The sequence below is a fragment of the Lysinibacillus sp. A4 genome, assembly GCF_024919535.1.
Lineage (GTDB): Bacteria > Bacillota > Bacilli > Bacillales_A > Planococcaceae > Lysinibacillus > Lysinibacillus capsici.
Map to the genome: position 1 here is coordinate 57,672 of NZ_JANWTB010000007.1, position 115,343 is coordinate 173,014.

Consider the following 115,343-nt stretch of genomic DNA (forward strand, 5'->3'; position numbering starts at 1 on the left):
AGTGAAACGACACCAGTTGCACTTGTTAACTCTGTAAATCCATACCGTATCGAAGGTCAAAAAACGGCTTCGTTCGAAATTGTTGATGCCTTAGGTTCAGCCCCTGATTATTTGTGTATTCCAGTTGGGAACGCAGGTAATATCACTGCATATTGGAAAGGGTTTAAAGAATATCACGCTGCAAAAAATAGTGGGCTACCAAAAATGTATGGCTTTGAAGCTGAAGGTGCTGCAGCAATCGTTAAGGGTGAGCCAATTGCTAATCCTGAAACAGTGGCAACTGCCATTCGAATTGGCAATCCTGCGAGTTGGACATTGGCAGAAGCTGCTCGAGATGAATCTGGTGGTATCATTGATTCTGTTACAGATGAAGAAATTGTAGCAGCCTATAAATTAATCGCAAGTACAGAAGGCATTTTTGTTGAGCCTGGCTCTGCTGCTTCTTTAGCAGGTGTTATGAAATCTGTTGAAAATGGAAAAATCCCTCAAGGCGCTAAGGTTGTAACAATCTTTACAGGGAATGGCCTAAAAGATCCTGATACAGCCATGAATGTGTCCACTGTAGAGGTCGTATCCCTTAAAAACGATGAAGAAGAAATTCGTGCATATATTGAGGGTGTACTATGAGTAAAATGTGGCAAATCTCAGTTCCTGGAAGCACAGCCAACTTAGGTCCAGGCTTTGATTCAATAGGACTTGGCTTGTCTCTTTACTTACAGCTTTCTGTTACCTTGCAAGAACAATGGGAAATTATTCATCTTGATGATAATGGTCCTAAAGAGTTTGAGCTTGAAGATCACTTACTATACATCATTGCAAAAAAAACTGCAGATCTATATGGTCAACAGCTACCTGCCTGTCGTGTGGAGATGACTAGTGAACTTCCATTGGCACGTGGACTTGGCAGCAGTGCAGCAGTTATTGTTGCAGGTATTGAGCTTGCTAACCAAGTCTGCAAGCTGGAGTTAACACTTCAAGATAAACTCAACCTCTCTTCACAAATTGAAGGACATCCAGATAACGCAACTGCTTCAGTTTTAGGAGGATTAACGATTTCTTCGATGGATGACAATGGCATAGTCGATACATTCCACATCAATGATATCGATGCCTCCTTTGTGGTATATGTACCAGATGTTGAATTAAAAACAAGTGAATCACGTTCTGTTTTACCAGAGCAATTTAACCGTTCCTATGCTGTTCACGCCTCAGCAAATGCAAATATGTTAGCCGCTTCTTTAATGGTACGAGATTTTGAACGTGCTGGACGTTATATGGAGGCAGATTTATTCCATGAACCGTTTCGTGCAAAGCTAATTCCTGCTTACGAAGAAATTCGTATGGCTGCAAAATCGAACGGTGCATATGGTACTGCTCTAAGTGGCGCTGGACCAACAATGATTTCTATTATTCCTTCTGCTATTGCCTCTGACTTCGTTGAATTAATGAAAAAGCAATTCCCAGAGCATCAAATTATTTTAACAAATGCTGATGAACATGGTGTACAAGTCAATGAATGTGTGAAACGTCTACTTTAATAGTAGGCGTTTTTTCTTGAAAGCAAGTTTGGATAAAACTAATATTATAGAAGTATAGAATTAGACCTTTTATACGCGCTTTTCTAAGGAGGAATTATCTTGAAACCCATTATATTCTGTGATTTCGATGGCACGATAACAGAAACAGATAACATTTTTTCACTTATGACTGAATTTGTACCAGAAGAATCTGAGAAAATTGCTCAAGCGATGATGGAGCAAACCATTTCATTTAAAGATGGGCTATCAGCAATGTTTCATCTACTTTCTACTCATCAAAAAGATGAAGTCATTCAATACCTAATGGAGTCGGCAGTTATACGTGAGGGATTTGGTGATTTTGCCCGCTATGCTCAAAATAACAATATACCATTTTATATTGTAAGTGGCGGAGTTGATTTTTTTATCGAGCCTTTAGTTGATAAATTTGGTCCCTTTTCAGGCATTTACTGTAATAAGGCCGATTTTTCTGGTAAACAAATAGAATTGATCTACCCAAATAGCTGTGATGAGGAGTGCGCTAAATACAGCACACAAGGATGTGGCTGCTGTAAACCAAGCGTAATGCGGAAGGTTGCTAAGGAAGATCATTATAAAATTGTAATTGGTGATTCTCTATCAGATTTTGAGGCAGCTAAACTAGCAGATATTGTTTTAGCTAGAGATCATCTTATCCAACGCTGTGAAGAGCTCCATGTTCCATATAGACCTTTTACCACATTTCATGATTGTCTCAAAATAGTACAAGAGCTAGTGGAGTCAAAAGAAGCTGTTGTTACACGCTAATAGAAAAAAGAAAAAGGAGCCACTTTTACAAAGATGTCTCCCTTTTCCTACTTACTTATGCTAATAATACTAAGCTAATGGCCATGACCGCCATCCCCCCTACTAGACCGTACATCGACAAATGTGTTTCATCATATCTTTGTGCAGCCGGTAGCAATTCATCTAGTGAAATAAAGACCATTATCCCTGCAACCCCAGCGAAAACGATTCCAAACATGACATCTGTTAAAAAGGGCATAAGGAGCAAAAAAGCTACTAATGCACCTACAGGCTCTGCCAATCCTGATAAAAAGGATAATTTAAAGGCTTTCCTTCGATTACCTGTTGCAAAGAAAATAGGAACAGATACAGCAATGCCTTCTGGAATATTATGAATAGCAACTGCAATGGCAATAGCAATCCCTACATTCGGATCATTAATAGCTGACATAAATGTAGCGATCCCCTCAGGAAAATTATGAATGCCAATCGCCAGAGCTGTAAAAACGCCCATCTTCATCAAATGTTCTTCATTAACCTGTGGTTTGATGGCATTAACATCCTCTACCAGCTTTACTTCATGAGGATTAGTTGCCTTCGGAATGAATTTATCAATTAAGGCAATAAACAACATCCCACCGAAAAATCCTAGGATTGTCATCCAATAGCCATTTGTTGTACCTAATGCATTGGTTAAAGCATCTTTAGCTTTCACAAATATTTCTACAAGGGATACATAAATCATCACCCCTGCTGAAAAACCCAATGCTAATGATAAAAATTTTGTATTTGTTCTTGATGTAAAAAATGCTATTAAACTACCTACACCTGTTGCAAGTCCAGCAAACAGGGTTAATCCTAATGCCAGTAAAACATTTCCGTCCATGCCCTTCTTCCTTTGCTCTTTTTCTTATTGTACTCATCTTAACGTAGAAGTTTCCTATACGCAATTCTTTTTTATAAGGCAAATATCATTCTTTACAGTGTCTCGGTAAAATGTAAAAAAGCAGTATCTATCATGTGAAATAGATACTGCCTGTCTTTTTATTTATGATTAGATGGAAATAAACGTTTACGCCGTTCGTACCAAATGACACAGATGATAAACCAAGTATAGCCGATGCTCCAACCACCAAGTACATCTGTAGCAAAATGTCGAGCTCCTGCAATACGTGATAAACCAATAAGCACCATTAAAATTGTAGCCCCAAGCCACAGAAGGTTTTTACGTTCTTTACTACTATTCTCCGCTAAAATATAAGCAAGTGTAAATAAATAAAGTATACCTGTCATCGAATGTCCAGACGGAAAGCTAAAGGATGTCAGTTGATCCTCAATTTCAGGTCGTGGACGTTGCACCCATTTCTTTAGTAATTGATTCAGAACATTGCCTACTGCAAAAGTTAGTACAACAAATAGCATACCTCGATAATTTTTTACCTTCCAAGCTAAATACACCATTAAAACTATTGCAACAGCAACAACAAATTTCGGCTCACCTATATAATGAAAGATCTCAATAAAACGATTACCAAAAAGAAGCTCTGCCATCTTTGCATCAAATGTATTCATCAGCTGACTATGATAAGTGGCTCTTAATACAATAAAGACAATTAACGTTAAAACTGCTAATGGATATGCCCATTTTTTCATTTTTTCACCTCAAAAAACATTCATGCTATGTCCTTCACATCATAACACAAATAAATCTTTTCTGAATGAAATATAGGCCTTCATTTTATGAAAGGTTTACACCATTGACCTCTTGATAAATAGTGACAGATTCTTCTTCTGGTTTGTGAAAGTAATTGGAAACGGCCAATGCAACAATGAATAAAATGGCTACTATAGGTAGTATTCTTCTAAACATCCTAAACACTCCCTTATTCTTTTACTAGACCAAATTTGTCTACTTAATTAGCACTGGATCAAAAAGCCAATCTTTTGAACCAAAGTTTACATCCTTTTCTCCTCTAACCTCACGTGAAATACCATATTTTATAATAGTTTCTCTAAATCTTTTACTAAACAAAGTCTTTCTATATAGATATCTTCCATCATGACTACACTCGGCTGAGTAGAAAACATCACCTTTTAAGTTTTCCAAATCTTCATGATGATAAATATCAGGACCATTAATGACACCATTTAAACCACAACTACACGGAGGTTGCTCAGTTGCAAAGTATAATTTAACTCTGTCCTTACTACACTCAGGGAGTATTTGTATAGGAATAATTTGATAGGCTGGCTGTTTTCCTTCTTCCGGGCCTTGATGGATCACCTCTAAAAGCTCATAGCCTTCTAGTTTTTCTCTTTTCATTAAAGATACTAGTTCCTCAGAAGCTACCCAATAACCATTTACATGCACTAGATGACGATCTTTCATCTGCGTAGTATCAATGACTATTGGTGATAACTGCTCTTTATCCATGAGCCCACAACACTTACAATGTGTACTCAAAGAAAATAGTGTCCCTTTATCTTCTAAGAACATTTCCGGTGAATTACCTGTTGAATTTAAAGTAAATAATGGTGCTCGTTCATACTCTGTATCTGAAAATTCAAAGTAAAAACGTTCTCCGATTGAAACGATTCCAAATTCACGCTCTAATGACTCATATAAAGCTGTTACCTGCTCGTATGTTACATCTTCATTTAATGTAAAAATAGGATTAAATTTTGTTTTTAAGTTTCTTTTTCTCAATTCAGGCGCACCAATAGCAATACCATGACGATTATAAACGTTAATAACTTGATCTTGACTAGTTTCATCTATGGAAAACAAATTTTCAAGTTCTACTTTCACAATACACGCCTACCTTTATAAAGTTTTATGGTGAAGTATATTGACTAGCTAGTAACATTCTACTAACGCTACTTTATTCATAGATAGTCAGGCTGCTTATTTAATAAAATGATTTATATATTACTCACTAAAGCAAATCTACTTAACCATTGTTAATTTAAGCGTACCAGTAGTTATACCGTTATTTCAACTTCGGGTTTACGCCAATTTTCTGGCGTGATTCAGACAAATTTTTGGCGTGATTTGGCGGAAACAAAAAACACCGCCACTTTTTTGGCGGTGTCTATCATATTTTATAGGCAATTCAGTATAGGAATATGGTTTTATTTTACTAAGGAAATATATAGGATATTCCATTCCCATAATGCCCCCTATTAATTGAAAAATATACCAACATTATAACATAGAAATATTTTAGAGTAAATTCATTCTCTCAGCAAGATTTACAGCTTCTGTTCGTGAATCTACATTCAACAAAGAAAAGAGTTGCGTTAAATATCTCTCCGTTGTACGTTGAGGAATATTTAATTCAATAGCGATAGCTTTATTTGTATGGCCCTCTGCAATGAGTCTTAGAATTTTCTTTTCCTTTTCATTTAAGTGAATATCTTTAGCGCCTTGCAGTTTAAATTTATCATCCAGAAAATCTAAGAAATTTTTAGGTAAAACAATTTCACCGTTTGCAATTGCCCTTACTGTTCTTAATATTTGCTCTTTCGAAGCTGTTTTAGCTAAAATACCTTCTATTTTTCTTTCTAAAATGAGTGGATAATAATCCGTAATGTCATCACCTGTGTAAAGAATAACTGAAGCATTTGACTGAATAGCCTTGATATTACGGGCTAGGTTAATTCCATTTTCTAATGGCATATTGATATCTATTAGATAGATATCGTACGGTTTATTCTTTATCCTTTGAATGACACAAGTTGCATCACTTTCCGTATCGATGATAATATCTTCATTCTCTTGAAATAAATTTTTAGTTCCCTCTAACACTATAGGGTGATCATCCACTATGAGCATCGTAATCAAGTGTTTCACTCCCTTCTTTCACCATGATTCTAATAAACATCCCTTTATTGATATTTGAGTCAATAGTAAATTGTCCGTTAAACGCTTTTACGCGCTCCTGCATGCCTTGAATGCCCATAGATTCTGCTACTATAATGTCCTCTACATTACAGCCTACACCATCATCTTTATAAATGATTTCAAAACCATCGTTCATTTCTTTTAAATGAATTTCAACTGATACTGCATAAGAATGCTTCAATGCATTATTAAGTAGCTCTTGGAATAAACGATAAATCATCAAATTCATGCGCTCATCCTCTAAATAAAGACGATCAATGGTGTAAATAAGCATGAAGTTAGCTCTTTCTTGAACTTTCCGAATCAGTTTTTCTAAAGCAGCATTTAAACCTAATGTATCTAGTAACGGCGGTTTTAGGTTTTCACAATAAGTACGTAATTCATGTAAGGATGCAACCATTTGTTTATGAATTTTCGCAAGCTTTTCTTGAATATCCGTGGTATTTTTTGCATTTACTAGGACATCCACCTCGCGAGCTATATGAAGTTGCTCCTGTAAATTGGTGTCATGTAACTCTTGAGCTAACTGGTATTTTTCTTCTTCAAATCTTAGCCATAATAGCTTATTCAGCCATGGTAACTGACCATCATCAGCTTGCTTCATATGCTTCAGTTCCTCTAGCAGTTCTTCTACCATCTTGGTATTTTCAATAAAATTATTTACATATAATAAGAGTAGTTCAAGCCATAAAAGCTCCTCATCTTTTAAATGAATCGTATTATTATGCCCTAGCACTAATGCTCTTTTAAAATGTGCATCCTGATGGAGGAATGCTATATAAACTTTGTCAATTTTGCGTATTTCACCTAATCTGATTTCTTCCATTGTGTCAGGATCGATCCTAATACTTTCACCAGCTATTGGTAAGAATTCGTTTTTGTCATAGTTATATGTTAAGACAAAAACATCCTCTAACTCCAGATGCACGGAAACCTCATAAGCAAACTTTTCTAAAAGTTCGTTAATTTTAATTGTTTTCCCAATTTTATCTACAGCTGTATATAGCTGATGAATATAGTCACCCTTTGTGGAAAATAATATTTTCCGCTTGCGATAATCGACCTTCTCTTTTACGTAAAAAAGTATGATTAATGAAGAAAATGTAAAGAAAGATACACCCGACACAACAGTCATGGTTAAATAACGCCCGGCAATAAAATATAGTCCCACTGTAAACCATACAGTAAAGATTAAAGAAAATATAACATAATAACGTAGTCTTGTAATATGGTACTCAATATCAAATAATCGCTCTGCTAATTGCGTAAAAATAAAGCTAAATGGTATAAACAATAAAAATAATGAGCTTATCTCAGAAGAAAGTATATACGTATGGAAAAAAATTTTAGGGAGTGCATATAAAAAAAGAAATGGTAGAAACGGTATTAATATACTATTTAATAAAATTTTCAACTGAGGTGAGCTGTACTTAAAATAGCTTATTAATAGAATACTAAGGATGATCACTAGGAGAATAAAGAAAATAGCCAATATAACATTGGAAAGAATATCATTTGAAGCAGGATAAATAGTACCCATACATCCTAATACAAAAGCTATAAAAGGAATTATATAAAAGAGCTTGATATTATTTGTAAACACCCAATTTGTTTTCACAAATGAATAATAATTTCTCAAAAAATGTAATAGTATAACTAAACATAACAGCATACTACTTCGATTTACGATAATGCCAATCGTATCCATCCTACCAGAGACACCACTACTTACATAAGCCAATGAAACGGTTAACATAAAAAGAATTAGTAAGTCAGCTAATTTTGTATTCCTTTGTTTGAAATGTAAATAAAATGCAACAAATAATGTTAATAAATAATAACAAGCTGGAATGATTAATACATAGATAAATTGTTGAGGGATATCCAAATGCTTAATATGTATATTGATTAGATCTCCATCGGGCTTCAGTACTGTTATTTCATTAGCAGATAAAATTTTAGATTTATATCTCAGTTGATTTAATTCATTGATGGGTTCATGATCTACACTTAAAATTGCATCACCAACAGAAATATTTTGATCCTCTGCCCAGTCTTTATAATAAAGTTGAGAAATAACCCATTTGTCATTCTCTTCTTCTACCCCAATTTGTATATAAGGCTCGCTATAATTCACATAATTTAAATAAAAACCAATAATTAAATAGAGAATTATAGCGGGCCAAAACAACTTACTTCGCAACTTTCTTAGTTCCAAATATCACTTTCTGTATTCATTTCACCGTTAAATGCTTCTAAAATTGCTGATTGCTCTACAGATGAAACTCCAACTAATGATGCTTTTTGCTCTTTTAATAGTGTAACTAGGCTTGGATTTTGCTCTAAATATTGGATTACATTAATCATTTTTATCTCTCCTCATTTCAATAGTTTTTGTAGGTATTCTCTACCTACCTGATTTATAGCTACATTTTCTAGGTAATTTAATGCTTTAAATTTATAGACGTTTTTTATGGTAATGGCATAACGTATCGCCCCACCATTTGTCAACGCATCTTCTGTTGCATTATTATCCAAATCTGTAACTATATCATCATTATAATAGCTAGAAACAGATTTTGAAACATCATTTTTCTGTGATAAAAGATAAATAATAGGCAGAGAATACCTTTTATTTAGCAGATCATTTTTAGGACCCCATACCTTTAAGCTTTGAATATCATTTTTAATTTGTTGGATGATCCCTATGTATTTCCCATATTCCTCTACTTCTTGAGATATTTCTCCTTTTGCAAGTACTTCGCCAACCAAGCAACCCATTGCTGTTAATGATCCGGATTTCAAGGTAATCATTTTTACATAGGAATCTTCATCGCGACAACTATTTAGTAAGTCTAATTGCTGTCCATTTATACTTTTTAATGCGTATTCATCAACTAGCTTTATAGCCGCTCTTTTATGTTCAAAAGAGGTTTCATCTATTGTTTTAGATGCCATGATCAGCATAGCTAAAGCAACGTTTAATGATAATTCAGGTGTTTTGTTCCAACTATAGTCTGAATCCTTATCCTGCAGATCATCAATAATATCAAAAGACAGTATTAAAAGTTCAATTGCAGCAGCTACCTTGTAGATATCTTGATTTATACTACTTGAAAATGCTTCATAATGCCAAAAACACATTTTACCAAAGGAAAAACCTACTGTTGTTTTTTCTTCTTTAAAGCTTTTTAGCATTAATTTTAGCTCAGGTCCAAGTAATAGCTCATTTTCTATAAGGATGTCTAATGATTCATTGATACGCATATCTAAATCCTTCAATAGTCCTCTCTCCTATCTAGTGTATTACTAGATATTATATAGATTAGTGGGAATTAATACTAGTCACGCCATTATATAATACATTAAATACCATTAATTCCTTTATAAAGAGAAAGACCGCCAAAAAATGGCGTTATTCATGCAAACCACGCCAGATTTTTGCTAATTATTACTAAAAAAATGGCGGTAGAGAACCAAGTACCGCCATTAAAGTGGCGTAAACTTACCATTGAAATGGCGCTCTAACAGATGTTACGCTTAGATTAGCAATAAATATATTTATAAAGTCAGGATAGATTGATGAACATGAAATCTTTTTGTACTGGGAGTGACTTAAAATTGAATGAAACTGTTTTCATACTTACGGCTACTTTTTCATGTAATATCTCTGTCTCAGCTGAAGAAATTACAATTAAACAGCCTAGCAAGGATCAACAACGAATTGAACAAATCATTATTCAATCTGAAGTAAAAGCCTATCAAGATACACTATCTGCCTATAAAAATATTTCACTCTATTCAAAATATATTAGTGATATTCCTGGATTTGAGGATACATTTCAACAAAAACGAGATTATTATATTGAGCAATATGGCATTATTAGAATATCAAACGAAAGTATTTCTACTATGTCATTAGTCAATCCTTTCACTTTTGGATTAAATATAGATTCCCCTATAGTGTATGTAACGCCACATGACACAATTATTAATGCGAGAGGGCTGGCAATGGCGGCCAATGCATCAAATAAAAACAATCATTCAGATAGTTTGGATGAACTTTGTAATACAAGTATCTCAGGCTTGTCCATTAATGAGAACACCATATCCTTTAATATGGATTCGACATTTAGTAAATGGAGAAAACCATCTATTACACATTAACCTATACGCCTAGCTAAGCAGGTCACACTGATTGTGACCTGCTTTTTGAGTAATAAAACGACATCTCTACATAGTGTTGATAAACAAAGCAATCAATAGCATTTATATAAAAGATGAAAATGAATTTCCGTTACAGGCTACTTGCTTTCCTGTAGGCGAGCGCCGAATCGCTTCCTCCGCTACTGCTCCGTTTAAAGTTTTGCCTGTCTCGCTATTCCATGGTAGTCCAGTAGCCCACCACTATAAACCACTTTTTGGAAAAAGTTTCCAAATAAAGTGAAGGTGTTCATTACTCTTTATGAAGAGGTGTTGTCACGCATCACTTCTCCACCTTGGAAATAAGAACTTATCCCCTCTAAGAATACAGATAATGGGCTATTTGATCGCTATGCTAGTATGAAAAAGTAAAGACACTTTGCAGAATGGTTGATTGGAGTGGAGCCAGCGTCACGCCTAGGGGATTTAGCGTCACTGAGGAGACCCTGGAGCGAGCGCAAGTGAGTGAAGCGGCTCATCGGACGCCCCCTGGAAAGGACGCTGGCAGAACGGAAATCAACCCCTCACCTTGCTAAAAGGGCTTTTTCTGCTAGTGACATTCTTTTTTCAACAACAAGAAAAGGTGTCTCAATCCCTTGAGACACCTTTAGATGATTAACCTTTTACATAATAAACTTCTTGACCGCTTTCAATGATATGATCAGGCTTCGGTTTACCTGCACTTGCCTTATGGCCTGCAATATGCTCAGGGCTCTTCTCCCAATTTTTCCATGCTTCTTCCGATTCCCAACGAACCATCACTAGCACTTCTTCATCACCACGGCGAACTTTCTTTACAAGTACCTGCTTATCAATGAAGCCAGGTTGTTGTTCAAGTAATGAGGGACTGTTTGGCTTACCACCAAAACGATCCACAACCTTATCCGAATTCCCTTCCGTCACAACAATACGTTTAATTTGTACAAACATATTAGTTGAACGCCTTTAATACATCTTCAGCTTTTTGTGTTTCTGATTGTAAACCGCCACCTGAAAGGTACCAAATTTCTGGATCTAGATAGAATACTTTACCGTTTTTCACAGCGTTTGTTGCACTTACGATTTCGTTTTCAATTGCAGCTTTTGTACCTGATTCACCGTTTTCATTTACAACAGCGTCGCGGTCAATAACGAATAAGATATCTGGGTTTTTCTCACGTACGAATTCAAAGCTTGCATTATCACCATGTGATTCGATTTTGAAGCCACCAGCTTCAGCTACAGCTTTTACACCATATACATCATAAATCACACCGAAACGTGAACCAGGACCGAATACGGATAATGAACCTTCACTACCTAAAACGATTAACGCTTTTTCTTCTGTTGCAGTAGCTTTAGCTTTTACTTCTTCTACTTTTGCTTCATAAGCAGCAATTGCATCTGCCGCTTCTTTTTCTTTACCAAAGATTTTGCCAGCTAATTCTGTATTCGCTTTGAATGACTCTAAGAAGTTAGTATTATCTACACCAATGTATACTGTAGGAGCAATTTTAGATAATTCAGCATAAGCTGCTGAAGCACGACCAGAGATGAAAATAATATCTGGGTTAATTTCAGATAATTTTTCATAATCAGGCTCGAATAATGTACCTGCGTTTACATAAGTACTATCTTTAAACTTGCTTAAATATGCTGGTAATGAGTCTTGTACCACTGCAGTAGGATTAACGCCTAAAGCATCTAATGTATCTAAGAAACCATTATCAAAAACAACAACTTTTTCTGGCATTTTATCAAGTGTTACTTCTTCAAATGTTGTACTACCATCACGACCTTCAACTGTACTACCTGGAATTGTTAGTGGATATACCGATGATTCTTCATTTTGTTCCTCAGCTGGTTTGTCAGTTGAAGTACCTTTATCATCTTCTTTTGCTTCATCTTTCGAACCGCAAGCAGCTAATACTAATAGCATCATAGCCATTAATATCGAAAGTAATTTCCATTTTTTCATTGTGAAATTTCTCCTTTAATTAAATTATTTGATAGTTAGATGTGCATCCATCTTGAACTATTTTTAAGAATTAAAATAAACACAAATTCGACAGCCATCCTGCTCTTGAACAGGAATATCCATATCATAAATTTCCTTCAATGCATGTGAGTTAATAATGTCATTTGTAGGACCATTTTTAACAACACGGCCATCTTTTAATGCAACAATATGGTCAGAGTATACAGAAGCGAAATTAATATCGTGTAAAACGATAATCACTGTCTTGCCTAACTCATCAACCAACTTACGTAAAATCTTCATAATCTGGACAGAATGCTTCATATCTAAATTATTTAATGGTTCGTCCAGTAAGATATATTCAGTATCTTGGGCAATAACCATTGCGATAAATGCACGCTGGCGTTGACCACCTGATAGTTCATCTAAATAATTATGTTGCATATCTTCTAAATTCATATAGCGAATAGCTTCGTCCACTTTTTCTTCGTCTTCAGGTTTTAAGTGCCCTTTTGAGTAAGGGAAACGGCCAAAAGATACAAGCTCACGAATCGTTAGACGAACATTCATAAAGTTGGACTGCTTTAAAATCGATACACGTTTAGCAAAATCATCCGATTTCCAACTACGTACATCTGCCTTATCGAGTAGTACTTCGCCAGTATCTGCATTCAGTAAACGACTCACCATAGAAAGTAGCGTGGACTTCCCTGCACCATTCGGTCCAATAAACGATGTGATTTTTCCTGAAACAATATCAACACTTACATCTTGAACGACAGGTTTTTTACCAAAAAACTTTGTGATTTCTTTGACTTGTATCATCCTGCTGACCTACTTTCTCTTAATAATAAGTAGATGAAGTAAACCCCACCCACAAAATTAATAATGACACTAAGTGTAGTAGTGAAACTAAATAAACGTTCAACCATCCACTGTCCACCGACTAAAGCTACAATACTCATTACACAGGAGCCAGTAATTAAGATGGAATGCTTGTATGTTCTGAAATACTGATATGATAAATTTGCAACGATTAAACCAAAGAACGTGATCGGACCAACAAGCGCTGTCGAAACAGCAATTAAAATTGAAGCTAAAATTAACATACGTTGTACCAGCTTATCGTAAGGTACACCTAAATTTATAGCTGTGTCTCGTCCAAGAGACATAACGTCTAATTGGTTCATGTGACGAGCGCCGTAGATAAACGTTATTAAAATGATAACGCCTGCCAGCCAAACTAAATCTGAATTAACATTATTGAAACTTGCAAACATTTTACTTTGTAAGCCTAAAAATTCATTCGGATCTATTAATACTTGGAAGAACGTAGTAATACTTCCTAAAAACGTACCAACAATCATTCCTACAAGCAGTAGAAAATAAATCGGTCGCTTTCCTTCTTTAAACAATACTCGGTAAAAAATTAAAGCAAATAGAATCATCGCCCCAATTGCAAGCGTAAAATTATAGTAGATATTAATAACTAATATGGATGTAGAGCCAAAGAAGAAGTAGATGCATGTTTGAATTAACATATACAAAGCATCTAAACCCATGACACTTGGCGTTAAAATACGATTATGTGTAATTGTTTGGAAAACTACGGTTGAATAGGCAATTGCTATACCCGTTAATGCCATTGCCACAACCTTTATGACACGGCGTGGAAAAGCATAGTGATAATTACCATTGAGTTCCCAAAATAAATATAGGACAACTGCTATAACAGCGAGACCTAGTAAAATGAACATTTTTGTACGATTACGCATAGGCTCTCCCCCTAAACAACATGAATAGGAAGATGGCACTTCCAATTACACCAACAGTCATACTTATTGGTATTTCATAAGGGAAAATCAGTACTCGTCCTAAAATATCACAGAATAATAAGAATGACATACCAAGTAATGCTGTGTGCGGCAAGGTTTTTGCCAAATTATCACCTTTGAACAGGGAAATAATGTTCGGAATAATCAAACCAAGGAATGGAATGATACCGACTGTTAACACCACTGTCGTGGAGATAAGAGCTACCAACACCAAGCCTAAATTGACTACAAATTTATAGGATAGACCAAGATTTTTTGCAAAATCCTCCCCCATCCCAGCTACTGTAAAACGATTTGCGTAAATATAAGCTAAAATGAGTATTGGTACACTTACATATAACAGTTCGTAACGGCCTTTCATGATTAATGAAAAATCTCCTTGTAACCATGCAGAAATGTTTTGGATGATATTCGCCTTATATGCAAAGAATGTTGTAACAGAGGACAAAATATTCCCAAACATTAAGCCAATAAGCGGTATAAAAATCGCATCTTTAAACTTAATTCGGTTTAATATTTGCATAAATAGTAATGTGCCGGCTAAAGCAAATATGAAAGCGAAGGAAATTTTTTGGAAATACGTAACGTTCGAAAAGAACATCATGGAAATCAATACACCCAACCGTGTGGCATCTAATGTACCAGCTGTTGTTGGTGAAACGAATTTATTCCTACTTAAGCTTTGCATAATTAAACCAGCAATACTCATACCTGCACCTGCTAGCAAGATTGCAACAAGTCTAGGTACACGACTAATTAAAAATAGTCTAGCCTCTTCTGATTGGAAGTCTAATAGGTCGCTAGGCTTAATATCAACTACTCCGATAAATAGCGACACAATAGACAGCAAAACAGTTGCTGTTAAAAGATATCTTATTTTCATAGTAATCCCCGGTAGATTTCATTTTTGTGTGTAACTTACTTATTAGTGAAAATGATTATCATTACTCACGTTTTCCATTATAAGCATGATTTTATTCTCAGTCAACAAGCAAATGAGAATTATTCTCGTTTTATGAATGATTAACTAAAAAATATGCCAAATTAACGAAATATCAGCATAACCGTAAATGAATCAACAGAAATAATTCACTATTTCTACAATATTTTTATCCAAATAAAAAGGTAATTGAGAATAAAATCTATCCCTCAATTACCATTTTTATATTAGATAATTTTTTTAGTGCCTCTTAACCATGCAGAAATAATGAATATGATTAATACTAACCCAACATAGCCCATCACTGCATATAGTTTAGCTACTAGCGTTGTAAACCCTACAAGACTTGCTAGAAAACCGAGACCACCTATAAATATAACTGCAATCCTAAAGCTTGCTCTACTAGGCTCGAAAAACCTTACCATAAAGGAATATAGCATCCCTACTGCCGTATTATAAATCATTCCCAAAAGAGAAATAGTCATTAATACTCCAACAATCGGATGAATTTCATTCGCTAACGCTAGCATCGGAATGTCTAATCCAACAATGATATTCATCTTTGCTAAAAGGGAGAAATTCACAAGTAAGATTAAAGCACCTAACAAAATCCCACCAATTATACCACCCATGCCAGCTACCTTATGATTGCGTATGGATCCACACATAACAGTCAGTAAAGAGAAGCTAACCCCTACATTGAACGACATGTACAATAAAGCCGTTACCCACCAACTTTTCTCACTTATTTGAGCCTGTTGAGCAATAACAGCTTGCTCTGCAAAGGTAAAATCCATCGTTGCAATAGCATAGATAGCGATGATGGAGACGACGGTTAGTAGATACGGTGTGGCAAGTGCAATGATATTAATGATGCTTTTCACATCCATCATGACAGTGGCTACTGTAAGCAAGATCATACAAATACTCCCTAGCCAAATAGGCAGTCCAAACATTTGCTGAAATGTTGCACCAGCCCCAGCAAACATGATGACAGCTACACCAAATAAAAAGAGTGATAGCACTATATCCAATACAAAGCCCATAGTATTCCCTGAAATTTGATAGATCAAATCCTTATGGGACGATGTGCGAAGCCTAGAGCTCACTTGAGCAACACACATGCCAACAATTGAGAAACCAACCATAGCTAACAATGCTCCATATATTCCTTTAAAGCCATAGCTTGTAAAATAAAGGACAATTTCCTGCCCAGATGCAAATCCTGCTCCAACGATAATCCCCACATAGGCACCACCGATTTGCAAGCTTTTTTTCAATCAGTTCTCTCCTCGTTTTCCTAAATACTAAATGATCGACTAAGTACTCCCTTATTGATAGATTTCTTTGCTAATTGTTAATTTATCAATCACAGCCATATTAGGCTTATAACCAATACCTACCGACTGGGGTACCTCAATATAACCATCTTTAACTTTTACTTCAGGATCAATGATATCCTCGTACCAATAATGACTAGAACCTGCTGTATCGCCAGGTAAAATAAATTGACTAAGAGACGTTAAGGCAACATTATGTGCTCGTCCAATTCCAGCCTCTAACATACCACCACACCAAACTGGAATATGGTTTGCTTTACATAGGTCATGGATTCGTATTGCTTCCGTTAAACCACCTACTCGTCCAATCTTGATGTTTATGACACCACAGCTTCCAAGTTCAATTGCTCGTCTGGCATCCTCATATGATGTGATGCTTTCATCTAAGCAAATAGGCGTTTTTAACTTTTTCTGTAATGCTGCATGATCGACAATATCATCAGTAGCTAATGGTTGTTCGATCATTAATAAATTAAAATCATCAAGCTGCTGTAGTATTTCTATATCCTCTAATGTATAAGCAGAGTTTGCATCAACCATCAAGGGTAAATTTGGAAATTCCGCACGAATTGCCTGTACTATCTCTACATCCTCTCCAGGCTTTATCTTGATCTTCACCCTTTTGTAGCCTTCTTCAATATGACCTTTTATTAATGCTATTAACTGAGAGATAGAGGGTTGGATACCCACACTGACTCCTACTTCAATACGTTGTTTTTGACCACCTAACGCCTGTGCAAGTGATTGCTTTGTTTGCTGAGCATAGATATCCCATACAGCACCCTCAATTGAAGCTTTCGCCATGCAGTTTCGCCGAATAGGTGCAAATAATGAGGTTACCTCATCTGGATGCCCAATCTCTTTATGTAACAAGATGGGTATCAAAAAATCTTGTAGCATATGCCATGTTGTCTTTAATGTTTCCTCCGTATACCATGGTGCTACAAAAGCAACAGTTTCTCCCCACCCCGTCGTCCCTGATTCATCTTTTGCTTCTATCAGTAACATTTCCTTTTCATCAACTGTGCCAAAACTCGTAGTAAATGGTGCTTTCATAGGCATTTTCAAATGCCTTAATGTAATCTTTTCTAATCTCACATTGTTCACTCCTTATCATTATTATAAAGCTAATAAGGAGCGTCTGACTAACAGATAGCTATGAACATATTCTGGATGTTTCTTCATGCGTACGATGGCATAATCTTGGTTAAATAATGTTGTTAAGATTGTGCGAATTTTATAACGCCAGTCCTCTGCAAGTTTTGGACTTTCCACTTTCATTTTCTGTAGAGATTGAGGGATCGGTAAAAGATAGGCATCTTTATAAAAGGATTGTTTTAACTGAAATGTATTTTCTACATCTAGAACTGGTAATCCATCTACTGTTAATGTCCAAGGTACTATTTTCTGTGCCCCCTCTTCTAATTCATCAAGGCTATCTGCCATTTGATCACGCTCGATCCACCATTCAACGACTAGTCTATCTGAAGGTAGTCCTTCATTAAAGTCATCGCGAAGCGGACCATAATAATCATTTTCATATTGATAACTAGTGGCGTTCAATTTTAGAAATGCTAGATTCGCTAAACGCGCCTCTAATGGGTCAATTAACCAGCGGACAAGTTGAAAACCATGCTCTTTTGCATATTCTTGTTGGGCATGCTTCAATAATTCACCCACACCTTGTTCACGATATGCTTTTTCTACACCAATCATGTGCGAATGTAAGTACATTTCTCTATTCCGATAGCCAACGAAGCAATAGTTAAAGCCAATTAGCTTTTCATCGAAATACGCTCCTAATACGATTCCGCCATTTTGTACAGCAGCTAGTAATTGATGGCAGGGGATTGCTTGGCTGCCCCATATTTCAGCATTTAATTTTTGGATCTCTGCAATTTCTTTCGGTGTCGTTACTTTGTGAATTCGCACTTGCTCTAACATTACGCTGACGCCTCCTTTTTATGCCCTGATTCCAAAGCTAATAAAACTGCTCTTGTAAGTATCTCCACTCCTGTGACAAGTCTTGCTTGTTTAAATTTCATTTTCGGGTGATGCAAGCCTGGTGTTAATCCACAACCCAAGCCCAGCATGGTTGTTTTTAAATGCGGCCGTTGTACAGCATAATGGTGAAAATCCTCTCCTCCAGGTGTATGAACAGGCTTTCTTAAATTTGATAACCCAGCAGCCTGTATAATTGCCTGCTCCATCAAATATTGAGCACTTGTATCAACTTCAGCAGCTACGATATTGGCCACCGTACGTAATTCAATTTGTACCTTATGCAACAATTTAGATGAATCGATCACACGCTTTACGCCTTGTGCTAAATCGTCCATCACCTTGTTTTGCTGTGCACGAATATCAATCGTAAATGAGGCATTACCTGGGATAATATTGCCCGAATCTCCCCCTGCATGGAATTTCGTCATCTTAACAGATACAGGGACCATAGGATCTGTATGAATGGTTCGCAAATCTTCGATGATTGTTGCACCTACTTCAATGGCATTAATACCAAGGTGCGGCCTTGCAGCATGAGCATCCTCTCCGATAATTTCGCCTTCAAGTAAACGAGAGGCACCATGATATAAGGCTGCACAATAAGTGCCGTCCTCTAGCTCATGAACAGGTCTTACATGGACACCAAATAAATAATCTAAGTCATCAATAACACCTTCTTCTAATACAGATAATGCTCCTGTTCCTTTTTCTTCAGCAGGTTGGAAAATAACGCGGATTGTACCATTTATAGATTGCTGTAGTTCTTTTAAAAGTAATAGTGTACCAATGGCCATCGTCATATGACCGTCATGTCCACATGAATGATTCGCACGGAAATGACCATCTACTTCTTGCCATAAGGCATCTATATCAGTTCTTAGCCCTACTTTGGGGTCACCGTTGCCCACATCAACATATAATCCTGTGGAATTTTTAAATCGTATTGGGGAAAAGCCTTCCTGTGTTAATAGCTCCACTATATAATTGGTGGTTTCTACTTCATGCCAACTGATTTCTGGATTTGCATGTAAATACGTAAAAATCTCCATTAATCTTGGCCTCAAATAATCTAACTCTTCCTTCATAGATTCCAACCCCTTAAATTTTCATATTATTAAAATTATTATAACGAAAATGATAATTTTCTACATAGAAACTTATACCCACATTCAACAAAATAACTACTTACGATAATATATTTCGCTCTCAGCTTCTTAGATAGACTTTTATTTAGATAGCAAAAAAAGATGCAAGTACAGTTTTTTTAATAACTGTACTTGCATCTTTCATTTAATTAATACCCTTCATCGCTTTTGAAATAATTGGTGAAAGCACCAATATAATAATCCCGACTACAATAGATAAGGTACCTAAGAAACCAAAGTATGTGAATTCGCTTACAACTTCATAGACCTTAACTAATTGCGCATTAATTGCTTGTGCTGCTGCACTTGTTAAAAACCATAAAGACATTGTTTGCGCTGCGAATGCCTGTGGTGCCAATTTCGTTGTGGCAGATAGACCAACTGGTGATAATAATAGCTCACCAACAACCACTAAGAAGAATGACAATACTAACCATAAAGGACTCACTAATGTATCTCCACCAGACAGGTGTGCTGGAATCATCATCACTAAGAATGATAGACCCGCAAAGAACAATGCATATGAAAACTTACGTGGTGTTGTCGGCTGCTTGTCTCCCCATTTAAGCCATAGCATCGCAAATAATGGTGCCATTGTAATAACAAATAATGGGTTCAATGACTGGAACCAAGAAGATTGAAGCTGAATACCACCAAAACTTAGCTGTGTACGCTCATCTGCATAAGTCGCTAAAATAGTTGCTCCTTGTTCTTGAATAGCCCAGAACATTACAGCTGATAAAAATAAAGGAATATAAGCAAGTAGACGAGACTTTTCATCCTTTGTTGTTTTTTTACTGCGATACATATAAATAAAGAATGCAGTTGGAATTAATACACCTAGAGCTGTGATGATTAAACTAAATACATTCATTGTTAAAGTACCAGTTTTAATACCGATAGCACCCAAGATGATAATAAGTAAAGCTGCAACTCCGAATTGCGTAAAGACTTTTTTACGTTCTTCAGGCTTTAATGGGTTGTTTACTTGTAAGCCCGCTAAGCCTAAATATTTTTTCTCTGTTAATTTATAAACAATTAAACCAATAAACATACCTAGACCCGCTAAACCGAAGCCAAGGTGGAAGCTATATTTTTGTCCAATTGTTCCGACAATAAAAGGTGCAATAAATGCTCCCATATTAATACCCATATAGAAAATAGAAAAACCTGCATCACGACGGCTATCTGTTTCAGCATAAATGTCCCCAACAATACTTGAAACGTTCGGTTTTAATAAACCAGTACCCATAACGATAAATGCCATGGAAGCAAATAACATGCTCACACCACCAGGCAATGCTAGCAGTAAATGACCAATCATAATTAACACGCCACCATAAAAAATGGTTTTTCGTGTTCCTAAAACTCGGTCGGCAATCCATCCACCTATAATTCCAGACATATAAACAAGTGAGCCGTAGATGGCCATAATAGAGTTTGCTGTTCCGCGGTCTAGACCTAAGCCCCCGTCATGTAATTCGTAATACATAAAGAAGATAAGAATTGCTCGCATACCATAGTACGAGAAACGTTCCCAAAATTCTGTGAAAAACAAAGTAAAGAGCCCTTTAGGGTGTCCAACAAAACCATTTTGAGGGACAGATTTTACAACTTCATCTTTACTAGACATACAATACCCTCTCCCAATAAAAAATTATTCTACAAAAACACAACTACCCTAATATAAGGATAAAAAAACTTTGTTTCATCATACTAAAGCGTTTTATAAACTTTAGCAAGAGTTTTAAAAAATGTTGAAAATTTGTCATTTTTCTATAAATTCTGATTGATTATTAGATAAATTATTAAATCCTTTGATATATCTAAGTTTTCTCACACTTTATCCCTAAAAGATTTTTAAATTTACAATGAATTATTCTAAAATATTTAAAATTCAGATTCCTTACTTTACTTGAAAATTAATACAATTTCTTGAGTACACGTTTTACCTTTGTTCTAGATTCTACTATTCCCTCTAATCACAAAAAGCATGCCAAAAATCTTTTGGCATGCTTTGGGAAGTACATTTTTTAATTAATTACATAGTGCTGATACTTTGCGTAATCTGCTGCTTTTACTTCAAGAGACAATAATGTCCCACCCTCTTCATAGGCTGTATTAAAAACAGAGGCATTCTCATTTAAATAAGAAACAACGTTCCCATGATCATAAGGTATTAACATTTCACACGTTACGTAATGCGAGAAGATGTGTTGACGAATTAGCTGTACTAATTCTTCTAAACCAACCCCCTGCTTTGCTGAAATCCAAATATTATCTCCACTTACCACAGGATATGGAACATCTGCTATATCTGCTTTATTGTATACATAGATTGTCGGAATGTCCTCAACACCAACTGCTTTAAGTGTTTCGTTCGTTACATCCATCATAAATCCGTGCTCTGTATTCGAAACATCCACCACGTGGAGTAAAAGGTCCGCATCTCGCGCCTCTTCCAAAGTGGAGCGAAATGCCTTCACTAAATGGTGAGGTAATTTACTAACAAAGCCTACAGTGTCTGTCAGTAAAAAGGTCTTCTTATCAGGTAGCTCAATCTGACGAACAGAAGTTTCAAGGGTAGCAAAAAGCATATCCTTCTCAAAGACTTGTTTGTGCTCTTCTTGTCCTATTTGTGTAAGCAGTTGATTCATAATCGTTGATTTCCCAGCATTTGTATAGCCTACAATCGATACAACCGGAAGAGCGTTTTTACGACGCTGTTTACGCTGCGTTTCTCTCTGTTCCTTAACGTGCTCTAGATCCTTTTTAATTTTAGCAATTTGATCTTCAATTTTTCGTCGATCCAATTCCAGCTTTGTCTCACCAGCACCACGGTTTTTAAAGCCTCCCCCAGTACCTCCACCCTGACGGCTTAAAGAGGCATGCAAACCCACTAAACGAGGTAGCATATATTGAAGCTGTGCTAATTCCACCTGCATTTGGGCTTCACGTGTTTTTGCGCGCCTTCCAAAAATATCTAAAATAAGCATTGTTCGATCAATGACCTTCGTTGCTAAATCACGCTCCAAATTACGGATTTGCGAAGGAGACAGTTCATCATTAAAAATCACGAGGTTTGCTTGTGCTTCTTCATAAAAATTTTTGATTTCTTCTATTTTACCTGTACCCACATAATGGGAAGGTGTCACACGTTCCAAATTTTGCGTGACAGTCCCAACCACTTCTACATGCAAGGCCTCAGCTAAATTTTGTAACTCTTCCATAGAATAGTCAAAGTACTCATCATTTCGTAAATTCACGCCAACTAGTATGGCCTTTTCAATTAATACATCAACTTCCTTAATTCTATCCATTAGAAACCTCCCACCAAAGCTTGGTGTCGCTACGACAAATTTTCTTCATCTTACCATAATATACCCTTTTTCGTATTTGAAGATCATCGTTAACTTTCCTAAAAAATGCGCCTCATGTAAAGGCGCATCTCAACTATTTTCTTTCTTCTTTTAGCAGGGCTTCTGAGCGTGTGAACTCTTCTTCAATTTCTTTATTTGGTTTATATGTCAGTATACTGACAACAACCGCAACAATTAAACAAACAATGAAGCCAGGAACAATTTCGTACAACGCACTTGATAAAGCATCTACTTTACCCCAAATAAACGCAGTTGCAGCCCCTGTTACCATTCCGCTAAGTGCTCCGTAGTTCGTTAACTTTCTCCAATATAAAGAAAGTAAAATAACAGGTCCGAAGGCTGCACCGAATCCTGCCCAAGCAAAGCCAACTAAGCTTAAGATAGAACTATCTGGATTCCACGCTAGGATTGCTGCAATAATTGCAACAACTAATACAGCCATACGCCCAACAAAAACGTAATGCTTATCGTCTGCTGTTTTATTAAATAATGCTTTATAAATATCCTCTACAAGTGCTGAAGAAGTTACGATTAATTGAGAAGAAATTGTACTCATAACAGCTGCTAAAATAGCCGCCAGCATAATACCTGCTATAAATGGATGGAATAAAATCTGACCAAGTACAATAAATACTGTTTCAGCGTCTTTTAGCTCACCAGCATTTTGCTGATAATAGGCTACACCCACCAAGGCAGTTCCAATAGCTCCAAATAAGCTTAACATCATCCAGCCAATACCAATGCGTCGAGCTTGCTTCGTTTCTTTAACGGAACTAATCGCCATAAAGCGGACGATAATATGAGGCTGTCCAAAATAGCCTAATCCCCAAGCAACTGAAGAAATGATCCCTGCTGCTGTCGCAGTGGCTGGTAATAAATTTAGAAGATCTGGATCAACAGATTTAATAGATGAAATAGTTTCACCTATACCACCTGTTACAAATAAACCAAATAGCGGTACCATAATAAGTGCTAAAAACATAATAAGACCTTGTAAGAAGTCTGTATAACTTACCGCTAAAAATCCGCCAAAAAGAGTGTATGCTACAACTACAGCTGACACAATTAATAAGCCTGTATGGTATTCATAACCAAAAGAACTATCGAAAAACTTGCCCCCTGCTACCATTCCTGACGATACATAAAATGTAAAGAATATGAGGATGATGATACCTGAAGCAATTCTAATCAGCTTCGTATGATCACGTAATCGATTATCCAAATAACTTGGAATAGTAATGGAATCATTTGTAACCTGTGTATATACCCGTAAACGTGGTGCCACAAGTAGCCAGTTTAGGTAAGCTCCTATTGTTAATCCAATTGCAATCCAAGCCTCCACAAGACCTGATAAAAATATCGCACCTGGTAAGCCCATTAGGAGCCAGCCAGACATATCCGCAGCACCCGCACTTAGCGCAGTAACCGCTGGACCTAAGGAACGACCGCCAAGCATATAATCTGTTAAATTAGATGTTTTAACAAATGCATACCAGCCAATTGCTAGCATGGCGATCATATAAATAACAATCGCTAATAATTGATACATGTTATCCGACATATTTTCTCCTCCTTATTAATCCTTAGTATCACCAATTTAAAAAGAATTACTGTATTTAAGATACCACGAATATACAATTCCACCTATAAATACTCGGAATTTTTATTAAATTTATTCCGAATACCCAAGATGCCATTGTCTTTTATAAAATGTGTTAAACTAGTGCCATCTATAACACAATAAAGTAGGCGAAAATGTATGACATTTGAAGAAATGAAAGCTCTGCTCACTGAGCAAATTTTGCAACAAAAGCTTGTGACAGCTACAATCAGTCAACCACGTATGAAATCAAATGAAATAAAACGTATAAAATTAAAACCATTAATGTTAAAAAATCAGTACCATATACAAATTGAATACCAATATGAACGGATTTTAAAACATGAAAATATTCTATTGGCTCGTTTACCTTCCAAGCTTGACGCGTTTTTTGAGGAGTATCGTCAAGCTCATATTGATTTCGTAGATGAAACGGTACAAGTACAATTATCAAAAAAGAACAAAGTCCTTTGGAAATCAGATAAAACAGCTTCACCTAAACAAGTCCATCTAAGCCATAATCGTAAAAAAAATTATTTACTATCTGATGATCAACCCTATCCATTTTTAATTCGACTGGGGGTACAAACAGAAGAAGGAAAGGTTAAGAAACAAAAGTATGATAAATTTAAACAGATTAACCGCTTCATTGAATTTATTGATGATGCCTTAACCTATTTACCTCAGGATCGACAGGTGAGGATTTTAGATTTTGGTTCAGGTAAATCCTACTTAACCTTTGCTTTGTATCATTATTTAAAAATTGAAAAAGGCTTAGACATTCGTGTTACTGGTTTAGATTTAAAAAATGAGGTTATTGAAGAGTGCTCAAGAATAGCACAGGATCTAGGCTATGATCAGCTAGAATTTCTTGTAGGAGATATCAATGATTATAATGATGAAAGTGCTGTGGATATGGTGGTGACACTCCATGCATGTGATGTAGCGACAGATATGGCCTTGGCTCGTGCTGTGAAATGGGGAGCAAGTGTCATTCTAAGTGTGCCTTGCTGTCAGCATGAGTTAAATCGTCAACTAAATACACCTGCTCTCGATATTATGTTGCAACATGGACTTGTTCGAGAGCGATTTGCGGCACTTGCTACAGATGCTATTCGAGCTGAAATTTTATCGCTTGTTGGCTATGAGGCACAGCTTTTAGAGTTTATCGATATGGAGAATACACCTAAAAACATATTAATTCGAGCCTATCAAACAGGTAAAAAACCAAATGAAGAGCAACGTGCCAGCTATGATGCCTTCTTAAAATTATTGAATGCAACACCATTTTTAGCGAATGAGTTAAAAGAGTATTTATAACATACAGATGTTCAATCCAAATAAAAGGCGATCCAATGTTGATTGGACCGCCTTTTTTATTATAACTCTTGTCGTAAAGCTTGAATAACGTCGATTTTTGTTGCTTTACGTGCTGGGCGATAACCTGAAATCATCGCTACGCCAACACTAATGGCTGCTGCAATAATGACTAGTTGCCATGGAATAAGAGAAAATGTTATATCATTTGTTGCGAAAGCTTCCTCCCCTGTTGCCGCCTTAAGAATTAATGGTAATGCTGCATTAGCTGCAAAGCTAATAGCATACGAGATGACAACCGCAATTAGCGTACCAAAAATGCCGATAAATGTGCTCTCCATTAAAAATAATCGTTGAATAAGCTTTGGACTTGCCCCAATTGCCTTTAACACACCAATTTCACGTGTTCGCTCTGTGACAGCCATTGTCATTGTATTAAAAATACCAATGGAAGCAATCAACACAGCAATTGTGCCAACAAAGATTAAGCCAATTTTTAATACAAGGAAAAATACATTCATTTGATCTAGTTGCTCTGTTACTGAATATACGCTATAGCCCTTATCTTTTAACTTCTCTAAAATCGGCTTTACGTTTTCTAAAGTATCCGCAAAAATATTAAATTCAGAGTAAAACAGCTCATTCTCTGCCATGTTATTAGTTGTAGATAAATTTTCAACTAATACTGCCTTTTGCGCTTTATCCATATGAATAGCGTTATCAACCATCCAATCATAAGAAGGTTTCTCCATTACGCCAACAATTGTATAGCTCATTTTTTGTGTTTCATTATTTGTACCCGTGTGAGGAACTAAGGACAGGTCTATGTTTTTTCCAATTAATGATTCTTTATAGCCCTCTTCACTACCATCATAATACGTACCCTCTGCTTCAGCCTTTTTACTTTTTTCCGCAATGACATCACGTTCTGTGTCATTCAATAATGTTTGAGCAAAATGATAGCCTACAACAATTTCATTAGATTTTGTTGGATAACGCCCTTTTGCAAGCTTTCCATTTACCTGTTCAAAGTCCTGCATATCTGACAATATTAAATTAGAAGTTGTATCACGATCTTCAAAAAATGATTGTGCGGAAGCATTGACACTAATTGTTTCAAGCACTGTTTCTACATGTTCCATTTTTTTAATTTCTTGTACTTGTTCTTCAGTTAATTGCTTATCGCCATATACTTGAATTTTTGTAACTGTTTCGTTTGATAGAATTTCATTGCGTAAAGATTCCTGTAAACCAAAACCAACGGATGCTAGCACGATTAGAAAGGCACAGCCCATCGTTGCAGCTAGTATCGTCATAAACACACGCAGCTTATTTTTCTTGATATGCTGTGTTACAAAATCTAATTGATCCTTAAATAACATGTTAAGCTTCCTCCTTTACAAGTTCTCCATCGTACATGCGGAAGCGTCTATGTGCGATCGTAGCTACTTCTTCATCGTGCGTGATAATGACAAAAGTTAGCCCTAATTCACGATTTAAACTTTGAATAAGCAATAAGATATCCTGCTCGGTTTCTGAATCGAGACTCCCTGTTGGCTCATCAGCAAGTAATATAGGCGGATTCGTAATAAGGGCTCGTGCAATGCTGACACGCTGTTGCTGTCCACCTGACAATTCATTGGGATAATGGTCTGCTACTTCTGTCAAACCAACCTTGTCCATTAATTTCTTTACTTTTTCTTTGCGCATAGCCTTACGCAAACCCTGTAGCTTTAAAGGTAATTCGATATTTTCAAAAGCAGTTAAGCCAGGCATCAATTGAAAGTTTTGAAAAATAAAACCAAATTGACGTAAACGGAAGGCAGCACTTTCTGTTTCAGTTAGATGGGCTGTTTCCTTTCCATTTACTTTAATAGAGCCCTGTTCAGCCTTCATAAAACCAGCTAGAACTTGTAATAAGGTCGATTTTCCTGAGCCACTTTTACCTACAATGGCAACAATTTCTCCTTTATGGACCTCGAAGTTCACACCTTTCAATACCGGCACTTGCTTTTCCTTCCCTCGTTTTCCAATTAAAAATGTATGTTGTAAGTTTTCAACCTGAATCATTAGTTAATAAACGCTCCTTTCCTATTCATTTTCCATTGTAGTAAACAATTCTTAATAAAGAGGGAGGATAAAAATGAAGATATTCTTAAGAATAAGAAGGTACTCTTCTGGTTATCAAATGAATTTACAATACCTTTACAATTCGAATGCGCTATTTTTATTACCTTCTATTATCTTTCATGTCTTAATCTGTACTAATAAGTCAGCGTAATAGGATAATTGCCCATTATAACAAGGTTTTATCTGTACTCATAAAAATAAATACAGTTGGATTACCTCACATTTTGTGAACGAATTGTATATTACAGCAATGTAAATTTTCGTGTCGATTAGTAAATTTTTATGTAGATAAATTAAAGATTTTGTTATGATAGTAAAGTTTAGAGGTCGATTAATTTATTTATATCCAGGAGGATTCGATTCACATGCTTAACTCAAAAAAACAAGACCCTTTCTTTATTGCATTGCATAAAATTGCTGAAAATATGAGAGAGGCTGTACATTACGCAAATGATTTTCGTATTAACAGTGTAGCTGACCTAAAAGAGATTAGCATTACAATGAAAAATTATGAAACTGCTGGTGATAAGCTTATTCATGAACTGATTGTCATGTTAAACAAATCATTCATGACACCTATTGAACGTGAGGATATTTTAGAGCTCGCCATTCGTATGGATGATGTATTAGATGGAACAGAACACTGTATTGCACACTTTGAAATGTTTTCGCTCACTGAGATTGATGAATCTATGCGCATTTTCTTAGGGTTTATTTCAAAAAGTGCTGATGAAATAGTCAAAGCGACAGAAGAGTTAAAGAAAAAGAATCTAATTGGCATGCGTCCACACGCAATTCTTATTAAAGACTATGAACGTGAATGTGATGAGGTACAACGTACTTCTATTAAGAAGTTATTTTTAAATGAAAAGGATCCAATCCGCCTCATTAAATTTAAGGATATTTATGAACAACTTGAAGATATCGCTGATCATTGTCAAAACGTAGCAAATACTATGGAAACAATTATCATGCGTAACGCATAATTAGGAGATGGGCACTTTACAATGAACACAATCATTATCTTAACCGTACTGGTCGTCATCTTTGCCCTAACATTTGACTTTATCAATGGCTTCCATGATACAGCAAATGCTATTGCAACTTCGGTTTCTACTAGAGCTTTGCCGCCACGCACGGCAATCATCATGGCGGCAACTATGAACTTTATTGGCGCTATCACCTTTGTAGGGGTTGCAAAAGCTCTAACAAAAGATATTGTAGATCCTTTTGCATTAAATGCTTTTGAAGGAGACACAACTGGCTCAGTCGTTATTTTAGCTGCATTAATTTCAGCCATAATTTGGAATTTACTGACATGGTATTTCGGTATACCGTCAAGTTCTTCACACACATTAATTGGGTCTATTGCCGGTGCTGCAATCGCATCCGCTGGTTTTAATGTGTTAAACTATGGCGGCTTTACTAAAATCATCATGGCTTTAGTATTTTCACCTTTACTTGCTATTTGTGCAGGCTTTATTATGATGACTCTTTTTAAATTATGGTTTAAAAATTTAAATTTATATCGGACGAATAAGGGTTTCCGTACAATGCAAATTTTTACTGCTGCCATCCAATCGTTCACCCATGGTACAAATGATGCGCAAAAAGCGATGGGGATTATGACAATGGCGTTAATCGCTGGTGGCTTGCACACTGGAGATGAAATACCTTTCTGGGTGCGTGCTGCTGCAGCTACAGCAATGGGGCTAGGTACCTCAATTGGTGGTTATAAAATCATTAAAACGGTAGGCGGTAAGATTATGAAAATCCGCCCTGTTAATGGTGTTGCGGCAGATTTAGCATCTGCTACTGTTATTTTTGGCGCTACGCTAATCCACTTACCAGTATCAACAACACATGTCATTTCTTCGTCCATTATGGGTGTCGGTTCAGCACAGCGTGTGCGTGGTGTAAACTGGGGTATGGCTCGAAAGATTGTTACTACTTGGGTGATTACAATGCCAATTTCTGCCGTTATGGCATCTGTTATTTATTTCATATTATCATTATTCTTTTAATAGTAAGACTCCTGTCCAAAAAGTGGATGGGAGTCTTTACTTTGTCACACGACAAAATGTGACACATCCTTTACACTAATTGAAAAGGGGGATGTATAAACAACTATGAAAACTTTTTCAGCTTTTATTACAGCACATGCGAAAGCAATCGTAGTCATATGGCTTATTATTTTTCTAGCAATGGCGTACTTTGCTTTACAGCTTCCAGGCAAACTTCAAGGTGATGGTTTCTTTGTCGAAGCAGATCATACCTATGTTACCAACGAGCTAGCAGAAAAATTTGATTTACCATCTAATACGATTTTGGTTGTCTTTGATCCAGCTGATGATCAGAAAATTGAAGACACTTTAAAAAAATTAGATAGCATAAAAGAGATTCATTCTATTCAATCACCTTTAGAAGACTCCTCTTTACGGAAAGATGGTATTGCCTATGCGATGGTTCACATAAAGAACGATGTAGAAAACCTTCCTGACATTGTTGAGGAATGCCGTTCATTAATTGAAAAAGACGGCATTAGTATCACTGGAGGGCCTGTTATATCTGCTGACATAAATACTGCTAGTCAAAAGGATTTGGCATCAGCTGAGGCCATTGGATTGCCAATTGCCATCGTGGTTCTCTTATTAGCGTTCGGTACAGTTGTTGCTTCTATTTTGCCAATCGTCATTGGTGTTGTGACAGTGGTTACCGCCTTTGGTATGATGACGCTGCTCAGTGCTAATGTCAATCTATCTATTTTCGTCTTAAATATTGTTCCAATGCTTGGGCTGGCTTTAAGTATTGATTTTGCGTTGCTGTTTATTAATCGTTACCGAGAAGAACGCACACATACTTCTATTGCTCAAGCCATTCAAACTGCTATTCAGACAGCAGGTCGTTCTATCATTTTCTCCGCAGTCTGTGTCATGATTGGCTTAGGTGCTATGATTGTCATTGATGTAGAAATTTTTCATAATATCGCCCTAGGAGGCACTATAGTCGTCCTGTTAGCCGTTCTTTCTGGCTTAACATTACTTCCTGCCACTATGATGCTATTAGGAGATAGACTTAATAAATGGCGCTTAATACGCGTTAAACCAGGTGGGGCAAATCGTTGGCGTGGCTTTGCAGGTTTTGTCATGAAGCATCCAGTAGCTATAGTGATTTCAGCATTATTATTACTAGGCATCGGCATGATCCCTTTAAAGGATATCCAATTAACCATTCCACAGGTGGACTCCTTACCTACGAAATATGATGCTCGTGCAGCATACGATAAATTAGATGAAACGTTTGGACTAGCTGAATCCTCTACATTGTATTTGTTGGCTGAACGAAAAGATGGCTGGGAGGATACTGAGGGTAGAGAGCTAATTTATACGATTCAAGAAAAGCTATTAAAGGACCCATTAGTGACTAATGTTTCAACTATTTATACAGCTGCTAACATTCAAACACCAGAGGAGCTTTCTGCTTCTTTAGCTATTCCACAGGTTGCTGAACAATTAAAACCTGTTATTAATTCATTTTCAAAGGATACACAGCTATTTGTTCCAATTACAATTGATGCAGCAGGTTCTTCCTCTACAGCTCAAAAATTTGCCCGAACATGGATGGACAAAGACCTGGGCGTGGATTTTGCACTTGGTGGACCAGCTAAATTCAACCAAGAAATCTTTGATGAAATTGCTAATAAAATTGTTTTAGCTATAGCAATTATTATCGTTTCTACATTCTTTATTTTAATGTTGGCATTCCGTTCTATTTTAATTCCGTTAAAGGCAATAATCATGAACATTATTGGGCTTTCATCTGCATTCGGTATACTCGTTTATATTTTCCAATATGGTCATTTTGGTATTGAAGCAAGCTCCATTGTGCTAATCATTCCAGTTATTGTTTTTTGTCTTGTATTTGGCTTAAGTATGGACTACGAAGTCTTTTTAATTTCTCGTATCCAAGAGGAATATTTAAAGGGCTCCGATAATACGCGCGCAACAATTGATGGCTTAACATCCACTAGCCGAATAATTACGTCGGCAGCGCTTATCATGATTGTTATTACAGGTGCATTTGCCTTCACAGATGTAATGCCTGTGAAGCAAATTGGTGTGGGTATTGCTATTGCTGTTGCCATTGATGCAACGATTATTCGTCTTATGCTTGTACCTAGTCTTATGAAGCTGTTTGGTGATTGGAACTGGTGGCTTCCTTTCTCAAAGAAAAGTAAATAACATAAAGAAAATCCACCTCCTTTAAAAGGAGGTGGATTTTTCAATTAAGCGTAAATGCTTTTATACCATTCTTTTGCTGCTTGTACTTCAGGCATTGTTAGTTGATGACCAAAATTAAACCATTTCTTCGTTACTTTGGCACCTGCAGCACTTAAAAGGGTTTCTAAATCCTCAGACTCCTGTGCTGTACACATCGGATCATTCGTACCAGCACCGATAAACACAGGTGTTGGAGAAAGTTGCGGTAATTCAATACCACGTCTTGGTACCATTGGGTGATGCAAAATAGCTCCTGCTAACGCATCATCATAGTGGAATAATAAGCTTGCTGCAATATTAGCACCATTCGAATACCCTATTGCTACAATTCGTTGGCGATCAAAGCCATATTGCTGTGCTGACGTCTCCAAAAATTCATGAAGCTCCTTTGTACGAAAGATTAAATCCTCCATATCAAAGACACCTTCGGCTAATCGGCGGAAAAATCGTGGCATTCCATGCTCAAGTACATTTCCGCGAACACTTAAAATATTGGCTGTTTCATCTATTTCTTTTGCTAGCCCAATAAGACTTTCCTCATTACCACCTGTACCATGTAGCAATAATAAAGTCGGTTTTGTTTCGTCTGTACCTTTATAATAAATATGTTGCACTGACAGTCACCTCTCAATTATCTTGAATTCGAGATAATTGTAGCCTGTGGCAAAATTAAATTCAAGCTCTTTGACTTATTAATTTCACGATTTTCACGATTAGGCTGTTCTTCGTGATTTTTATAAAAATTAGTAATGGTATAAACTGAAAATAAACATGCCGCAATCACAACAACAATAACAATTCCCACTAATTTTTTTCCGTTCATCTATCATGATCCCCCGTATAACTTATTTCTTTGTACGAAAGCCTTCTTCTAGTAAATATTCCTTTGCTGCCTCATACGTACCAAATGCCTCTTCTAGATTGTCTCCATGATACACGTTCCACGAACGTTGCTCAAAAGCTAGCTGTAACTGACTACCATCGCGACTATGCCAAATCTCTACAATTGGCTCCTGCTCTTCTACTTCTTCAGATAAATATTGGATTGCGTCTTCAATAATTTCACGAAGTTGTTGTTCATCGTAATCGCGGATATTTACTAATCCTTTATCATTAGCCTCATTCTCATAGCGTAATAAATCTCCTACAAAGACAAAGCCATTGCCGTTTGGATGTAATTTCTCAACTACAATCGTCTTTTCGTAAAGACTGTCCATGTAATGATAATTTAGGCGCTTTAAAGAAATTTCTTTTTTTGTTAGCTCAGAAAACGATTCAATAATCGCTTGTTTTTGTTCAAATGTTAGCATATAAAAAATGCTCCTTTTCTTTACAATCTATCTAACAGTATAACTCATTTTTTCCTATTATATCGTGTCGTTTCTAAATCATTTTTGCGCAAGAAAATAGGACAAGCTAATATTATAGCTTATCCTATTTAAACTTATGAGGTTTGATTAACTATTTTTTCACGTGTGAATTTTATCACCTGTGCAACATACAATTCCCGATAAGGAACAAATTGTGCAGTACCTACTGGTCTGACAATTCTCACACGTTGACCATCAGGGAAATATTCATACCCTTCAATATTAAGTGTCGTCGTTTCTCCCAAGAAGAAAGCCTCCGCCTCATCTAGCTTCGCTCTAACTACACCCGATACTTCTTCATACTGCAAAGCAAAGGAATCCCAATCATGCTTGAAAGGATATATGTAGACATGGCAAAATTCATTGTCGATCATATTTTCAGAAACGATACTACAAGATGTCATACCCATTTTGACAACCTCATGGACATCAATATTAAGGCCCAATTCTTCTCTTACTTCTCGAATGCCTGACTCTACTGTCTCAATCGCTAAAAGATGTCCTGCTGCTGTAATATCGAGTAACCCTGGATAATCCTTTTTCTGTGAACTACGTACTTGAAAATAAATATAGTCTTCATTTACAAGCCAGCAATGAAAAGTCTCATGCCAAAGCCCCTTTTCATGCACTTCCGCTCTCGTAGCTGTCCCAATTTGCTCATGCTGTTCATTAAATACCTTTACAATTTCTTGTTCCATTGTTTCGACTCCTATACTGACTTCGTCGCTTTTTTCTTAATTGCATTACGTTGATCATAAATATTGGATACGATAACCTTTAAGACTGCATAAAATGGTACAGCGATAATAATACCAATAAAACCTGCTATATTACCTGCCGCTAAAATAATTGTAATAACGGTAAGGGGGTGGATATCAAGTGATTTCCCCATGACATTAGGTGTAATAAAGTTGCTGTCTATTTGCTGAGCAACCAGCGTCACAACCGAAACCCACACCACTAAAATTGGATCTTGAATAACTGCCACAATCAGGGCTGGCGCAAAGGCAATCCAAGGCCCGATAAATGGAATCATATTCATAAAGAATGCAAAAATCACTAGTAATAACGAATAGTCTAATCCGATAATTAAATAGCCTACATACATTATTAGTGCTAATAAAAAACTAATTTGCAGTTGGCCCTGAATGTAGGTACGTAATACATCATCAATTTCACTTAACGTTTTCTTTACCCATTGCTGACGTTCACCACTGAAATATTTATAGATGGATGGAGCAAACTTCTCATGATCCTTCAGCATAAAAATAAAGAAGAACGGAATTAAAATGGCTAATAACGACACAGATACAATGGATTGTAAAAAGGACACAAAACCTTTACTCGCCACTACTGCAATATCTTGTACCGAATTCGCCATTTTTTCGATAACATCATTTAATTGCTCAGGGAAGTTATCCTTATTTTGCGTTACATAGTCTGTTAATTGCTGGATGCTCGTACTAATACTCGTACTAATCATAGGGGCATTCTTCACCAATTTATTGACCTGCTCGGCAATCGGGTTACCAATAATCCAGCCAAAAATACCTACCATTGCTATTAGTCCGAACAAAATCGTCAATATACTTCCCCATCGAGGAAATCTACGTTTTTCTAAAAATCTCTGAATTGGCTCCGTCACATAATAGAGAACACCACCAAGTAGTAAAGGCACAAAAATCGCTTTTAATATGATGACAAGCGGTGAAAAAATCCAATGAATTTCTATAAAATATTTAATGATTAGTAGTGTAAGTAGTATCCCTACTCCTACTTGAAACCAAACTTTCCTTGTCACTTTCTTTCACTTCCTTTAATAGCAGTTACTGAAAATACTACTGATATATTAACCATTTCGCAAGTATCCTAGTATTTTTTTACAGAACTCCTCTGACAAACTAAAAAATTCGCTCACTTCCACAATACTAGTTATCGTGGAAGTGAAACGAATTTAAGTCATCAATTATAGAGAAGAATCATCAATGGAATTTAAGAATGTCTCAATTTCTCCAATAACCGATTCAACACAGCCATCCTCAAATGGCGAGATTAAACCTGCCTCTTTTACAAGCTTTGTAAAGGACATAGAGCCACCTAAACCACAAAGATGAATATAGTCTTTCCAAGCCGCTTCAAATTCTTCACGTGAACGTTTCCAGAATTGGAAGGCACAAATTTGCGCTAACGTGTAATCAATGTAGTAGAACGGACTTGCATAGATGTGAGCCTGACGTTGCCAAATGCCCCCAGCCTCTAGGTAGCTGTTATGATCATAGTCACGGTGTGGTAAATACGTTTCCTCAATTTTTTTCCATGCAGCTTTACGTTCAGCAGGAGTCATTGTTGGATTTTCATAAATAACATGCTGGAACTCATCTACTGCCACACCATATGGTAAGAATAAAAGACCACTACTTAAATGTGTAAATTTATATTTCTCTGTATCACCTTCAAAGAACAGCTCCATCCAAGGCCATGTGAAGAATTCCATACTCATCGAGTGAATTTCACAAGACTCGTAGGTAGGCCATAAATACTCAGGAATGCCAATGTTACGGCTTGAATAAACTTGGAAAGCATGTCCAGCTTCATGTGTTAATACATCGATATCACCTGAAGTACCATTAAAATTTGAGAAAATGAATGGGGAATGATAGTTTTCAATAAACGTACAATAACCGCCACTTTCTTTCCCTTTCTTCGCTACAAGATCCATTAAGTCATGGTCAATCATGAAATTAAAGAATTCTCCTGTCTCAGGTGAAAGCTCCTCATACATTTTTTTACCGTTTGCTACAATCCACTCAGGATTCCCTTTTGGTGTAGCATTACCTGATAAGAAGTTAAGTGCTTCATCATAAAATTTGAAATCTTCAATGCCAATTCGCTTTGCCTGACGCTCGTAAAGCTTCGTTGCAACAGGCACAATTAAATCACGTACCTGATCACGGAATTTTTTAACCATATCAGCATTGTAATCAATCCGATTCATACGAATATAGCCTAGTTCAACATAGTTGTTATAGCCAAGTTTAATCGCAATGTCATGGCGTACCTTGACAAGTTCATCATATAAACGATCGAATTCATCTTCATGCTGTGCAAAGAAGCCAAAGCGAGCATCCGTTGCTGCCTTACGTGTTTCTCGATCCGTTGACTCTGCAAACGGACCAAGTTGAGCGAGCGTTAATGTTTCTCCATTAAAGTCAATTTGTGCAGATGCAACAAGCTTATTGTACTCAGAAACAAGTCTGTTTTCCTTTTGCATCAAATCAATAACTTCTGGTGAGAAGCCTTTAATTTGATAAGTTGCTAGATCAAATAATTGCTGACCCCATTTTTCTTCTAATTGCTCACGAAATGGTGAATCAATTAAAGCTTTATAGTATTCCGTCGTTACTTCTTCTAGCTCAGGACCTACTTCATCGAAATAATCACGTTCTGCTTGATAAAATTCATCATTCGTATCGATTGAAGCACGAATATATACTAAATTAGCCATTGTCGCAAAGTCATTACTAATTGCATTGTGCTTTTCAATGATATTACTTTGCTCGTCCATGGATTGTGCTTGTTTAAATTGCTCAATGAGTGCTAATTGCTGCTCTTTCATCGATGCCACATTTGGACGGCTGTACTGATATTCTTTAAACGTTGTCATTAAAGTCCCCTCTTTCTGTCCTATACCCCGTAATATTTCTATTATATGCCAAATAGAATCTATTAAGAAACAATTATCTCTTTTCTGTTGAAATGATTTTTATGAGAAAGAAGCAGTTCCTAAATCTAATGGCGTTGTTGTTTAATAGCCCACAATATATGTTTTTAATAACGCAGCTCTTTCTCTTATTCTTAATTTTGCTTCTACTGATTTTGGGGTTCTTGCTGATAGGACATCTACTTCAAAATCTAAAGTTTCAGCAAGATATTTTGCACGTTTTAAATGAAAGTCATTTGAAACGATGGTAATTTTCTTTGTCTCTTTTGGTAATAATTCTTTAGAGAATACTAAATTTTCATAAGTAGATGTAGATTGATCTTCTATGATAATTCTCGTGGCATCAATGCCATGCTGTTCCAAATAGTCTTGCATTACAGCTGCCTCTGTACGATCTTCATCTGGCCCTTGTCCGCCTGACACAATGACCTTAACATGTGGGTATTTTGTTAAGTATGGAACAGCCACCTCTAATCTACTTTTTAATGAAAGCGATGGTACACCACCTGGCCTTACTTTTGCTCCCAATATAATCATATAATCAGCTGAACCATCAGCATTCGGTTCCATACCCTGATCAATTTCTTTCCCAAGCCAAATATAAAGAACGATTCCACTACCGATTAAAATAACACCAACTGTCATCAACCACCTTCTCACAAATCATTCCTCCTTTACCTTTTATTAACGATGATAAAAAGAAAAGGATGCTTGTTAACCAAGCACCCTGAAATATTATCTCAATATAAATCGTTTAATAGACTCCTGTAAGGCAGATATTTCATCGGTTAAATCATTGGAAGATTCGCTAACCAGTTGTATTGCGCGTTGTTGCTCATCTACAGATGCTGTTACCTCTTCAGATGCAGCAGCATTCTTTTCACTAATCATCGCAATGCTTTCAATCGATTGCATAATCGTATTCTTAGAGCTATTTAAATATTCTACACTATCTGTCGTATCGCCTATAATGGCTATAATTTTTTCAACAGCTAATTTAATTTCTGTAAAGGATGATTCTGTTACCATGACAGAATCATTTTGTTGACTTACAATGATATGGGTTTTCTGCATTTCACCATTGACTAAGTTTGTTTCACTTTCAATGCCTTTTAGCGTTGTGCGTACTAGCTCAGTTGCTACAGAGGTTTGATCAGCAAGTTTACGTACCTCTTCCGCGACAACTGCGAATCCTTTACCATGTTCACCCGCTCTTGCTGCTTCAATAGAGGCGTTAAGTGCAAGTAAATTCGTTTGATCTGAAATCTCCGTAATCGTGCCCACGATGCCTTCAATTTCACGTACCTTGACAATTAAGCTACCAAATACAGACTGAATATTCTGAACGAGATTTGAAGACTCTCTCGACTTATCCTTTAAGCTTTCTAGATTAACTAGGCCTTCTTCATTTGATTTTTTCATATGCTGTGAGGCATCTAACATTAATTCATTTTTATCATGCAATCCTTCAATTTGGTGCGCAAATTCGATAGCCGTTCGGTTTGTATCCTCTGCATCAGATGCTTGCTTGACTGCACCCTTGGATACTTCATTGATTGCTTTGACGATTTCATCCCCATAGGCATTTGTCTCTTCAGCTACTGCGGTTAAGTTGGCTGATGTTGATTGTATTTCTACAATCGCTTCCTCCACATCTGAAATAAGTGTTTTAAGTTGATGTACCATTTCATTAAAGCCAGCATTTAACTGTCCTATTTCATCCGAGCGCTGTAAATGCTCAATTTCAACCGTTAAATTCCCTTTTGCTACTTCACGTACACGTTTAGATAATTTTTGAACTGGTAATGCCAGATGTCTTGATACAAGAATGACAACGATTGTCCCAATAATGATGGCACCTACTAATGTCAAACCAATTACTAGCAATAAAGAATTCGCCTCTGCATTAAAATCCTGCATATATGTACCTGATGCAATAATCCATCCCCAATATGGATCTTTCTCAGAATAAATAATTTTATCGGCTAAGACATCCTGACCTGGTAGTTCAAATTCATATTGTGTAAAGCCACCCCCATCAAGTGCCTTTTCAGTTACTTCTCGAATAAAGTAATTGCCACTGCTATCTTGGTCATTCCAAAGATTATCTCCTTCTCGTGTTGGATGTGTTGTTAATGTTCCCTTATCATCCAACACATAGATATAGCCATATTCCCCTAAATCACCAGGATAATTAATTGGCCGTTTTCCTTCGCTATCTTTCGGACCAAGAAATGCTTCTCGTACTCGCTCCTGTGCAACCTCTAAGGAAATGTCGCCCTTTTCAACACTCTCGTTTGCGAGCTCGATTAATTGCAAAGCAGATTCAACACTATTGTAAAGTACCTGCTCTCCTATATCCTCCATTCCATTCTTAGCCTTACCATAACTAACTATACCAATTATTAAACTTGGAATAACTAGTAATGCCAATGAAATAATAATCAATTTCCCCTGTATTGAACGTAAAAACTTCATACTTTAGCCCCCCTATTTTCTTCGTTCAACAATATATTACTTTATATTATGTTATGGTTTGAAAGTTTTCACAATGGGTAAAGCACAAATTATTTTCTTATTTCCCTTAATATGGTTTGTTTTCATACCTTTATGCTAACCCCTAGTTAAATTTTAAATGCCAAAAATTAAAAGAACTATTTCTCCACAAGACATAAGCTTATAGAGAAATAGTTCTAAACTAATCATAATTTAAATGTATTAATCGTTTCTATAACCTCTTTCGATGTTTGATCTAATATTGTTACAACTTCATTTAATTCAGAAACCATCGTTACTTGTAAATCAGAGGCAGCTGCTACTTCCTTTGTTCCTAGGACACTATGCTTCGCAATAGCATTCATCTGTTCGGTAGTAGCTAATACTTCCTCAGAGCCTGCTGACATTTCTTCAATGACAGCAGAGTCATCTTGAATTTTATTATTCACCTCAAGGACAGATTGCAATATTTTCTCTAGACTTTCACCTATGTGTTGCACTGCTTTATTGCCTGCCTGTACATCTATGGTACTACTAGCCATCTCTTGTAACGCTCGATCAGTAATTTTCTTAAAGCTTTCTAAATGCATGTGTATTTCGTCAGCAGATGCTTTAGACATCTCTGCAAGTTTACGAACTTCATCTGCCACGACCGCAAATCCTTTACCAGCTTCTCCTGCTCTAGCTGCTTCTATTGCCGCGTTTAAAGCTAGTAGGTTGGTTTGATCCGCAATACTCGTAATGATGGTCACCATCTCTTCAATTGAGCGGAACTTATCACCCATTTCCTCGACATGATTAGCCGTACGTAAAACAGAAGATTCTACGTTTTGAATTTGAGATACAACTTCTTGAGAATGACTAACACCTGTTTCCACAAGTCCCGTCATTGCTGATGATGACTCCGCAATTTCTGAAGTTGTATCAGCCAGTCTTTGAATACCAATTGACATCTCATTCATCGTTAATACAACCTCTTGATTATTTTGCTGCTGTTGCTCACTACCAGCAGCAATTTCAATAATTCGATCTGCAATTTGAGCGTTTGATTCTTCCACATGCTGAGAAGTCTCATCAATTTTTTGAACAACATTTTGTAAAGCAAATGTGCGTTGTTGAATCGTATGGAAAGTTTCTTTTAATTTTTGTAGTGATTCTCTGAAGGATTGTGCAAATATTGTAATTTCATTTGCTCCTTTTAGCTGGATTTTCTCCACTGCTATCGTTGCCTTAGCAATATCACCTTGAGCAAAACTTTGTGCTGCATCACCTAAATGTGCAAGGGGTTTTAACGCTCCATTAATATAACGATATAGGATGAACATAACAATACCTGTTAAAGCTAAGATGACAATAATTAATGCAGGTAAAATAGCCGTTAATACGGCATTCGCAACATTGCTTACCTCTGTTGCTTCTATATCGACCCCAACAAAGGCAACAGTATTCCCTTCCTCATCCTTTAATGGAACAGTACCAGATAAATAATCTCCAAAATCACTATGTAAAATAGCGGAATAATAACTTCCTGTATTCTTTACCTTTTCAATATCCTTGTAGTATGTGGTGGAGGACTCATCTCCTATAGCTCCAGCATTTTCTTGATCATCTGCTGGCATACCGTCCACTAAAAAACGTACCTTTTTATCTTCCTGTGGTACTGCGAAAGTATAGGCATAGAGAACACCATTTATTTCACGTAATTCGTTGAGCTCTTCTCGAAGTCGCCAATATAACTCAGATTCTTTTGGTTCCTTTGAGAGTTGCTCATATTCAGCAGCATTTAGATGTTTTGCAATATTCTCAGCAACTGCAACTGCCTGTGTTCCCATGGTTTTATTAACAGATGATTTTGCTGTGTAGATTGTTGTTATAACGAAAAAAGATAACAAAGCCACTAACATTACTAATGACATTAACACTATTTTATTGCTTAATTTGCCTGTCGCTCGCATACGTTCCTCCTTTAATATATTGATATACTAATATCTTAATAGTTCCTATTGTACTATTTTTTTAACTATTTCGACAATAAATCTATGATATTAAGCATATCCAAATAATTAATGCAATTAAAGTGGCGAACAGTGTCGGAATGGTAAGAATAACACCAATTTTAAAATATTGTCCCCAGCTAATTTTAATGCCTTTCTGGGCTAATATATGAAGCCATAGCAATGTTGCCAGTGAGCCAATCGGTGTCATTTTTGGGCCTAAATTCGTACCAATTATATTTGCATATATCAGTCCCTCTTTCATCATGCCCGATGCGCTTGTTTCTGAAATCGCCAAAGCATCTATCATAACCGTAGGTAAATTGTTCATGACAGCAGACAAAATGGCAGCAACAAATCCCATCGTCATCGTTGCTACTACGAAGCCCTGCTGTATAGCTAGTTCTAATAAATTTGCTAACATTCCTGTCATCCCTACATTTTTTAACCCATAGACAACCACATACATGCCAATTGAGAAAAACACAATATTCCACGGCGCTCCTTTTACAACTCTTATTGTATCTACCACAGAGCTACGCTGTGCTAGCCATAAGAATATTGCAGCGACCCCACATAAAATAAAAGATACAGGGATGTGTAAAACCTCACCAGCTACAAAGCCCACTAATAGAATCCCAATTACATACCAAGCGATCGAAAATAATTTGGGATCTCGGATTGCCTGACTTGGTTGCTCAACTGCCTCAAGAGAATAATGTTGTGGTATGGAACGGCGAAAAACAATGTAAAGCACTACTATACTTGCCACTAACGAAAAGAAATTCGGTACAAGCATATGAACTGCATAATCTATAAAGCCTATATCGAAAAAGTCAGCTGATACGATATTCGTTAAATTGCTAATAACGAACGGTAACGAGGTTGTATCTGCTATAAATCCACTTGCAATAATAAATGGAAAGATCATTTTTTCACTCAAGTTCAGTTTTCTCACCATCGCTAAAACGATTGGCGTTAGAATTAAAGCACCCCCATCGTTCGCAAACAAAGCCGATACAACAGCTCCAAGGCAACTAATATAAACAAATAAGCGAATTCCACTTCCCTTTGCAAGTCGTGCCATATGTAGAGCCGCCCATTCGAAAAAGCCAATTTCATCTAAAATGAGTGAAATTAAAATAATACCAATAAATGATAGCGTTGCATTCCAAACAATCCCCGTTACCTCTAACACATCATGCCAGGTTACTACACCTATTACTAGCGCAATAGCTGCTCCTATACAGGCTGACCAGCCAATTGATAGTTTTCGTGGTTGCACGATGACAAAAAATAATGTGACTAAAAATAAAATAATGGCTAAAGCAGTCTGCATCTTTTCCTCCCTAATTAAAAACCAGTAGCTTAAATGCTACTGGTTTACTCATTTTGTTAATGGTTTATTCGCCTAAATCTGCGTTGTGGAAAACATTTTGTACATCTTCTAAATCTTCTAATGCATCAATTAGTTTTTCAAACTTCGCTACATCGTCGCCAGTTAAAGTCACTTCTGTTTGAGGCAACATAGAAAGCTCTGCTACTGTAAATTCTTCTACACCCGCAGCCTTTAATGCTTCTTGTGTCGCAAAGAATTGGTCTGGCTCTGCATAAATAATTACCGCTTCATCCTCTTCTAGAATATCACGAGCATCTATATCAGCTTCCATTAAAATCTCTAGTACTTCATCAGCCGTTTTACCCTCTAAGCCAATAACCGCTGTTGAATCGAACATATAAGCTACAGATCCACTGACACCCATATTGCCGTTATTTTTACCAAATGCTGCACGTACATCAGATGCTGTACGATTTACATTGTTTGTTAAAGCATCCACGATAATCATTGTGCCGGCTGGTCCAAAGCCTTCATAACGTAATTCATCAAAGCTTTCATCACCGCCACCTTTTGCTTTATCAATGGCTTTTTCTATAATATGTTTTGGAACACTGTATGTTTTTGCGCGTTCAAGCACTACTTTAAGTGCACGGTTTGACTCTGGATCTGGTTCGCCTGATTTAGCTGCCACATAAATTTCTCGCCCAAATTTTGCATTAATACGGCTTGTGCTTTGATCTTTAGACGCTTTCTTTTCTTTAATATTGTTCCACTTACGACCCATTGTTTCCACTCTCTTTCAAAAGATAAATTTATAAAAATAATAGATACACAGTTGTATATCTGTAAATGGTAATTAAATACTTATCGTATCTTTACTCTGCAAATAATAACACAATGATGCTTACAAAGCTAGATATACCAATGTTTAAGGTAGTATTTTTCTAAAAAAACGGCTGTTAAAATTTACGATTTTAGCGCCATCTTACAACAGCTCTTGTTTAATTTTTGCTAGCAATGCCTGACAACCTTCTTGCACCAATTCATAGGTTTCCTGAAAATCACCTGTATAATAAGGATCCGGGACATCCTTGCGATGTGCTGTTAAATCTAAAAAACGAAAAATCTTTGGCGAGTTTGGATGACCTAGTATTGTACGGATATTACGAATATTGCTTTCATCCATTCCAATAATATAAGCAAACTTTTCAAAATCTGATTGTTGTAATTGTCGACCTTGCATATCTATTGTAGAAATACCATATTCCCTAAGCTTATCCTGTGTTCCTCTATGTGGAGGTTCACCGATATGCCATGAGCTAGTAGCAGCGGAATCCACTTCAATTTTATCTTCTAAATGCTCTTTCTTCACCATGTCGCGCATGACCGCCTCAGCCATGGGTGAGCGACAGATATTACCTAAACATACGAAAAGTACTCGAATCATTTTATTTTCCTCCTACAACAAAGCACTCAAAATCAATTTGATTCTGAGTGCCATTTGCTTTTATTTTACGGGAATACGTTTTTGTAGTTCTTCTGTTAAAGCAACTAATTCATGCTCAAGGTGTTGAGTAAACTGCTCACGGCCTTCTTTACCCTTGCCTGTTACATAAAATGGCTCACCATAAATTAAATAGCCCTTACCTCGCTTCATTACATCACCCACATTACGTGCACCAACATAAGCAGCTGGAACAATTTGCGCCTTTGCCAACTGTGCGATGGTAATAGCCCCTTGTTTTAAATCTGTTCCTTCTGCACTACGAGTCCCAGAGGGGAAAATCCCAACAATTTTACCTTCCTTCAATAACTGCGAAGGAATTTTAATCACGCTTGGTCCAGGATTATCACGGTCTACCGGAAAAGCATTTAAATGCTTAACAAGCCAGCCAAGCCCTTTCATTTCAAATAATTGCTTCTTCGCCATAAAGTGAATTTCACGAGGGTACATGGCTACACCAAGGTTTAAAATATCAACATAGCCGGTATGTGTACAAGCTATAATAAACCCACCCTCTTTCGGCAAGTTTTCTTCTCCGTATACACGAGCCTTTGAACCCATTAATTTTAATATTACTTTGACAACATTTGCTGCTAGTTTATACACTGTTACATTCCTACCTTATTCAATAGTTATTCCCATTGTAATCGAAAAGACCAGTATACTGCAATTGCTGGTGACCAACTTAAACCTTCCCTACTAATAGATCCACATCAATCGTGATTTCATTTAGTTCAACGGCTGTTTGTTCTGCTTTATGCCAACCCATTGGTGTCATTTCTAATAGCGCGGGTACTAGCTCTTCCGAAAGCGGTAAAGTATAAGTTACACGTTCTACGTTTACCTCACGAAAACTATCTTGAAAACGAGCTACAATTTGTTCATTAGAGTAAGTTTCCTTGTTTGAATCTGCATATAATTGAGCACGTAGTTCCCTCAAATAACCACTTTGCGGTACAACCTTCACAAGACAGCCATTCGGTGTAAGAAGTCGTTTAAACTCCTCATAATTTGCTGGTGATAGTATATTTAAAATGGCATCGAAACTCGCTTGAGCAAATGGACTTTTAGCTAAATCCCCTACACACCAAATTTGTTGAGGATAATGACGTGCTGCAGCCAAAATGCCCTCCTTCGCTATGTCAATTCCAACGCCAATACCATGATCTCTATCATTCATAATGCGAGCTAAATGTGAGCCCTCTCCACAACCAGTATCGAGCACCGTTTTTGCAGAGCTAATAAGCTCACCGATTCGGGCTTCTACAGCATCATAAATCCCACTATCAATAACAGACTTGCGGGATTCAAAAAGGCCCTTACTATATTTAGAAGCGGCGTTATGTGTCAGCATATTGACATAGCCTTGTTTCGCAATATCAAAGGAATGGTTAGAAGTACAAACCAATCTCCCCTGCTCATAGACATGCATTGATTGCTGACAGATTGGACAAGCAAAAAGGGTGATATGTTGATCCATTAATGCCGCCCCGATCGCACGTTTCGATAATGCGCCCATTTCTATGCCTCCTTTTTGTCGTTCGGTGATACAAGAGCATAACGCTCCCATTTACGACTTTTCCATCTAAAGTATACGATAATTGCCCGCACCCATTCATCTGCTGAAATGGCTAGCCAAATTCCGACCAAGCCCCAATCCAATACAAAGACAAATAAATAGCCAAGCGGCAGGCTCATGCAAACCATTGATAGAAAACCAATTTTCACAGGGAATCTAGCATCCCCAGAAGCGCGTAAAGAGTTAATGACCACGATATTCATTGTGCGACCAGTCTCTAGCAAAATACTTAATGCTAACACGGATGCCCCAATCTTAATGACTTCTGGATTATCAGTAAATACCTGCATAAGTGGCTTACGGAATAGCGTAACGACAGCGACCATAATAATCGTAAAAGCAAATGCTGCACGAACACTTTTCCATAGCTGATGATACGCCTCATCTTTTTCTCCTGCACCTACATGACGACCAATAATAATGGCTGTTCCTGTACCAATGGCAATTGCAAATAAATATGTAAACATCGAAATATTCATAGCATATTGTCGTGCTGCTAGTGTTTCTGCTCCTAAGTATGTCGCATAATATAAAAAGATGATTTGGCAAAATTGATAAAGTACCTGTTCAAACGCAGATGGTAAACCAATGTTTAGTATTTTCCTCACATATTCCTTTGAATACTCAAAATAATATTGTAACTTTACGCGCACTTCCATTACCTGATACAGTAACCAGAAAAATACTAGGACAGCTAATCCGCGACTAATGACAGAGGAAATAGCCGCTCCTTTCACACCAAGCTCTGGTAAACCTAAATTCCCAAAAATAAGACCGTAGTTTAGCACAACATGTAAGACGTTCATGCCAAGTGAAACGTACATAGTTTGTTTTGTCCAACCATGTACACGAATAATTGCAGCGAGTGCATTAATAATAGCCTGTAAGAAAATAAAACTCCCAATGATGGCTAAGTAACTTTGTGCATAGTGGAGTACTTCTCCCTGCAAGTTCATCATTGTCATTAAATGTCTCGCAAAGAAGAAAAATAAAATACTCATTAAAAGCCCCACGACCAAATTCATCGTGACCGCTAACGCCGAGATCTTGGCTGCTTCAAAAAAGCGTCTGGAGCCTAAATACTGAGAAACAACAATAGATGCACCATTGCCCACTACCTCCAGAATCAAGATGGCAATATGGATATATTGATTGGCTGCACCTACTCCTGATACAGCATTATCCGATAAAGCACTGAGCATAAAAGTATCGGCTAGTCCCATCAACATAAATAGAAAAACCTCTAAGAAGATCGGCCATGTTAAATGGAATAGACTTAACTTATTTGTCTCTTTAATTGTGTCTGCCAATACTTTCACTTCTCCTATTTTTTCTTAAAAATCTATTGTATCTTATCACAAATATTCAGACTGTAAAGAGATTTATAGGAAGACAGCGCTTCCACATAAAAAATCCCTCTCACATCGTGTGAAAGGGTCCATTTTTAAATCAAGCAATAGGATTGTAATTGCTCTCGTTTTTCAATTGTTAGGCCAAATTCCTGCTCTAAAAACCCATTCTTTGAACCATAGCGACGATCCATCGCATCCAACGCTGCTTGTAAATAGTCTTCACGGGCGGACATTAAGGCATAAAATTGCAGTAGTTCTTGCTCATTATACTGATGCTGAATAGCCTGAGCCATTCTTTCTACCATCGGACGTAAATGTATATTAGTATCTAAATAATCCTCCATGATAGTCTCCTCAGGTACATCTAAAGCTAGTAAAATAAGTGCTCCTCCAATACCCGTTCGGTCCTTACCAACTGCGCAATGATGGACAAGACCTAGATTATTAGGATTTTGAATCGTTTGCATTAACTCTTTAAATGAAAGATTGTTAAAAGGCATTTGTGCATAAAAATCCCGAAACATCTCAGGGCTTACCACTTTATAGAAATCTCTACCACCAGCATTGGTAGGCATTTCAAAAGCATGATTACCCTTCGCTGGGATTTGTATATATTGAGCATGCGAGAACACTGGGTTAGGATTATGATACGCCTCATTGTTATCGCGATAATCAAAAATGGTTTTAATCCCTAATGTTTCAAATAGCTCTTTATCTGCCAGTGTCATTTTTCCAAGAGCAGCTGAGCGGTAAAATAAACCTTTTTTTACCCTACGCCCATCTTTTGTCTTATATCCACCCATGTCTCGGAAATTATAGACTGCCTCAAATGGAATTACCTTTGTCTCTAATTGCTCCAATCACTACACCTCCTAAGATTATTAAGCATACTTACTTTTATTTTAAAGAACAAACTACATTAATTCCAATTTTCACGCTAGGTAATAATTTAAACCACATAAAAAATGCTAGCTGAATGGCTCACAGCTAGCATGGAAACATTTCTTATTTAAATAATTCGGGGTACACAGCTTTCGCTACTAATTCTACAGCTTCACCAATACGCGGACCAGGTCGATTAGAGATATCTGTATCGATGGACAATACCGCTTTGTTTTGAATAGCTGTCACAGTATTCCAACCATCTCGTTCAAGAATTTCTCCTATTGGATCTTCTGTATCGTTTACTGTTGTTAAAATAACATCTGGATTTTTCGCAATAACATCTTCCTCATTCACTTTTGCCCAGCTATTCAAGTCAGAAAAAACATTATTAACATTAGCTGCATCTAATATTTCTTGCTGGAAAGTGCTAGAGCCTGCTGTATATATGTCTGGCTTAGGGCTAACCTCTAAATAAACATTTTTCGGCGTTTTTACGTCCTTCACCTTCGTTTGTACTTCAGCAATTTTCGCCTTGATCTCTTCATTTAATTTATTTCCTATATCAGCAACATCCATCACAGCAGCAATTTGTTCGATATCTCCATAAACATCATCGAAAGTTGTCGCAGATTGAATAACAAACACTTTAATTCCTGCGTCCTCAAGCGGCTTTAGGGCATCCTTATCACCGATTGTATAAGCAATGACAACATCTGGCTTTAACGCTATAATTCTTTCACTGTTAAAGTTCGTAGTATCAGAGACACGTTCAATTTTTTGTGCTTCCTCTGGATAAGTATCGTACTCAGTTGCTCCTACAATTTTATCGCCAACACCTAAAGCAAACAAAATTTCAGTATTACTTGGTTGTAAAGATACAACTGTTTTTGGTACTTCTTTAAACTCTATTTCCACTCCACGGTCATCTGTCACTTTATAGCTTGTTTTCTCTGCGTGTTGTGTATCTTGCGAAGCATCTTTATTTTTTGTATCTTCAGCAGTGCCACAGCCTGCTAATACCAGTGCAAGTAAGAGCACTGATAGCCATTGGAAATTAAATACTTTCTTCATTGTTATTCTCCTTTTTCTTTTTCATTGGGTAGGATTTACTAATAAACGGTATTTCAGCTATTCCAGCTTGCTGATTCATAAAAACAGCCATGACAAAACATACATTAGCTAATAAACCAAGGTAATCGAAAAGAATAGCAGGAACCTCTCGTTCTTCTGATACTTTGTGTAAAGTACGATATGATTTTTTTGCTTCACTGCGACAAAGATGTAAGGCTGCAGCGGCCTCTGTTCCTTGAGGTAAAACAAAACTTTGAATCTCTTCCTTCACATGGCGAACGTAAAAATCATAACGCTCACTTAACCAAGATAAATCCTCTTCAGTTACTGCTAATTTCCCACGAACTGAGCCATTCACATGATACGCCATAGGTAACATAAGCAATAAATCCTCAGCAACGACTTGAACATCCTCTTTTTTTACCGCAGCTAATGCAACTCCTAGATGTGTTGTAAGGCTATCTGTTCGAATTTCAAAATCGACCGTTGAAGCTTTCTCACGCATAAATGGATAACAAGAATAACGGGCATCTTTTTTCACTTGCTTCCCCCCTATTTTCTATAATGAAAAATTCTTATTTGAAAGGCATAAAAAAGTCGCTCCTTTTTGCAAAGGAACGACAAAAATAACATAATGAGCCATCAAACTGGACAAAGCCTATGTATTTGCCGTATATCCTCCTAGCTTCCGAGAAGTTTTTATACGTTCAAATAAAGGTCGGTCTCCTGGCTTGTACAGTTCGTCACATGAAACGAATGTGTTATAAAGGACCTTCCCATCTTCTTTGAGATAGTGGTAAATCTTTATAATGGCTGCACTTACAGTTGCGGAAACAGCTCCGGTTTTTCACCGGATTCCCGATTATGCTAATTAGCACCTTTATTCTGCAAGAATATTTCATTTGTAAAGCAGTTTATCATATATGCTTCAGAAAAAATAGCTGTACTCAGTTTTAAAATATAGCAATGTTTCTACTTGAAGAGAAAACCCTAACAAATTTTTACATTATTAAGAAATTTACTATAATAGTGTTTCAATTGCTTTTTCAATATCGAGCTGTGAATCTGTTGGTTCAAAGCGTGAGACGGTCTTACCATTAGCATCTACTAGAAATTTTGTAAAGTTCCAGCGAATATTACGACCATCTAAAAAGCTTGGGGCAAGTTGAACAATTGCTTCTGCCAACATTTTCTCCTGCATACTTGCCTTCCCAAACTCTCGGTAATCCACTTCATGCTTTAAATAATTAAAGAGTGGATGGGTAGCCTCTCCATTTACCTGTACAAGCTCAAAAATCGGGAATGTGACCCCATAGTTTACCTTGCAGAGATGCTTAGTTTCCTCCCCATCTTCAGGATTTTGATGGCCAAATTGATCACAAGGGAATCCAAGAACTACAAAATTCTCTTTTCCATATTTATCATACATTTTCTGTAAGTCTTCAAATTGATATGTAAATCGGCATTGGTTTGCCGTGTTAACAATTAACATTGTTTTTCCACGATATGTTTCCATCGATAAAATTTCGCCATTAGGCTTCCGAACTAGATAATTATAAATGCTCATGCATAATCCCCTTTTTTCATTCATTATAGTTGACTATTCTACCGCTCATCAAAGAATTTGCACAAAAAAACACCACCTCGCTACTTTGAACGGATGGCTGACTTATACTTCTTTTTATATTTAGCATCTTGTTCTTCATTAATTAAACGATGGGCAATATCTAATAATTTCGAGTCATTTGTTTGATCATATAGCTTTTTAAATGACATAATAATATCCTGACGAATAAGAGATGGCTGTTTTTCATCTATACATGTTTGAAATCTTTTAGCTAGATACGATACAACCAAATCTCTTTGTACTGGACCCGCTTGTCCAATTTTCCAAATTGCTTGTAATGCATGCCTTGCTGTAGCAGATTGCTCATCGTAAGTCACAGCCCAAATCTTTAAAAAATCCTCCAAGACCCTTTCTTCTGGATCACTTTTTGCAGCTAAAGCGCATAAAATTTGTGCAGCACGTGCACGAGAATAACCATTATTGTATGTAAGTGCTTTTACTAGCTGTTCCCAAACTGCATATGTCCAATCTACAGGTTCCTGCATAATTTTCATTAATTCCTCGTAAGATTCATATTGAATATCGCGATCATGCTCTGTTAAATTACTAAAAAGTTGCAAAATCTCTTTTTCCATAATTCATCCCTACCTTTATTGATTCAGAACGTAATAAAATTTGATTTATGGTACACTTAACTTAATTTTTTTCGCAAAGAAGGTGAGTTTATGAATAAATTTAATGCTAGGAAATTGATTTTTCGGTTGATTGTGATTATATCCCTACTTCTAGCTGCGTATTTTGTTATCCCAGTGTCCATGCCTTTAATCCTTGCTGGGATTAGTGCATTTTTCTTAGAACCACTTGTCATGTTCGTTAAACGGAAATGGAAAATGTCACGGAAAATAGCAGTTGCTTTTATTTACATAGTGAGTGTAATAGTTATATCTATTATTTGTTATCTGTCCATTACCCAAATAATGACACAAATAATTTTACTGTCTAAGCAAGCTCCCTATTATATTTCCAAGCTATCAGATATGTGGCTTCATATGCAAGAAAATATTTCTAAATATACAGAAGACTTTCCACCTGAAGTAAGTGCTTCGCTTCAAAAAACCACAATGGATTTCATAAAGAAAGTTGAAGAATCCTTTTTAAGCTTCTTTAATTATAGCAAAGTTTCTGCCTTCTTTTCAGAGATACCCAGCCTATTCATCAGTCTTCTCGTTTATATGATTGCGCTATTCCTATTTATGCTTGATTTGCCTAAGTTAAAGCAAATCACTTATAAATATTTAAAGCCCAATACAGCAAAGAAGATAAAAATTATTTTAAATCGCTTAAAAGATGCAACACTTGGCTATATGAAGGCTCACTTATTTGTAAGCTTTATTATTGGAGGCGTCACACTCATTGGACTGCTATTAATCCAACCGAAATACGCAGTAACAATGACGATTATTATCTGGTTAATAGATATTGTACCATTCCTAGGCTCTATCATTATTCTAGCGCCATGGGGACTTTATCACCTATTGATGGGAAACACCTCTATAGCTGTAAAATTATTCATCTTAGCTGCTATTTTACTTATTATTCGTCGAGTAGTCGAGCCTAAATTAATGGGAGACCATATCGGTTTATCCACTTTACCAACATTAATTTCCATGTTCATAGGTCTACAGTTATTTGGTATTATCGGTTTACTTGTCGGCCCATTCGTTATTATTTTCTTTATAGCGTTGAAAGAGACAGGTGTCATCAAAGTAAATTTTAAAATTTAATATCCATCTAGTATGCAGGAAAATCTCTTTTCAAGAATAGAAGTTGTCGTCTTGTTTCTTTGAAAGAATAGCATTCCAAAAACAAAAAAGGCCATCTTTGTATATTTTTCTCTACAAAGATGACCTTTTTCTTATCTCAACCGTCTATATAATAGTGAGGCCTATTGAATACGTCCAAAGCCTACTAAGTATTGATTCCACCAATCAAGTGATTCAATTACGACACCATTGTTTTGAGCGTCGATCATTGTGTTATTACCTAAATAAATACCTACGTGTGCTACCCCTGAACCATAGCTGAAGAACACTAAGTCCCCAACGCGTGCTTCACCTGCTGAAATGCGTTGTGTTGCTAAATATTGTTGTGATGCTGTACGAGGTAAAGAAACACCCGCTTGCTTATATGACCATTGTACAAGACCTGAACAGTCAAAGCCTGTCGATGGGTTGCTACCACCCCAAACATAAGGGCGTCCTAGGAATTGTTTAGCTGTAGAAATGGCATCTCCTGAAGAAACAGTGCCAGCTCCTGACCCAACAATAATTTTTTGTGGTTCGCCTCCACCATTATTTTGAGTTGCTTGTATAACTGGTGTAGCTGCTTGAAGTGCACGTAAACGAGCTGCCTCTTCTTCAGCTGCTTTACGCTCAGCTTCTAAACGTTCTTCTTCTTGTTTCGTTGCAATTTCAGCTTTTAATGCAAGTGATTTCGCTTCGTTCTCAGCTTTCTTCACTTCCATTTCGCTTTCTTTTTGCTGAAGCTCTTGGAATTGTTTTTGAAGTTCCTTTTGTTTTTCATCTAATGTAGCTTTTTGTTGCTCTAAGCTTGCTTTATCTGCTTCCTGTTGATCTACTAATTCTTGGTCAGCATCCATTAATGTTTTTACCGCTACGACACGATCCATTAAATCTGCAAAGCTTTTTGCCTCAAGCACTACATTTAAATAAACACCTACAGTGTTGTCCTGTGCTTGGTATGCAGCCATACGCTCACTTAAAATTTTTGAACGTTGCTCGATACGTTTTTGTGTTTCAACAATACTAGCATCCACTTCTTTAATATCTGCTTGTACTTGTTTAAATACCTTTACTTTTGCGTCGATCTCTTGTTGTAGTTTCGTTAGTTCTTCTTGTAATTTTTTAATTTGTGCATCTATTTCAGCCTTTTTCTCAATCATTTGTTGAGAAGTTTCTTCGGCATGTACTTCTGTTGGTTGAATTGTATTAAATAATAAGCCGCCAGCTAGTGCTAATGCTAGCACCATCGACTTACGCCATTTGTTACGCTTAGCCACGTTACCTTCATTTCCCTTCATCTATCAATTTCGCTCTCGATATTCTATGTAATCACTTGAACGATTTCTATTTTAATCAAATGTTCTTATATTTATTTTAGCCTTTTAAAGTTTAGCATTTTCTACATAACTTTTATACTATTTCATGTCTATTTAATACATTAGTAAAACTCGAAATAATTCTGTAACATTCGCACTTAAACTACATTATTCTACAAAACACATTTTTCTTCTACACAAAGAAACTATTAGCTAATTCGACATTAGACCTAACAGATCTTTTGTAATGTTTTTGTAATATTTCTAGGTGCCAAAGAAAAAAGGTAGGGAAAAAATTCCCTACCTATTGCTTCATCGACCTTAAGGCTTGTATAGATAATCTCACTAACAAAATAGCACATAAAAATAAACCTAAATATGCCGCTGTGTTCAAATAGACCGCATAAGAATCGTGGATAAATTGTGAAATAGCTAAAAGAGCGACAGATATAATACCAAAAGTTATACCCACCAGCAGCAAAACAAATTGAGAAAACAAATGTGTAATAAAACGTGAATTATGTTCATCCGAAAAGACATCATGATGTAAAATGATTTTTCCGCTCTCAACTCGCTGAATGAGCTGATCGACTCTTCTAGGCATTTTACGTAAAGTCGGTATTAGCATAGATAATTCTTCTTGCAGCCGCTCCTTAGTTGCCATCGGTTCTTTAAAAGGCTTAAGGAAAGAGGCACGCATATATGTAGCAGAAAAATCCTTTGCCTCAGTAAAGATATCAAAACGTGGATCTATTACCCGTAATGTGCCATCTAACGTCACTAAGGAACGGAGAGCTAATCCTACTGCTGGATAAAATGCAAGTCCAAAATCTCTTACCACTGTAAATAGCGCGTGAATTAATTCTTCAGTTGGTATACGGTCAACATAGGAAATTTTCAGTAATATTTGGTCGATTGCCTGCTCCATTTTCGCACGTTCTGCATGATCAGCATTTTCCACCAATAATGTTAAACCATCATATAAAACACTTGAATCATTTAGTTGAATGCCCATCAGAAATAACTTTAAGCCTTCTTGCTGTGTTGCACCTAAACGTCCTACTGCGCCAAAGTCAAGCAAGACTGGTGTGCCATCTGTTTCATCTATGTGGATATTTCCTGGATGCGGGTCTGCATGAAAAATACCAGAGAATAGCATCTGCTCAAAAAATGAATAGAGTACGGTTCTTGCAAACTGCCTACGATCAATAGACAAGCGATTAAATTCAGATGCCCCATCTGCCACACTTTGTCCACGAATATACTCCATCACAATAACATTTTCATTACTGTAAGGCGTAAAAATTTTAGGAATGCGAACCTTGTAATCGCTTTTCGCCAAAGCATTCTTCACCTGTAGCGTATTACGTACCTCAATATCTAAATGAATCTCCTCACGTAACCCATCTGCAAATCCCCCAGCCAACTCTCGAAAGCCCAATGATTCTGCCCAGGTTGATTTTGTGGATAGCCAATTAGCAAATTCCTCTAAAATTTCAAGGTCATCGCGCATAATTCCCTTTACTTCTGGACGCAATAGCTTGACTACCACCTCTTCATAATTTTTAAGCCTTGCTTTATGCACCTGGCCAATAGAGGCTGCTGCAATGGGTTCCATTTGAAATTGGCTAAATATTTCGTCCATTGATTGCGGAAGAGACCTCTCTAAAATTTGTTTCACCTGCTCCTCTGATAAAGGCCTTACTCGGTGTTGAAGTCTTTCTAATTCATCAATAAAAATAGGTGAAAAAAGCTCTTTTCGTGTGGAAAGCACCTGGCCAAATTTGATGAAAATCCCACCACATTGTTCTAACGTTGCGCGCAAAGCAATTGCAAGCTCTTTTTCATTTTCTCGTTGCCTCGCATATTTAATCGTTTGTACGACACCGTTTGTAACAGCAATTTTTAATACCTGACGCAGGCGTTTCTGCTGTCGCCAATAGCTACGCAATCGTAGTATTAAAGATTTTTGGCCGTGACGGCGATCTCCATTTGTAATACCACTCGGGTCAAAAAGCTCAAATACCAAATAAAGCAACATCGAAATTAGTAGCATACTACCGATCCAAATCAGTGTGCTTACCTCGGTTACTGTTTGCATCATCGTTTCTGATAAAAAATCTGTATGGCGCAGATAAGAATACCAATACACAAAAGAGGTTAATGTCACACTAATAACAACTGACAGCACTCTTCGTACAAAATTGATATTCGAGCCAATTAATCGTCCACTCACAATATAAATCAAACCCGATACTATGAGGATTTGGGTTAAAAATTTCAAAAAGATCAACAGTTTCACCCCCTGTGCCATTTCCATTTCCTACTACCGTTAGTATAGCAAATTTGTGCACCAACTTTCTTGAAGAAGGAACACCACAGAAAATTTATTAATTTTGCACCTTGATAATATACCCTTTAGGGTATATTATTTATTTGTAGTATTTAAACTACATAATCTACTTACTTATAGAAACAAAATCTTTATTTATAAGCTTTCAAATACCCCATCATGTATTTACTAAGAAAAGGAGTGTTTACATTTGAGTAAAAAATTTTTAGTAGTCGGCGGCGTTGCAGGTGGTGCATCCACAGCTGTTCGTCTTCGTCGTCTAGATGAAAAGGCAGAAATTATTATATTTGAAAAGGGGCCGAATGTTTCATTCTCTAATTGTTCTCTCCCCTTCCATTTAAGCGGGATTGTTGAAAATAGCGACAAATTAATTTTAATGACGCCTCAAGGCTTCCAAACAAAATACAATATAGAGGCTCGTGTTCAGCAGGAAGTTGTACGTATTAACAGAGAGCAAAAAACCATCACCATTAAGGATTTAAAAACGAATAGAGATTATGAGGAAAGTTACGATACATTAATTTTATCCCCAGGAGCAAGTCCTATCGTCCCTGACTTAGAGGGCATTCAATCTAAGCACGTCTTTACTATTAGAAACGTGGCTGATATTGACCGTTTAAATTGGTATCTACAAGCAGATAATGTACAGGATATTGCCGTGGTCGGCGGAGGCTTCATTGGTGTAGAGGTAGCGGAAAATTTGAAGCTAGCAGGCTATAATATATCTCTAGTTGAATTCGGCCAACAAATTATGGCCCCTTTTGATTATGATATGGCTCAAATCTTACACAAGGAAATGACTGATAAAGGGATTCAAGTTATTGTCAATGACGGTCTTGCAAAGGTTACACCAAATAATGTGACGTTGAACTCAGGCAAACAATTGAAAGCACAAGCAGTCGTATTAGCAATTGGCGTTCGACCTGAAATCCGCTTAGCCAAAGAGGCCGGGCTAACAATTGGTGAACTCGGAGGTATCCAAGTTGATGCAAATTACGTGACGTCTGATCCTTCCATATATGCTGTGGGAGATGCGATAGAAGTATTCCATCAGCTTACCCATAAACAGACGCGCCTTGCTTTAGCCGGTCCCGCTCAACGACAAGCACGTGCAGCAGCTAATCATATGTATAACATCCCTCATCACAACAAAGGAGTCATTGGATCTTCAAGCGTACAAATTTTCGATCTCGTATGCGCGACAACAGGTTTGAACGAAAAAACAGCCCTAGCAAATGGCTTTCAAGCAAAAAGTGTTTATTTGATAGCTCCCGACAAAGTAGGACTAATGCCTAATAGTCATCCACTTCACTTTAAGCTTGTTTATGAAACACCCACAGGTAAAATACTAGGGGCTCAAGCAATAGGCAAAGGTAATGCAGATAAGAGGATTGACGTAATAGCTACCCTCATCACCATGGGTGGTACTTTAGAAGATTTAAAGGAGCTAGAGTTATCCTATTCCCCAATGTTTAGCACTGCCCGTGATATCGTTAATTTGGCAGCTCTTGTAGCTCAAAATCTATTACACGGACACTTTAAGCAGGTAAAAGTTGATGAAGTGAGGGAACTCATTGAAAATCAAGCCTTTTTCTTAGACGTTCGTGAAAAAAATGAATTTGAATCAGGTCATCTCATCAATGCACACAATATTCCTCTAAGTGAACTTCGGGTAAGAATGGATGAAATTCCGAAGGATCAAGCAGTGTATGTGCATTGCCGATCTGGTCAACGTAGCTATAATGCTGTTATGGCCCTTCAAAATAGCGGTTTTTCTAACGTCTTTAATGTAAGTGGGTCATTCCTAGGGATTTGCTTATATGAATATTTTACAGATATCACAACAAACAGAGACAAAATAGTAACTGCTTATAATTTTAAATAAATTAAAAGGGATGCCAATTATCAGCATCCCTTTTCTACGTTAGTTTGTAGACAAAACTTTTTCCCAGTCAATCGTACCATTTTTAACTTGTTCACGTTTTTCCTTAGTCATGATGTCATTTGGACGTCCGCCTTTTGGCCAGTCTTTTTCATGGTTTGCCCACTCTGGACGATCTTGCGATAAAATAAAGGCAGCTAAATCTGCAGCTTCTTGATCTGTTAAGGTCCCCGCTGCACCTATCGGCATATTATTTTGAATATAGCCAGCCATTTTTGACATACGTGCCATGCCTGCGCCATCATTAAATGAATTATCTCCCCATAAAGCTGGGCCAGTATTAGCACCAGTTCCTGCGCCATCAGCTGCATGACAGGCTATACAGGACTGTGCATAAAGCTCCTCACCATCTGCAACATTTGGCATCGGCACATTCTTCATATCACTTGTGCCCGCCCATTCACGTTTTGCTCCAATCGGAACACCTTCAGAAATATAAGCGAAATACGCCACCATAGCCTCTAGTTCATCACTATTCATTTCGAATTTTTTACCATTCATACTACGAACCATACAGCCATTAATCCGTTCTTCTATTGTAACCACACCACCTGAGCGTCCAATATACTGTGGATAATTTGCCATTACACCTACTAATGATGAGGCTTGCTCGTCATAGCCAGCACCAGCATGACAGCTTGTGCAAGATAATTGGTTGCCCACATATTCATCTGCCGCAACATGTGTGTTATTAACAAGTTCATAGCCCGTTAATATTGCTTCTTTCATTGGACCATCTGGTACTTCTTCAATACTTGGTGGAGCATAGACCACTGACTGAGCAGCTGCTGTTGTTGGTATTTGTGTTTGCACTGTCGCTTCTTTCTCACTCACATTCGAATCAACTGTAATTTTGTCACTGACAAACGTCCCAACAAAAATGGCGCCTGCTAACAGTACTGTTCCTGCTACTCCTGCTACTATAGGTTTCATCTATAATACCCCCCTTTGTATTCATACTTATATTTTAGCAACATAACAATTTATTGGATGTGATTTTTCTCACACTACCATAAAATAGAACCATTTAGATGATAAAAAAGGATAAATTATACATTTAATTTTGTTCTATAACACAGAAAACAAGACTTAATACCTCTTGCAGTATTCATTTGTTCGAAAAAAAAGCGTCAAGTACACATACGCACTCGACACCTTTAAAGTCTTTTATAGTTTACACTGTCCATCAGCACATACCGATTCTCCATTACCATTTATCATTATCGTTGGCTGAATACCAGCTATTTCTGCAGCTTGATGCAAAGTTCGCACAAACACTTCATTCGGCTCAGCCCCTTTAATACCATAACGATTTTCAAATACAAAGAACGGTACACTTTGTACGCCGAGTTGCTGTGCTTCATAGCGATCCTTGTCTAGCTCTTCACTAAAATCAGTTGAAGCTAATATTCCCGCTGCAACTTCTCTATCCAAATCTAATTGCGCAATAACTTTTAATAAGAACTCATCTTTATTCAAATCTTCACCATCTTTAAAATAACCAGCCATTAGTGCTTCCGTATAAGCTGTCGCTTTACCAAATTGCTGCGTCCATTTAGCTAAACGATGAGCCTTTTCTGTATGCGCTGTTTTCATCTTAGCAAAATCATAATGCAAACCAACTTCCGTTGCTCTCGTAGCTATACCCTCGACCATATCTTTCACTTCTTCTAGCGTGACATCATACTTTTTAGCCAGTGCCTCATAAAAAGAGGGTGCATTCACTTTCGGGATATCTGGGTCTATTTGAAATGCTTTATATTCTATTTCCACTAATCCTGTATAGCCTGCGATGCCAATCGCCCGTTCCAGTTCTCGCTTGCCAATATAACAAAATGGACATGTAAAATCAGAGAAAACTTCAATTTTCATTACCATACCCCCTTATAATATATCCATCCAAATTTTAATAGCTGTTGCTAATATAAGAACCGCTAAAATAATTTGTAGGAATTTAGTATTTAACTTGCCCCCTATTCTCGCACCTAGAGGAGCAGCTATTAGACTAGCTACAATCAAGATGAGCGCTGGATAATATTCCACTTGCCCAGTCATTAATTTACCAATAGTTCCTCCTATTGAGGAGATAAACGTAATAGCAAGGCTTGACGCAATGGTCATACGAGTAGGGATTCCTAAGACCACAAGCATGATTGGTACTAATAAAAATCCACCAGCTGCCCCTACTATCCCGGAACCGATACCAACAACGAAAGCTAATAGGGCCGACAATGGTTTATTAAATGTAACAGCCTGCATCGGTTTATCATCAATTTGCTTTTTCGGTATGAACATCATCACAGCTGCAATCAATGCAAGGATTCCATAGACCATGTTAATACCAGACTCAGATAAAAATTTTGAACCGAAGCTTCCTACAAAGCTTCCCGTTAATATGGCGCTCCCCATATAGATAATGAGCGATTTATTTAAATACCCACCTTTGCGATAGACCCAAACACCAGAAAGAGCAGCAAAAAGCACCTGAATCGCACTAATCCCCGACACCTCATGTGCCGAAAAGGCCGCAAATCCTAGTAATGGCGGTATATATAGTAGCATCGGGAAATTAATGATGGCACCGCCAATACCTAACATCCCTGATACAAATGAACCGAGAAAACCAATAAGTAAAATGGTTAAGATCCATGCAATATCCATTTAGTTTTCCTTCTTTCTGGCTGTATTCAACAAAAGGAAAGAAGGGTTGTTCTACTGTAATAGACAACCCTCAATCAGCCCTATGCTTTCTGAATGAAAAATGTAATAACGTCAGCCTCTTCAGATTGATCTAAAATGATATGACCTCCTGCTTTTGCCCAAGCAGGAATATCCGCTAAAGCTCCTTTATCTGTCACCTGAACTTCTAAAACTTCCCCAGACTTTAGGGTATCCATTGCTTTTTTTGTCTTCACAATAGGCATTGGACAAGAAAGGCCTTTTGCATCTAGTTGTAAACTTGATTTCATCATATTCTCCTTCGACTCGGCAAAAGTTGTAAGCGATTTTGCCGGTTCTTCTTGTTTTATATCTTCATGAAGGATGAGCGCCTTCAATTCACGAAATTTACATATAATCAGCATACATGCATACTCATTGCACTTTAGCATGCTTTATCGTACTGCACAGCGATTTGGTCCAATTTCCATTTCTGTTTGCTCATCTAACGCAGGTGTGATTTTCCCCATATTCACCTGACGAATTTCCTGATAAGCATTTGGTTGTGGAGGTAATTCATCTGTTACCACACGTCTAAATTCTGCTTCATCTTGAATATTTAATCCATGGTTTTGTACAAATAAATCCCCTAGTCGTCTAGCAACCGTCCCATCTTCATTCAGCTCATCAATAATCATAAAATGTGCTGGTAAGACAATAAGTTCATCAGACAATTCTCGATAACGCTTGTAAAGCGTGTCTCGTAAATCTCCAACCCAGTCATCAGCAAGGCCAGCTAAATCAGGACGGCCGATTGAATCGATAAATAAAATATCTCCTGTTAATAAATATTTGCTGTCAACCACAAATGAAGTAGAACCTATCGTATGACCAGGAGAATAGATAGCTCCTACATCTATTTTTGATGCACCGATTTGAACAGTCGTTCCATCAACTAATGGTGTATAGTGGAACATAACTTCCTCAGCGTCCTTAGGTGGCAAATAATAGGTTGCGCCTGTCATCTCTGCAATATGGCGCCCACCTGAAATGTGATCAGCATGTAAGTGTGTATCAAAAACATGTTTAATTTGGACATTTTTATGTTCTGCAAAATTTATAAACACATCTGTAAAACGTACAGCATCAATAATAGCTGCTTCACCTTCAGAAAGGACCATATAAGACAGACAGCCCTTTCCTAAGCGAACAAACTGATAAAGCTCACCACCGCCTGTTAAATCACCCACTTTAATTGGCTCTAAATATTCACTCCAGGATTTCATACCTCCAGCTAAATAGGCAACCTCAATACCTGCCTCAGCTAACATTTCAGCAACCATTAAAGACGATCCTTCTTTAGCACAAACGACTAATACATCTTTATCAGTTGGGATATTCGGTAAAATATTATCAATACCATCTAACAGTTCAAAATAAGGTATATTTAAGTACTCAAAACGATGTCCATCGATTTTCCAATCTTCGAATGCATCCGCATTACGAACATCTAAAATAAACAACTCTTCATTGTGAATAACCTTTTTAGCTACTTGTGACGCGCTCCATTTTTGAATTGACATCTCTTTTACCCCCATCGGTATTATTTTTATGTTTTTTATAGCGGAGAGGGGTGCCCTCTCCGCTTTTATAGGTAGGTCACTAGAATGTAAGTGACGGTGCTGCGTCTTTCGCGAATTCTAGGAACGTTACGGCTCCTCCAACTTCAATACCCTCTATGAAATCTTCAGTAGTTAAACTCATAACATCCATCGTCATTTGGCAAGCAATAAATTTCACACCTAATTCTTGTGCCATTTCCACTAATTGAGGAATAGCTGGCACATTTGCTTTTGTAAACCCTTCAGCATAGTGTTCTGCTCCAGCTGGCATTGGTAATGCATGCATACCTTGCTTATGAATTAGGTTCAAACCTTCAAATGTAAAGAAGATAGCTACCTCTTTCTCAGAAGCTGCCGCAGCTGTTGCGATATTAAATACCTTATACGCATCAAATAAACCACCGTTACTTGCAATGATTGCTACTTTGTTCGACATATTAAAATTCCTCCAATTTAAATGTTTTTTGTTAAATCACCTGACCAGGATGTCATACCTGGTAAGACGTTAAATACTTTCGTAAAACCACGTGAAGCCAGCTTTTGCGCAGCCATGTCACTGCGTTTTCCAGTACGACAAATAACATATATCTCCTGCTCTTTATCAAGCTCAGAAAGTCGTGTCTCCAGTTCGCCCATTGGTATCGATTTTGCTCCCGCAATATGCCCAAAAGCGAATTCCGCTTCCTCACGTACATCTAGAATTATTCCATTACGACTTGTGATTTGCTCTAAATCAATTGTTTGATCAAACGTCATTTCTTCTATTTGGTCGTTTGTACATTTACGAATATAGTGTTTCAGTACACCATCATCTTCTAAAGTACCAATATACTGATGACCTACAGTTTCAGCCCATGCCGCAATATCAGCTTTTGACCCTTTATCTGTCGCAGCTACTTCTAAAATTTGACCATCTACTAAATCAGCCATCGCTTTTTTGGTTTTCACAATCGGCATCGGGCAAGAAAGACCCTTGGCATCTAGCTGAAAATCCGCCTTCATACTTTCCATAACCTCCACATACCTGTAAGGGTATTATTTTATTCAAAAAAAATATAGATATAAAACTATAACTGTACTTTGCCCTCCCAAGCTAACATACCACCAGTCATGTTAGTTACATTAAAACCATGACTTTCTAATAGTTGAGTAGCCCGAGCACTTCGTCCACCTGATCGACAAACCATAATATACGACTCCCCCCTATTCAATTCATGTAGTCGAAACTCTAATAAACCTAGCGGGATATGAATAACGCCTGGGATGTGACCAGCCTCTACTTCATCTACCTCTCGCACATCAATAAGATTCAGCTTCTCTCCTTGCTCCATCGTTTGCTGAACTTCTCTGGCTGTAATTTCCTTCATTTTTTTCTCCTCCTAGTATGCACTCATTCCACCACGAACATTAGAAACACGCTCAAAGCCTTGCTTTTTCAGTTGCTTACAAGCCTGACTACTTCGCATGCCACTCTGACAAATAACTATGATCTCTTTATCCTTCGGAAGATTTTCAAAGCTTGATCCAAGCGGAACATTTTTAAATTGCGAGATATGCCGACCTTTATACTCAGCAGGCGTGCGTACATCGATAAATAGCTTATCCTTATCATTCAGCATATCTTTTAATTGGGTTGTAGAAATTGATTGAACGCCTTTCGCTGGCTTCATTCGCCAAACGAAAAAGGCTGCCACAAGCGCGATAATAATCCATATTTCCATATGATCAGTCCTCCTTTTTATACAATTATGGGTATATCAAGTTATCGACTTTTCACGACCAAATCCATCGCCTCTTGGATAGCAGCATTCATTTTTTCAGCATTACCTTCAGCAGTCGATACACAATCTAATAAATTTTCACTTACAATGACACCGATCGTCCGGTCAACAGCAGAACGCACGGCAGATAGCTGTGTAATCACATCTTTACAACTTTGATCTTCTTCCATCATGCGTAAAATACCCCGCATTTGACCTTCCATACGTTTCACACGATTTGCAGTGTTTGAACCATACGCCATTCTGTTTTGCCCCCTTTCAAACGATAGCTTCAACTTCCTTACGAGATTTATATTATACCCCTATAGGTATATTGTCAATATAAAGCTTCAATCTTTTTTTTAATGCTGCACTTGCGAGTCACAATGTTCTGCCTATTGCTTTAACCTCAACTATCTGCTTCCTTATTATTTCAACAAAAAACCCTGCTACGAGTTATTACTCATAGCAGGGAGTTTATTTTTTATTTAGCTAATTGCATGGCTGGTCCAAAGAATTCATAGTGAATTTTTTCATCTTTCACGCCAATTTCCTGTAAATTTTTAATAACCGCTTCCATAAAGCCTACAGGGCCACATACATATACATCTGCATTATCAGCTACTTTTTCAGCCAGCAATTCTTTTGTAATAAGCTTGTCTTCATCAGAGTATAAAGCTGTATAGGATGCATTCGGTAATACGTTTACTTTCTCTTGAATGTCATCACTGAATGCTACAACCTTCTCATTACGAGCACATTGGATAAAGTTCACTTCATTCACTGCATTATCATTTAAAGATTGCAGCATACTGTTTAAAGGTGTTACACCGATACCGCCACTTACAAATGTAATTGGTGCAGCCGTTTCTTCTAACACAAATAATCCGGCTGGAGCACTTACATCTACCAAATCTCCAACTTGTAAGTGATCATGAATATAATTTGACACTTTACCATTTGGCGTATGGTCACTTTCACGTTTCACCGAAATACGATAGCCATCTTCTGCACTCGCTTGTGAAAGTGTATATTGACGGTTCATTAAATACTCTTCTCCTGGCACTTTCACTCGAATAGAGATGTATTGACCTGGTTCATAAGTTGGTAGTGGTGATCCATCTTCATTAACAAAATAAATAGAAGTTACTAAGTCACTTTCTACAACTTTTTTTGCCACTTTTAATGGTTTAAATAGACGCCAACCACCATTGTTCTCAGTTTTTTGGTATAACTCTTCTTCTACTTGAATGAAAATATCTGCGATAACGCCATAAGCCTCGGCCCATGCACCAATAATGTCATCAGTTGCTGCATCACCAAGTACTTCTTTAATCGCTTTTAATAAGTTTTCACCCACGATTGGGTAATGTTCAGGTAAAATTCCTAAACTACGGTGTTTATGTGCAATAAGCATTACTGCTGGTAAAATCGCTTCTAAGTTTTCAATATGAACTGCTGCAGCGTAAACAGTATTAGCTAATGCTGTTTGCTGGCGGCCTTGTTCTTGGTTCGTGTGATTAAAAATATTTAGTAATTCTGGATGAGCTTGAAACATATTTTTGTAAAACGTCTTTGTGATTTCAACACCATGAACTTCTAATACAGGTACTGTTGCTTTAATAATTTGAATTGTTTCTTGTTTTAACATATCGCTTACCATCCTTTCGTGATTACAATATAACGCTTTCATTCTCTTAAAGCAATATATAAAATACATCTTTAACAAAATAGACATATTTGATGTATTCTAAATACATCTTTAAAAATAGGTTGAAGATATTATACTTCAATGTAAAAATGCTATAATTATTATGAATTATAGAAAGTAGGGTGTTCGGATGCGCTTAACTTTATACACGGACTACTCTCTGCGCACGCTTATTTATTTAGGCGCAAAGGAAGATGGTCAATTATCAACTATTCAAGAGATCTCAGATGCTTATAATATATCGAAAAACCATTTAATGAAGGTGACACACCAGCTTGGATTATTAGGTTACATTGAAACAATTCGTGGACGCGGCGGTGGAATTCGCCTTGCTATCGATCCAAAAACCATTACCATCGGTGAAATTGTTCGTCATACAGAAGAGGATTTTCATCTTGTAGAATGTTTCGATAAAGAAAATAACCTATGTAAAATAGCTCCAGAATGTCAATTAAAGGGTGTACTGTATGAAGCTTTGCAAGCCTATTTGAAAGTATTAGATCAATACACCTTGGACGATTTCCTTCATTCTAAGGAAAAATTAATGGCTCTACTGCTCGGTAAATAAAAATACCCGCTCAACATTTGTTGAACGGGTATTTTTTTATGAAATTGCCTATAATTGCTTTGTAAAGAAAATCATATCCAATGCACGAATACCATTTTCATAAATTGGTTCTGGGTAATGACTAAAGAAATCCTTTTCAATAGCCTCCATGCGAAAGCCTGCTTTTTGATAAAAAGCAATATTATCAATACTTGAGTTCGCTGTTCCAACCAATACTACCTGATAGCCTTCCTTACGGCATTTTTCAGTAAGTTGTCGCAAAATCTCTTTGCCTATTCCCTTACCTTGATACTTGGCTTCAATAGCAATATTCTTCAATTCAATTGTAGTATCAGTTTGAGGAATGACTAATGCCACTCCCACCAGCAGTTCCCCACAATTAATTTTATATAATGTACCCTTATCTAAATATTTCCGAACCGCCACCTCACTCTCATCCGCTAATAAAAGCTGAGGTAAAAAGGCTTCTCGGTTTCCTTCTACCTTTTCTAGGGATGTTCGATAACGGACATAATCTTCTCGTTCAAAAACATTCAACACACATGGTTGCTTTTCCTTCACTTCTAACCACAAATGCTCCTCAGGATAATCTTGTTCCACCCCTACTCGAACAAAAGGGAGCTTTTCTTGGGCTTTTTGTGAACGGATATTAACCTTTCGGGCTCCTGCAAAAACACGTGATAATCCCAACTCAAAAAACGCAATATCTAAAATAGCCGTTTTTGCTTCAAGATTATAGCCCTTCCCCCAAAATTGATAGCCAAGCCAAGAGCCGATATGACAGCTCTTTTTATGATGGTCTATAAACATCAGAGATGTAACACCTATGACTTGCCCCTCCTCATTTAAAACCACACGAGGAACGGTTTTACCTTCTTCTTCATCTATACGTTCACGCTTAATAAAATGAATCGTGTCTTCTACCTTGCCGGCAGGTAAGCCAAGGGCATCACGAACCTGCGGCATAGAAGACAACGCATGCATAGCCTCGGCATATTTGATATCGTGTCTCACTAAAGTTACCGTCATCTTCTATTCTCCTTTATTTCTGTTAACAATACATTTTCTTTATTGTAAAGCTTACGAAAAACTTTTTCATCGATTGGAATATCCATAAGACGTAATAATCTTTGTAGCCTTACAAACTACTTTAAATAAAGGCAACAAAAACTACAACCAAACGAGTTATAAAAAAGTTTACTTTATTAATACTTTCATTATTCCTTTCTATAAAAGATCAACTGTATTTTATGCATTACTCACTTTGCAACATTTCATTATAAAACACCTATTGTAAAATATACGATATTTACCATTAAATTCATAACACGTTATTTTTATAACGTTATTATTTATTAGAATTTAATTCAAAATGTTGACTCTAGAATCGCATTGAATGGTCATCATTGGTCAATTGCGCAAGGAGAGAGAGTTGTCAATGTAGGGAACGCTGTAGTACAAGCACTACTTGTACTTATTATTTTTATATAAGAGGATAGTTTGAAGTACTAAAAAGTAAAGAAAGTGAGGCAAAGCTCACTTTCTTTACTTTTTTATTCTTTTGAGTTAATTGGTATTGTTATTTCTAGCTCTGGAATGTATTGAATCTTGGGGTCTCCGTTTTCATCCAGTTGGTATGATCCCTCATCGTCATAAAGATGAATATACGGTTTCATTGTAATAGCTTTCGGTACGGTTTCAAATGGATGTACCCGTAGATCCATGATGAAATCACTATTTCCTTTATTTGTCTCACGTCTACCATTGCCATGAATTAGTTTTAGTTCATGCCCTTGTTCATCATAAACTTCGATACTTATTCCTTCCCGGAAATCGACAGAAGTTGTTTTATCAAGCAAGGCTATTCTTGTTGTAATACTAGTTGTTATGGGAGTTAGCACAATTTGTTCAATAGTAAACTGATTATTTTTGTATTTTCTACTTATATTAGGTTGTAGGTTTACATAGTTTCCAATATCACTCACTGGAATATCCATTTTAAAAGGTTTAGAAACCCCATTTATTGTAGCAGAAAATGTCAAATTAAATTGCTTTGGAAAAGGACTTCCTCCTTGGTTTTTCAAATCTGCAAATTCAAGAATGGCGGAATTCTTATCCTTACTTGGTTGTCCAAAAACACTACTAAAATTGGTGTGATTCAATGGTTCACCATTTAGTAAAAATTCAATATTACTGATTTGCTCTGATAAACTTTCTTTGGCATTTTCATCTTCCTTATGATGGCGTTCGATCCCAATTGCAACACGTGTACCGTCATACACTACTTCTGTTACATTTAATGTAAAGCCTTCATGCGTAACGCTTATATTCAATTTTGTTGAGAGTCCCTTTTCATCTGCGGCGTGTAGACCAAGATCCCTTGTAAATTTAAAAACAGATGATAATAAAGGCACTTCTTTCATCGCCGCAGCCATCGTTGGTGAAATTAAACCTGTAATAATAATCAAACTAACAATCATTGCTGCGGAGACTGTAATCATCATGATTCTTTGACGTAAGTTCTTACGAGCTTTAAATTTTTCAGACTGCTTTGTATCACGGCTGCTTTCATATTTGTCCATTGTCCGATTTACTATATCTACTTCAACAGGTGTTTCCCGAATAAATCTTTCTATCTGAGTTAACTCCTTATCCTCCAATTTTGAACGAGTGTCCATAAATATCCCCTCCTAACATATTTTCCTTCATCAATTTTTTCCGTAATCGTTCATACTTTTTTCTTACTGTAGCTGCTTTCAAATCCATAATGGCAGCAATTTCTTCAAAGCTATACTCTTCAATAGAACGAAGCAGTAAAATTCTTTTTTCATCTACATGTAAGTTTTCCAGTAGCCTATGTACCATTTCATCATATTCAGGCATTGGTGTCTGTGTCTGCTTCACCTGTTCCTGCTTCAGATTTAGCCAAAATTTATAGCCCCTATTTTTTGCTTTTATGACATCAATACAATGGTGGTGAGCGATTTTATAAAGCCACGCCGATAAGGAAACCGTATAAGAAAATTTATGAATATTCTCTAGTCCTTTAATAAAAATATCTTGCGAAGCATCCTCCGCCTCCTCTTTGGTTCCTAGCATATAGTAACAATAAATATAAATTTGCTTTTGAAAACAACGAATGATTTCTGCATAGTCATGCGTGTCCCCTGATTGAACTTGCTCCACGATTGATTGAATATCTATATCAGCTCGCTCTTTTGATGGTTCTCGTGTAGTCAATGTTGTCCCCCCTCTCCAATCTATATAACTGAAATTATTAGAAGTTTGTGACACTAGATAAAAAATCTTAAAAATATTATTGAATGTCATCGAGTTACTTGGAGAAATCTTTTATATCTTCCCTTCTTCGCCTATATAACTGAAATCAACAGCCATTTGTGACACACTATAAAAATTTTTCACAAAAATAAAACGCTTAAGGGTAACCTAAGCGTTTGAGTCTCACTATTTTATTTTGGAGCTTGTTATAAACCCTTTAATAATTGGGATAAATACTCCTATCAATACAATGGGTAGGAACCACCATCCTAATGAATTTACCTCACCAAGACCAATACGAACCATCTGAATCGATATAAAAGCAAATAAAATGAGACAGATATTTTTTACTTGATTTAGTATTTTTCTGCTATTCAAATAAAATGCTTTTACATTACTTTCATCCAAACGTGACGGATAATTATGCATATGAGGTGCTTTTTCTAGCAGCCACATAACAATCCATAAAAATAAACCGATGAACGGAAGAATGAATAATTCTATTTTTGATCCCCATCGATCCACCTCACCTAATCCATTAAAATGACCAGGTATTTCATCAGGCAACTTGCCCCATGCCAATATAATATAAAAGATGGATAAAATAAATATACTACCACCAATATAGTCCCATATCTTTTCTGATCTTGTTTTAGGTAACTTTAAAATTGGCCTATACATTTTCTCCACCCCTGTTCTTTTCCTTTACTACATCTACGTTATGACTACTATTAAAGTTTCAAAATTTATGAAAATTGACTTAATATTCAACATGCACCATTAATTATCCCTATTATTAGTAGCATTATAGCGATAAAATCTACTTTTTTTATTACTTCATATATAATTTATACCCATTTTCAAACTACTAATTACTGTAGAAATACTCATAATACTTTGTAAAATTCATATAATCTGATATAAATGATATATATACATATTTCATTATTTTGTAACATTTCTACTAATTACTGAGAAAGGATATTTCAACTATGCGATTTACTATCTACAAGAAATTATTACTCGGTTTTTTTATAGTTATTTTGGTACTCGTTACAACAATCGGCTTAAATATAAAACAGCTTGATTCTGTAAATAAGACCTATCGTACATTATTGGAGGAACAAACTACTAAATCTATAAGTATTCAGGAATTACGGGTGATTGCAAAACAGGAAATTGTCAGCATGCGAGGCTACTTACTACTTGGAGACAAACAAAACTTTCAAAGTAATCAAGCCTCACGCGAGGAATTCAAACAAAAATCTGAAGAATTAATGGCTACTTTAGATTCAGAAAAATCAATTAAGATGCTTGAAGCTATTAATAAAAGTGAGCAAAATGTGCAAGAATTTGCAGATCGTATGTTTGAGTTAAAAGCTGCTGGAGAAACAGAGAAGTACGAAAAATTGGATAGTACTCAAGGACGCTTAATTATTAAACAATTCGATGAACGTGTTGAAAACCTTTCTAATTATCAAAATGAATATGTAGAAGGTAAAATGGCTGCTACATCCAATCAAATTCAAGACATCAAGCTCCAAATGATGCTTCTTGGAGTCTTTGCTGTTGTCATAAGTCTGATAATTGCTATGGTTGTTGGTAGTCTAATGTCTCGTCCAATTAACGGTATGGCTAAAGCTGCGAAAAAAATAGCTGAGGGTGACTTAACAGCTGAACAAATTCGTATAAAGAATCGTGATGAAGTAGGTGATCTAGCGCTTGCGTTTAATCAAATGGCTACAAATTTAAAGGATTTAATTACGAATGTGCGCCAAAACACTGTACAAGTAAGTGGCTCTGCTGCTGAGTTAACAGCTAGTGCAGAGCAAACTATACAGGCTACAGAACAAATCACTTCTTCTATTCAAGAGGTTGCTAGTGGCTCAGAGGCTCAAGGGAAAAACGCAACTGAAAGCTCAGAAGCAATGAAAAACATGACAAATGGTATACAACAATTAGCTTCTACTACTGCGGCTGTTTCTGAACTGGCAATCGAAACAAATTCAGAGGCTAAGAAAGGGAATGATTCTTTACATCGTGTTATCTCTCAGATGACAACAATCAACACGGCTGTTTTAGAGTCAGCAAGTGTTGTTAAAAATCTAGACGGGCATTCCATTGAAATTGGTAATATCATTGGCATTATTACTGATATTGCAGAACAAACAAACTTATTAGCACTTAATGCTGCCATTGAAGCGGCTCGTGCAGGCGATCATGGACGCGGATTTGCAGTCGTAGCAGATGAAGTGAAAAAGCTAGCAGAGCAATCAAAAAAATCCGCTGAGCAAATCGCTACCTTGATTTCTGAAATACAGCAGGATACAAACCGTGCTGTAACGGTGATGGATACTGGAACTCAAGAGGTTCAAATTGGTATGCAAGTAGTGAAGGTAGCAGAAGAAGGTTTCTCTAAGATTGTTGAGCTGATTGAGCAAGTATCCATGCAAATCCAAGAAGCAACGACAGTGTCAGAGGAGATGTCCTCTAGTGCAGAGCAAATCTATGCTTCCTTTGATGAAATTGCAACTATTGCACAGATGTCCTCATCTAATTTACAAAATGTTGCTTCTGCTTCCGAGGAACAATTAGCTACTATCGAAGAAGTAGCTGCTTCAGCAGCAACACTTTCAAATATGGCAGAAGAACTTCACACGCAAGTCTCTCGTTTTAAGGTAGAATAAAAAACTGCTCGTTTTCTTTAGGTTTATAGAAAACGAGCAGTTTCTTCATACAAAGAAAAATAGCATGATTTTTCTACCTATCGTATGCTAACCCTACTCACCATTTTCTCCTAGTAAATACATTCTTCACTACTTTATTTTACACTTCACCAAATATCAAATTTTTAATAAAATAGACATTACTTAAGACAGAATTAAATAAATTTTTAGAATATTATTGACAGGCAGTTAATATCCAAGTAATATTGCTTTCAACAACACATTGCAGGCCAAGATTGGAAATAGTAAAAGTGTTTGTGTACTTGTAGAGAGCCGATGGTTGGTGTAAATCGGTAGGCACACATTTTGAACTCGTCCATGAGCTACTCCCTGAACTTTTTAGTAAGGGATGTCGGTTTCCCCCGTTAACAGGATAGACAGTGATAGCTGTCGATAAGGGGACTTTTTCTATAAAGAGAAGGTCAATTAGAGTGGTACCGCGAGCATAAACTCGTCTCTATTTTTAAATAGAGACGGGTTTTTTTATTTTTTAATGACTTATTGGCCTAAGTGTAGATTTTAGATACTAATCACTAAAAAGGAGTGTTTGAAAATGGGAAGAAAAATTTGGGTGTTTGATACAACTTTACGTGATGGCGAACAGGTGCCTGGAGCAAAGCTAAATCTTTATGAAAAAGTAGAGATCGCACAGCAGCTGAAAAAATTAGGTGTCGATATTATTGAGGCTGGATTCCCCGCTTCCTCTCAAGGTGATTTTGATGCCGTCAAAGCTGTAGCTGAAAAGGTTGGCAATACAAACGACATTATGATTACAGCATTAGCACGTGCAGTAAAGGCTGACATCGATGCTGTCTATAACGCTGTGAAATATGCTCAAAACCCAATGATTCACATGGTACTTGGCACATCTGATATTCATGTGGAGAAAAAATTCAGCAAGTCAAAAGATCAAATTTTACAAATTGGCGTGGATGCTGTGAAATACGCTAAAACATTATTGCCGCAAGTTCAATATTCCACAGAGGATGCCTCTCGTTCTGACTTTGAATATCTTTGGAAAACAATTGAAGCTGTTATGAGAGCTGGCGCAACGATGATTAACGTTCCTGATACGGTTGGCTTTGCAGAGCCAGAGGAATTTGGCGAAATGATTTTTAAATTAAATGACCGTATGAAAAACTTAGATGATAGCGTTCTTTTAAGCGTTCATTGTCACAATGATCTTGGCATGGCAACGGCTAATACGCTAGCTGCAATTAAAAATGGTGCAGATAAGGTAGAGTGTACAATCAATGGTATCGGTGAACGCGCAGGTAATGCTGCATTAGAAGAAGTTGTCATGGCACTTAAAACTCGTAGCTCCGTCTACAATGCAGAAACACGTATTAATACAAAAGAAATTATGAATACTTCACGTCTTGTTTCTAGCTTTATGGGCTTAGATGTACAGGTCAATAAAGCCATTACAGGAGATAATGCATTTGCCCATTCTTCTGGTATTCACCAGGATGGTTTGTTAAAATCTCGCGATGCTTATGAAATCGTCCATCCTGAGGATGTAGGTCTTGATGATATGGAGCTAGTACTAACAGCTCGATCTGGCCGCCATGCAGTGAAAAATGCACTTGAAAAATTAGGTTTTACTAATCTTTCAACAGAGGAATTTGAAGGTATTTTCGAAGGATTCTTAAAGCTAGCCGATGCGAAGAAAGAAGTATATGATCACGATTTATATGTTATTGTTGAAAGCTATTATGAAAAACATGATGCCAATAATAAAAATGCTACACATTATAGTGAGCAATTCTTTGATTTTGATGATCTACAAGTCGTCAGCAATACAAGCTTCCCTTCAGCAAGTGTTAAGGTTCGAAAAGGCGGCGAAGTATTTAAAGCTAGTGCAGTAGGCTCTGGTCCAATTGATGCCCTCTATTCAGCCATTGCAGAAATTACAAATATGGATGTAAAACTAGTGGAATATAATATCAATAGTGTTTCACGAGGCAAAGAGGCTTTAGGTAAAGTAAAAATTACGATTGAGCATGAAGGTGAAAAGTATATTGCAAAAGCAGCAGATACAGATATTCTTAAGGCAAGTGCATTAGCCTATATTAATGCGATTAATAGCATTGTAGTGACAAAATTAACACCTGTTATGAATTAAATGAAAATAGCAAAGCAGTATGGCTCTTGCGCCATACTGCTTTTTCAATCCTAGTGACTATCCCTAACTAGTTTTTGATATTCCTCATCGATTCGTTCGATATCAAGACGTTCAAATAATGGTGTCACCTCTCGAATGACTTTAGGGAGATCTACCTGCTCATGCCACATCATTTCATTTATACCTAACATATTTCTTACTTTCTTTGCTGAAAACGGTAAGAAAGGATGCAGCAGCTGTCCTAAATTCGCAATGATATAGACGCAAGTTGCTAATGTACGATTACCTGCCTCTACGTTTTCTTTTACCTGTAGCCATGGCTGTTGTTCATCAAAATAACGATTAGCACCGCGAATATACTCAAAAATGGATTCTAACGCCTGCTTGAAATGACCACCTTCGATAAGAACACCCGCTTCATTAAACAATTGTACGGTTTGTTTTCGAATGTCACTATCCACCTCCGCTTGTGGCACCTGACAAGCAAATGATTTCTCAATAAACTTCAATGTACGGTTTACAAAATTGCCATAGGCTCCGAGTAGTTCGCCATTATGGCTATAAATAAATTCCCGCCATGAAAAATCAGTATCACGATTTTCTGGCGCATTCATCGTTAAGAAGTAACGAATAGAGTCCGCATCATAACGGCTTAAAATATAAGGAACCCATACAGCCCAATTCTGACTAGTAGATAATTTGCGTTTTTCTAATGTTAAATACTCATTAGATACGATATGGGTAGGCAATGCCTTGGATCCAATTCCCATTAAAATGGCTGGCCAAATAACTGTATGGAATGGAATATTATCCTTCCCATGTACATAGTATGAAATGGTCTCTTCATTCCATAAATCTTCAATAGCTATTTGATGCTCTTTTGCCCATTCTAAGCTTGCTGTTAAGTACCCTGCTACAGCTTCAATCCATACATATATTTTTTTCCCTTCAAAACCTGGCACTGGAACATCTATGCCATTCGGTAAATCTCTTGTTACTGCTCGGTCGGGAACTCCCTCTGCCAAGTATCGCTCCGTTAACCCTAAAGCATTGTCACGCCAACGTTTCTCGGCTTTCGCTTGTGCTAAATAAGACTCCAACCTTCCTTGAAATTGACTAAAGGTAAAATAAAAGTGCTCAGTTTCCCGAATAACAGGTTCGTTCCCACATATTTTGCAGCGCTTATCAATTAAATCCAATGGGTCTAAAATTTCTGAGCAGTTATCACATTGATCTCCCCTTGCTTTCGCTCCACAATTTGGACAGAGCCCCTCGACAAATCGATCTGGTAGAAATTGTTTATCCGTCTCACAGTAAGCCTGTTCAATTTTCTTCTTGTATAAGAAATTATTAGCCAGTAGCTGTAAGAAAAGGGCCTTAACGGATTCATGGTGGTGCTCCGCATCCGTTCTTGTGTACAAATCATAGGTAAATCCTAAATCATGAAAGCATCTTGTAAACTCCTCATGATAGTGATTAGCTATAGCTTCTGTCGTTGTATTTTCTTGGGCGGCACGAATAGAAATGGGTGTACCATTACAATCACTGCCCGATACATATAAAACCTGCTCACCTTTTTGTCGGTAATATCTAGCCAAAATATCACCTGGTAATAATGCGGCAACATGCCCTAAATGCAAAGAGCCATTTGCATACGGCCAAGCGCCTCCAATAACAATCGTCATTCTAAATTGCTCCCCTCACAGAAAAAATGATAAAAAAAATCGCCCTAATCAAATCTGATTAGGACGAGTATACCCGTGTTACCACCTATATTTACAAATAGCTCACACTATTTGCCTCTATCAGTACGTCTTCACTCAAAAAAGAGATACTGCTGCTGTTGTAACGAGTGCCCATCTCGTCGTAATCTACTGGCTAAAAAGCTTTCGGTACGAAGCTCAAAGGTCATTTTCAAAAGGGTTCACTTACCTCATTTCCACCAACAGAGGCTCTCTACAAAATGCTAATCCAATTTACTTTTCCTTCTCAATGCTTTTTCTATAGGATTGGCATTATTTTACGCCTTCTTGTGAGGAAATGCAATGTTTGTCTCTAAATCATCCCTTATTTTGATACACTTTCTTAAGTTAATCTAATGTAACCTTTACCAATGCAGTTAAATCATCAATTACTATATCTGCTTTTTCTAACTCCTTGTCTTGTGCAAAGTCAAAGCGAACACCTATTGATAGTAATTGATTGTCCTGTGCAGCTTGGATATCCGAAGAACGATCTCCTACCACTGCTCCATAATCAATTTTATTTTCATCTACAACTCTTTTGACCAGATCCGATTTATGCCCACTTGCAATTGCTTGAATGCTATAGATTCCCTTTATAAAACGCTCCAACTGATAGGTTTCGACGATTGCTTGTAAATAGTCAACCTGTCCATTACTCGCTATGTATAACGGATAATTCTCTGACAATGTTGCAAGGGTTTGTTCAGCGTTTGGATACAAAGCACCTTTATGTCCACGTATTTGCTCAATCAGCTTTACATGGAATAATACATTGCTCTCTTCTCGTATCTCTAAAGCATGCATAGGACATAATGTTTCCCACACAACAGGTAAAGGAACCCCCATTATTTCTCTATATTTTTCTATAGGTGTTTCCCCCTGCCACAAGCCGTTTGTCCGCAGCACATCAAATGTTGCATCGAGAGCAGGCTCTAAAATAAGATTGGTTTGAAATAATGTTCCATCCATATCAAAAATAAACGCTTTATTCATAAAATCTCTCCTTAATTAGTTATCAAAAAACGCCATATGCTGCTTTTCTTGCTTATAATAATCCAAACGATCCTGCAAAGTTCCTGTATGAAATTCAAATTTATGACCATCAGGATCTGTAAAGTAAATTGATTTTTTATCCTTTTCATCTCTTTGCCGACCTGCTAAAATATTGACCTTTAGCTGCACCAATCTGTCATACACCTTATCAAAGTCATCCTCAGCGATTGTGAAGGCAATGTGTGTATAGGAATGATGGATGTCATTACGGGGTATATCCTTTTCTACATTCAGAGCTAGCCACAGTCCATTTACATCAAAATAGGCTGTGCTGTTCCCCTTTACTAGCAACTTGGCATCAAATACTCTTTCATAAAAAGTGATGGATTCCTCTAAATTAGAAACTGAAAACAATAAATGATTGATGTTTTGAATTGTCATGGTTGTGCTCCTATTGATTATTTCTTCCCCTTTTTCATTCCCTTGGCTATTTGCTTCCACTTGCGCTGCTCCTCAAGTTTTGCTTGCGTATTTGTTTTGCGCTCCATATAAGCCAATTCTCTTTGCAGCTTAAAATAGCTTTGTAGACGATATTGGTCCAAGTCTCCATCTACTATAGCTTGCTGGACAGCACAATAAGGCTCTTTTTGATGTGTACAATCACGATAACGACAAGCTGTTGCTAGTTCCTCAATATCTTGAAAGCTAGAAGCTAAACTATCCCCTTGATCCCATAATTGAAGCTCACGCATCCCTGGCGTATCAATTAGACAGCCGCCAGCAGGCAATACTACTAGCTCTCGATGGGTTGTTGTATGTCGTCCCTTGGCATCATCCTCACGTATACCAGCTACTTTCATCAGTATCTCACCACATAAAGCATTTGTTAATGTGGATTTCCCTGCTCCAGAAGACCCCAATAGTGCCCCCGTGACCCCCTCTGTGAATAGCGTCTGAATTTCTTTTAGACCTTCGCCCGATAGAGCACTCGTTACAAAGATATCCACACCAAAGGCTACAGACTCCACTTCTTGTACTAAGCTCGAAACATCTTCGCATAAATCAGCTTTTGTCAGGACAATAATGGGCTTTGCCCCTGAATCCCAAGCAGCCACTAAATATCTCTCCAAACGTCGAATATTAAAATCTGCGTTCAAGCTCATAACAAGTAACACAATATCGACATTTGATGCGACAATCTGTTCTTGAATTTCCGTTCCTGCAACTTTACGTGAAAATACAGATTTTCGTTGGAATAGCTGATGAATAATTGCTCGTTCCTCTCCGGGCATTTTCTCCACTAGCACCCAATCACCAACTGCTGGATAGTCCTCCCTCGCTAAAGATGTATACGCATAATGACCAGCAATTGTCGCAAGCCATTCTCCCTCTTCAGCTAACACCCGATAAGAATGCTTATGCTCTAAAGTAACCCTTGCAGGCACACAATTTTTTAATTTAGCCTGTTTTTTCATTTCTATCATTTGCTCTTCAAAATATGTTGTAAAACCTAATGTTGTTAAATTCAATTTATTTTCCTCCTAAACGTATGATGCCTCAGCGAAAATAGTTGTCATCCGCAAGAGGCCCTATCGCAATTCACCTTTTGGAACTACAATAAAAAACCTTGTAGCTGCAATTCGGCAGTTACAAGGTTTCACAGGCACGTTTAAAAGATACACAAATACCCCAAGTTATGGCACGGCGTCACTTTGTATATTTTAGGCGTGTGAAATTGAACAAACCGGATTGCAGTTCGCTAATTACAGATCTATTCATCATGTCACATCACCTACTTTCCATTTAGTTGTTATCAATATAGCTAAATTTTCAGAAATTGTCAATTACAATATTATAAGCATTTATTCCAATCTTCCACGCATACAATGAACAAAACCATTAAATGCGAGGAGATGTTGGATTGCCTAAAATCATTTCAATTAGCACATATCAACCACCTTACACATTACAGCAAGATAACGCAGAGGAACTAACGAAAGAGCTTTTTTATGCAAAAATTCCAAAACTAGAGCGCTACTTAAAGGTTTTTGAAAATGGTGGCATCGACACACGCCATTTTTGTGTGCCAGCTGAATGGCATCGTACGAATCACTCCTTTGAAGAACGTAATAATTTATATATTGAGTTAGCTACACAATACAGTGTAAGTGTCATTCAAGCATGTTTAGCTAATACAGCTTTTTTATCCTCATCTATTCCTACTGAGGACATCGATGCCATCATTTTTGTTAGCAGTACAGGAATTTCAACACCTAGCATTGACGCACGTGTTATGAACAAGCTTCCCTTTTCAGATCGACTTAAACGCATTCCTCTATGGGGTCTTGGTTGTGCAGGAGGAGCCGCTGGTATAAGCAGAGCCTATGATTTTTGTAAAGCCCATCCACATGCAAAGGTACTTGTCGTTTGTGTCGAGTTATGTAGCCTCACTTTTCAGCCAAATGATTTTTCTAAAAGTAATTTAATTGGTGCTTCCCTTTTTGCCGATGGTGCAGCATGCATACTTGTTTGTGGGGATGAAGTAGCTATCGCAACAAAAAGGCCAACCCCTAATATTCTAGCTACAGGTTCTAAATGGATGCCAGATTCGGAAAATGTAATGGGTTGGGATGTGAAAAACAACGGGCTTCATGTCGTTTTCCAAAAAAGTATTCCTTCTATTATTACCAATTGGCTCGGACCTTTCATTGAGCAATTTTTAATGGAACAAGGACTGTATAGCGAACAATTGACTCATTTTATTGCGCACCCTGGGGGAAAAAAGGTATTAAAAGCTTACGAAGATACACTTTATCTATCTCCCCAAAAAACCGACATTTCTCGGGAAATATTGAGACGACATGGTAATATGTCATCACCGACAGTGTTATACGTATTAGAGCAGTTTATGTTAAATGAAGGACAAGTGGAGGATACAGGCTTGCTCGTAGCTCTTGGCCCTGGTTTTTGTGCAGAAGCTGTATTATTAAACTGGAGGGAGTAACATGATCTTCTATTTTATTTTTATCCTTGTCGTTCTACAAAGATTGACAGAGGTTGTTATTGCCAAGCGCAATGAGAAGTGGATGCTTTCTCAAGGAGCCTATGAAGTAGGTGCTTCACACTACCCCTATATGGTAGCCATGCATATTAGCTTTTTTCTGTTTTTAATAGTGGAAATCGTCACAAACAACAATGGTATCTCGCCCTTATTTCCGTTATTTTTTATATTATTTTTAGCTGTGCAGGCTTTAAGAATCTGGTGTATTCGCTCTTTAGGCACTTTTTGGAATACAAAGATCCTCATTTTACCTGACGCACATGTTGTTCGTAAAGGGCCATATGAATATATGCGCCATCCCAATTATGCGGTAGTTTGTTTAGAAATCCTTTTGCTACCACTCATGTTTCAGGCATACTTTACAGCATTTTGTTTTACATTACTCAATATTACAATGCTTTCTGTCCGAATACCTATAGAAGAAAAAGCATTACGAGATGCTACTAATTATAATCGTGTATTTCAAAAGAAGATTTCGGAGTCTTAGCCGAAATCTTCTTTTCTTCTTTATTGCCATTCCCAGTTAAAGGGATCTTGTAGACGTTCCCAAGGGTTCTGAAACTCTTCATTTGTTAACAAACAGTTGTCCAACTGTTTAGTGATGTCTTCTCGATCTAGATCAATGCCAATAATCACAAGTTGTGTCATTCGATCTCCGAACTCTTCATCCCAATCTTCCAATACTTCAGGGCTTTGCTGGAATACATCCTGCTGCTGGGCTTGAGAGAGTGCCGCTACCCAATAAGAGACTGGTTCAATTTTTGCAGATGACCCCGCTTGCGATAATAATAGCGCAACTTCCTGATGTCTTGCACTCCAAATAATACCCTTTGCTCGTACTATTGAATCTGGCATGTGATCACACCACTCAACAAAGCGCATCGGATGAAACGGTCTTTTGCGTTTATAGGTAAAAGAAGAGATCCCGTACTCCTCAGTCTCTGGTGTATGGTTTTCATGACCAAGCTCCAACTCCTTTAACCAACCAGCCGATTCAGAGACACGTTCAAAGTCAAAGCGCCCCGTATTTAAAATTTCAACTGGATCAATAACACCATTTGTTGTACGTATAATTTTTGCCTCAGGCTGGAATGCACGTAAAATACGTTCTAATCGCTCAAGCTCCTCTGCGGATACTAAATCGCACTTATTTAAAATAAGGACATCACAAAATTCAATTTGATCAATAAGAAGGTCTGCAACATCACGCTCATCTAATTCACCAACAGCTTCCTTCCGCTCCAATAAGCTTTCCCCAGACTGAAAATCATGCCAAAAACGATGGGCATCTACGACAGTAACCATTGTATCTAATCGACAAAACTTCGTTAAATCAATGCCAAGCTCCTCGTCTAAATAACTAAATGTTTGTGCAACTGGAATCGGCTCACTAATCCCTGTCGATTCAATCAAAATGTAATCAATATTGCCTAGCTTCGAAAGACGTTCCACCTCCTGCAATAGATCCTCTCGTAATGTACAGCAAATACAACCATTCGATAGCTCCACAAATTTCTCTTCTGTACGTGATATACCGCTACCATTTGCGATAAGCTCCGCATCAATATTAATTTCACTCATATCATTCACAATAACAGCGACACGTAAATCCTTTTTGTTTTGCAATACATGATTCATCATTGTTGTCTTACCAGAACCTAAATATCCACTCAATACTGTAACAGGAATTTTCTTTGTCATTCTTACAACTCCTCAAATCGTAATCATTACTATTTACAATTTGTAATTAAATCATATTATTTTGGAAAATGCAAAGCTTTTTATTACTAGTGAAATTAAACTTGACAATATCCAGTGAGAAATATATTGTTTAAATCGTAATAATTACTATTTAAAAGGAGGTCCTTCAATGCGTGTACAAGTAACATTAGCCTGTACTGAAACAGGTGATAAAAACTATATTACTACTAAAAATAAACGCAATAATCCCGAAAGATTGGAGCTTAAAAAGTACTCCCCTCGCCTGAAACGCGTAACCCTGCATAGAGAAACAAAGTAATATTGGAATAGGGGGTCAAGATGAGATGCTTTGGAGCACCCTCCTCTTCTTTGTGAGGGGTTGAACCTTCTTAAAAGCTTCTTATTCGAATCAAAAAAATGACTGTTTCAAGGGTACACTTTGAAACAGTCATGATGAAATTTTATAGCTAAAGCTGCTCACTATTGATTTCTAACGCTAATTCATTCAATTTCTCATCTAATTCATCGAGCATGCGTAATCTAAAATCTATTTGTTCATCAATATTAACTCCTTGTGTCATTGATGGGCTACCATCCTTAGATTGTTTCTTTAATGCAACTATTTCATTGGATAATCGCTCAATATCTAAATTTTTCATCTCTAACTCACTTAATAAATGTCGATGAAGGCTGTCCGATTCTACTTTCTCTCTATGATATTTTTCTAATGTCTCTATAATGTTCTCCATTTGTTTACTTGCCATGGTTGTATAGTCACTTAACTTTTTATCTAAGCCTTCCACAATAGACTTTTCATTCGGATCGATCGAAACCTCCTTTGATGCTTGAATTTTGTCCATCAATGACTTATTTTCAGCCCGCAATTCTGCCAATTCCTTTAATAATGTCTCAATGGATGCAATTTGCTTTTTTCTTTGTGCTTCTCTCTTCTGAATTTCTTCATCGTAAGCTTGCAATTCTTTATCAAAGTCTCTTTTCAGCTTTAGGAGCTCCATCGAAAGTTCTTTTTTATGCCTTGTTAATTGAACATTTTCTCGTTCAAGTCGAAGAACCAAAGCATAATAATCACTATCTCTAAGTCTTTTTACTTCATTTTTGTACTTGGCTAACTCGGCCCTTAAAAAAATAATCATTTGTTGGAGCTGTATTGGATCATTGTTTTTCACAATATCATTGTCCATCATCACACCCCCCTAGCCTGAATATCTTTTTAGTAAATCGACCACCTCTTCAAGCTGCTCTCTACTTTCCTCTAGTAAATCATCCAGCTGCTTCATCCATTTTTCTTCTAACTTTGAATTCTCTATTTGTTCAACATGACTCTTTTCACCTGAAACAAGATAGGCCATTAATAACTGTAATGTACTTTTTTCAAGAAAAGCAAAGCTATTATCTTGTTCATTACGACGACTTAACTGTTCCTTCACTAATTGTTGAATTACACTACCAAACTCTTGTTTTTCGTTGTCACCCATTGTCTTCCTCCTGTGTTTGGCCCATTCCATTTAGATTAATTGGATTTAAAACAACAACACCTTCTGTGAGCTGATCGCAATATGTAAAACCCATAATCGTTCCTGAATATGATAAATTGTGGGACCATTTTATTTGAAAATTGGTAAATGAAATGGTTTCATTCGGTTCGATTGTTGACTTACCAACTGGTCTCAGCCAATACTCCTCTTTGCTTGATTTGTCATTAAAACGCTCCCACTGACTCTGCCCCTGTGTTTTAAAATTTGGAGTGAAATTTTCATGAACATATCTCCCTGAAAAGTAAAACGGTGACTCCTTGGGTATTGTTATACACAAAGATGGGTTCGTGACGGCTGCACTACCCATATTACGAATATGATAGGAGCCTAAACATAAACTCTCTTGCTCAGGATCATAAGAAATATTAAGTGCAGTTGTAAAATAACTAATGAGGTTAATCCTATTCGGAATTGCTAATTCCTCAACCAATCTTTTAATATCATGAACATAGGCATTTGTTTGTTCTTTTAGTGCCTGTATCTTGTCTTCAATACGATCTGCCACTTTAAACCTCCTTGTTATTTCCATTAAAAAAAGAGAGGATTACCCTCTCTTCATAGTATGACTTTCTTCTTTTTGTTATCACAATTAACCAACAGTTGGGAAAATAACTGGGCATTGTTGTGGACGAACCGCAGTTGGACATGAGAATGGTAAGTCTGCTCTTGGTTCGCAGAAAGTTGCTAAAAATTCCACAGTAACTGGGAATGTAGATTGAATACTTTGACAAACAGCAACAGTAATTGTCAACGCAGAGAACGTGATTGTACCTGCTGCAGCACCTGTTCCAACACTAAGTGTTCCAGTTGTACAAACGAAGCAATCTAAATCTGTGTATAATATTTCAACGTCTGTTCCCTTAGGTGCACATAATGTCACTTGCTCACAGCGAGAAACTGGAATATTATTGCTTGTGAAAACAGTACCATTAGGTAAAGTAACGACAATTGTTAGAATGAAGTTCTTTTGAACATTTAGATGTTGCAGACAAACAGTTGATCCATCAATAGAGAACTGGCGATTCTCACGGTTCAGAATCACAATTGGATTTGTAGTTGCTGGAATTACTCGACAAGTAACAATAGCACCTGTTAAGTCAGTAGTTGCTGTAACACCTGGGAATGTAATTGGTCCAGTAGGTGAAATATCAAACGACATTTCTTTTACAATCCAGTCGTATACCTTATCAACATTTATACAGATTAGTTCCTGCGCCTGGGATGGCATATGCTCTTGCATCCTTTTGACACCTCCATAAAATTTTTATCTTTCGTTTGTAGCATATGTTTTTCAGCTATAAGTGCATGGGCTAACAAATAGTTACATTGGATATTTATTAAAATCAATTAAGATTTGTTTTCATACACTTCTCTCATTAACGATACGAATCAAAATGTTGAAAGAACCGTTATATTTGTAACAGAAAGTCAATATTTTTAATAAACTAATAATGGACTGAAAGGGGTGAACTACAATGGAAGAGTCAAAATTGTATACCACTCAAGAAATTGAAAATTTAAAGCAAAAAATTGAATCTTATAGAGAATCATTAACCTCGTTAAAAATGGGGAAGTCAATTGAAGATTTCCTTTATATGAAGCAGGAGTTTGATGGACTAAAAACACAGATGGCCCATTTAGAAGGGATTACAGAGACATTGGATACTAAACAAAATTCATATATAAAAGGATACGACGATCAAATCAAGGTTCTTTCAACACAGCTTGAGTCTTTGAATCAAACCATTGAAGGAATGAACCAAGAGATTTTATCAATTTTAAATAAGATATTGCCAATTAAAGGAAATGAAACAAAAACCGTACCTCCCTCCATTGACATGCCTGCACAAACTTATTCGAATCTTTTACCTAGACAACCTAGAATGACACAGACAGTAGATCAAACTACAATTACATCAGCACAACCTTCTTATAGACTACTACAAAGTGTGGCAGGTAAAGCCAAAAACCACCAACCAAATGTAAATATCGGGGGTCCCTCTCCTCAGAATGGTCTACCGGAAACTAAACCTGAAGAACGGCATTTTAATCAGCAATATTTCCAATCAATCAATACGCACCCCAGCCAAATATACAATGGTTTATACAGAAACACGACAGTCGAATCCACCTTCCATTTTAAAAATGCCATGGATGCAAAGGAAGTTCCAGTAAGTGTATATGATCCATCTGCCGTACAGCCTGCTTCAAGAGAAGAAAACATCGAGAATGATACTTTACAATCTTCTATAGTTAATGAATCAGATAGCACTAAAACTGAAACATTCAATAATCCTATGGAGGCTGTGAAAATTGAGAATGAACATAACACTCTTGAGAATCCCATTGTAACGAATGAATCGATAGAACAAGTTCTCTTGGAGCAACCTAGCGAACCTGTTAGTCAAGACATTGAAGCAATAGCTAGTGAGCCTCTCAACCCAATCATTGCAGAAACAGTAGCAGAACCTTCAGCTATAGATCATTCTCCTTCATTGGAAACAGAAGAATATGTTGAAGTGTATCATGCTGATGCAACCTATGAGGTTCATCCGTCCTTTGAAGAAGAAATCATACAACTTGAATCTGTAAACAAGCCGATTGAGGAAGAACATAAAAAGGGAAAAAACTCATTTTTCGATTTCTTTAAAAGATGGAGTTAACATCTTAAACATCCACTATGTCAAAACATACATAGTGGATTTCTTTATGTGTCAAATAAGAGCTGTCATTAAGAATTCATGGAATTTATAGGTGAAATAGATAATTGCCCTTAACCCCTAATCTGAAATGAATAGAATAATGAAGAAAGGGGGTGTAAAAATGTGTTTGAATAACTCAATGTGTGGCTGTTCAGGTAACGGTCATGGTAACGGGGAGTGTACTGCACTGGGACCTTTTGTTGCAATTGACGCTGCATGTATTACTCCACCAGTAGCTACTGGTTCTATTATCCCATTCTCATCAGGAATAACTCCTGTTGCCTTAGTAGCTGCTGCTACTGGTTTAATTGCAACTGTAAGTCTTGTAGGTTTTGGTACAGCAGTTCCAGGGATTACTCTTGCTGGCGTTAATATTGATTTAACAACTTCTGCTGCTACAGAAGCATTTACGGTTCCACGTCCAGGTACTATTACATCTATTTCTGCTACAATCTCAGCAACGGCTGCTTTAACTCTAACTGGAACAGCAACTGTCAGAGCACAGATTTACCGCGCAGTTCAAGGAAGCAATGTATTCAGCCCTACTGCAGCATTTGTTGATTTATTGCCAACTTTACCACTAATAGCATTAGCAGTAGGTACGATTGCAAGTGGTAATGCAAACGTTTCAGTACCTGTGAGTACTGGTGATCGTTTACTAATGGTATTCTCTATGACTACTACAGGAGTTGCTGCTACACTTGCTGGTAACGCAAGTGCTGGTATTACTATCGTATAAAATAAACTTAAATAAAAAATGAAAACAAGTGATTTCCTCATTAGCAGAAATCACTTGTTTTTTCATAAAACATCCATATTTATTTAACCAAAGCATTCTGAATATGTGCCAAATGATGCTTGCCATGCCATGCATAAAGGCCAATTGCATGCTCAAGAGTCGTCAGGCCTGAATCAGGATGATTAAAGGCTCTTTGTAATTGTTCCTCCGATAAGCTTGACAGTAAATAAACCCAACGTTCATGTAAGCTTTCAATCAAATTAAAAGATATTGCTACTGGCATTTCAGAATCTGGAAGCTGTGCCCATTCTGCCTCATTGTATGGCTTAATGGTTGGTACATCCTCTGTTAACGCTAGCTTAAAACGAATATAGCTATTCATATGACTATCAGCAATATGATGGACTAGCTGTGTCACAGTCCAGCCATTTTCACGGTAAGATTTTACTAAGTCTTGCTCGCTTGCACCACTTAATACCTCTGCAAGTTGTTTTGGTAACAAACGAATTTCATTAATCCACTCTAGTACTTGCTGTGAATTCATTTCTTTGGGAAATTGGAATTGTCCAATGGGATAACGTAAATCTTTCATATTGCTGACCTCCGTTTATTTTTTATATTACCAATTTAATATTTTTCTTGCTACAACCATGCACTGTAATTATCTATGTTCAATAGCTTTTCGTATTTACATATACTTTCTGAAATGGCGTCTTCAGCATCTTGTACATTTCAGAAATATGAAAGCAATACACAATGCAAGCTTACACGCGCACACCATACACCTCCTTTCCCAATACATATACAAACATCAAAAACCCTTATTTTATAAGTATAAATAATTACAAAATAAGGGTTTACTATTATTCCTGGATATCGTATATCAACGTATCAAAGTATTTTTCATTTGTATACAGTAGAATAGCCCATTCACCAGGCTTAGGAACTTTCACATGAGAAGGTGTATGAGCATCTGCTCCATTAACAGGTCCTCCGAGACCTATGCTCCAACCATTCACTAAAATCGGTTGTATGACTTTAGAGTCTCTATGGTATCCAATAACCGTTAATTCTGTATCTCGTACTTCATCTATTCCCCATAGATGCCACATCCATTTTTGTGTGCTTAAACTTGGCATATCTGCACCAATGACACCCGACTTATCAGCATTACCAATAATGCCTCTTTCACCAAATTCCTGTGCCTTTTGATTCCAATCAACTGATGCAATATCACTTTCTTGCACAAAATCAGGTAGATCCTCTGGCATTGTAACATTTGCTTTGTCTGTACAACCCACTAAAAATAATAGCAATATACATACAAATACAACTCGTTTCATAACATCCCCCTTTCTTATGAAACGTTTGTTTTAACCATATTGTTACAGATAATTCTGTAAATTACGAAACTATCATTTTATCGTACTCTTTACAATATCAACTAATGACTTTAATGGATGGAGAATTGTAATCGCCGTGTGATCTTCAAATCGTTGTGCTGCATCCACCATCGATAGCTGGGCAACCGATATGGATTTTTCTTCAGCTGACAAAGTATGCAAAGCCCTTAAAATAGCATCATCATAGGCTTCCTTTTTCCCCTGCATAATGAGATCAAATGTATGCTCAATAATTTTTCCCTCTACATCTACTGATACTCCTTGATGCTTAGCATATTGGTGAAGTCTTGCCATCGTTCCTTCGACAGTTGCAGGATTTGTAAAAAGAATAAATTGAGGCTGTTGCTTACATATACTTTCAAAATAGGGCTCATCTATCTTTATGATAGGGATCGAGGGATCGAACAAAGTTTCATCCTCTAATAAAGCAATATAATTTGTACACGTTATTAAAATGGCATCCACATCACAGCTAATTATCCATTCAATTTGCTCCTTAACTTTACGTGCTAAACCATCACTACCTTTAGACACGTGCTGTATCACGCCCGGGTCTACAAAATGAAGTATCTCTATGTCTTCAGCGCTTTGAAAAGCCTGCTCAATGTATTGTATATTGGAATAATGAGCATGCAAGCAGGCGACCTTTTTTCTCAATTAAACTCCTCCTCATTGGAAAGTCTCTTTTCCATTGTTGCTATTACTAGAGAGTTACCATTACGATTCTTCACCATTTCCTCTTTCGTTACAACATAACCTAAAGAACGATATAACTCAATATTACGTGGAACACTCATACGTACTTTGCACTGACTAATTGTAATCCCCTTCGATAGTGTATATTGTTCAAGCCAAGAAATTAGTGTTTTAGCTAAACCTTGTCCCTGTCTTTCTGGGATCACTGAAAGTCTAAAAAAATAAATTCCCTTTGTACTGAGGGTAAACCTTACCATGGCAACTGGCTGTTTTTCGATATAGCCAATAAACGCTTGTTCACTTTGCTGCATTGCCTGCTCAATAGAATCCACCGTTTCACTTAGTGCACTGGATGGTGGAGTAGCTTTTTCATATTCTTGAAACGCCTGTAGCATCACCTGATGTATAACTGGGGCATCCTTGCTCTGTGCTAAAACAATTTCCATCCTAAACCACCTCTTATCGTTTTTTATTCATAATAGTGCATATTAAAACAAAAAGAAACCGTATTATTTCGAATACGGCCTACTACTTAGTATGTTTGTCTTTCACTTTTGCTTCCTTTTCAATATGCTTTCTCGCTATTTTCAAACGTTGGATATCCTTTTTCTTAAGAGGAATAATCTCTTCCTTCATCATCTTAATATAAGAAATCATTAATAAAAGTAACACCACTGTAAAGGGTAATGCAGCAATTAACGAGGCCGTTTGTAATGCTTCAAGACCTCCTGTATACAATAAAACACCTGAAATAGCTGCCATCAAAACACCCCATACAAACTTTGATAAAATGGTGGGATTTAAAGATCCTTTTGTCGTCATACTTGCCATAATAAAGGTGGCGGAATCAGCAGAGGTAATTAAAAATATTATGATTAAAAGTATTCCAATTGTGGATGCAATCATTGAAAGTGGTAAGTGTTCAAAAAGCTGGAAAAGAGCAACCGTTACATCATTATGAACAGATTGAGCGATTTGTGCATCTTGATGTAAATCAAACCACATCGCAGTTCCTCCAAAGGTCGCGATCCAAAAGCAGGCAATGAGGGGCGGAATAATTAATACACCTATAATAAATTCTCGTATAGTCCTGCCTTTGGATACACGAGCTATAAAGGAGCCTACAAATGGTGACCAAGCAATCGCCCAAGCCCAGTAAAAGATTGTCCAATCCTTCACCCAAGTTCCACCAACATATGGCTGCAACCTTAAACTATATTGAATAAAATTTGAAATATAATCACCAATAGCTAATGTAAAGGTTTCAAGTATAAAGATTGTTGGGCCTGTAATAAAAACAAATAAGAGTAAGACGATTGCTAAAGTCATATTGACATTACTCAGAATCTTCATCCCTTTTTGTAGACCTGTTGTGGCTGATAACATATAGCCAATAAACATGATAAGAATAATGGCCACTTGCAAGATAAATGTATCTGGCAAACCAAAGACAAATGTCAAACCTCCATTTGTTTGTAATACGCCTAGCCCTATAGACGTTGCTACCCCCATGACGGTAGCAATTACTGCGAGAATATCGATCGTTCCTTTAACGACTCGATTTGTTCCAGTGACAGGCTCTAAAGCAGTGGAGATGAGCATATTTCTTTTTTTATTGAATTGTACAAAGGCCATAACAAGGCCCAATATGGCATAAACAGACCACTGGCTTAATCCCCAATGAAAGAATGAATATCCCATCGCAAGTCTGGCTGCATCCGTTGATAGAGGCTTTGTGTCACTGAATGGAGGTGAAAAGTAATGACTCATTGGCTCAGCTACTCCCCAAAAGACCAAGCCTACGCCAAGTCCTGCGGAAAAAAGCATGGAAATCCATGTTAGAAAGCTAAATTCAGGTCGACTATCTTCTGTCCCTAAACGAATAGTGCCATATTTGCTAATTGCCAGTCCGAATAAAAAAAGAACGATAATAAAGACTGTCAATAAATAAAACCAGCCGAAATAATCCGTAGTCATATGAAATACGCTGTTTGCTACGTTCTTAAATTTTTCTGGTATCGTTGCTCCAATAATGACCAAAAGAAATATTACACCACTAGAAATCAGAAATACTGGGTTTTTTAAAATTTTATTTTGCATACAGTGCCTCCATTTATCCCAGACAGATGACCAAATTTCCTTTATTATGCGTATCATTCGTTAATTTTATTAATAAATAAAAAAGAAACCGCATTATCAAAAGACAATGCGGTCTACTATTAATGTGATTTATGCATAAAACGTATGGCTCTACTCATAACAGTGGGTACGATCGAAGCATGATTTTCGTTTAAAGCCTCATAAAATTCAACATTCATTATTTTTTCTAATACTGTCGCCATTTGGCGCGCATCATCCACCATAAAGGTTTCAAGTTCACCAGCGCTCAAAAACAAAGTTTCGTTCATGTCTTGATGCTCGTTCAGAAATACTGAAGCACATTGCACTAATTCATGCTCATTCCACCAAATGGATGGGCTAATAGCTAGATAGCGTTGGAAGCTGGATTGGTGGTGAAATAGTTGCCACAGTGCAAAGTAACCTCCTAGGGAATGACCAAATAAAGCTTGCTGTGCTTGATTTACTGGATATTGTGCCTCAATCGTCGGCTTTAGCTCTTCTTCTATAAAGCCACTAAAATCCACTGCTCCTCCAAGCTTCTCATGACCTTTTCCTTTAAATCTTGCTGGATAAATATAAGACTCCGCAGGTGCTGTAAAATCATAAAATCTTCTTTCACGCATATCGTCGCCATGACCAATTCCAATAACAATAGCTGGAAGGATACCTGTTTTTGGTGCATTACGACTTTGTAGACGCACCGCTTCCTTTACAAGGTTAAAATAGGATGAGCCATCAAGTACATACAAAACTGGAAAGCCATCTTGTGGTGCTTCCTCCTCTGGCACATAGATGTTAATCGTGTACGCATAATTTGTCAATTTTGAAGTCATTTGTTGTGTAATGTAGTCTACTTTAGTTGTATTCATTAGATATCCTCCTTCAAAATTTCATAGCCATAACATACAGGTGTATTGGTTACAGGATCTTCCATAATGCGTGCATCAATATTAAATACTTTACGCATTACCTCAGCACTTAAAATTTCCTGTGGCGTGCCAGTTTGCATAATAATACCCTTACGCATTGCAATAAGATGGTCTGAATATCTGGCCGCGTGGTTAATATCATGTAGAACCATCACTACTGTGCAGCTGTGCTGCTCATTTAAACTTTTAACAATGTCCAATACCTCTAGCTGATGCGCCATATCTAAATAAGTAGTAGGTTCATCCAATAGCAAGATATTTGTTTCTTGTGCTAAGGCCATAGCTAGCCAAACACGCTGACGCTGACCACCTGAAAGCTGGGCAAGCTCCCTATTTCGATATTCCATCGTATTAGTAACCGTTAAAGCCCATTCAATCATTTCCTCATCCTTATTCGTTAAACGATTGACATTGTTGCGATGTGGATAGCGACCATACGCAATTAACTCCTCCACTTTCAATTGACCAGGAGCTATCGGTGTTTGAGATAATATTGCTAGTTTCTTGGCAATATCTTTGGTCGATAAATTTTGCATATTTTGCTCCTGCAAATATACCGTACCTTGTTGTTTTTTTAAAATACGTCCTATCGTCTTAAGGAGTGTAGATTTACCACAACCATTCGGACCGATGATTGTTGTCACTTTGCCCTCTTCTATCGTTAAATTTAATCCTTCAAAGACACGTACCTGCTCATAACCTGAAGCCAAGTTTTCCATTCTAAATGCAGTTTGCACGCCATTTCCTCCTATGCCTTAGATTTCACCAGTAAATACAAGAAATACGGAATCCCAATAATTGAAACGACAATACCTACAGCCAGTTCGGATGGTGCAAAAACGGTTTTACCAATAAAATCAGCGAGGATTAACAGAGCTGCACCAATTAAAGCACTCACTGGCATAACATAACGGTGCTGAATACCAACAAGCTGCTTGGCAATGTGTGGGGCCATTAAACCTATGAAGCCAATACTCCCTGATACAGATACACAAGCACTGACAAGACCTACACTGGCTAGTAACAGCTTCATTTTCTCCTTTTCAACAGCTATTCCTAAACTTGTGATGCTATCCTCTTCAAGCTGAAAATAATCGAGTAAATATGATTTTCTATGCACATATATTCCTAAAATCAAAAGCCAAGGTAGCATCGTAAGCGCAAAGATCCAATTCGCATTATAAATTGAACCTGCCATCCAAATAGCCGCTGATTCAAAATCTTGTGCACTCATTTTTAAGGATAGGAACAAGGACAAAGCTCCAAATCCACTATTGATAGCTATACCAGTTAAGATTAATCGCTGCATATCCAGATGACCATTTTTTAAAGCAAATGAAAAAATCAGGATAGCTGCAATTGTTCCACCGATAAAACCGAATAGTGGCATCATTAAAATTGACATCCAGCTGTTCATATCTGCACTTACTAGCTTTACTTGAAAGAAGTACATGAATAGTACGACTGCTGCACCAGCTCCAGCATTAATCCCTAATATTCCTGGATCTGCTAGTCCATTGCGTGTAATTCCCTGTAATACAACTCCTGCCATACCTAAGCCAATACCGACAAGTCCAGCAATGACAATCCGAGGTAAACGGAATTCAAATATAACAAGATCAAACTTTGAATTTGACTCGATCCGCAGCAATGTTTTGATGACATCCATTACAGACATATCAAAAACACCATTTGTAATATGTAAATAGCTCGCAACTAAAATCATTAAAACAAGCAACAGCATGGTTAAAAAGAATACACTTGAGGTTTTTTTATGCACGTTTTTCACCTCCGTGCTTACGAACTAAATATAAGAAGAATGGTACACCGACCAATGCGGTTAAGACACCAATTGGCGTTTCAAATGGATAATTGACAACGCGGCTCAGGACATCACAAAGCGCTAAGAAAAAGGCTCCAATGACAGCTGCACAAGGAATAATATAGCGATAATCAACACCAACAAGGAAGCGTGTAATATGTGGTATGACTAACCCTACAAAGGCGATTTTCCCTACAAGTGCAACCGCTGTCCCTGTCAAACATACGACAGCTAGCATGCTAATAATACGTACTGCTTTTGTTTTCTGTCCTAGCCCCATGGCAATATCTTCACCTAATGAAGTAATGGTAATCGCTTTTGCCGATAATAAAGCCAAGATCAACCCAGTTAAACCAAATGGAATAGAAAGAATCAGCATATCCATATTTACCATATGTACCTTTGTGTTATACCAAGCACTTACTGTTTGTGATACTTGGAAATACATCGCAATAGCAGTAGCAATACTACTTAAAAATGTGCCAATGACCGTTCCAATTATGGCTAGCCTTACTGGAGATAAGCCATTGCGGATTAACGAGCCAAAACCAAAGACAATACCAGCTCCCAATGCAGAACCAAGCATCGATAATAAAATCATTTGATAGTTTGGTAGCCCTGGAAAAAAAACAATGGCTAATGTAATGACAAATGCAGAGCCATCATTGACACCCATTAATGAAGGCGAGGCTAAATAGTTTCGTGTAATCCCCTGCATGACTGCACCGGCAACTGCTAAAAATGCTCCAACTAGTAATACCGCGGCAACTCTTGGAATACGGCCTATTCTTATAATTTGATGATCGACATCTGATGGATCAAATGCTGTCATCGACTGCCATACTGTAATGGCACTAATATCTTTTGTCCCATACATAACAGAAATAAGTGCCACAAGGGCAATAAGGAAAGGAGATATCGCTAATATTGAAAACGACACTATGTTTGTTTTTTTCAACTTTCACACCTTTTTCTTTATCCATTTTGCGGTACACAATATCAATCACTTAAGTGTATACCCTTAACAACGCCTGCAATGAAAAATGCCACATCTTACAAAAGGCTGGTAATAGCCCGGTGATATCACCAAATCTACTACCAGCCTGTTTATACTATTTAAATAATTTTTCAGCCGCAGCATCTAAGAATTTCACCTTAGACCAAGCAGTACCACCTTGTGCTAATGGCTCAATTGTGTTGACGAAAACTTGATTATTTTGTGTTGCCTTTAAGCTAGTGAAAATTGGATTCTTTTGTAGCTCCTCTAAAGCTTTTGGCGTATCCTTATTCTCTGAATCCTCGAATTGCAGGAAAATCACATCTGGATTTACTTGTGCTAATGTTTCAAGTGATAGTTCCGCTTGCGCCTTAGCTGTTGTAACAACTTCTGGTACAGGTGCTCCTAAATCTTCATATAGAACAGGGTTTAAATAAACGCCTGCTGGATAGATGTACATCACTCCACCACGAACACGGATGATTAATACTTGCTTATCTGCTAATTGCTCCTTGGATTTTACTTGGGCATCAGCAACTTTGGCTTCATAGTCAGAGATGATTTTCTTTGCATCCTCTTCCTGCCCAGCTAATTGTGCAAGCAATGTTAAATTTTCTTTCCAATTTGTTGAAATATGTGAGTATGGAATCATTGTTTGAATTTTGTTGAGCTTTTCAGCCGTTTCTTCAGGGAATTTCGAAGTACCCACAATTACATCAGGATCCAGATTAAGAATGGCTTCTGCATTTGGCTCCATTTTATTTCCTACAAGTGTTGCTCCTTCAAAATCTGTTGCTAGATAGACAGGAACTTTTCCACCTACTTCTAGAACACCTACTGGCTTAATACCAAGCATTGCCGCATCTTCCATTGATTCAAGACTGGCAGCGACAATGTTCTTTACTTCGGCTGGTAGCTCATATTGCTCGCCTAAGTACGTGATGGTCTGCGTTGATTTAGCTTGCTCTGTCTGTGATTCTGTTGCACTTGTCTCTGCTGTATTAGCTGTTGATGTTGCTTCCTCTGCTTTGTCTGTTCCACATGCAGCCAGTGATAATGCTAATAGTGCTGGTGCACACATTTTAAAATATTTATTCATAGATATTCTCCCCTAACGAGCTCATATTGATAATGATAATCGTTTTCATATATAAGTCAATATATAATTGATACTCATTATCATTTACGGATACTATCCTAACAAAGTGAAAATAGATTGTGAATGGACGATTTCGAAAATGACATGGATTTTTGCCGATTTAAGCAATAAAAAAACTGCTTCTTTTTTATAAGAAACAGTCAATTATACATATCTGGCTTCCTCTATTTTTAACTTGCGATAGGCTGAGGGAGATAAACCCGTACACTTTTTAAATACTCTGCTAAAATAAAAACAATCTACATATCCAACACATTCTGCAATTTCAGCTACAGGTATTCCACCATATTCTAGTAAGTCTTTCGCACGTCGTATACGGTATTCTGTTATATATGTACTTGGATTCATACCTGTATGCTGCTCAAATAAATAAGCAAAACGACGACGCTCAATGCCCAATTCCATCGAGATATTTGATACTGAGATTTGCTGTGCATAATTTTCATGTATATACTGTAATGCCTGTTCCATTAATTCGCTGGCACTATCTAAAACCTGCATTTTTGCCGCTACAAGGATATCTTCCAACAAATTCATAAATAATGTCTTAGACTTGAATACAGCCATATTACCAGGAAAGGAATAGCTTTCTACTAATTGCTGAACATGGCTAATAATTTGTGTGTTAAAGCCTGTATTGATTAGAAAATGTTGCTCGGCTAGTGGATATAGATTTATTTCTTCTGTAGGTAGGCTGTAATGAACAACTGCATACTCCCAACCTTTATGGCCAGTCGCTCTCACTTCTATCGGCATCTGGGGGCCAGCATGGGCAATCATTCCTGGCTCCATCATATAGGGGGTTCCATTAAAGCTAAAGATCGCACTCCCTGCAAGTGGCACTACTAAACCACACTTTTCTGGAGCTGTTGTTCTACCAGCATCTACTTCACCTGGCTCCATTTTTTTAGTAAAAACATCTGTAAATTTTACAGAAGCATGTGCAAAGTAATCAATTAAATACTTGATATCCATATGCTAACTCCTATACATGTATAACATTCTGAATCTGTGAAAAATGATGTAAATCATGATTGATTAATCCTACAAAATAGTCGATTATAGTCATTTCTGACTGCCCAATTTTAAATGACTGTTGCCATTGCTCATCTGTCCATTGCTGAATGTCCTGCAATAATTGACGCCTTGTGGAAATAAAATCATTCAATGTTTCCTCCATTGTTTGTTCACGGCTTTTCTTAGCTGCCATCGTATTCAAATGTGCTACATCTGGCCCTTTCGGCAGACGCTCATCTGTAAAGAGAAAAGGAATTCGGTACTTTTGCACAAACTTGTCCCATGGAGGAAGATGCCCAATTACCTCTGCAACCGACCATTTCCCAGGTTCAATGGGCATACGCCATTGTGCCTCAGATAACCCTCGTAAATTATCTATCCAATCTAAAGATTTTATATAGTGTTTAATGACATAGGTTTTATCTTGTTGCAATTGTTCCCCCTCTTTCTTTTTTTATTGAAGATGAATTTTCAATTCTGGCCAACATAAATGCCATTGTTTATGCTGAATTCTTTGACGATAAATCGCATAGGCATACTTATTTTCTAGGTAAAACGATGTTGGCTCTACTATGCCTGCTCCTAAAAGATGAATACCGTACGGTGCTGCAATCTCTAGTACCCCATCTGATAATTTTACTCCAATTGCCGTTGGGATTTCTGGGAAATGAGAGATTCCATCAACAGCAGACTGATATGGTTTACTACCATTTAGGACATGCATTCGTGCTTGATTTTTCACGGACCAAGGCTCGTTTGGAGATAACATTCTCAGTTCTTGCTCATACTGCTTCTCTACTTCTTCTGCTAAATTTTCTTTATCAAAATATATCACATCAATATCAGCAATTGGTGTTCTTTCCTCCTTATTGTGAAGGTAATCCCATACCTTTGAGCGAATAATTCCTGCGCATATCCACCAATCTGGTAGTTGCAAGTTTTCTACTGTGGATAAAATGCTCATCATCCAGTCATCAGATGCAATTAAGTTCTTCAGCTCTTCCTCCGATTGAAGCAACCTCATTCTGTCAGCCTCCATTAATATAAATTAAATTTATAAATCACTAAAAATTATATATTAGATTTATACATTAACACCATTTACCCTAAAGCTAATAAAAGAAAGGGAGAAGCTTATGAATAAAATGATCATGCTGTTGTTATTTGTACTACTTAGCTTAGTTGGACTTTTCTATACAAACATTTCTTTAACACTCGTATGTATCGGGATGGTAGCTGCTTTTATCGGTACACTTGCAGGGGGTGGTGGACTAATTACACTTCCTGCCATGATGCTTGTCGGTATCCCTATTCAAACAAGTATTGCCACAAACAAATTTTCGACAGGCATTTCATCTTTATCCAGTATTTTTTTTCTACTCTATCAGAAGGAGCTACATCTCACATCTATCATCAAATATATAGCTCTTGCTATTGTTGGGGGGATTTGCGGCTCACTTTTAGCGGTTTCGCTGTCTGAGCAAACTATGAACTATATGGCCTGTGTACTACTTCTTTTGGCTTTAGTCGTAACTTTGAAAAATAAGGCGTGGACGGAAGTTCCTGATTCGCTAGAACATCAAGCACCTCATTTTTGGCAACCATTTTTCATCGCTATGTATGATGGTGGTTTCGGCCCTGGCTCTTCGACATTTAGCATCTTACACTATCTACGTACTCATCATACTTACATAAAGGCTGTACAGCTCACTCGAGTACTCCTCTTCGGGAGCTGTACAGGAGCATTTATTGTGTTTTATCACACTGGCTTTATTCAATGGCACTATGCAATTGCTATGGCAATTGGCTCCATTATAGGCTCCCAATTAGGTCTTATAGTGCTCCCATACATTCCATTAAAAATAGCCAAAACACTACTAACATTGATTATTATATTGTTGCTTGTTCAAGTTACATTGAAAATAATTTAATGACCACTACTCAAATGCTCATGAATTACCTTCCATTGATCGTTAACTAATGTAAAAATATTAGTTGCTCTACCGCTACCTGATACAAACTTTTCGTTATGATAGCCTTCATAGTGATATGTATAAAGACAGGTAGCCGTCGTTTCATCAACGGTTAACCATTTTACATCAGTAGCTGAATAAACCTCTTCTTTAATGACATTCCATGCATGCTTGAAATAAGCCTCAATCTCCTCTGTTGTTGTGCATGTTTTATCAGAGAACCAATAAATTGCTTGTGGATGCAAAATAGCCTTTACTTGATTAAAATCATGGGTATTTGTTGCTTGGATATAATGTTCCAATGCTTGTTGATGTGTCATCTTCACTCCCCCTGTTTAACAATATTATCCTAAGATTGACTTCTTAGAAATAATAATTGTTGAATGACCTTCTGCTTGGACAGCTAATGAAGAACACCTATAATGAAGTCAAAACAATAAAGATGGAGGATGTCTATGTTAGCTACTATTGAAAAACAATCCAATCGTCATGTTGCAACATTCAAACGACCACTGACACATTCAGTAGATGCCGTTTGGGCAGTGCTTACTAACAATGAAAGCCTACAAAAGTGGATGAGTAATCTAGAAATCATTGATCTTCGTAAGAACGGGAAAATACATTTTAATATGAATGATGGAACAGGTACCTTTGAGGAAATAACCATCACAGATTATGCTGAGAAAGAAGTACTAGAATTTGATTGGGGAACAGATACGGTGAGATTTGAACTATCTTCTACTGACGATGGTTCATTATTGGTAGTAGTGGAGACACTTCAAGAGCTGACAGAGCATACACCGAAGGATTTAGCAGGGTGGCATATATGCCTAAACCAACTAACAGACTTTTTAAGCGGAACTATACATGAAGAGTTTCCGATGAAAGAATGGCAAAAATGTTTTACAAACTATAAGCAACTTGTGATTAAGACTGAAAAAATCTAAATCTATAATGTATAAAACTCCTTTAGCAAAATGCTTCAGGAGTTATATTTTTAATCAAAATCTTATCATATAGGTATCTCTCATGATACTTACAAAATCTACCTTTTACTTATCGGGTTGTTTTGAGTTGTGTGTTTTTCTTGGAAATATATAAAAATAAAATACTCCACTAATGATTAATCCAGCAAATAAAGAAGACATCAAAGTGTAACTGCTTATATTTTTAAGTAATCTATCAAAATTAATCTGTAACATATCAATGTCGCCATTAGTTATCGCAATTACAACTGTCCAACTAGTTATGATCACTAGAAAACTAATTAAACCATATGTAATACTTAACTTTAAATCTCTATTCTTTTTTCTTTTCTCATTAGAATATGGGTTCTTCTTGTTATTTTTCAGCTTTCTTTACCTCCTAATCGCTTCAGTAAATATTTTAGATACTTACTATCCGTTAGCAGAATAAATCGTTATTTTTTTAATTCTTCAGGTAATGAAGGCTCATAGATCCCTAAAAGACAACAGTTATTTATAGCCATCTCTCCAATACTTATAGCAAGTATAGCAAAAAACAAACACAATTTTTCCTTTGTTACTTTGATAGCATTTAGTTCAAACATTAGTCATATCTCCTTTTTTTATAGGTATTGTAAGAAGTATTGATAAAAAAATCCCCATAAATGAAATAAGCCTTAATTGTTCATCATTTAACATTAGTATTCCACAAATTATAAGGAAGTTAATAATCAACGCTTTCTTTCTTTTCTCTTTTGAGTCACCAACTCTGCTGTTATTCGTATAAGCTGGAACTTTATAATAAATAATAATTTCAAAAATAATTCCGAGTAATATTACTAACTCTCGAGTAATACTAAACGAGTAATTTAGTACAATAAAAGGACCAATCGAAAAGTACAATACTCCGATTATTGAACAGACAATACTTGACTTAGCATGTAGCCCATAACAATATCTTCTCATTATGCAAAAAACCAAATGACAAACTAAGGTTTCACTTACAACACCTAACATAATAGATACGCTATAAATTAAGCTCACCTTTATTAGGTTGATCAAAAGAGTGGCTATGCCATAATTTATCTTTGCTAATTCCATTTTACTTAATTGAATATTTTTATTGATAATATCTGTTAAATAGCATGATAGTTTTTCTTCCATCGATAGATTCCTCATTAGCCTCCCCCTTCTCTTTAAACTGATTCTACATCGTATTATTTAATGATGATTAAATTTTCTTAAAACATATATTTAAAGTAAAAAGTGTTATCTAAACAAATAAAAAAGTGCACTTTTGAAAATTTAAGTGCACTTTTTATTATTCTTTTATAGAAGATTCAAACTTTCTAAGTAATTCTTTTAAATATCGAGTGGAAACATAGCACGTTTCTCCGTCTTTCATCGTTATTGTTCTATTTTTTTTATTTATCTCTTGAATACTATCAATATTTACAACATAAGATTGATGACATCTGTAAAACTTGGGGCTTAAATTTTCAGCTTCTTTTATCTTTCCATAATACTCTATTGTCCTATTGTTCAGATGAACAACTAGCTTGTGTGGAACAGAGGAAGACTCAATAAAATAAATTTCATTTACATTTAATCTTATACTCGTTTCACCAGCTTTAACTACAATATTATCATCAATCAAAGCCCCTGAATTTAAGTATCTCTCCATTACAACATCTATACATTCAATAATTTTATTTTGCATAATTTTTTGATTATCTTTTGGTATATAATCCATTGCTTCTACTTTGTAGAGGAAAGTTAAATATGTTAATTCTGTATGAGTTGTTATAAAAACTATTTTTGCAGAAGGATCTAACTTCCTAATTGCTACCCCCAAAGAAATTCCATTCATTTCTGAGTTTAACTCAACATCTAGAAAATATAAGCCATTGTTTAGTTTATTACGCTCCAAATAGGATATGATGTCATTAGGATTTTCTGTTGAAAGTTCAAACTTCATATCATAATCCTGCATTATTAAATAATTTTGAATTATATTAGATATAATATTTCTTTGTTTTTCATTATCCTCACACACAAATACTTTTATCATACTCTCACCTCCCCATTAATAGTAAGGATTTGAGTAAATACATCTCTTTCAATTTTAGTTTCAAGAATTATGTTTTTAGCTTTACTCAATAACTGATCTAGGTTACCTAAACCCAAACCACGATTCTCTCCTTTTGTAGAAAAACCTTCTTTTTTCAATAAAAAAAGTTTAGGTATGTCCTTATGACAAGAATTTGCTACTATTATTTTTATAACTTGATTATCTTTTACTATAGCAACTCTGATATTTCCATTATTTATTTCCTCAGCAGCTTCAATGGCATTATCTAGGATAATCCCTAAGGAACGTACTAAAACAACGGAGTCAACCGGTATATTTTTTATTTTTTCTCTCATTTCGATTTCGGTATCTATACCTTTTTCTTGCGATACCATTAATTTATTGGCCAATAAACTTTTCAATTCTTTTACTTGTAAATTACTTAATTGGGACAATTTAAATGAGTTTCGATCAAAGTTTTGTGATGTCCATTTTATTTCATTATAATAATACTTTTTTAACCCTTGAATATCATTAGATTCTAAGAAGCTTTCAATTGAAATCAAGATATTCATATAATCATGTTTGAATTTTCTCATTTCATTATAATTACTCTCTATCTGATCTAAGTATTCTAAGAGATATGTCAACTCTTTTTGTTTTTCTCTTGCTACATACATTTTATTCTTTGCGTAAATGATCGCTAAACAAACTAAACCTGAAACAAGGGCATACGCAACAATGAACACTGAATTTGTCTTTTCCATAGAGATCCCGCTTTCTATAGCTCTCTCTATAGAAATTATCACCAAATAAATTATCACCGTTAATGAAGAAGCGACAGCGGAAATCATCAAAGGGAAACTAGTACTTTTAAAATAATATGTATATTTATCTATGATCTTTTTTAATAAATAAATAATACCTAGATAGAGAAATGTCCCAACTATGAAACGAAAAACAAGATTTGTCATTAATTCAAAAGAACTTAATAGGTAAACAATTATGTAATCCGATAAAATATATAATAGAATGGACATTGATGATGCAAAAAAGGAAAAATCAATTTTTCTAGAATATCTTATTAAAATTAATGATAGTACTCCCCATAGAACTCCAGTAGCAAGTACATTTAGCTTAAAATAAACCATACTTATAAAAAATACAGATATAAAGGTAATTAATATGTATATTTTTTTGTTCGCTACTCTTATTAAATAACCACCACATAAAAAAATAAAAAAATATTGTAAAAACAGTCCTACAAACTCAACCGAAAAAATAGTGTTCACTTTCTCACTCACCTTTAACCAGAAGAATCCAAATCAAAAACAATGTAAGGAATATATTTTTATGGAAACTATTCTCATTTTTCCGTTTATTATAGTCTGTATTTGATGAAAAGTAAACACTTCAACATAATGGTGATAAGTATAAAGTGTGATTATTTACAATGAGTAATTATAACTTTTCGATTATTTTACTTCATATTTAATAACTTCTTTTGACAAAAAGAAAAACACTAGCCTAAATTTTGAGCTAGTGTTTTTGATAGTTTATTTATGATGAACAACATGAGCTAGAACCACATGTTGAGCAGCCATTACTTATCATTGATCCGCTTGTTGCCGCTGTTTCTGGTAGTGCTGTTGCTTCATTGATTTCTACAAAGTCCATGTCCTCAATATCTGAGAATAATTCTTCCATAAGTGTTTCTTTTTTCATAAGTCTTTCCTCCACTTTTTTTATTTATGATGAACAACACGAGCTAGAACCACATGTTGAGCAGCCATTACTTATCATTGATCCGCTTGTTGCCGCTGTTTCTGGTAGTGCTGTTGCTTCATTGATTTCTACAAAGTCCATGTCCTCAATATCTGAGAATAATTCTTCCATAAGTGTTTCTTTTTTCATAAGTCTTTCCTCCACTTTTTTTATTTATGATGAACAACACGAGCTAGAGCCACATGTTGAGCAGCCATTACTTATCATTGATCCGCTTGTTGCCGCTGTTTCTGGTAGTGCTGTTGCTTCATTGATTTCTACAAAGTCCATGTCCTCAATATCTGAGAATAATTCTTCCATAAGTGTTTCTTTTTTCATAAGTCTTTCCTCCACTTTTTTTATTTATGATGAACAACATGAGCTAGAGCTATATGTTGAGCAGCCATTAACATTAATAACAGTTTCTAGTAGCACTCTTGCTTTTTACATTCACTAAATTCATGTCATATATTTATCAATAACAACAATACGAAGTTTGATTGAAGTCCTATTATTCCTGACTTATTCACCTTGAAATATTAACAATTTATTACTTTTATACGTTATTTTCTTCCTATAATTTACAATCATTCCGGAAGTAATAAAGAATATTGCCCATCCAATTAGTACAGATATTTCTTTAAGATTGTCCAAGATTGATCCATCTAGCAACCAAAAACTTCGCATCATTTCTAACCCATAAATAATTGGATTAAAAATATAAACAGCTTCCTTTAAAAAAGATGGGAACATCTCTGGAGGAAAAGTAAGACCTCCTAAGAAAATTTGGAAATAAAAAATTATTAATGATAAGCTCTGATAAGTAGTGCTCTTATTAATAAAAGATGTAACAAAATACACAATAGCAAATTCAAAAAAATTAATAATCACAAAGGCTAACAAAATTTTCAGTATACTCTCAAAAGGAAATTCTACATTTTTAGTTAAATACGCAAATATAATTAGAGTTATCGCTGCTAATACTTGGAAAATAAATGTGGCAATATATATGCTGGTAGCTACAGTAATTTCGCTAATTCCTAGAAGCCTATATTTCAAGAGATTACCCTGTTCTTTATAAACTAGAAAATTCTGTCCGAAAATGACCAATACTCCGTTAATAATAATAATAGGTATATACGCTGGAACTAAGGCATTATTTAATGGCATGCCATCGTAAATAGAATATTCTGATAATAAATTACCGAATATAAAAAACATTATAATGGGTAGAGAAAATCCCAAGATCAATCCTTTATAATTTCGAAAAAGTAATTTGATTTGAAACTGTGAAAGATTTAATAAATTAGTCATTTAGTATCTCTCCTCCATTCACCAATTTATAACCTAACATTTGCAAAAAGGCATCTTCGAATGAAAAGTTTTTCATAACAATATTAGTTCCAGCTATCTTCTTCACTTTTTTATAAATATCTTCTTCCTCGTTACTTCTATACGTAAAAGAAACTTTATTATTAGAAACTTTTACTTTCCGTTCAAAAATGATTTCCAGATTTTCTAGAAACACAGTTTCAAATTCCATTTTTTTAGTATCCTTAAATTGGACATTCACTATATCAAAAACAGTTCCAATTTGTTCTATTTTCCCCTGATTCATAATTACAACTCTATCTGCTAAATACTCAACTTCGTCAAGAAAATGGCTTGTTAGAATAATCGTAGTACCACTGTACTTATTAATTTTCTTAATAGTATCCCAAATATTTCTTCGTTTAAGTGAATCTAAACCTGTTGTTAATTCATCAAAAATGAGCACCTCTGGTTCACCTATTAATGTGAGCAAAATTGAGAGTGATTGTTTTTGACCACCAGATAGATTTTTAATATAAGAATGCTGAAATTTATCTAAATCAAATTCTCGTAATAATTCTTGTATATCGATTTTGCTTTGAAGGACTTGTTTATAGAGAAGACACACTTCCAGAACTTTAGCCTCGTCTTCATATGATGAAGTCTGCATCTGATATGCTATTTTTTTATATAACTCCTTTTCGTTAAAGGAATATTCAATAGCCCCCGAATGTCTAACTAATTTCATAACTGTATTAACTAATGTAGTTTTACCTGCACCATTATGTCCTAAAATTGCTATTATTTCTCCCTTTTTTATATCTAGGTTGATATCTTTCAGTATTTTTCTACCTTCTATTTCTCTTGAAACATTCTTAATCTCTATTACATTCATTTTTTACCTCCTAATCTTGCGAGAAAGCCCTCAATCCCATGTCGGGTAGACTAAATTTGAATTTTCTATTAATAGGTAAACCCGCATCGATGTATAATTCCTGATGAACATTATTTATTAAGTACAAAACAGTATTTATTATTAGTGAGTACATGGATGTTAAGTTAGCTTGAGATGGAATTCTATTTGTTTCACTATCCTCAATTAAAAGATTATAATCATCAAGATTCTGATCATTCTTAAATAGACAGGGACCAATCGACATGTCGACAACAGAATATGGAAGTATACAATTGTAATCTTTGAAAAGACTTTTTACTGGTGCTACTATTGAGCTTCTCTCTACAATCAATATTTTGTTATAACCAACGATTCTAGATTTATTAACCAAGAATCCATTATCTTTCAAATAACTAGATAGACTACCACTACTATCTCCGATAATATCAATGCCAGTGTTGCTCATAGTGTTTTTAAAATCTAAAAGTTTTTCACGGGAGGTCCCTACCTCGTCACAGATCATATAAAGACTTCTACAATTAAGTTCGCGATTGATATCTTTTATTTCTGATGATAATAAGAAGATATGATTTTCTTTTTTTAACAAATAAATGATTAATTGATCTTCTTTCTTTTTTGAGTTACTCAAAAAGTTTAAATTTGTACCAAAATACAATGTTCTTTTAAAATAATCTAAATTAATTTTTTCTTTAAGGGATAATTCAATGATTTTCTTATTAAATATATGTTCAATATAAATTTTATTAAAATCATTGAATAAACGATATTCAGAATCTAATACCATATACATATTTAGCCCACCACCATTGCATATAATAGGTCGTATTCAGGAATATATCTTTTAAACTCTTCTTCATAAAATCCACCAATACAGGTAGTATTTAACCCTACAAATTCTGAATATAACGAAATATTTTGTGCGATATGTCCTATTTCTTGATTTAATAAACGATATGATAATTCCCCATACTTCTCTTCTAAGAGCTGATAATCACTTGTAAAGAAAATCTTTACAGGAAATTTCTTTAGATTGGTGTCAATGATAATTGAATCGGCACTTCTTATTGATGCGTCAGCATATTCTTCTAATTGGTGTTTATATGGGTTATATCTATAAATTTTTTCTTTGAAACCAGCTAAATTAATACTAAGAAAAAGAGTACATGGATATAAAGCACCCGGAGAGGGATAGGAAAAGTATTTGTTTTTCTCATCAGTTATCCCAGCAGCAAATTGTAATATCTCAGAGATATCTTGTATATTTATTTCTCTATTTGATGGATATCTCCGTGTTCTTCTATTTACCAATAGCTTTTCAATATCGTTTTGAGGAGCTCTCTTATGAAGAAAAATCCCTGGTTTCGTCTCCCATTTTTTTTTTGTTTTGACCTTCTTTATTTGTACTGAGGTGTAATCTTTTCTAGATATTGTTTTTGAATGAAATGTTCTTCTTAATAAAGATCTGTCAACCTCTGTATCCCATAAAACTGTCGAATTCATATTATTTCTCATCATTTTTAACTCCTTAAGCTAATTGGATGCTTTTAGCAATGCAATACTCTAATTCTGGGTAAACACCAATTCGATTATTTGTCATATGAATGTGAGAAAACATTATTTTAGTCGGATTATTCTTCAATAAGTCGATATATTCTTCATATATTTTAAATGCTTTATCTCGGTTTTCTTTGAGATATGAAACTCTTCTGGAAGTTAAGGAGGTAATCATTTTTAGGCTCGATTCATTTTTATGATATATCTCCCATAGATCACAATATTTTTGTGCCATTTCAGTTTTATCTTTTACTTCAAATGAGAAATATAGGAGATCGATTGCTGCAAATAACCTTTTGGAAAAACTCATCTTATTTAATTTTTGTGCAAGTTTAGAGCTTTGTACAAATAGCTTTTCAGCGTAATATATCCCTCTTTCACCACCATATCGTGGAATTTCTGGTTTATACTCATCCAATTCCACAGTACCGTGTTGTTTCCAGAATACCTCTGTGATCCCCTCTCCTTTTAGCATTTCAGGTGTATAAAATTTTTCTCTATCAATTAGTACTGGCGTTTTATAGGACAAAAAATTATCCACCGATTTTTTTAATATTTTTAAAAAGATCTTTGCATCAAAGTCTACATTTTCTTTGATTCTCAATCTGATATGAGGACCACCTAACCAATATCTAATAAAAAAATAGTCAATATCACTTTGCAAATTATTACAGATAAGATGTTCAAATTCACTTTGTAAATATTCATCTAATAATTTGTAATCATGAATATATACATGGAATGAATGCCACATGATTTTCACCTCTCCCATCATATTGTGTTATTAAGATCGCTCTACCCTAAGTAGTCATTTTTATTTGTTGAATAGGTGAGCTACAAAGCACTCCAATATAATTAATCTCTGAATCATCATTTAACTCTAATAACTTTTTTAAATATGAGTCATGATGATTCTTCATTGGTCGAAAAGCATTACCTGTTTCTGCAGCGTATAGACAAAAGCCTTGCATCAATTCTCCAGCTGAGAGAAGAATCGGTAATAGACCTTTCCGAACTATATTTTTATCTTCTGTGTAAAAGACAACAACTTTATTAAATGTATTAAGATCAAAAAATTGATGATCATTATAAAGAACCTTAGAAAATTCGACTTCCTTGTCCCAAACGACTCCATTTTGGAAAGTTATTTGATGGTGTTCCAAAATACAATAATTGATCTTGTTCATGCTAATTAGATTCCTGAATTTATTTAATCTAGAAAGACAAGTAGCTACTTCAAATTTGTTTAAAATCACATCTGAATTTAAATTGAAATTACCTACCATATTATGAGCAGAATTCCTGTTAACTGAAGAATGGAAGTTGCAATCAATTGGATAGTACTGCTTACATTGAAAGTCAGTCGCCCCATTGTTTATACTGCTAATAATTTCTGTAATATGCTTTGAGCATTTGATTTCATTGAAAAACTTTGTTTCCGCTATCCGTTTTCTCTCAATACCTCTTTCAAAGTGACCCAAATTTAATTCACCATTTGGCCTCTCTAATTCAATGACAAAGGATCCATATACGCAATCATCTATATTAAGAATCTTATTAAAAACAATTGAGTAATTGAAAGACAAGTGTTGTTGCCAAGATAATTTATTAAAGCTTAAAAAATTTTTTATGTTTCCTAAAACATGCCCTGCATCTAACATACTTAAATAGAGAGAGAATTCTCCATAATATCTTGAGATATTTAAGATATCTGAAAATCCGATAATATAAATTTTACTTTTTAAAAAGGTACTTTGACTCTCTGAACTAAGCAAAATGAATTTATCCTCGTACATATCATAGAAAAATATTTTACTATCAATAATAAATATTAATTGGCAAGAGTGCATGTTCCTCGTTGAAGGAGAATTATTATGGTCTTGATACCTTGAAAGAATTTCATATCGATTAATTTTTAAACTTGCTTCTGCTATCCCTGAAACTAATTTGTACAAAGATGAATCTTCAATCTTTAGAAATTCCCCTTTTAAAGAATATTGTTTCTTCACATAAGGAGTAGCGTGAGTAAAATGCACTAAATCATATCTTAATGCAGAATATCTTTTATAATAATCGTATTCAATATTATTCATAATCTACCTCCAACGTTATGGAAAAGGATGTGGTGCTTGATAAATATCATCTAAGTTTCCATCCAGATTATTCAATTTTATAGCGTTCATTAACCTCTCAAGATTGACATTTTGATATTGACTACCAAACCCGATATTTTGATATTCTGGAATATGAACTTTAACACATGATAAGCCGATATCAGTTAAAAACTTTGTACTTAAATCCGTGATATAAATGTCATTTTCATCCTCTGTAATGCGGCTTACTATATCATGTAATAATTTAGATTGTGAAATTTCCTTATCATCAGGAAGTCTTTTCATCATATTACTTTTAAGTTCTTCATTCTTTCCCGTTTTAAGTGCAAAATCCAAATACTGTTTCATTGTTTCTGAAGAGTACAAATACAAATGATCTTCTAACTTTTTCACTTCATTAAAATCCCTTTTTAGTTTTTCCATTTCTTCAATAGAATACTTTTTATACATATACTCTTTGAAAACTTTAATTGAAGTTGTTGCCTCTACAAACGCTGATTTAATAGCAGAGTATGGATTTAAATTTGATCCGGCAGCTGTATAGAAACTAAGAGCATCGGGATCATCCCCTTTATATTCTAGTAAAAGCCAATAAGTGGGAACGTTTGATTCAAGTGTTATATCAAATAAATGAGGTTCATAGTCCATCATATTGATATAACCCAGAATCATTTTGATCTCTTTATCCTGACATTCCATCAAATTAGTTACTTTAATTGGGGATGATTTCGTATACCAATAGACTAAAAAGCTATCTCTCTCAATCAATTCAAATATGCCAGCAATAGCCGCTTCGGTCCAACAACTTCCTACCGCTGTACCATTAGATGTTTCAGAAATATACTTCTCTTCATCTGTCTCAATTAATACTTGTTCAGATGAAAAATAAGCTATTTGTTCTGGAATTAGAATTTCCCTTTCTTCTTTTACGGAATACGTATTAATCCACCTAATTGGTTTTTCTGGTGAGTAAATTCCAAGTTCAAAATGTCTGGAACGGTAATGTTCCCATGTATAATGACAGAACTTTTGGAACGGCACAAAAGCTTTACCTGAATCTATTAATTCCTTTTCACTAGCAATTATTGCTTGAGTATGGATAGAACCAACAGAATGAAATCGCTCTAATCCCTCTAGTAAACCTGTAAAATATGCTTTCTTATAAGTATTTGCTCGACCATATGCATCAAAGCTTCTAGTGCCAAGTTTTGCATCGAAGGCGATTAAAGGCATTGAATCCGCAATACCTCTATAATGCCCTTTGAATATCCCTACAAGTGGGTCAACTAAAGAACTATGATTGGCTTTTAGATCTTTCGCAATTTCATTAAACTCTTTTGTCCTAAATTCGAATTTTGAAACTTTGTTCAACTCACCAAACTTATCAACATCATTTGTAACAAGCGATAAATCCAACACTTTTCTCTTAGAAAATATTTTTGAATTCAAGTTGAAAGTATAATAAGAGCCCTCTGCCAACTCAGTATCCAGTAACTCAGTAAATAATTTATCTAAATAATTTTTTGGGAGATAATTCTCTTCAATTTCAAAATTAGTGTTGTTAATAATTTGACTCTTAATAAATTTTTCCCAATCATTTTCTTTTGAAATTAAAATAATTTCGTTAACCCTATTTTTCATGACAGCTCTACCCTCCGTACGATCCAACATCAATTCTCCGAGCGCAGAGATTTAAACTTTGCAATTCAAATTCTCTATCCCATGCAAATTCTTCATATCGAATATCATTTTCTTTGAAAAGTTTGAGCGCATTTTCTATAAATAATCGAGAAGATACATATGGGATTTCTCGCAGATTTTCACAATCATTTTGGCTAGTTGTATTTTTATCATAGAACGAGTAAGGCGTTTTCACTTTGCTACCTAAATCATTGTGATAATGTAGCAAATAATTCAAAATAGTTTCTTCTATTTTTTTAGACAAATCAATACACTTTTTTGAGTCACCAAACATTTTTCCATCATTATCTTTCAAATAAACTTTATAGGAATTTGATTTTTCGAATTTTTCTATATAAATTTCTATATTATCTAAAAATGCACCATACGACCTAAATACTTTCAAATTGTTCATAATAGCACCACTAAGCTTTGTAAAAATACCTTTTTCAGGAAGACTATTAACTAACAGAAGTATTTTATCTAAGAAATAATTTTCATTTTCGGTAATTAGCCACTTGCCACCTGAGACATTTTCAAAATGTAATCTAACTGCATATTTAATTGCTTCAACAGCGGATTTTTCGAAATTTAACCCTGCAATAACGTACTCTTTATTAAGGAATTCATCAATAATGGCATAAGTAGATAAACCACTTTGGAATAAATCGGAATATTCAGTATATTGATTCGCTATTTTCATCTTTAAAGATTTATTTTGTATAAGCATTTCAAATTTTTCAATTCTCTCAATATCTTTTTGTTGTTCTTGTAGAACAAGTGGGGATTGAGAAGTACTCACAACATTCACTATGTGATGCTGTACATCATTTTCAGTAAACTTACCTACTTCATTCATATAAAATGTATTAGACCCGAAACCTGCTAATTTTTTTATAGTATAAATTAAAATATATAAAGGACTAAATATTTTAATCATTCTAGATAAGTCATTATCCAATGGTTCATAATACAAATCTTTAAGAACTGTACCTGAAATACCTTGATTGAATTTTTGAATTAATATCCCACAATCTTGATTTGGATCAAGCTCATTATCTGTCAAAACGCACAATTTATTATTATTCGAAAATTTTTGATCTGTTAAAACTAAAGACATATCGAACTCTGAAAAAATTTCCTTAATTTTTGGTATTTTATCGTTCAAAGAATTTCTTAAAACGATTGTAGTATTCATTATTTCTTTACACACTATCTCTAAATCAAAATCAGGCGGGAGATATTGGGACAAAATTTGAAACCACTTTAAAGACTTACATTTATCTACTATTCCTCCCTTTCTATAGACAAGTAAAACTCCATTTTTACTCAACATTTTAATTAGTTTTTTATCTTCATCATTCACCATTTCTAACGGGATACCAATAATAGAATCATTTAGAAGATCTAATAACTTTAAATGCTTGTCATCCGACATACTAAATTTAAAGCTTTTATAGCTCGTTTTAAGAACTGTTTCACTCTCTTTTCTATAAACCATCACATTTTGTCTATTTAAAACACAAATGTTCTCATTCATTAAATTTTTCCACCTACTTTGTAAAGTTCTAGATCATATTCAATAGCAAAATTTCCTTCATTACCTAGATTCTCCTCTATATAAAGACCTTCAAAATCTTCATCTTGATATTTCTTTATAATTTCCTTAACAAAGATTTTCAAAGATACAGGGTTAGTTATATCAACATAAAATGGTTTAAAATCTACAAATCTAAATTGTTTATCAGAGAGATCTCTTTTTGCAACCACAAAGAAATTTGTTGGTAAATCATTTTTCCAGAAAAAGGTGTTTATCTTCTTATGGTATTCTGCTGCTTCTAAATCCTTAGCTAAAAATAGATTCTTATATTTACTTAAGCTCTCCTTCTTTCTGCTCAAAACTATATTTCCTATTGTTAGTTTTGGAATCGACTCATGACATAAAAGATCAGAGAACTTAAAGGTCATTCTTCCTGATGAAAAAAGCTGTAGTAATGTAGAAATATAACCAGGCATAGCAGTTGGAATTAAGGATCCTCTGTACAAAACTTTAACTTCCTTTTTTGTTGATCGTTCAAAAAAAGTAATAAAATTACAAATCGGATCAACCTTAATCCCTAACTCCTCTATTTCTAAATAGTTCTTTGCAATAGTGGAAAATCTCTTTCTTCCAGTCCCTACTGTTGTTACCCTATTTGGTAAAAATATTGATTTAACATTCCCATTAAAACCAAAATTCTCAGTATATTCGTGGTAACCCTGATCCATATAATATTCTTCTTCAAACTTTTTATATTCTGCATCTTGCTCAAGGAACTCTTTAAAGTAATCCATGAACCTCGCCTTATATTTTTCTTGACCATCATAAATATTGTTAATAATCAATTTTTCACCATTCTTTTGAACAAAAAAACTGGAAGATAGATCAGCTCTTAAAATTAACTGCTTAGGTATTTTTTCTACATATTCATTGATGAGATTAGTAATATCAATAGTTTGATTAGAAACCGAGGTTAACTCTCTTAAATCATTAATAAATCTAATTTTTAATGAATCCAATTTTTTTATCCAACTAGATTTGATATTGCTCCCTATGTAAAGAGGATCTGACCAGTAAGAAAGTATGTCTTTAGAGGTTTCAAATAATATTGTAAAGAAATCGCTATTTAACGATTGAACACCACTAAGAAAAACTCTTTCCCCGAGTTCCAACCTCATTCGCAGGCTAACATCAAATAACAACGTAATTTTTTGTATATTACTAAGAATATTGATATCAGATTGGGTGCAGAGATTGTTCACTGGAAACTCATTAGTAAGAACACCATCTTCATAATAAATATGATTTACAGACATACTAATGTTTTTTGTTTCTTCAATGCTATCCAAAAATTCTTCCAACTCTCTGTAAATACAATCTCTATCCTCAATCGTCTCAACAAATTGTAGTTTTTCTTTCGTTAAAATTAGCTGATTAATGATGTCATTAAGTCTATTAAAGCTATCTTTGTTCAGAAATTTTTTCCCGATCTCATTCATTTCCAAAAAGAAATCATTATCATCTAATTGTGAAAATCCAATTGTAGGAACTAATAATCCAATCTCAACATATTTCTTGGCAAGTTCAATTAGCTCTAAATTACTCAATTTATTGTCTAACACTAATGAGATATCATTTAAATTGAAATTCTTCTTAACACTATTATCTTTTAAAAAAGCGGCTAACTTTGTAGGGATTTTAAGCTTTTTTAAAATCTCGCTTGTTTCAAAGATTTT

The 115,343-nt window shown here is 36.1% G+C and carries 118 protein-coding genes, 1 riboswitch and 2 other annotated features (2 of these 121 cut by a window edge); of the genes, 20 read left to right on the top strand and 98 right to left on the bottom strand.

Annotation, left to right across the window (positions count from 1 at the left end):
- From thrC to NY607_RS15265, 3 genes are all read left to right on the top strand, one after another.
- Nucleotides 1-627 carry the 3' portion of a threonine synthase gene (gene thrC / locus NY607_RS15255; RefSeq protein ID WP_131520872.1) on the top strand. The gene continues 426 nt to the left of window position 1, outside the view, so the window shows 627 of its 1,053 coding nt (coding positions 427-1,053); its start codon lies off the left edge, out of view; the stop codon is at nucleotides 625-627.
- Entirely contained in the window at nucleotides 624-1,538 is a 915-nt protein-coding gene (thrB, locus tag NY607_RS15260; RefSeq protein ID WP_259419922.1) for a homoserine kinase, read from the top strand. Before thrC ends, thrB begins: the two co-directional genes overlap by 4 nt.
- A 99-nt stretch (nucleotides 1,539-1,637) precedes the next feature.
- A complete protein-coding gene (locus tag NY607_RS15265; protein ID WP_131520874.1) occupies nucleotides 1,638-2,324 on the top strand; it encodes an MtnX-like HAD-IB family phosphatase in 687 nt (228 codons plus the stop codon).
- A gap of 55 nt (nucleotides 2,325-2,379) precedes the next feature.
- Here NY607_RS15265 and zupT read toward each other — a convergent pair whose 3' ends face one another.
- The 8 genes from zupT to NY607_RS15305 form a co-directional block, all read right to left on the bottom strand.
- Complete coding sequence (gene zupT, locus NY607_RS15270) at nucleotides 2,380-3,189, bottom strand: zinc transporter ZupT (RefSeq protein WP_016992734.1); 810 nt, start codon at nucleotides 3,187-3,189, stop codon at nucleotides 2,380-2,382.
- Between the two features lie 158 nt (nucleotides 3,190-3,347).
- Nucleotides 3,348-3,956, bottom strand: a complete 609-nt coding sequence (locus NY607_RS15275) for a phosphatase PAP2 family protein (RefSeq protein WP_131520875.1) — start codon at nucleotides 3,954-3,956, stop codon at nucleotides 3,348-3,350.
- An 85-nt stretch (nucleotides 3,957-4,041) separates the two neighbouring features.
- Nucleotides 4,042-4,173 carry a hypothetical protein gene (locus NY607_RS15280; RefSeq protein ID WP_255501606.1) on the bottom strand — a complete coding sequence of 44 codons (132 nt, stop codon included), beginning with the start codon at nucleotides 4,171-4,173 and terminating at the stop codon, nucleotides 4,042-4,044.
- Nucleotides 4,174-4,212: 39 nt separating this feature from the next.
- Nucleotides 4,213-5,112 carry a hypothetical protein gene (locus NY607_RS15285; RefSeq protein ID WP_237898800.1) on the bottom strand — a complete coding sequence of 300 codons (900 nt, stop codon included), beginning with the start codon at nucleotides 5,110-5,112 and terminating at the stop codon, nucleotides 4,213-4,215.
- 414 nt (nucleotides 5,113-5,526) lie between these two features.
- Nucleotides 5,527-6,138, bottom strand: a complete 612-nt coding sequence (locus NY607_RS15290) for a response regulator transcription factor (protein WP_225341057.1) — start codon at nucleotides 6,136-6,138, stop codon at nucleotides 5,527-5,529.
- The gene (locus NY607_RS15295; RefSeq protein ID WP_250783509.1) at nucleotides 6,122-8,425 is read right to left on the bottom strand and encodes a sensor histidine kinase; all 2,304 of its coding nucleotides are present in this window, start codon (nucleotides 8,423-8,425) and stop codon (nucleotides 6,122-6,124) included. Before NY607_RS15295 ends, NY607_RS15290 begins: the two co-directional genes overlap by 17 nt.
- Complete coding sequence (gene comX, locus NY607_RS15300) at nucleotides 8,416-8,574, bottom strand: competence pheromone ComX (RefSeq protein ID WP_131520877.1); 159 nt, start codon at nucleotides 8,572-8,574, stop codon at nucleotides 8,416-8,418. Before comX ends, NY607_RS15295 begins: the two co-directional genes overlap by 10 nt.
- Before the next feature lie 12 nt (nucleotides 8,575-8,586).
- Nucleotides 8,587-9,489: a polyprenyl synthetase family protein gene (locus NY607_RS15305; RefSeq protein ID WP_131520878.1), complete on the bottom strand. Its 903-nt coding sequence runs from the start codon at nucleotides 9,487-9,489 to the stop codon at nucleotides 8,587-8,589.
- 339 nt (nucleotides 9,490-9,828) lie between these two features.
- Here NY607_RS15305 and NY607_RS15310 point away from each other — a divergent pair, with 339 nt between their 5' ends.
- Entirely contained in the window at nucleotides 9,829-10,374 is a 546-nt protein-coding gene (locus tag NY607_RS15310; RefSeq protein ID WP_131520879.1) for a hypothetical protein, read from the top strand.
- 651 nt (nucleotides 10,375-11,025) lie between these two features.
- Here the strand turns inward: NY607_RS15310 and NY607_RS15315 are convergent.
- The 12 genes from NY607_RS15315 to putP all read right to left on the bottom strand — a co-directional run bounded on the left by NY607_RS15315 (nucleotide 11,026) and on the right by putP (nucleotide 24,572).
- Nucleotides 11,026-11,340, bottom strand: coding sequence for an antibiotic biosynthesis monooxygenase family protein (locus NY607_RS15315; protein ID WP_237898801.1), 315 nt, complete (start codon nucleotides 11,338-11,340; stop codon nucleotides 11,026-11,028).
- A 1-nt stretch (nucleotide 11,341) separates the two neighbouring features.
- Nucleotides 11,342-12,367, bottom strand: coding sequence for a siderophore ABC transporter substrate-binding protein (locus NY607_RS15320; RefSeq protein WP_259419923.1), 1,026 nt, complete (start codon nucleotides 12,365-12,367; stop codon nucleotides 11,342-11,344).
- A gap of 63 nt (nucleotides 12,368-12,430) precedes the next feature.
- The gene (locus tag NY607_RS15325) at nucleotides 12,431-13,192 is read right to left on the bottom strand and encodes an iron ABC transporter ATP-binding protein (RefSeq protein WP_131520883.1); all 762 of its coding nucleotides are present in this window, start codon (nucleotides 13,190-13,192) and stop codon (nucleotides 12,431-12,433) included.
- Nucleotides 13,189-14,142 carry an iron chelate uptake ABC transporter family permease subunit gene (locus NY607_RS15330; protein WP_131520884.1) on the bottom strand — a complete coding sequence of 318 codons (954 nt, stop codon included), beginning with the start codon at nucleotides 14,140-14,142 and terminating at the stop codon, nucleotides 13,189-13,191. Before NY607_RS15330 ends, NY607_RS15325 begins: the two co-directional genes overlap by 4 nt.
- On the bottom strand, nucleotides 14,135-15,085 hold the full coding sequence (locus tag NY607_RS15335; protein WP_131520885.1) for an ABC transporter permease: 951 nt from the start codon (nucleotides 15,083-15,085) through the stop codon (nucleotides 14,135-14,137). The genes NY607_RS15330 and NY607_RS15335 overlap by 8 nt, the downstream gene beginning before the upstream one ends.
- Before the next feature lie 284 nt (nucleotides 15,086-15,369).
- The gene (locus NY607_RS15340; protein ID WP_131520886.1) at nucleotides 15,370-16,422 is read right to left on the bottom strand and encodes a YkvI family membrane protein; all 1,053 of its coding nucleotides are present in this window, start codon (nucleotides 16,420-16,422) and stop codon (nucleotides 15,370-15,372) included.
- 51 nt (nucleotides 16,423-16,473) lie between these two features.
- Complete coding sequence (gene menC / locus NY607_RS15345; RefSeq protein ID WP_259419924.1) at nucleotides 16,474-17,580, bottom strand: o-succinylbenzoate synthase; 1,107 nt, start codon at nucleotides 17,578-17,580, stop codon at nucleotides 16,474-16,476.
- Nucleotides 17,581-17,601: 21 nt separating this feature from the next.
- On the bottom strand, nucleotides 17,602-18,426 hold the full coding sequence (locus NY607_RS15350; RefSeq protein ID WP_259419925.1) for a GNAT family N-acetyltransferase: 825 nt from the start codon (nucleotides 18,424-18,426) through the stop codon (nucleotides 17,602-17,604).
- Nucleotides 18,426-19,571, bottom strand: a complete 1,146-nt coding sequence (locus NY607_RS15355) for a M20 peptidase aminoacylase family protein (RefSeq protein WP_131520889.1) — start codon at nucleotides 19,569-19,571, stop codon at nucleotides 18,426-18,428. Before NY607_RS15355 ends, NY607_RS15350 begins: the two co-directional genes overlap by 1 nt.
- A gap of 205 nt (nucleotides 19,572-19,776) precedes the next feature.
- Nucleotides 19,777-21,264 (bottom strand): peptide MFS transporter, encoded by a 1,488-nt coding sequence (locus NY607_RS15360; protein WP_048394189.1) that lies wholly within the window; start codon nucleotides 21,262-21,264, stop codon nucleotides 19,777-19,779.
- Between the two features lie 400 nt (nucleotides 21,265-21,664).
- Nucleotides 21,665-22,951, bottom strand: coding sequence for a GTPase HflX (gene hflX, locus NY607_RS15365; protein WP_131520890.1), 1,287 nt, complete (start codon nucleotides 22,949-22,951; stop codon nucleotides 21,665-21,667).
- A gap of 133 nt (nucleotides 22,952-23,084) precedes the next feature.
- On the bottom strand, nucleotides 23,085-24,572 hold the full coding sequence (putP, locus tag NY607_RS15370; RefSeq protein ID WP_066038005.1) for a sodium/proline symporter PutP: 1,488 nt from the start codon (nucleotides 24,570-24,572) through the stop codon (nucleotides 23,085-23,087).
- A 198-nt stretch (nucleotides 24,573-24,770) separates the two neighbouring features.
- Between putP and NY607_RS15375 the strand changes: the two genes are divergently transcribed.
- Nucleotides 24,771-25,931: a class I SAM-dependent methyltransferase gene (locus NY607_RS15375; protein ID WP_259419926.1), complete on the top strand. Its 1,161-nt coding sequence runs from the start codon at nucleotides 24,771-24,773 to the stop codon at nucleotides 25,929-25,931.
- Nucleotides 25,932-25,990: 59 nt separating this feature from the next.
- Here NY607_RS15375 and NY607_RS15380 read toward each other — a convergent pair whose 3' ends face one another.
- On the bottom strand, nucleotides 25,991-27,310 hold the full coding sequence (locus tag NY607_RS15380) for an ABC transporter permease (protein WP_131520893.1): 1,320 nt from the start codon (nucleotides 27,308-27,310) through the stop codon (nucleotides 25,991-25,993).
- A gap of 1 nt (nucleotide 27,311) precedes the next feature.
- Nucleotides 27,312-27,998, bottom strand: coding sequence for an ABC transporter ATP-binding protein (locus NY607_RS15385; RefSeq protein ID WP_048394180.1), 687 nt, complete (start codon nucleotides 27,996-27,998; stop codon nucleotides 27,312-27,314).
- A 425-nt stretch (nucleotides 27,999-28,423) separates the two neighbouring features.
- Between NY607_RS15385 and NY607_RS15390 the strand changes: the two genes are divergently transcribed.
- The 3 genes from NY607_RS15390 (at nucleotide 28,424) to NY607_RS15400 (ending at nucleotide 32,299) form a co-directional block, all read left to right on the top strand.
- Entirely contained in the window at nucleotides 28,424-29,044 is a 621-nt protein-coding gene (locus NY607_RS15390; RefSeq protein WP_004231927.1) for a DUF47 domain-containing protein, read from the top strand.
- A 21-nt stretch (nucleotides 29,045-29,065) separates the two neighbouring features.
- Nucleotides 29,066-30,082, top strand: coding sequence for an inorganic phosphate transporter (locus NY607_RS15395; protein WP_004231925.1), 1,017 nt, complete (start codon nucleotides 29,066-29,068; stop codon nucleotides 30,080-30,082).
- A 105-nt stretch (nucleotides 30,083-30,187) separates the two neighbouring features.
- Nucleotides 30,188-32,299, top strand: coding sequence for an MMPL family transporter (locus NY607_RS15400; RefSeq protein WP_131520895.1), 2,112 nt, complete (start codon nucleotides 30,188-30,190; stop codon nucleotides 32,297-32,299).
- 44 nt (nucleotides 32,300-32,343) lie between these two features.
- Here NY607_RS15400 and NY607_RS15405 read toward each other — a convergent pair whose 3' ends face one another.
- The 20 genes from NY607_RS15405 to NY607_RS15500 all read right to left on the bottom strand — a co-directional run bounded on the left by NY607_RS15405 (nucleotide 32,344) and on the right by NY607_RS15500 (nucleotide 51,851).
- Nucleotides 32,344-32,952 carry an alpha/beta hydrolase gene (locus tag NY607_RS15405; protein ID WP_259419927.1) on the bottom strand — a complete coding sequence of 203 codons (609 nt, stop codon included), beginning with the start codon at nucleotides 32,950-32,952 and terminating at the stop codon, nucleotides 32,344-32,346.
- A 17-nt stretch (nucleotides 32,953-32,969) separates the two neighbouring features.
- Nucleotides 32,970-33,161, bottom strand: a complete 192-nt coding sequence (locus NY607_RS15410; RefSeq protein WP_004231917.1) for a hypothetical protein — start codon at nucleotides 33,159-33,161, stop codon at nucleotides 32,970-32,972.
- Between the two features lie 22 nt (nucleotides 33,162-33,183).
- On the bottom strand, nucleotides 33,184-33,648 hold the full coding sequence (locus NY607_RS15415; RefSeq protein ID WP_004231915.1) for a hypothetical protein: 465 nt from the start codon (nucleotides 33,646-33,648) through the stop codon (nucleotides 33,184-33,186).
- Nucleotides 33,649-33,782: 134 nt separating this feature from the next.
- Nucleotides 33,783-34,406, bottom strand: a complete 624-nt coding sequence (locus NY607_RS15420) for an NUDIX hydrolase (protein ID WP_131520898.1) — start codon at nucleotides 34,404-34,406, stop codon at nucleotides 33,783-33,785.
- Nucleotides 34,407-34,417: 11 nt separating this feature from the next.
- Nucleotides 34,418-35,509: an AI-2E family transporter gene (locus tag NY607_RS15425; RefSeq protein ID WP_131520899.1), complete on the bottom strand. Its 1,092-nt coding sequence runs from the start codon at nucleotides 35,507-35,509 to the stop codon at nucleotides 34,418-34,420.
- A 165-nt stretch (nucleotides 35,510-35,674) separates the two neighbouring features.
- Entirely contained in the window at nucleotides 35,675-37,372 is a 1,698-nt protein-coding gene (locus tag NY607_RS15430; RefSeq protein WP_131520900.1) for a M3 family oligoendopeptidase, read from the bottom strand.
- A gap of 141 nt (nucleotides 37,373-37,513) precedes the next feature.
- A complete protein-coding gene (locus NY607_RS15435) occupies nucleotides 37,514-38,089 on the bottom strand; it encodes a YdcF family protein (RefSeq protein ID WP_483869376.1) in 576 nt (191 codons plus the stop codon).
- Nucleotides 38,090-38,164: 75 nt separating this feature from the next.
- Complete coding sequence (locus tag NY607_RS15440) at nucleotides 38,165-39,907, bottom strand: methyl-accepting chemotaxis protein (RefSeq protein ID WP_131520901.1); 1,743 nt, start codon at nucleotides 39,905-39,907, stop codon at nucleotides 38,165-38,167.
- A 224-nt stretch (nucleotides 39,908-40,131) separates the two neighbouring features.
- Complete coding sequence (locus NY607_RS15445) at nucleotides 40,132-41,880, bottom strand: methyl-accepting chemotaxis protein (protein WP_131520902.1); 1,749 nt, start codon at nucleotides 41,878-41,880, stop codon at nucleotides 40,132-40,134.
- An 82-nt stretch (nucleotides 41,881-41,962) separates the two neighbouring features.
- Entirely contained in the window at nucleotides 41,963-43,258 is a 1,296-nt protein-coding gene (locus NY607_RS15450; RefSeq protein ID WP_131520903.1) for an arsenic transporter, read from the bottom strand.
- A 64-nt stretch (nucleotides 43,259-43,322) separates the two neighbouring features.
- Nucleotides 43,323-44,042, bottom strand: a complete 720-nt coding sequence (locus tag NY607_RS15455) for a YebC/PmpR family DNA-binding transcriptional regulator (RefSeq protein WP_237898810.1) — start codon at nucleotides 44,040-44,042, stop codon at nucleotides 43,323-43,325.
- Between the two features lie 201 nt (nucleotides 44,043-44,243).
- The gene (locus tag NY607_RS15460) at nucleotides 44,244-44,705 is read right to left on the bottom strand and encodes a low molecular weight protein-tyrosine-phosphatase (protein WP_259419928.1); all 462 of its coding nucleotides are present in this window, start codon (nucleotides 44,703-44,705) and stop codon (nucleotides 44,244-44,246) included.
- Between the two features lie 60 nt (nucleotides 44,706-44,765).
- Entirely contained in the window at nucleotides 44,766-45,368 is a 603-nt protein-coding gene (locus NY607_RS15465; protein WP_048394163.1) for a lysophospholipid acyltransferase family protein, read from the bottom strand.
- A gap of 79 nt (nucleotides 45,369-45,447) precedes the next feature.
- Complete coding sequence (locus NY607_RS15470; RefSeq protein ID WP_237898811.1) at nucleotides 45,448-46,281, bottom strand: putative RNA methyltransferase; 834 nt, start codon at nucleotides 46,279-46,281, stop codon at nucleotides 45,448-45,450.
- A 2-nt stretch (nucleotides 46,282-46,283) separates the two neighbouring features.
- A complete protein-coding gene (locus NY607_RS15475; RefSeq protein ID WP_259419929.1) occupies nucleotides 46,284-47,651 on the bottom strand; it encodes an MATE family efflux transporter in 1,368 nt (455 codons plus the stop codon).
- A 134-nt stretch (nucleotides 47,652-47,785) separates the two neighbouring features.
- Nucleotides 47,786-48,553: a tyrosine-protein phosphatase gene (locus tag NY607_RS15480; protein WP_259419930.1), complete on the bottom strand. Its 768-nt coding sequence runs from the start codon at nucleotides 48,551-48,553 to the stop codon at nucleotides 47,786-47,788.
- A gap of 145 nt (nucleotides 48,554-48,698) precedes the next feature.
- A complete protein-coding gene (locus tag NY607_RS15485; protein WP_237898814.1) occupies nucleotides 48,699-49,649 on the bottom strand; it encodes an ABC transporter substrate-binding protein in 951 nt (316 codons plus the stop codon).
- The gene (locus NY607_RS15490; RefSeq protein ID WP_131520910.1) at nucleotides 49,633-50,190 is read right to left on the bottom strand and encodes a hypothetical protein; all 558 of its coding nucleotides are present in this window, start codon (nucleotides 50,188-50,190) and stop codon (nucleotides 49,633-49,635) included. Before NY607_RS15490 ends, NY607_RS15485 begins: the two co-directional genes overlap by 17 nt.
- Before the next feature lie 158 nt (nucleotides 50,191-50,348).
- Nucleotides 50,349-50,546, bottom strand: a riboswitch (cobalamin riboswitch).
- Between the two features lie 124 nt (nucleotides 50,547-50,670).
- On the bottom strand, nucleotides 50,671-51,216 hold the full coding sequence (locus NY607_RS15495) for a glutathione peroxidase (RefSeq protein ID WP_131520911.1): 546 nt from the start codon (nucleotides 51,214-51,216) through the stop codon (nucleotides 50,671-50,673).
- Between the two features lie 80 nt (nucleotides 51,217-51,296).
- Nucleotides 51,297-51,851 carry a hypothetical protein gene (locus NY607_RS15500; RefSeq protein WP_131520912.1) on the bottom strand — a complete coding sequence of 185 codons (555 nt, stop codon included), beginning with the start codon at nucleotides 51,849-51,851 and terminating at the stop codon, nucleotides 51,297-51,299.
- Between the two features lie 90 nt (nucleotides 51,852-51,941).
- On the opposite strand from NY607_RS15500, the gene ytvI reads away from it, so the two are divergent.
- Nucleotides 51,942-53,000 (top strand): sporulation integral membrane protein YtvI, encoded by a 1,059-nt coding sequence (ytvI, locus tag NY607_RS15505; RefSeq protein ID WP_131520913.1) that lies wholly within the window; start codon nucleotides 51,942-51,944, stop codon nucleotides 52,998-53,000.
- A 161-nt stretch (nucleotides 53,001-53,161) separates the two neighbouring features.
- Here the strand turns inward: ytvI and NY607_RS15510 are convergent, their stop codons facing one another.
- Together NY607_RS15510 and NY607_RS15515 are read right to left on the bottom strand one after the other, a co-directional pair.
- Nucleotides 53,162-54,316, bottom strand: coding sequence for a C40 family peptidase (locus NY607_RS15510; protein WP_004231877.1), 1,155 nt, complete (start codon nucleotides 54,314-54,316; stop codon nucleotides 53,162-53,164).
- 322 nt (nucleotides 54,317-54,638) lie between these two features.
- On the bottom strand, nucleotides 54,639-56,627 hold the full coding sequence (locus NY607_RS15515) for an ABC1 kinase family protein (RefSeq protein ID WP_131520914.1): 1,989 nt from the start codon (nucleotides 56,625-56,627) through the stop codon (nucleotides 54,639-54,641).
- Nucleotides 56,628-56,877: 250 nt separating this feature from the next.
- On the opposite strand from NY607_RS15515, the gene NY607_RS15520 reads away from it, so the two are divergent.
- On the top strand, nucleotides 56,878-58,572 hold the full coding sequence (locus NY607_RS15520; protein WP_259419931.1) for an FAD-dependent oxidoreductase: 1,695 nt from the start codon (nucleotides 56,878-56,880) through the stop codon (nucleotides 58,570-58,572).
- 39 nt (nucleotides 58,573-58,611) lie between these two features.
- Here NY607_RS15520 and NY607_RS15525 read toward each other — a convergent pair whose 3' ends face one another.
- The 11 genes from NY607_RS15525 to hmpA form a co-directional block, all read right to left on the bottom strand.
- Entirely contained in the window at nucleotides 58,612-59,562 is a 951-nt protein-coding gene (locus tag NY607_RS15525) for a c-type cytochrome (RefSeq protein ID WP_259419932.1), read from the bottom strand.
- Nucleotides 59,563-59,796: 234 nt separating this feature from the next.
- Nucleotides 59,797-60,501 (bottom strand): DsbA family oxidoreductase, encoded by a 705-nt coding sequence (locus NY607_RS15530; RefSeq protein ID WP_259419933.1) that lies wholly within the window; start codon nucleotides 60,499-60,501, stop codon nucleotides 59,797-59,799.
- Between the two features lie 12 nt (nucleotides 60,502-60,513).
- Nucleotides 60,514-61,290, bottom strand: coding sequence for a sulfite exporter TauE/SafE family protein (locus NY607_RS15535; protein WP_259419934.1), 777 nt, complete (start codon nucleotides 61,288-61,290; stop codon nucleotides 60,514-60,516).
- A gap of 80 nt (nucleotides 61,291-61,370) precedes the next feature.
- Nucleotides 61,371-61,598: a sulfurtransferase TusA family protein gene (locus tag NY607_RS15540; protein WP_131521045.1), complete on the bottom strand. Its 228-nt coding sequence runs from the start codon at nucleotides 61,596-61,598 to the stop codon at nucleotides 61,371-61,373.
- A 144-nt stretch (nucleotides 61,599-61,742) separates the two neighbouring features.
- Complete coding sequence (locus tag NY607_RS15545) at nucleotides 61,743-62,870, bottom strand: MBL fold metallo-hydrolase (RefSeq protein WP_259419935.1); 1,128 nt, start codon at nucleotides 62,868-62,870, stop codon at nucleotides 61,743-61,745.
- 79 nt (nucleotides 62,871-62,949) lie between these two features.
- Entirely contained in the window at nucleotides 62,950-63,345 is a 396-nt protein-coding gene (locus NY607_RS15550; RefSeq protein WP_016992899.1) for a DsrE/DsrF/DrsH-like family protein, read from the bottom strand.
- Nucleotides 63,346-63,362: 17 nt separating this feature from the next.
- Nucleotides 63,363-63,911 (bottom strand): sulfurtransferase TusA family protein, encoded by a 549-nt coding sequence (locus tag NY607_RS15555; RefSeq protein ID WP_237901019.1) that lies wholly within the window; start codon nucleotides 63,909-63,911, stop codon nucleotides 63,363-63,365.
- A gap of 65 nt (nucleotides 63,912-63,976) precedes the next feature.
- A complete protein-coding gene (locus NY607_RS15560; protein ID WP_131520920.1) occupies nucleotides 63,977-64,276 on the bottom strand; it encodes a rhodanese-like domain-containing protein in 300 nt (99 codons plus the stop codon).
- A 12-nt stretch (nucleotides 64,277-64,288) separates the two neighbouring features.
- Nucleotides 64,289-64,630 (bottom strand): rhodanese-like domain-containing protein, encoded by a 342-nt coding sequence (locus tag NY607_RS15565; protein ID WP_131520921.1) that lies wholly within the window; start codon nucleotides 64,628-64,630, stop codon nucleotides 64,289-64,291.
- A 41-nt stretch (nucleotides 64,631-64,671) separates the two neighbouring features.
- Entirely contained in the window at nucleotides 64,672-64,932 is a 261-nt protein-coding gene (locus tag NY607_RS15570) for a metal-sensitive transcriptional regulator (RefSeq protein ID WP_004231849.1), read from the bottom strand.
- A gap of 221 nt (nucleotides 64,933-65,153) precedes the next feature.
- On the bottom strand, nucleotides 65,154-66,320 hold the full coding sequence (hmpA, locus tag NY607_RS15575; RefSeq protein WP_131520922.1) for an NO-inducible flavohemoprotein: 1,167 nt from the start codon (nucleotides 66,318-66,320) through the stop codon (nucleotides 65,154-65,156).
- 190 nt (nucleotides 66,321-66,510) lie between these two features.
- Here hmpA and NY607_RS15580 point away from each other — a divergent pair, with 190 nt between their 5' ends.
- Nucleotides 66,511-66,948 carry an Rrf2 family transcriptional regulator gene (locus tag NY607_RS15580; RefSeq protein WP_048394127.1) on the top strand — a complete coding sequence of 146 codons (438 nt, stop codon included), beginning with the start codon at nucleotides 66,511-66,513 and terminating at the stop codon, nucleotides 66,946-66,948.
- 48 nt (nucleotides 66,949-66,996) lie between these two features.
- Here NY607_RS15580 and NY607_RS15585 read toward each other — a convergent pair whose 3' ends face one another.
- The 4 genes from NY607_RS15585 to NY607_RS15600 form a co-directional block, all read right to left on the bottom strand.
- A complete protein-coding gene (locus NY607_RS15585) occupies nucleotides 66,997-67,977 on the bottom strand; it encodes a GNAT family N-acetyltransferase (RefSeq protein WP_237898819.1) in 981 nt (326 codons plus the stop codon).
- A 524-nt stretch (nucleotides 67,978-68,501) separates the two neighbouring features.
- The gene (locus NY607_RS15590; protein WP_131520924.1) at nucleotides 68,502-69,626 is read right to left on the bottom strand and encodes a DUF4179 domain-containing protein; all 1,125 of its coding nucleotides are present in this window, start codon (nucleotides 69,624-69,626) and stop codon (nucleotides 68,502-68,504) included.
- Nucleotides 69,598-70,188, bottom strand: a complete 591-nt coding sequence (locus NY607_RS15595; RefSeq protein ID WP_259419936.1) for an RNA polymerase sigma factor — start codon at nucleotides 70,186-70,188, stop codon at nucleotides 69,598-69,600. Before NY607_RS15595 ends, NY607_RS15590 begins: the two co-directional genes overlap by 29 nt.
- A 225-nt stretch (nucleotides 70,189-70,413) precedes the next feature.
- Nucleotides 70,414-70,908 carry a DUF1648 domain-containing protein gene (locus NY607_RS15600; RefSeq protein ID WP_259419937.1) on the bottom strand — a complete coding sequence of 165 codons (495 nt, stop codon included), beginning with the start codon at nucleotides 70,906-70,908 and terminating at the stop codon, nucleotides 70,414-70,416.
- A gap of 311 nt (nucleotides 70,909-71,219) precedes the next feature.
- On the opposite strand from NY607_RS15600, the gene NY607_RS15605 reads away from it, so the two are divergent.
- Both NY607_RS15605 and NY607_RS15610 read left to right on the top strand, forming a co-directional pair.
- On the top strand, nucleotides 71,220-72,914 hold the full coding sequence (locus NY607_RS15605; RefSeq protein WP_259419938.1) for a methyl-accepting chemotaxis protein: 1,695 nt from the start codon (nucleotides 71,220-71,222) through the stop codon (nucleotides 72,912-72,914).
- 262 nt (nucleotides 72,915-73,176) lie between these two features.
- Nucleotides 73,177-73,415: a binding site (T-box leader), on the top strand.
- A gap of 91 nt (nucleotides 73,416-73,506) precedes the next feature.
- Nucleotides 73,507-75,078 carry a 2-isopropylmalate synthase gene (locus tag NY607_RS15610; RefSeq protein ID WP_036079516.1) on the top strand — a complete coding sequence of 524 codons (1,572 nt, stop codon included), beginning with the start codon at nucleotides 73,507-73,509 and terminating at the stop codon, nucleotides 75,076-75,078.
- A gap of 50 nt (nucleotides 75,079-75,128) precedes the next feature.
- On the opposite strand, the gene metG is transcribed toward NY607_RS15610, so the two are convergent.
- The 4 genes from metG to rsgA form a co-directional block, all read right to left on the bottom strand.
- A complete protein-coding gene (gene metG / locus NY607_RS15615) occupies nucleotides 75,129-76,763 on the bottom strand; it encodes a methionine--tRNA ligase (RefSeq protein WP_237898823.1) in 1,635 nt (544 codons plus the stop codon).
- 56 nt (nucleotides 76,764-76,819) lie between these two features.
- Nucleotides 76,820-77,080, bottom strand: a binding site (T-box leader).
- An 88-nt stretch (nucleotides 77,081-77,168) separates the two neighbouring features.
- Nucleotides 77,169-77,816 (bottom strand): HAD hydrolase-like protein, encoded by a 648-nt coding sequence (locus NY607_RS15620; RefSeq protein ID WP_054549646.1) that lies wholly within the window; start codon nucleotides 77,814-77,816, stop codon nucleotides 77,169-77,171.
- A 15-nt stretch (nucleotides 77,817-77,831) separates the two neighbouring features.
- Entirely contained in the window at nucleotides 77,832-78,257 is a 426-nt protein-coding gene (fosM, locus tag NY607_RS15625; protein WP_259419939.1) for a FosM family fosfomycin resistance protein, read from the bottom strand.
- Between the two features lie 17 nt (nucleotides 78,258-78,274).
- Entirely contained in the window at nucleotides 78,275-79,345 is a 1,071-nt protein-coding gene (gene rsgA / locus NY607_RS15630; RefSeq protein ID WP_004231826.1) for a ribosome small subunit-dependent GTPase A, read from the bottom strand.
- 392 nt (nucleotides 79,346-79,737) lie between these two features.
- Here rsgA and NY607_RS15635 point away from each other — a divergent pair, with 392 nt between their 5' ends.
- Together NY607_RS15635 and NY607_RS15640 are read left to right on the top strand one after the other, a co-directional pair.
- Entirely contained in the window at nucleotides 79,738-80,820 is a 1,083-nt protein-coding gene (locus NY607_RS15635) for a type III polyketide synthase (RefSeq protein WP_259419940.1), read from the top strand.
- Nucleotide 80,821: 1 nt separating this feature from the next.
- Nucleotides 80,822-81,364, top strand: a complete 543-nt coding sequence (locus NY607_RS15640) for an isoprenylcysteine carboxyl methyltransferase family protein (RefSeq protein WP_112116796.1) — start codon at nucleotides 80,822-80,824, stop codon at nucleotides 81,362-81,364.
- Between the two features lie 20 nt (nucleotides 81,365-81,384).
- Here the strand turns inward: NY607_RS15640 and NY607_RS15645 are convergent, their stop codons facing one another.
- Nucleotides 81,385-82,578, bottom strand: coding sequence for a GTP-binding protein (locus NY607_RS15645; RefSeq protein WP_259419941.1), 1,194 nt, complete (start codon nucleotides 82,576-82,578; stop codon nucleotides 81,385-81,387).
- A 169-nt stretch (nucleotides 82,579-82,747) separates the two neighbouring features.
- On the opposite strand from NY607_RS15645, the gene rpmG reads away from it, so the two are divergent.
- On the top strand, nucleotides 82,748-82,897 hold the full coding sequence (gene rpmG, locus NY607_RS15650) for a 50S ribosomal protein L33 (protein ID WP_004231780.1): 150 nt from the start codon (nucleotides 82,748-82,750) through the stop codon (nucleotides 82,895-82,897).
- Nucleotides 82,898-83,045: 148 nt separating this feature from the next.
- Here rpmG and NY607_RS15655 read toward each other — a convergent pair whose 3' ends face one another.
- The 4 genes from NY607_RS15655 to NY607_RS15670 form a co-directional block, all read right to left on the bottom strand.
- On the bottom strand, nucleotides 83,046-83,780 hold the full coding sequence (locus tag NY607_RS15655; protein ID WP_259419942.1) for a hypothetical protein: 735 nt from the start codon (nucleotides 83,778-83,780) through the stop codon (nucleotides 83,046-83,048).
- A 12-nt stretch (nucleotides 83,781-83,792) separates the two neighbouring features.
- On the bottom strand, nucleotides 83,793-84,074 hold the full coding sequence (locus NY607_RS15660) for a hypothetical protein (protein WP_112116799.1): 282 nt from the start codon (nucleotides 84,072-84,074) through the stop codon (nucleotides 83,793-83,795).
- Nucleotides 84,067-84,639 carry a hypothetical protein gene (locus tag NY607_RS15665; RefSeq protein WP_259419943.1) on the bottom strand — a complete coding sequence of 191 codons (573 nt, stop codon included), beginning with the start codon at nucleotides 84,637-84,639 and terminating at the stop codon, nucleotides 84,067-84,069. Before NY607_RS15665 ends, NY607_RS15660 begins: the two co-directional genes overlap by 8 nt.
- Before the next feature lie 84 nt (nucleotides 84,640-84,723).
- Nucleotides 84,724-85,374: a BMQ_0737 family morphogenetic spore coat protein gene (locus tag NY607_RS15670; RefSeq protein ID WP_004231775.1), complete on the bottom strand. Its 651-nt coding sequence runs from the start codon at nucleotides 85,372-85,374 to the stop codon at nucleotides 84,724-84,726.
- Between the two features lie 235 nt (nucleotides 85,375-85,609).
- On the opposite strand from NY607_RS15670, the gene NY607_RS15675 reads away from it, so the two are divergent.
- Nucleotides 85,610-86,797, top strand: a complete 1,188-nt coding sequence (locus NY607_RS15675; protein WP_259419944.1) for a hypothetical protein — start codon at nucleotides 85,610-85,612, stop codon at nucleotides 86,795-86,797.
- 160 nt (nucleotides 86,798-86,957) lie between these two features.
- Entirely contained in the window at nucleotides 86,958-87,575 is a 618-nt protein-coding gene (locus NY607_RS15680) for an exosporium glycoprotein BclB-related protein (protein WP_259419945.1), read from the top strand.
- A 79-nt stretch (nucleotides 87,576-87,654) separates the two neighbouring features.
- Here the strand turns inward: NY607_RS15680 and NY607_RS15685 are convergent, their stop codons facing one another.
- The 13 genes from NY607_RS15685 to NY607_RS15745 form a co-directional block, all read right to left on the bottom strand.
- Entirely contained in the window at nucleotides 87,655-88,167 is a 513-nt protein-coding gene (locus NY607_RS15685) for a YfiT family bacillithiol transferase (RefSeq protein ID WP_259419946.1), read from the bottom strand.
- 271 nt (nucleotides 88,168-88,438) lie between these two features.
- Nucleotides 88,439-88,918 (bottom strand): DUF4871 domain-containing protein, encoded by a 480-nt coding sequence (locus NY607_RS15690; RefSeq protein ID WP_259419947.1) that lies wholly within the window; start codon nucleotides 88,916-88,918, stop codon nucleotides 88,439-88,441.
- A gap of 72 nt (nucleotides 88,919-88,990) precedes the next feature.
- The gene (locus NY607_RS15695; protein ID WP_259419948.1) at nucleotides 88,991-89,635 is read right to left on the bottom strand and encodes an aspartate/glutamate racemase family protein; all 645 of its coding nucleotides are present in this window, start codon (nucleotides 89,633-89,635) and stop codon (nucleotides 88,991-88,993) included.
- Nucleotides 89,632-90,120: a GNAT family N-acetyltransferase gene (locus NY607_RS15700; RefSeq protein ID WP_048394093.1), complete on the bottom strand. Its 489-nt coding sequence runs from the start codon at nucleotides 90,118-90,120 to the stop codon at nucleotides 89,632-89,634. The genes NY607_RS15695 and NY607_RS15700 overlap by 4 nt, the downstream gene beginning before the upstream one ends.
- A gap of 82 nt (nucleotides 90,121-90,202) precedes the next feature.
- Nucleotides 90,203-91,774, bottom strand: coding sequence for a BCCT family transporter (locus NY607_RS15705; RefSeq protein ID WP_259419949.1), 1,572 nt, complete (start codon nucleotides 91,772-91,774; stop codon nucleotides 90,203-90,205).
- A 119-nt stretch (nucleotides 91,775-91,893) separates the two neighbouring features.
- A complete protein-coding gene (locus NY607_RS15710) occupies nucleotides 91,894-92,664 on the bottom strand; it encodes an alpha/beta hydrolase (RefSeq protein WP_259419950.1) in 771 nt (256 codons plus the stop codon).
- Nucleotides 92,664-93,443: an ABC transporter ATP-binding protein gene (locus NY607_RS15715; protein ID WP_259419999.1), complete on the bottom strand. Its 780-nt coding sequence runs from the start codon at nucleotides 93,441-93,443 to the stop codon at nucleotides 92,664-92,666. Before NY607_RS15715 ends, NY607_RS15710 begins: the two co-directional genes overlap by 1 nt.
- 29 nt (nucleotides 93,444-93,472) lie before the next feature.
- Nucleotides 93,473-94,468: a FecCD family ABC transporter permease gene (locus tag NY607_RS15720; protein WP_259420000.1), complete on the bottom strand. Its 996-nt coding sequence runs from the start codon at nucleotides 94,466-94,468 to the stop codon at nucleotides 93,473-93,475.
- 28 nt (nucleotides 94,469-94,496) lie between these two features.
- The gene (locus NY607_RS15725; protein WP_259419951.1) at nucleotides 94,497-95,504 is read right to left on the bottom strand and encodes a FecCD family ABC transporter permease; all 1,008 of its coding nucleotides are present in this window, start codon (nucleotides 95,502-95,504) and stop codon (nucleotides 94,497-94,499) included.
- 154 nt (nucleotides 95,505-95,658) lie between these two features.
- On the bottom strand, nucleotides 95,659-96,642 hold the full coding sequence (locus tag NY607_RS15730) for an ABC transporter substrate-binding protein (protein ID WP_259419952.1): 984 nt from the start codon (nucleotides 96,640-96,642) through the stop codon (nucleotides 95,659-95,661).
- A 204-nt stretch (nucleotides 96,643-96,846) separates the two neighbouring features.
- Nucleotides 96,847-97,677, bottom strand: coding sequence for a helix-turn-helix domain-containing protein (locus tag NY607_RS15735; RefSeq protein WP_048394085.1), 831 nt, complete (start codon nucleotides 97,675-97,677; stop codon nucleotides 96,847-96,849).
- A 10-nt stretch (nucleotides 97,678-97,687) separates the two neighbouring features.
- Nucleotides 97,688-98,152, bottom strand: coding sequence for a DinB family protein (locus NY607_RS15740; RefSeq protein ID WP_259419953.1), 465 nt, complete (start codon nucleotides 98,150-98,152; stop codon nucleotides 97,688-97,690).
- Nucleotides 98,153-98,173: 21 nt separating this feature from the next.
- Nucleotides 98,174-98,743, bottom strand: coding sequence for a nucleotidyltransferase family protein (locus tag NY607_RS15745; RefSeq protein ID WP_259419954.1), 570 nt, complete (start codon nucleotides 98,741-98,743; stop codon nucleotides 98,174-98,176).
- Nucleotides 98,744-98,855: 112 nt separating this feature from the next.
- Here NY607_RS15745 and NY607_RS15750 point away from each other — a divergent pair, with 112 nt between their 5' ends.
- On the top strand, nucleotides 98,856-99,650 hold the full coding sequence (locus NY607_RS15750; protein WP_259419955.1) for a sulfite exporter TauE/SafE family protein: 795 nt from the start codon (nucleotides 98,856-98,858) through the stop codon (nucleotides 99,648-99,650).
- Here the strand turns inward: NY607_RS15750 and NY607_RS15755 are convergent.
- Nucleotides 99,647-100,012, bottom strand: coding sequence for a YybH family protein (locus tag NY607_RS15755; protein WP_066037968.1), 366 nt, complete (start codon nucleotides 100,010-100,012; stop codon nucleotides 99,647-99,649). The genes NY607_RS15750 and NY607_RS15755 overlap by 4 nt on opposite strands.
- A gap of 135 nt (nucleotides 100,013-100,147) precedes the next feature.
- Between NY607_RS15755 and NY607_RS15760 the strand changes: the two genes are divergently transcribed.
- Nucleotides 100,148-100,639: an SRPBCC family protein gene (locus tag NY607_RS15760; protein ID WP_131520942.1), complete on the top strand. Its 492-nt coding sequence runs from the start codon at nucleotides 100,148-100,150 to the stop codon at nucleotides 100,637-100,639.
- Between the two features lie 473 nt (nucleotides 100,640-101,112).
- Here the strand turns inward: NY607_RS15760 and NY607_RS15765 are convergent, their stop codons facing one another.
- From NY607_RS15765 to NY607_RS15840, 16 genes are all read right to left on the bottom strand, one after another.
- Nucleotides 101,113-101,262, bottom strand: coding sequence for a cyclic lactone autoinducer peptide (locus NY607_RS15765; RefSeq protein WP_131520943.1), 150 nt, complete (start codon nucleotides 101,260-101,262; stop codon nucleotides 101,113-101,115).
- Nucleotides 101,255-101,821, bottom strand: a complete 567-nt coding sequence (locus NY607_RS15770; protein ID WP_193767360.1) for an accessory gene regulator B family protein — start codon at nucleotides 101,819-101,821, stop codon at nucleotides 101,255-101,257. Before NY607_RS15770 ends, NY607_RS15765 begins: the two co-directional genes overlap by 8 nt.
- 157 nt (nucleotides 101,822-101,978) lie before the next feature.
- On the bottom strand, nucleotides 101,979-102,728 hold the full coding sequence (locus NY607_RS15775) for a LytR/AlgR family response regulator transcription factor (RefSeq protein WP_259419956.1): 750 nt from the start codon (nucleotides 102,726-102,728) through the stop codon (nucleotides 101,979-101,981).
- On the bottom strand, nucleotides 102,725-104,020 hold the full coding sequence (locus NY607_RS15780; RefSeq protein ID WP_131520946.1) for a sensor histidine kinase: 1,296 nt from the start codon (nucleotides 104,018-104,020) through the stop codon (nucleotides 102,725-102,727). Before NY607_RS15780 ends, NY607_RS15775 begins: the two co-directional genes overlap by 4 nt.
- A 268-nt stretch (nucleotides 104,021-104,288) precedes the next feature.
- Nucleotides 104,289-104,453, bottom strand: a complete 165-nt coding sequence (locus tag NY607_RS15785) for a thiazolylpeptide-type bacteriocin (RefSeq protein WP_131520947.1) — start codon at nucleotides 104,451-104,453, stop codon at nucleotides 104,289-104,291.
- A gap of 24 nt (nucleotides 104,454-104,477) precedes the next feature.
- Entirely contained in the window at nucleotides 104,478-104,642 is a 165-nt protein-coding gene (locus NY607_RS15790) for a thiazolylpeptide-type bacteriocin (protein WP_131520947.1), read from the bottom strand.
- Nucleotides 104,643-104,666: 24 nt separating this feature from the next.
- Complete coding sequence (locus NY607_RS15795) at nucleotides 104,667-104,831, bottom strand: thiazolylpeptide-type bacteriocin (protein WP_131520947.1); 165 nt, start codon at nucleotides 104,829-104,831, stop codon at nucleotides 104,667-104,669.
- Between the two features lie 183 nt (nucleotides 104,832-105,014).
- On the bottom strand, nucleotides 105,015-105,806 hold the full coding sequence (locus NY607_RS15800) for an ABC transporter permease (protein ID WP_131520948.1): 792 nt from the start codon (nucleotides 105,804-105,806) through the stop codon (nucleotides 105,015-105,017).
- Nucleotides 105,799-106,698 (bottom strand): ABC transporter ATP-binding protein, encoded by a 900-nt coding sequence (locus NY607_RS15805; protein ID WP_131520949.1) that lies wholly within the window; start codon nucleotides 106,696-106,698, stop codon nucleotides 105,799-105,801. Before NY607_RS15805 ends, NY607_RS15800 begins: the two co-directional genes overlap by 8 nt.
- Nucleotides 106,699-106,708: 10 nt before the next feature.
- Complete coding sequence (locus NY607_RS15810) at nucleotides 106,709-107,509, bottom strand: hypothetical protein (RefSeq protein WP_237898830.1); 801 nt, start codon at nucleotides 107,507-107,509, stop codon at nucleotides 106,709-106,711.
- Between the two features lie 2 nt (nucleotides 107,510-107,511).
- On the bottom strand, nucleotides 107,512-108,231 hold the full coding sequence (locus tag NY607_RS15815) for a SagB family peptide dehydrogenase (protein ID WP_193767361.1): 720 nt from the start codon (nucleotides 108,229-108,231) through the stop codon (nucleotides 107,512-107,514).
- A gap of 13 nt (nucleotides 108,232-108,244) precedes the next feature.
- Nucleotides 108,245-109,027 carry a thiopeptide-type bacteriocin biosynthesis protein gene (locus NY607_RS15820; protein ID WP_259419958.1) on the bottom strand — a complete coding sequence of 261 codons (783 nt, stop codon included), beginning with the start codon at nucleotides 109,025-109,027 and terminating at the stop codon, nucleotides 108,245-108,247.
- Between the two features lie 46 nt (nucleotides 109,028-109,073).
- On the bottom strand, nucleotides 109,074-110,366 hold the full coding sequence (locus NY607_RS15825) for a hypothetical protein (RefSeq protein ID WP_259419959.1): 1,293 nt from the start codon (nucleotides 110,364-110,366) through the stop codon (nucleotides 109,074-109,076).
- Nucleotides 110,367-110,381: 15 nt separating this feature from the next.
- On the bottom strand, nucleotides 110,382-112,055 hold the full coding sequence (locus tag NY607_RS15830) for a YcaO-like family protein (RefSeq protein ID WP_193767363.1): 1,674 nt from the start codon (nucleotides 112,053-112,055) through the stop codon (nucleotides 110,382-110,384).
- A complete protein-coding gene (locus tag NY607_RS15835) occupies nucleotides 112,036-113,607 on the bottom strand; it encodes a hypothetical protein (protein WP_237898831.1) in 1,572 nt (523 codons plus the stop codon). Before NY607_RS15835 ends, NY607_RS15830 begins: the two co-directional genes overlap by 20 nt.
- Nucleotides 113,607-115,343: the 3' portion of a hypothetical protein gene (locus NY607_RS15840; protein WP_237898832.1), read on the bottom strand. Its footprint extends 834 nt past the window's final position; only the last 1,737 of its 2,571 coding nucleotides appear in the window; the start codon falls outside the window, past its right edge; it ends in the stop codon at nucleotides 113,607-113,609. Before NY607_RS15840 ends, NY607_RS15835 begins: the two co-directional genes overlap by 1 nt.

Bases quoted from the DNA above. Each gene is read 5' to 3' on its own strand.
- NY607_RS15410 (WP_004231917.1), bottom strand. From the start codon at position 33,161: ATGAACGGAAAAAAATTAGTGGGAATTGTTATTGTTGTTGTGATTGCG.
- NY607_RS15730 (WP_259419952.1), bottom strand. From the start codon at position 96,642: ATGAATAAATATTTTAAAATGTGTGCACCAGCACTATTAGCATTATCA.
- NY607_RS15540 (WP_131521045.1), bottom strand. From the start codon at position 61,598: ATGAAATCAAGTTTACAACTAGATGCAAAAGGCCTTTCTTGTCCAATG.
- NY607_RS15815 (WP_193767361.1), bottom strand. From the start codon at position 108,231: ATGAGAAATAATATGAATTCGACAGTTTTATGGGATACAGAGGTTGAC.
- NY607_RS15525 (WP_259419932.1), bottom strand. From the start codon at position 59,562: ATGAAACCTATAGTAGCAGGAGTAGCAGGAACAGTACTGTTAGCAGGC.
- rpmG (WP_004231780.1), top strand. From the start codon at position 82,748: ATGCGTGTACAAGTAACATTAGCCTGTACTGAAACAGGTGATAAAAAC.
- NY607_RS15275 (WP_131520875.1), bottom strand. From the start codon at position 3,956: ATGAAAAAATGGGCATATCCATTAGCAGTTTTAACGTTAATTGTCTTT.
- NY607_RS15455 (WP_237898810.1), bottom strand. From the start codon at position 44,042: ATGGGTCGTAAGTGGAACAATATTAAAGAAAAGAAAGCGTCTAAAGAT.
- NY607_RS15640 (WP_112116796.1), top strand. From the start codon at position 80,822: ATGATCTTCTATTTTATTTTTATCCTTGTCGTTCTACAAAGATTGACA.
- NY607_RS15290 (WP_225341057.1), bottom strand. From the start codon at position 6,138: ATGCTCATAGTGGATGATCACCCTATAGTGTTAGAGGGAACTAAAAAT.
- NY607_RS15755 (WP_066037968.1), bottom strand. From the start codon at position 100,012: ATGACACATCAACAAGCATTGGAACATTATATCCAAGCAACAAATACC.
- NY607_RS15700 (WP_048394093.1), bottom strand. From the start codon at position 90,120: ATGGAAATTGTTTTAGCACAGAGCAAGGATGCCCCAGTTATACATCAG.
- NY607_RS15350 (WP_259419925.1), bottom strand. From the start codon at position 18,426: ATGTTAGAGCAAGTGCGAATTCACAAAGTAACGACACCGAAAGAAATT.
- NY607_RS15390 (WP_004231927.1), top strand. From the start codon at position 28,424: ATGCTTAACTCAAAAAAACAAGACCCTTTCTTTATTGCATTGCATAAA.
- NY607_RS15380 (WP_131520893.1), bottom strand. From the start codon at position 27,310: ATGTTATTTAAGGATCAATTAGATTTTGTAACACAGCATATCAAGAAA.
- NY607_RS15600 (WP_259419937.1), bottom strand. From the start codon at position 70,908: ATGTATAGGCCAATTTTAAAGTTACCTAAAACAAGATCAGAAAAGATA.
- NY607_RS15790 (WP_131520947.1), bottom strand. From the start codon at position 104,642: ATGAAAAAAGAAACACTTATGGAAGAATTATTCTCAGATATTGAGGAC.
- NY607_RS15485 (WP_237898814.1), bottom strand. From the start codon at position 49,649: ATGAAGAAAGTATTTAATTTCCAATGGCTATCAGTGCTCTTACTTGCA.
- hmpA (WP_131520922.1), bottom strand. From the start codon at position 66,320: ATGTTAAAACAAGAAACAATTCAAATTATTAAAGCAACAGTACCTGTA.
- NY607_RS15825 (WP_259419959.1), bottom strand. From the start codon at position 110,366: ATGAATAATATTGAATACGATTATTATAAAAGATATTCTGCATTAAGA.
- NY607_RS15620 (WP_054549646.1), bottom strand. From the start codon at position 77,816: ATGAATAAAGCGTTTATTTTTGATATGGATGGAACATTATTTCAAACC.
- NY607_RS15320 (WP_259419923.1), bottom strand. From the start codon at position 12,367: ATGAAAAAATGGAAATTACTTTCGATATTAATGGCTATGATGCTATTA.
- NY607_RS15775 (WP_259419956.1), bottom strand. From the start codon at position 102,728: ATGATAAAAGTATTTGTGTGTGAGGATAATGAAAAACAAAGAAATATT.
- NY607_RS15805 (WP_131520949.1), bottom strand. From the start codon at position 106,698: ATGAATGTAATAGAGATTAAGAATGTTTCAAGAGAAATAGAAGGTAGA.
- NY607_RS15445 (WP_131520902.1), bottom strand. From the start codon at position 41,880: ATGCGAGCGACAGGCAAATTAAGCAATAAAATAGTGTTAATGTCATTA.
- NY607_RS15510 (WP_004231877.1), bottom strand. From the start codon at position 54,316: ATGAAGGGAAATGAAGGTAACGTGGCTAAGCGTAACAAATGGCGTAAG.
- NY607_RS15570 (WP_004231849.1), bottom strand. From the start codon at position 64,932: ATGGCGTATGGTTCAAACACTGCAAATCGTGTGAAACGTATGGAAGGT.
- NY607_RS15735 (WP_048394085.1), bottom strand. From the start codon at position 97,677: ATGGATATCAAGTATTTAATTGATTACTTTGCACATGCTTCTGTAAAA.
- putP (WP_066038005.1), bottom strand. From the start codon at position 24,572: ATGTCGGATAACATGTATCAATTATTAGCGATTGTTATTTATATGATC.
- NY607_RS15795 (WP_131520947.1), bottom strand. From the start codon at position 104,831: ATGAAAAAAGAAACACTTATGGAAGAATTATTCTCAGATATTGAGGAC.
- NY607_RS15800 (WP_131520948.1), bottom strand. From the start codon at position 105,806: ATGACTAATTTATTAAATCTTTCACAGTTTCAAATCAAATTACTTTTT.
- NY607_RS15715 (WP_259419999.1), bottom strand. From the start codon at position 93,443: ATGGAAAACTTGGCTTCAGGTTATGAGCAGGTACGTGTCTTTGAAGGA.
- NY607_RS15770 (WP_193767360.1), bottom strand. From the start codon at position 101,821: ATGGAAGAAAAACTATCATGCTATTTAACAGATATTATCAATAAAAAT.
- NY607_RS15360 (WP_048394189.1), bottom strand. From the start codon at position 21,264: ATGTCTAGTAAAGATGAAGTTGTAAAATCTGTCCCTCAAAATGGTTTT.
- NY607_RS15335 (WP_131520885.1), bottom strand. From the start codon at position 15,085: ATGAAAATAAGATATCTTTTAACAGCAACTGTTTTGCTGTCTATTGTG.
- NY607_RS15680 (WP_259419945.1), top strand. From the start codon at position 86,958: ATGTGTTTGAATAACTCAATGTGTGGCTGTTCAGGTAACGGTCATGGT.
- NY607_RS15385 (WP_048394180.1), bottom strand. From the start codon at position 27,998: ATGATTCAGGTTGAAAACTTACAACATACATTTTTAATTGGAAAACGA.
- NY607_RS15690 (WP_259419947.1), bottom strand. From the start codon at position 88,918: ATGAAACGAGTTGTATTTGTATGTATATTGCTATTATTTTTAGTGGGT.
- NY607_RS15555 (WP_237901019.1), bottom strand. From the start codon at position 63,911: ATGAAGGCGGATTTTCAGCTAGATGCCAAGGGTCTTTCTTGCCCGATG.
- NY607_RS15430 (WP_131520900.1), bottom strand. From the start codon at position 37,372: ATGACAACGTTTAAAGAATATCAGTACAGCCGTCCAAATGTGGCATCG.
- NY607_RS15440 (WP_131520901.1), bottom strand. From the start codon at position 39,907: ATGAAGTTTTTACGTTCAATACAGGGGAAATTGATTATTATTTCATTG.
- NY607_RS15610 (WP_036079516.1), top strand. From the start codon at position 73,507: ATGGGAAGAAAAATTTGGGTGTTTGATACAACTTTACGTGATGGCGAA.
- NY607_RS15535 (WP_259419934.1), bottom strand. From the start codon at position 61,290: ATGGATATTGCATGGATCTTAACCATTTTACTTATTGGTTTTCTCGGT.
- NY607_RS15420 (WP_131520898.1), bottom strand. From the start codon at position 34,406: ATGGAACAAGAAATTGTAAAGGTATTTAATGAACAGCATGAGCAAATT.
- fosM (WP_259419939.1), bottom strand. From the start codon at position 78,257: ATGACAATTCAAAACATCAATCATTTATTGTTTTCAGTTTCTAATTTA.
- NY607_RS15460 (WP_259419928.1), bottom strand. From the start codon at position 44,705: ATGATTCGAGTACTTTTCGTATGTTTAGGTAATATCTGTCGCTCACCC.
- NY607_RS15750 (WP_259419955.1), top strand. From the start codon at position 98,856: ATGAATAAAATGATCATGCTGTTGTTATTTGTACTACTTAGCTTAGTT.
- NY607_RS15820 (WP_259419958.1), bottom strand. From the start codon at position 109,027: ATGTGGCATTCATTCCATGTATATATTCATGATTACAAATTATTAGAT.
- NY607_RS15580 (WP_048394127.1), top strand. From the start codon at position 66,511: ATGCGCTTAACTTTATACACGGACTACTCTCTGCGCACGCTTATTTAT.
- NY607_RS15720 (WP_259420000.1), bottom strand. From the start codon at position 94,468: ATGCTGTTGCTTGTTTTAATGATTTTAGTTGCGAGCTATTTACATATT.
- NY607_RS15590 (WP_131520924.1), bottom strand. From the start codon at position 69,626: ATGGACACTCGTTCAAAATTGGAGGATAAGGAGTTAACTCAGATAGAA.
- NY607_RS15355 (WP_131520889.1), bottom strand. From the start codon at position 19,571: ATGAAGGAAGAGTTAGATTATTTGAGGCCAAGATTAATGGAGATTTTT.
- NY607_RS15605 (WP_259419938.1), top strand. From the start codon at position 71,220: ATGCGATTTACTATCTACAAGAAATTATTACTCGGTTTTTTTATAGTT.
- NY607_RS15675 (WP_259419944.1), top strand. From the start codon at position 85,610: ATGGAAGAGTCAAAATTGTATACCACTCAAGAAATTGAAAATTTAAAG.
- NY607_RS15585 (WP_237898819.1), bottom strand. From the start codon at position 67,977: ATGACGGTAACTTTAGTGAGACACGATATCAAATATGCCGAGGCTATG.
- ytvI (WP_131520913.1), top strand. From the start codon at position 51,942: ATGAATAAATTTAATGCTAGGAAATTGATTTTTCGGTTGATTGTGATT.
- NY607_RS15375 (WP_259419926.1), top strand. From the start codon at position 24,771: ATGACATTTGAAGAAATGAAAGCTCTGCTCACTGAGCAAATTTTGCAA.
- metG (WP_237898823.1), bottom strand. From the start codon at position 76,763: ATGACGATTGTTATTGGAGGCGCTTGGCCGTATGCAAATGGCTCTTTG.
- NY607_RS15655 (WP_259419942.1), bottom strand. From the start codon at position 83,780: ATGGACAATGATATTGTGAAAAACAATGATCCAATACAGCTCCAACAA.
- NY607_RS15530 (WP_259419933.1), bottom strand. From the start codon at position 60,501: ATGAAAATTGAAGTTTTCTCTGATTTTACATGTCCATTTTGTTATATT.
- NY607_RS15280 (WP_255501606.1), bottom strand. From the start codon at position 4,173: ATGTTTAGAAGAATACTACCTATAGTAGCCATTTTATTCATTGTTGCA.
- NY607_RS15645 (WP_259419941.1), bottom strand. From the start codon at position 82,578: ATGACAAAGAAAATTCCTGTTACAGTATTGAGTGGATATTTAGGTTCT.
- zupT (WP_016992734.1), bottom strand. From the start codon at position 3,189: ATGGACGGAAATGTTTTACTGGCATTAGGATTAACCCTGTTTGCTGGA.
- NY607_RS15785 (WP_131520947.1), bottom strand. From the start codon at position 104,453: ATGAAAAAAGAAACACTTATGGAAGAATTATTCTCAGATATTGAGGAC.
- NY607_RS15500 (WP_131520912.1), bottom strand. From the start codon at position 51,851: ATGGAAAAAGAGATTTTGCAACTTTTTAGTAATTTAACAGAGCATGAT.
- NY607_RS15565 (WP_131520921.1), bottom strand. From the start codon at position 64,630: ATGGAAATATGGATTATTATCGCGCTTGTGGCAGCCTTTTTCGTTTGG.
- NY607_RS15685 (WP_259419946.1), bottom strand. From the start codon at position 88,167: ATGAAAGATTTACGTTATCCCATTGGACAATTCCAATTTCCCAAAGAA.
- NY607_RS15470 (WP_237898811.1), bottom strand. From the start codon at position 46,281: ATGGGCGCATTATCGAAACGTGCGATCGGGGCGGCATTAATGGATCAA.
- NY607_RS15550 (WP_016992899.1), bottom strand. From the start codon at position 63,345: ATGTCGAACAAAGTAGCAATCATTGCAAGTAACGGTGGTTTATTTGAT.
- NY607_RS15670 (WP_004231775.1), bottom strand. From the start codon at position 85,374: ATGCAAGAGCATATGCCATCCCAGGCGCAGGAACTAATCTGTATAAAT.
- NY607_RS15705 (WP_259419949.1), bottom strand. From the start codon at position 91,774: ATGCAAAATAAAATTTTAAAAAACCCAGTATTTCTGATTTCTAGTGGT.
- NY607_RS15495 (WP_131520911.1), bottom strand. From the start codon at position 51,216: ATGAGCATTTATAATTATCTAGTTCGGAAGCCTAATGGCGAAATTTTA.
- NY607_RS15765 (WP_131520943.1), bottom strand. From the start codon at position 101,262: ATGTTTGAACTAAATGCTATCAAAGTAACAAAGGAAAAATTGTGTTTG.
- comX (WP_131520877.1), bottom strand. From the start codon at position 8,574: ATGATTAATGTAATCCAATATTTAGAGCAAAATCCAAGCCTAGTTACA.
- NY607_RS15325 (WP_131520883.1), bottom strand. From the start codon at position 13,192: ATGATACAAGTCAAAGAAATCACAAAGTTTTTTGGTAAAAAACCTGTC.
- NY607_RS15760 (WP_131520942.1), top strand. From the start codon at position 100,148: ATGTTAGCTACTATTGAAAAACAATCCAATCGTCATGTTGCAACATTC.
- NY607_RS15835 (WP_237898831.1), bottom strand. From the start codon at position 113,607: ATGAATGAGAACATTTGTGTTTTAAATAGACAAAATGTGATGGTTTAT.
- NY607_RS15545 (WP_259419935.1), bottom strand. From the start codon at position 62,870: ATGTCAATTCAAAAATGGAGCGCGTCACAAGTAGCTAAAAAGGTTATT.
- NY607_RS15330 (WP_131520884.1), bottom strand. From the start codon at position 14,142: ATGCGTAATCGTACAAAAATGTTCATTTTACTAGGTCTCGCTGTTATA.
- NY607_RS15810 (WP_237898830.1), bottom strand. From the start codon at position 107,509: ATGTATATGGTATTAGATTCTGAATATCGTTTATTCAATGATTTTAAT.
- NY607_RS15710 (WP_259419950.1), bottom strand. From the start codon at position 92,664: ATGAATACAACTAAAGTAGACTACATTACACAACAAATGACTTCAAAA.
- NY607_RS15315 (WP_237898801.1), bottom strand. From the start codon at position 11,340: ATGTTTGTACAAATTAAACGTATTGTTGTGACGGAAGGGAATTCGGAT.
- NY607_RS15395 (WP_004231925.1), top strand. From the start codon at position 29,066: ATGAACACAATCATTATCTTAACCGTACTGGTCGTCATCTTTGCCCTA.
- NY607_RS15415 (WP_004231915.1), bottom strand. From the start codon at position 33,648: ATGCTAACATTTGAACAAAAACAAGCGATTATTGAATCGTTTTCTGAG.
- NY607_RS15560 (WP_131520920.1), bottom strand. From the start codon at position 64,276: ATGAAGGAAATTACAGCCAGAGAAGTTCAGCAAACGATGGAGCAAGGA.
- NY607_RS15400 (WP_131520895.1), top strand. From the start codon at position 30,188: ATGAAAACTTTTTCAGCTTTTATTACAGCACATGCGAAAGCAATCGTA.
- hflX (WP_131520890.1), bottom strand. From the start codon at position 22,951: ATGGATAGAATTAAGGAAGTTGATGTATTAATTGAAAAGGCCATACTA.
- NY607_RS15660 (WP_112116799.1), bottom strand. From the start codon at position 84,074: ATGGGTGACAACGAAAAACAAGAGTTTGGTAGTGTAATTCAACAATTA.
- thrB (WP_259419922.1), top strand. From the start codon at position 624: ATGAGTAAAATGTGGCAAATCTCAGTTCCTGGAAGCACAGCCAACTTA.
- NY607_RS15450 (WP_131520903.1), bottom strand. From the start codon at position 43,258: ATGCAGACTGCTTTAGCCATTATTTTATTTTTAGTCACATTATTTTTT.
- NY607_RS15745 (WP_259419954.1), bottom strand. From the start codon at position 98,743: ATGAGGTTGCTTCAATCGGAGGAAGAGCTGAAGAACTTAATTGCATCT.